The sequence below is a fragment of the Streptococcus sp. GS001 genome (assembly GCF_021595565.1).
Classification (GTDB): Bacteria; Bacillota; Bacilli; order Lactobacillales; family Streptococcaceae; genus Streptococcus; species Streptococcus xiaochunlingii.
This window is the reverse complement of the sequence record NZ_JACSYJ010000006.1, coordinates 1-82,360: the sequence shown is the minus strand read 5'-3', so window position 1 is coordinate 82,360 and position 82,360 is coordinate 1. Positions and strand designations below refer to the sequence as shown.

At 42.6% G+C, this 82,360-nt stretch carries 78 protein-coding genes and 1 other RNA gene; 65 read left to right on the top strand and 14 right to left on the bottom strand.

What is annotated here, in order from left to right:
* The 9 genes from H8S88_RS09750 to H8S88_RS09710 all read left to right on the top strand — a co-directional run.
* Positions 1-691, top strand: a 691-nt coding sequence (locus H8S88_RS09750) for a nitronate monooxygenase (RefSeq protein WP_236128281.1), incomplete at its 5' end; no start/stop codon positions are given.
* Positions 692-715: 24 nt separating this feature from the next.
* On the top strand, positions 716-1,636 hold the full coding sequence (gene fabD, locus H8S88_RS09745; RefSeq protein ID WP_236128280.1) for an ACP S-malonyltransferase: 921 nt from the start codon (positions 716-718) through the stop codon (positions 1,634-1,636).
* Between the two features lie 12 nt (positions 1,637-1,648).
* Complete coding sequence (gene fabG, locus H8S88_RS09740) at positions 1,649-2,383, top strand: 3-oxoacyl-[acyl-carrier-protein] reductase (RefSeq protein ID WP_048688768.1); 735 nt, start codon at positions 1,649-1,651, stop codon at positions 2,381-2,383.
* Between the two features lie 18 nt (positions 2,384-2,401).
* Positions 2,402-3,634 carry a beta-ketoacyl-ACP synthase II gene (fabF, locus tag H8S88_RS09735; protein WP_023022242.1) on the top strand — a complete coding sequence of 411 codons (1,233 nt, stop codon included), beginning with the start codon at positions 2,402-2,404 and terminating at the stop codon, positions 3,632-3,634.
* A gap of 1 nt (position 3,635) precedes the next feature.
* Positions 3,636-4,124 carry an acetyl-CoA carboxylase biotin carboxyl carrier protein gene (gene accB, locus H8S88_RS09730; RefSeq protein WP_125336173.1) on the top strand — a complete coding sequence of 163 codons (489 nt, stop codon included), beginning with the start codon at positions 3,636-3,638 and terminating at the stop codon, positions 4,122-4,124.
* Positions 4,121-4,543, top strand: a complete 423-nt coding sequence (gene fabZ, locus H8S88_RS09725) for a 3-hydroxyacyl-ACP dehydratase FabZ (RefSeq protein ID WP_006596902.1) — start codon at positions 4,121-4,123, stop codon at positions 4,541-4,543. The genes accB and fabZ overlap by 4 nt, the downstream gene beginning before the upstream one ends.
* Before the next feature lie 10 nt (positions 4,544-4,553).
* The gene (locus H8S88_RS09720; protein ID WP_125336174.1) at positions 4,554-5,921 is read left to right on the top strand and encodes an acetyl-CoA carboxylase biotin carboxylase subunit; all 1,368 of its coding nucleotides are present in this window, start codon (positions 4,554-4,556) and stop codon (positions 5,919-5,921) included.
* Between the two features lie 88 nt (positions 5,922-6,009).
* Positions 6,010-6,870 (top strand): acetyl-CoA carboxylase, carboxyltransferase subunit beta, encoded by an 861-nt coding sequence (gene accD, locus H8S88_RS09715; protein ID WP_048789384.1) that lies wholly within the window; start codon positions 6,010-6,012, stop codon positions 6,868-6,870.
* Complete coding sequence (locus H8S88_RS09710; protein WP_048789383.1) at positions 6,870-7,640, top strand: acetyl-CoA carboxylase carboxyl transferase subunit alpha; 771 nt, start codon at positions 6,870-6,872, stop codon at positions 7,638-7,640. Before accD ends, H8S88_RS09710 begins: the two co-directional genes overlap by 1 nt.
* 42 nt (positions 7,641-7,682) lie before the next feature.
* Here the strand turns inward: H8S88_RS09710 and serS are convergent, their stop codons facing one another.
* The 7 genes from serS to H8S88_RS09675 all read right to left on the bottom strand — a co-directional run bounded on the left by serS (position 7,683) and on the right by H8S88_RS09675 (position 14,868).
* The gene (gene serS, locus H8S88_RS09705; protein WP_125336175.1) at positions 7,683-8,960 is read right to left on the bottom strand and encodes a serine--tRNA ligase; all 1,278 of its coding nucleotides are present in this window, start codon (positions 8,958-8,960) and stop codon (positions 7,683-7,685) included.
* Between the two features lie 218 nt (positions 8,961-9,178).
* Complete coding sequence (locus H8S88_RS09700; RefSeq protein ID WP_125336176.1) at positions 9,179-9,547, bottom strand: DUF956 family protein; 369 nt, start codon at positions 9,545-9,547, stop codon at positions 9,179-9,181.
* Positions 9,548-9,627: 80 nt separating this feature from the next.
* Positions 9,628-10,539: a PTS system mannose/fructose/sorbose family transporter subunit IID gene (locus H8S88_RS09695; protein WP_125336177.1), complete on the bottom strand. Its 912-nt coding sequence runs from the start codon at positions 10,537-10,539 to the stop codon at positions 9,628-9,630.
* 18 nt (positions 10,540-10,557) lie between these two features.
* Entirely contained in the window at positions 10,558-11,361 is an 804-nt protein-coding gene (locus H8S88_RS09690) for a PTS mannose/fructose/sorbose transporter subunit IIC (protein ID WP_006596895.1), read from the bottom strand.
* 27 nt (positions 11,362-11,388) lie between these two features.
* Positions 11,389-12,378 carry a PTS sugar transporter subunit IIB gene (locus H8S88_RS09685; protein ID WP_125336179.1) on the bottom strand — a complete coding sequence of 330 codons (990 nt, stop codon included), beginning with the start codon at positions 12,376-12,378 and terminating at the stop codon, positions 11,389-11,391.
* A 367-nt stretch (positions 12,379-12,745) separates the two neighbouring features.
* A complete protein-coding gene (gene adhP / locus H8S88_RS09680; protein ID WP_048789378.1) occupies positions 12,746-13,768 on the bottom strand; it encodes an alcohol dehydrogenase AdhP in 1,023 nt (340 codons plus the stop codon).
* Between the two features lie 287 nt (positions 13,769-14,055).
* The gene (locus H8S88_RS09675) at positions 14,056-14,868 is read right to left on the bottom strand and encodes a Cof-type HAD-IIB family hydrolase (protein ID WP_048789377.1); all 813 of its coding nucleotides are present in this window, start codon (positions 14,866-14,868) and stop codon (positions 14,056-14,058) included.
* A gap of 253 nt (positions 14,869-15,121) precedes the next feature.
* Here H8S88_RS09675 and H8S88_RS09670 point away from each other — a divergent pair, with 253 nt between their 5' ends.
* From H8S88_RS09670 to lytR, 4 genes are all read left to right on the top strand, one after another.
* Entirely contained in the window at positions 15,122-16,543 is a 1,422-nt protein-coding gene (locus tag H8S88_RS09670; protein WP_048789376.1) for an NCS2 family permease, read from the top strand.
* Positions 16,544-16,666: 123 nt separating this feature from the next.
* Complete coding sequence (gene tsaE, locus H8S88_RS09665; RefSeq protein ID WP_048789375.1) at positions 16,667-17,116, top strand: tRNA (adenosine(37)-N6)-threonylcarbamoyltransferase complex ATPase subunit type 1 TsaE; 450 nt, start codon at positions 16,667-16,669, stop codon at positions 17,114-17,116.
* 2 nt (positions 17,117-17,118) lie between these two features.
* Positions 17,119-17,649, top strand: coding sequence for a GNAT family N-acetyltransferase (locus tag H8S88_RS09660; RefSeq protein ID WP_048789374.1), 531 nt, complete (start codon positions 17,119-17,121; stop codon positions 17,647-17,649).
* On the top strand, positions 17,649-18,818 hold the full coding sequence (gene lytR, locus H8S88_RS09655; RefSeq protein WP_048688809.1) for a glycopolymer--peptidoglycan transferase LytR: 1,170 nt from the start codon (positions 17,649-17,651) through the stop codon (positions 18,816-18,818). The genes H8S88_RS09660 and lytR overlap by 1 nt, the downstream gene beginning before the upstream one ends.
* Positions 18,819-18,866: 48 nt before the next feature.
* Here the strand turns inward: lytR and H8S88_RS09650 are convergent, their stop codons facing one another.
* Both H8S88_RS09650 and H8S88_RS09645 read right to left on the bottom strand, forming a co-directional pair.
* Complete coding sequence (locus H8S88_RS09650; protein ID WP_048688812.1) at positions 18,867-19,163, bottom strand: hypothetical protein; 297 nt, start codon at positions 19,161-19,163, stop codon at positions 18,867-18,869.
* A gap of 13 nt (positions 19,164-19,176) precedes the next feature.
* On the bottom strand, positions 19,177-19,590 hold the full coding sequence (locus H8S88_RS09645; protein WP_048688815.1) for an HIT family protein: 414 nt from the start codon (positions 19,588-19,590) through the stop codon (positions 19,177-19,179).
* A 67-nt stretch (positions 19,591-19,657) separates the two neighbouring features.
* Between H8S88_RS09645 and H8S88_RS09640 the strand changes: the two genes are divergently transcribed.
* The 31 genes from H8S88_RS09640 to pepC all read left to right on the top strand — a co-directional run bounded on the left by H8S88_RS09640 (position 19,658) and on the right by pepC (position 55,758).
* Positions 19,658-20,389 carry an ABC transporter ATP-binding protein gene (locus H8S88_RS09640; protein ID WP_125336180.1) on the top strand — a complete coding sequence of 244 codons (732 nt, stop codon included), beginning with the start codon at positions 19,658-19,660 and terminating at the stop codon, positions 20,387-20,389.
* On the top strand, positions 20,386-21,441 hold the full coding sequence (locus H8S88_RS09635) for an ABC transporter permease (RefSeq protein WP_125336181.1): 1,056 nt from the start codon (positions 20,386-20,388) through the stop codon (positions 21,439-21,441). Before H8S88_RS09640 ends, H8S88_RS09635 begins: the two co-directional genes overlap by 4 nt.
* A 40-nt stretch (positions 21,442-21,481) precedes the next feature.
* Complete coding sequence (gene ccrZ, locus H8S88_RS09630) at positions 21,482-22,276, top strand: cell cycle regulator CcrZ (protein ID WP_023022280.1); 795 nt, start codon at positions 21,482-21,484, stop codon at positions 22,274-22,276.
* Complete coding sequence (gene trmB, locus H8S88_RS09625) at positions 22,273-22,908, top strand: tRNA (guanosine(46)-N7)-methyltransferase TrmB (protein WP_048688825.1); 636 nt, start codon at positions 22,273-22,275, stop codon at positions 22,906-22,908. Before ccrZ ends, trmB begins: the two co-directional genes overlap by 4 nt.
* Before the next feature lie 164 nt (positions 22,909-23,072).
* Positions 23,073-23,561, top strand: coding sequence for a ribosome maturation factor RimP (rimP, locus tag H8S88_RS09620; protein WP_172605131.1), 489 nt, complete (start codon positions 23,073-23,075; stop codon positions 23,559-23,561).
* Between the two features lie 45 nt (positions 23,562-23,606).
* Positions 23,607-24,752: a transcription termination factor NusA gene (gene nusA / locus H8S88_RS09615; protein WP_125336182.1), complete on the top strand. Its 1,146-nt coding sequence runs from the start codon at positions 23,607-23,609 to the stop codon at positions 24,750-24,752.
* A gap of 10 nt (positions 24,753-24,762) precedes the next feature.
* Positions 24,763-25,059 carry an RNase P modulator RnpM gene (gene rnpM, locus H8S88_RS09610; protein ID WP_006596879.1) on the top strand — a complete coding sequence of 99 codons (297 nt, stop codon included), beginning with the start codon at positions 24,763-24,765 and terminating at the stop codon, positions 25,057-25,059.
* Positions 25,052-25,351 carry a YlxQ-related RNA-binding protein gene (locus H8S88_RS09605; RefSeq protein WP_048789372.1) on the top strand — a complete coding sequence of 100 codons (300 nt, stop codon included), beginning with the start codon at positions 25,052-25,054 and terminating at the stop codon, positions 25,349-25,351. The genes rnpM and H8S88_RS09605 overlap by 8 nt, the downstream gene beginning before the upstream one ends.
* A 16-nt stretch (positions 25,352-25,367) precedes the next feature.
* Positions 25,368-28,091, top strand: a complete 2,724-nt coding sequence (gene infB, locus H8S88_RS09600; protein WP_125336183.1) for a translation initiation factor IF-2 — start codon at positions 25,368-25,370, stop codon at positions 28,089-28,091.
* 73 nt (positions 28,092-28,164) lie between these two features.
* Complete coding sequence (gene rbfA / locus H8S88_RS09595) at positions 28,165-28,515, top strand: 30S ribosome-binding factor RbfA (RefSeq protein WP_006596876.1); 351 nt, start codon at positions 28,165-28,167, stop codon at positions 28,513-28,515.
* A 144-nt stretch (positions 28,516-28,659) separates the two neighbouring features.
* Entirely contained in the window at positions 28,660-30,291 is a 1,632-nt protein-coding gene (locus H8S88_RS09590; protein ID WP_048789370.1) for a Na/Pi cotransporter family protein, read from the top strand.
* A 431-nt stretch (positions 30,292-30,722) separates the two neighbouring features.
* On the top strand, positions 30,723-31,874 hold the full coding sequence (gene nagA, locus H8S88_RS09585) for an N-acetylglucosamine-6-phosphate deacetylase (RefSeq protein ID WP_048789459.1): 1,152 nt from the start codon (positions 30,723-30,725) through the stop codon (positions 31,872-31,874).
* Positions 31,875-32,051: 177 nt separating this feature from the next.
* Complete coding sequence (locus tag H8S88_RS09580) at positions 32,052-32,279, top strand: hypothetical protein (protein ID WP_006597076.1); 228 nt, start codon at positions 32,052-32,054, stop codon at positions 32,277-32,279.
* A gap of 1 nt (position 32,280) precedes the next feature.
* Positions 32,281-33,123 (top strand): aldo/keto reductase, encoded by an 843-nt coding sequence (locus H8S88_RS09575; RefSeq protein WP_236128278.1) that lies wholly within the window; start codon positions 32,281-32,283, stop codon positions 33,121-33,123.
* 251 nt (positions 33,124-33,374) lie between these two features.
* Entirely contained in the window at positions 33,375-37,865 is a 4,491-nt protein-coding gene (locus tag H8S88_RS09570; RefSeq protein ID WP_048789457.1) for a S8 family serine peptidase, read from the top strand.
* A gap of 334 nt (positions 37,866-38,199) precedes the next feature.
* Positions 38,200-39,117, top strand: a complete 918-nt coding sequence (glyQ, locus tag H8S88_RS09565) for a glycine--tRNA ligase subunit alpha (RefSeq protein WP_000038760.1) — start codon at positions 38,200-38,202, stop codon at positions 39,115-39,117.
* A gap of 208 nt (positions 39,118-39,325) precedes the next feature.
* Positions 39,326-41,362 carry a glycine--tRNA ligase subunit beta gene (glyS, locus tag H8S88_RS09560; protein WP_236128277.1) on the top strand — a complete coding sequence of 679 codons (2,037 nt, stop codon included), beginning with the start codon at positions 39,326-39,328 and terminating at the stop codon, positions 41,360-41,362.
* A 33-nt stretch (positions 41,363-41,395) separates the two neighbouring features.
* The gene (locus H8S88_RS09555) at positions 41,396-41,653 is read left to right on the top strand and encodes a DUF896 family protein (protein ID WP_023920274.1); all 258 of its coding nucleotides are present in this window, start codon (positions 41,396-41,398) and stop codon (positions 41,651-41,653) included.
* 395 nt (positions 41,654-42,048) lie between these two features.
* A complete protein-coding gene (gene rsmH / locus H8S88_RS09550; RefSeq protein ID WP_006596867.1) occupies positions 42,049-42,999 on the top strand; it encodes a 16S rRNA (cytosine(1402)-N(4))-methyltransferase RsmH in 951 nt (316 codons plus the stop codon).
* A gap of 12 nt (positions 43,000-43,011) precedes the next feature.
* Positions 43,012-43,347 carry a cell division protein FtsL gene (gene ftsL, locus H8S88_RS09545; RefSeq protein WP_006596866.1) on the top strand — a complete coding sequence of 112 codons (336 nt, stop codon included), beginning with the start codon at positions 43,012-43,014 and terminating at the stop codon, positions 43,345-43,347.
* Positions 43,340-45,625, top strand: coding sequence for a penicillin-binding protein PBP2X (pbp2x, locus tag H8S88_RS09540; protein WP_195324680.1), 2,286 nt, complete (start codon positions 43,340-43,342; stop codon positions 45,623-45,625). Before ftsL ends, pbp2x begins: the two co-directional genes overlap by 8 nt.
* Position 45,626: 1 nt before the next feature.
* Positions 45,627-46,628 (top strand): phospho-N-acetylmuramoyl-pentapeptide-transferase, encoded by a 1,002-nt coding sequence (gene mraY / locus H8S88_RS09535; RefSeq protein WP_195324682.1) that lies wholly within the window; start codon positions 45,627-45,629, stop codon positions 46,626-46,628.
* A gap of 126 nt (positions 46,629-46,754) precedes the next feature.
* The gene (locus tag H8S88_RS09530) at positions 46,755-48,098 is read left to right on the top strand and encodes a DEAD/DEAH box helicase (protein ID WP_195324684.1); all 1,344 of its coding nucleotides are present in this window, start codon (positions 46,755-46,757) and stop codon (positions 48,096-48,098) included.
* 224 nt (positions 48,099-48,322) lie between these two features.
* Positions 48,323-49,129 carry an amino acid ABC transporter permease gene (locus H8S88_RS09525; RefSeq protein ID WP_129822843.1) on the top strand — a complete coding sequence of 269 codons (807 nt, stop codon included), beginning with the start codon at positions 48,323-48,325 and terminating at the stop codon, positions 49,127-49,129.
* Positions 49,126-49,869 (top strand): amino acid ABC transporter ATP-binding protein, encoded by a 744-nt coding sequence (locus H8S88_RS09520; protein WP_195324686.1) that lies wholly within the window; start codon positions 49,126-49,128, stop codon positions 49,867-49,869. The genes H8S88_RS09525 and H8S88_RS09520 overlap by 4 nt, the downstream gene beginning before the upstream one ends.
* A gap of 195 nt (positions 49,870-50,064) precedes the next feature.
* Positions 50,065-50,292, top strand: a complete 228-nt coding sequence (locus H8S88_RS09515) for a DUF4059 family protein (protein ID WP_006596860.1) — start codon at positions 50,065-50,067, stop codon at positions 50,290-50,292.
* Between the two features lie 58 nt (positions 50,293-50,350).
* A complete protein-coding gene (gene trxB / locus H8S88_RS09510; protein ID WP_120701199.1) occupies positions 50,351-51,265 on the top strand; it encodes a thioredoxin-disulfide reductase in 915 nt (304 codons plus the stop codon).
* A 200-nt stretch (positions 51,266-51,465) separates the two neighbouring features.
* Entirely contained in the window at positions 51,466-52,923 is a 1,458-nt protein-coding gene (locus tag H8S88_RS09505; RefSeq protein WP_236128276.1) for a nicotinate phosphoribosyltransferase, read from the top strand.
* The gene (gene nadE, locus H8S88_RS09500; RefSeq protein ID WP_006596857.1) at positions 52,920-53,744 is read left to right on the top strand and encodes an ammonia-dependent NAD(+) synthetase; all 825 of its coding nucleotides are present in this window, start codon (positions 52,920-52,922) and stop codon (positions 53,742-53,744) included. The genes H8S88_RS09505 and nadE overlap by 4 nt, the downstream gene beginning before the upstream one ends.
* Positions 53,745-53,800: 56 nt before the next feature.
* A complete protein-coding gene (locus H8S88_RS09495) occupies positions 53,801-54,352 on the top strand; it encodes a GNAT family N-acetyltransferase (protein WP_125336193.1) in 552 nt (183 codons plus the stop codon).
* A 68-nt stretch (positions 54,353-54,420) separates the two neighbouring features.
* Positions 54,421-55,758, top strand: a complete 1,338-nt coding sequence (gene pepC / locus H8S88_RS09490) for a C1 family peptidase (RefSeq protein WP_236128275.1) — start codon at positions 54,421-54,423, stop codon at positions 55,756-55,758.
* Between the two features lie 61 nt (positions 55,759-55,819).
* Here the strand turns inward: pepC and pbp1a are convergent, their stop codons facing one another.
* Positions 55,820-57,937, bottom strand: coding sequence for a penicillin-binding protein PBP1A (pbp1a, locus tag H8S88_RS09485; RefSeq protein WP_236128274.1), 2,118 nt, complete (start codon positions 57,935-57,937; stop codon positions 55,820-55,822).
* Positions 57,938-58,531 (bottom strand): Holliday junction resolvase RecU, encoded by a 594-nt coding sequence (gene recU / locus H8S88_RS09480; RefSeq protein WP_125336196.1) that lies wholly within the window; start codon positions 58,529-58,531, stop codon positions 57,938-57,940. It lies immediately after the preceding gene.
* A 66-nt stretch (positions 58,532-58,597) separates the two neighbouring features.
* Here recU and H8S88_RS09475 point away from each other — a divergent pair, with 66 nt between their 5' ends.
* From H8S88_RS09475 to H8S88_RS09455, 5 genes are all read left to right on the top strand, one after another.
* Complete coding sequence (locus H8S88_RS09475) at positions 58,598-59,125, top strand: DUF1273 domain-containing protein (RefSeq protein WP_195348301.1); 528 nt, start codon at positions 58,598-58,600, stop codon at positions 59,123-59,125.
* A gap of 69 nt (positions 59,126-59,194) precedes the next feature.
* On the top strand, positions 59,195-59,539 hold the full coding sequence (gene gpsB / locus H8S88_RS09470) for a cell division regulator GpsB (RefSeq protein WP_006597079.1): 345 nt from the start codon (positions 59,195-59,197) through the stop codon (positions 59,537-59,539).
* Between the two features lie 22 nt (positions 59,540-59,561).
* Positions 59,562-59,927: RNase P RNA component class B (gene rnpB / locus H8S88_RS09465), an RNA gene on the top strand.
* 64 nt (positions 59,928-59,991) lie between these two features.
* A complete protein-coding gene (locus tag H8S88_RS09460) occupies positions 59,992-61,164 on the top strand; it encodes a THUMP domain-containing class I SAM-dependent RNA methyltransferase (protein ID WP_048789441.1) in 1,173 nt (390 codons plus the stop codon).
* Complete coding sequence (locus H8S88_RS09455; RefSeq protein WP_048789440.1) at positions 61,161-62,600, top strand: cell division site-positioning protein MapZ family protein; 1,440 nt, start codon at positions 61,161-61,163, stop codon at positions 62,598-62,600. Before H8S88_RS09460 ends, H8S88_RS09455 begins: the two co-directional genes overlap by 4 nt.
* 43 nt (positions 62,601-62,643) lie before the next feature.
* Here the strand turns inward: H8S88_RS09455 and H8S88_RS09450 are convergent, their stop codons facing one another.
* The gene (locus H8S88_RS09450) at positions 62,644-63,126 is read right to left on the bottom strand and encodes an S-ribosylhomocysteine lyase (RefSeq protein WP_006596848.1); all 483 of its coding nucleotides are present in this window, start codon (positions 63,124-63,126) and stop codon (positions 62,644-62,646) included.
* Positions 63,127-63,396: 270 nt separating this feature from the next.
* Between H8S88_RS09450 and H8S88_RS09445 the strand changes: the two genes are divergently transcribed.
* The 13 genes from H8S88_RS09445 to H8S88_RS09385 all read left to right on the top strand — a co-directional run bounded on the left by H8S88_RS09445 (position 63,397) and on the right by H8S88_RS09385 (position 77,787).
* Positions 63,397-65,004, top strand: a complete 1,608-nt coding sequence (locus H8S88_RS09445) for a ribonuclease Y (RefSeq protein WP_048715288.1) — start codon at positions 63,397-63,399, stop codon at positions 65,002-65,004.
* A gap of 210 nt (positions 65,005-65,214) precedes the next feature.
* On the top strand, positions 65,215-65,844 hold the full coding sequence (gene gmk / locus H8S88_RS09440) for a guanylate kinase (RefSeq protein ID WP_006596846.1): 630 nt from the start codon (positions 65,215-65,217) through the stop codon (positions 65,842-65,844).
* A 27-nt stretch (positions 65,845-65,871) separates the two neighbouring features.
* Positions 65,872-66,186 carry a DNA-directed RNA polymerase subunit omega gene (gene rpoZ, locus H8S88_RS09435; RefSeq protein WP_006596845.1) on the top strand — a complete coding sequence of 105 codons (315 nt, stop codon included), beginning with the start codon at positions 65,872-65,874 and terminating at the stop codon, positions 66,184-66,186.
* 62 nt (positions 66,187-66,248) lie between these two features.
* Complete coding sequence (locus H8S88_RS09430; RefSeq protein WP_125336198.1) at positions 66,249-68,639, top strand: primosomal protein N'; 2,391 nt, start codon at positions 66,249-66,251, stop codon at positions 68,637-68,639.
* A gap of 11 nt (positions 68,640-68,650) precedes the next feature.
* Positions 68,651-69,586, top strand: coding sequence for a methionyl-tRNA formyltransferase (gene fmt / locus H8S88_RS09425; RefSeq protein WP_048789437.1), 936 nt, complete (start codon positions 68,651-68,653; stop codon positions 69,584-69,586).
* Entirely contained in the window at positions 69,576-70,889 is a 1,314-nt protein-coding gene (gene rsmB / locus H8S88_RS09420) for a 16S rRNA (cytosine(967)-C(5))-methyltransferase RsmB (RefSeq protein ID WP_125336199.1), read from the top strand. The genes fmt and rsmB overlap by 11 nt, the downstream gene beginning before the upstream one ends.
* A gap of 21 nt (positions 70,890-70,910) precedes the next feature.
* A complete protein-coding gene (locus H8S88_RS09415) occupies positions 70,911-71,651 on the top strand; it encodes a Stp1/IreP family PP2C-type Ser/Thr phosphatase (protein WP_048691932.1) in 741 nt (246 codons plus the stop codon).
* Entirely contained in the window at positions 71,648-73,519 is a 1,872-nt protein-coding gene (gene pknB / locus H8S88_RS09410; protein WP_125336200.1) for a Stk1 family PASTA domain-containing Ser/Thr kinase, read from the top strand. Before H8S88_RS09415 ends, pknB begins: the two co-directional genes overlap by 4 nt.
* Before the next feature lie 130 nt (positions 73,520-73,649).
* Positions 73,650-74,345 (top strand): cell wall-active antibiotics response protein LiaF, encoded by a 696-nt coding sequence (gene liaF / locus H8S88_RS09405; RefSeq protein WP_048691924.1) that lies wholly within the window; start codon positions 73,650-73,652, stop codon positions 74,343-74,345.
* Positions 74,342-75,361, top strand: coding sequence for a sensor histidine kinase (locus H8S88_RS09400; RefSeq protein ID WP_125336201.1), 1,020 nt, complete (start codon positions 74,342-74,344; stop codon positions 75,359-75,361). The genes liaF and H8S88_RS09400 overlap by 4 nt, the downstream gene beginning before the upstream one ends.
* Complete coding sequence (locus H8S88_RS09395; RefSeq protein ID WP_048789433.1) at positions 75,339-75,971, top strand: response regulator transcription factor; 633 nt, start codon at positions 75,339-75,341, stop codon at positions 75,969-75,971. The genes H8S88_RS09400 and H8S88_RS09395 overlap by 23 nt, the downstream gene beginning before the upstream one ends.
* A 44-nt stretch (positions 75,972-76,015) precedes the next feature.
* Positions 76,016-77,422: a bifunctional Cof-type HAD-IIB family hydrolase/peptidylprolyl isomerase gene (locus tag H8S88_RS09390; protein WP_125336202.1), complete on the top strand. Its 1,407-nt coding sequence runs from the start codon at positions 76,016-76,018 to the stop codon at positions 77,420-77,422.
* A complete protein-coding gene (locus tag H8S88_RS09385; protein WP_048715304.1) occupies positions 77,419-77,787 on the top strand; it encodes a S1 RNA-binding domain-containing protein in 369 nt (122 codons plus the stop codon). The genes H8S88_RS09390 and H8S88_RS09385 overlap by 4 nt, the downstream gene beginning before the upstream one ends.
* A gap of 51 nt (positions 77,788-77,838) precedes the next feature.
* Here H8S88_RS09385 and cysK read toward each other — a convergent pair whose 3' ends face one another.
* Both cysK and H8S88_RS09375 read right to left on the bottom strand, forming a co-directional pair.
* Entirely contained in the window at positions 77,839-78,768 is a 930-nt protein-coding gene (cysK, locus tag H8S88_RS09380; RefSeq protein WP_048789431.1) for a cysteine synthase A, read from the bottom strand.
* A gap of 91 nt (positions 78,769-78,859) precedes the next feature.
* Positions 78,860-79,492, bottom strand: a complete 633-nt coding sequence (locus H8S88_RS09375; RefSeq protein ID WP_048789430.1) for a YigZ family protein — start codon at positions 79,490-79,492, stop codon at positions 78,860-78,862.
* 55 nt (positions 79,493-79,547) lie between these two features.
* On the opposite strand from H8S88_RS09375, the gene H8S88_RS09370 reads away from it, so the two are divergent.
* From H8S88_RS09370 to hpf, 3 genes are all read left to right on the top strand, one after another.
* Positions 79,548-80,846, top strand: a complete 1,299-nt coding sequence (locus tag H8S88_RS09370) for a DEAD/DEAH box helicase (RefSeq protein ID WP_236128273.1) — start codon at positions 79,548-79,550, stop codon at positions 80,844-80,846.
* Entirely contained in the window at positions 80,843-81,514 is a 672-nt protein-coding gene (locus tag H8S88_RS09365) for a ComF family protein (protein WP_048789428.1), read from the top strand. The genes H8S88_RS09370 and H8S88_RS09365 overlap by 4 nt, the downstream gene beginning before the upstream one ends.
* 87 nt (positions 81,515-81,601) lie before the next feature.
* Entirely contained in the window at positions 81,602-82,147 is a 546-nt protein-coding gene (gene hpf / locus H8S88_RS09360) for a ribosome hibernation-promoting factor, HPF/YfiA family (RefSeq protein ID WP_006596830.1), read from the top strand.
* The last annotated feature ends 213 nt before the right edge of the window (positions 82,148-82,360 follow it).

Below are 82,360 nucleotides of genomic sequence, written 5' to 3'. Positions count from 1 at the left end.
TATTACTGGTGCAGGGAATCCTGGAAAATACATGGATCGTTTCCACGAAGCTGGCATTACCGTTATTCCAGTTGTACCTTCAGTAGCTTTAGCAAAACGGATGGAAAAACTAGGTGCGGATGCTGTCATTGCTGAGGGAATGGAAGCAGGAGGTCATATTGGTAAATTGACGACCATGACCTTGGTTCGTCAAGTGGTCGAAGCGGTCTCTATTCCAGTTATCGGTGCTGGTGGTGTTGCAGATGGTGCAGGAGCGGCTGCGGTCTTCATGCTTGGAGCAGATGCTGTTCAAGTGGGAACACGATTTGTCGTTGCTAAAGAATCAAATGCTCACCAAAACTTTAAGAATAAAATCTTGAAAGCTAAGGACATTGATACAGTGGTGTCTGCGTCAGTTGTTGGCCACCCAGTTCGTGCGATTAAGAATAAATTGGCTTCTGCCTATAACCAAGCTGAAAAAGATTTCTTGGCAGGTAAGAAGACTCAAGAAGAAATTGAAGAATTAGGAGCAGGTGCTCTTCGCAATGCGGTTGTTGACGGAGACGTTGATAATGGATCTGTGATGGCAGGACAAATTGCAGGTCTCGTAAGTAAAGAAGAAACCTGTTCTGAAATCTTGGAAGATATCTATCTTGGAGCTGCTAAGGTCATTCAGAAAGAAGCAGCTCGCTGGGCAGATGTGAAATTCTAACAAGTAAAGGAAAGGAAGAGAACAGTGACAAAACGTGCCTTCTTATTTGCTGGTCAAGGTGCCCAAAAATTGGGGATGGCTAGTGATTTGTATGCAACTTATCCCGTTGTCAAAGAGACATTTGATACGGCTAGTCGTATTCTAGGTTATGATTTGCGTGAATTGATTGATTCTGACGAAGAAAAACTCAATCAAACACGCTATACTCAACCAGCTATTTTGACAACTTCTGTAGCTATTTATCGTCTATTGGCAGAAAATGGCATAACACCGGATATTGTGGCTGGTCTCTCCCTAGGAGAATATTCTGCTTTGGTTGCTGCAGGCGCTCTTTCCTTTGAAGAAGCGGTCGCCTTGGTAGCTAAGCGAGGGGAATTTATGGAAACAGCTGCGCCTGCTGGAAGCGGGAAGATGGTAGCTGTTATGAATACTTATCCTGCCTTGATTGAAGAAATCTGTCAACAGGCTTCTGAAAAGGGAGTTGTAACACCAGCTAACTACAATACTCCTGCCCAAATTGTGATCGGTGGAGAGGTTGAAGCTGTGGATTATGCAGTTGAACTCTTACAAGAAGCAGGGGCAAAACGGTTGATTCCTCTGAATGTCTCTGGTCCTTTCCATACGGCCTTACTTGCTTCTGCTAGTGAAAAACTAGCGACTGAACTTGAAAAAGTTCCTTTTAAGGACTTTAGCTTGCCTTTGGTTGGGAATACAGAAGCAAAAATCATGAAATCAGACGAAATCAAAGCTTTATTAGCTCGGCAAGTGATGGAGCCCGTTCGTTTCTATGATTCGATTGCGACGATTCAAGAGTTTGGAGTAGATGAAGTGATTGAAATTGGTCCAGGTAAGGTCTTGACTGGTTTCTTGAAAAAGATTGATAAAACTCTTCCAACGAAAAATGTGGAGGATCAAGCCAGCCTTGATGCCCTACTGAACGAATAAGATGAGGTGACTATGGAACTAAAGAATAAAAATGTATTTGTTACTGGCTCAAGTCGAGGCATTGGATTGGCTATTGCGCATAAATTTGCGTCAAAAGGTGCCAACATTGTCTTAAATAGTCGTGGAGAGCTCCCAGCAGGCCTAGTGGATGAATTTGCCTCATACGGTGTGAAGGTAGTTGGTGTTACTGGGGACGTATCCCAAGCTGCGGAAGCGAAACGAATGGTCGCGGAAGCGATTGAAGCACTTGGCTCAGTAGACATCCTTGTCAACAATGCTGGGATTACCAATGATAAGCTCATGTTGAAATTGACGGAAGAAGATTTCGAGCAAGTCTTGAAGGTGAATTTGACCGGTGCTTTTAATATGACACAATCAGTCTTAAAACCGATGACCAAAGCACGTGAAGGTGCTATCATTAACATGTCGAGTGTTGTCGGTCTGACAGGAAATGTTGGACAAGCCAACTATGCAGCCTCAAAAGCTGGTTTGATTGGTTTTTCTAAATCTGTAGCACGTGAAGTAGCTGGTAGAAATGTCCGTGTAAATGTCATTGCGCCAGGCTTCATTGAGTCTGATATGACAGAAGGACTTCCTGAAAAAATTAAAGAAATGTCTCTCGCTCAAATTCCAATGAAACGATTTGGAAATACAGAAGAAGTGGCAGATGTTGCAGTCTTTCTTGCGACTCAAGAATATCTAACAGGGCAAGTCATCGCAATTGATGGTGGCTTAACCATGCAATAAAAAGAGGTAGGTTTTGAAATGAAATTAAATCGTGTTGTTGTAACAGGCTATGGCTTGACATCTCCAATCGGAAACACTCCAGAAGAATTTTGGAATAGTTTAAAAGAAGGAAAGATTGGAATTGGTCCGATTACAAAATTTGACCACAGTGACTTTGCTGTTCATAATGCAGCTGAAATCCAAGATTTCCCATTTGATAAGTACTTTATCAAGAAAGATACAAACCGCTTTGACAACTACTCTTTGTATGCTTTGTATGCCGCTCAAGAAGCTGTGAATCATGCAGGTTTAGATGTAGAAGCTATTGATAAAGATCGTTTTGGTGTCATTGTTGCTTCTGGTATTGGTGGTATCAAAGAAATTGAAGATCAAGTGATTCGTTTGCATGAAAAAGGACCAAAACGTGTCAAACCAATGACACTTCCAAAAGCTTTGCCAAATATGGCATCTGGTAATGTTGCGATGCGTTTTGGAGCTAATGGAATTTGTAAATCGATCAATACTGCTTGTGCCTCTTCCAATGATGCGATTGGAGATGCTTTCCGCGCTATTAAGTTTGGTTTTCAAGATTTGATGTTGGTTGGTGGTTCTGAAGCTTCTATTACACCATTTGCAATCGCCGGTTTCCAAGCCCTAACAGCTCTTTCAACAACAGAAGATCCAACTCGTGCTTCTATTCCATTTGATAAAGATCGGAATGGATTTGTAATGGGTGAAGGATCAGGAATGTTGGTACTTGAAAGTTTGGAACACGCTGAAAAACGTGGTGCAACCATTCTTGCTGAAGTCGTGGGTTACGGAAATACTTGTGATGCTTACCATATGACTTCTCCACATCCAGAAGGTCAAGGTGCTATCAAAGCAATGAAGTTGGCTTTGGATGAGGCAGAAATTGAACCAGCTCAAGTTGATTATGTCAACGCTCATGGTACCTCTACTCCAGCAAATGAAAAAGGAGAAAGTGGTGCAATCGTTTCTGTATTTGGTACAGAAGTTCCAGTATCTTCTACAAAATCATTTACAGGTCACCTCTTGGGGGCAGCAGGGGCAGTTGAGGCTATTGCGACGATTGAAGCAATTCGCCATCAATATGTTCCAAAAACTGCTGGAACACAAGAGTTATCAGATTATATTGAAGCTAATGTCATCTTTGGTGAAGGGCAAGAACGTCCGATTTCTTATGCCATTTCCAATACATTTGGATTTGGAGGACACAATGCTGTCTTAGCCTTTAAACGTTGGGAGGGATAAAGTGAATATTCAAGAGATTAAAGACTTAATGAGTCAATTTGACCAATCTAGTCTTCGTGAATTTAGCTATCAAAATGCAACGGATGTGCTATCATTTAGTAAAAATGCTGGTAGTGTAGCTAGCCCACAACCTGCTACGCCAGCTCCTGTAGTTCAAGAAGTGGCACCTGCTGTTGAGAGCCCTGTTGTTCTTGCAGAAGAACCAGTTGCTTCTTCAGCACCAGCTCCTGAAGCAAGTCCAGCAGTAGCAGCAGAAGGGGAAGTGGTTGAAAGTCCTCTTGTTGGTGTAGCTTATTTAGCTTCAGGTCCAGATAAACCAGCTTTTGTTCAGGTTGGAGATAGCGTTTCAAAAGGCCAAACCCTATTGATTATTGAAGCGATGAAAGTTATGAACGAAGTTCCTGCACCAAGGGATGGAATTGTCACTGAAATCCTTGTTTCAAATGAAGAAATGGTTGAGTTTGGGAAAGGATTGGTACGGATTAAATGATCGATATTCAAGCTATTAAAGAGGCTCTTCCGCATCGCTATCCGATGTTGTTGGTGGATCGCGTCCTTGAAACAAGTGAGGATACGATTGTAGCCATTAAGAATGTGACGATCAATGAGCCCTTCTTTAATGGGCACTTTCCAAGCTACCCAGTAATGCCAGGTGTCCTCATTATGGAAGCCTTGGCACAAACTGCCGGTGTCTTAGAATTATCCAAACCAGAAAATAAAGGAAAATTAGTCTTTTATGCTGGAATGGATAAGGTTAAATTTAAAAAACAAGTCGTTCCGGGAGATCAGCTCGTAATGACAGCTACCTTTGTCAAGCGCCGTGGTTCGATTGCGGTCGTGGAAGCAAAAGCGGAAGTCGATGGGAAATTAGCTGCTAGCGGGACCCTAACATTTGCAATTGGTAACTAGGGAGGTTTCTATGTTCCGAAAAATTTTAATCGCGAATCGTGGTGAAATTGCGGTCCGGATTATTCGAGCTGCTCGTGAATTAGGAATTGAAACAGTCGCTGTCTATTCAACGGCTGATAAGGAAGCCTTGCATACCTTACTAGCGGATGAAGCAGTTTGTATTGGGCCTGCCAAGTCAACCGAGTCTTATTTGAACATGAATGCTGTTTTATCTGCAGCTGTTTTGACTGGATCAGAAGCGATTCACCCAGGATTTGGATTTTTGAGTGAAAATTCGAAGTTTGCCACCATGTGTGAAGAAGTCGGGATTAAGTTTATTGGACCATCAGGATCTGTCATGGATATGATGGGTGATAAAATTAATGCCCGAGCACAAATGATCAAAGCAGGTGTACCTGTAATTCCAGGATCAGATGGTGAAGTTCATACAGCTGAAGAAGCCTTGGAAGTTGCCGATCGGATTGGCTATCCTATCATGCTGAAGGCATCAGCTGGAGGTGGCGGTAAAGGGATCCGTAAAGTAGAACGGGCAGAAGACCTAGTTCCAGCTTTTGAATCTGCTTCGACAGAAGCTAAGGCGGCCTTTGGCAATGGAGCTATGTACCTTGAACGCGTCATCTACCCAGCTCGTCATATTGAGGTTCAAATCTTGGCTGACCAATTTGGGCATGTGGTTCATTTGGGTGAACGGGATTGTTCCCTTCAAAGAAACAACCAAAAAGTCCTCGAAGAATCTCCATCCGTAGCAATCGGTAAGACAATTCGAGACCAAATCGGATCTGCAGCTGTCCGAGCAGCAGAATCTGTTGGCTATGAAAATGCTGGGACAATCGAGTTTCTTTACGATGAAGGTAAAGGCGAATTTTACTTCATGGAGATGAATACTCGGGTTCAAGTTGAGCATCCCGTGACAGAATTTGTCACAGGAATTGATATCGTGAAAGAGCAAATTAAAATTGCTGCTGGGCAAGAATTGTCTGTAAGCCAAGAAGATATTCAAATTTCTGGCCATGCAATTGAATGCCGGATCAATGCAGAAAATCCTGCCTTTAACTTTGCACCAAGTCCAGGAAAAATCACCAATCTCTATCTTCCAAGTGGAGGAGTCGGCTTGCGCGTGGATTCAGCTGTCTACCCTGGCTATACGATTCCACCTTACTACGATAGTATGATTGCCAAAATCATTGTCCATGGAGAGAATCGTTTTGATGCCTTGATGAAGATGCAACGCGCCCTCTATGAGTTGGAAATTGACGGTGTAATGACCAACAGTGATTTCCAATTGGATTTGATTTCAGATTCGAATGTGATTGCTGGTGATTACGATACCGCCTTTCTGATGGAGACATTTTTACCAAATTATCAGAAAAATCAATAAGCAATGAACTTTGTAAATGTGAGATTCATTTTCACAAGGAATGAACACGCACAATTACAAAGTTCTTTTACCAAGTAAGGAGAAGTTGATGGCTTTATTTTCTAAAAAAGATAAGTACATTCGAATTAATCCCAATCGGTCGGCCATTGAAGCACCTCAGCCAAAACCAGAGGTTCCAGATGAGTTGTTTTCTCAGTGTCCGGGCTGTAAACATACGATTTACCAAAAGGATCTGGGAAGTGAACGTCTGTGTCCTAAGTGTGGTTATACCTTCCGCATCTCTGCAGTTGAGCGACTTCAATTGACGATTGATCCAGGAAGCTTTATTGAATTGTTTACGGGTATTGAGACCAAGGACCCGCTTAAGTTTCCAAACTACAAGAAGAAATTGGCGGCTGTTCGTGAATTGACAGGACTAGATGAAGCTGTGCTAACAGGAACTGCAAAGATCGGGGGCCATCAAGTGGCTCTTGGTATTATGGATTCTAATTTCATCATGGCTTCTATGGGCTCTGTGGTCGGTGAAAAGATTACCCGTCTATTTGAATTGGCGACAGAAGAAAGGCTCCCAGTTGTGCTCTTTACCGCTTCTGGTGGAGCTCGGATGCAAGAAGGAATCGTCAGTTTGATGCAGATGGCTAAAATCTCTGCAGCTGTTCAAAGACACTCAAAAGCAGGCCTGTTTTATTTGACGGTTTTAACAGACCCAACAACAGGAGGGGTAACGGCTTCATTTGCAATGGAAGGAGATATTATCATTGCAGAGAGCCAGGCCCTTGTGGGATTTGCAGGTCGAAGAGTGATCGAGTCTACCGTACGGGAACAGTTGCCGGATAATTTCCAAAAGGCTGAATTTTTGCAGGAGCATGGCTTTGTGGATGTGATTGTCCAGCGTAGTGAAATGCGTTCAACAATCGCAGACTTGTTAGCCTTTCATGGAGGGAAGTAATGACAAGAATAACACAAATTATTAAAGAAGCTCGTGACCAAGGACGTTTGACTGCTCTCGATTATGCTCATGGAATTTTTGATAATTTTATCGAATTGCATGGAGATCGGAATTTCCGAGATGACGGTGCAGTGATCGGTGGAATTGGTTGGCTAGGGGATCAAGCGGTAACGGTTGTTGGGATTCAAAAAGGAAAGAATCTTCAGGACAACCTCAGTCGAAACTTTGGCCAACCTCATCCAGAAGGCTATCGAAAAGCCTTGCGTCTGATGAAACAGGCGGAGAAATTTGGTCGTCCAGTAGTAACCTTCATCAATACTGCGGGTGCTTATCCGGGTGTTGGCGCTGAAGAGCGGGGACAGGGTGAGGCTATTGCCCGCAACCTCATGGAAATGAGTGATTTAAAAGTTCCGATTATCGCGATTATCATCGGAGAAGGTGGTTCTGGTGGGGCCTTGGCTCTTGCTGTAGCAGATAAGGTCTGGATGCTTGAGAACTCCATCTATGCGGTCTTGAGTCCAGAAGGTTTTGCCTCTATTCTCTGGAAAGACGGAAGCCGTGCCATGGAAGCAGCTGAATTGATGAAGATTACTTCGCATGAGTTGTTGAATATGGATATTGTGGACAAAGTGATTCCGGAGCATGGTTTTTCTAATGGCGAATTACTAGCTCAAGTGAAGGAAGAAATCCAAGCAGAATTGAAGAAGCTACAAGCCTTGCCTCTCGAAGAACTTCTAGAGCAACGTTACCAACGTTTTCGTAAATATTAAAAAACTGAGCTTGCAATTTGCAAGGCTCAGTTTTTTTAAACTTTATTTTGGTGTGATGACTTCAGCGCCACCCATGTATGGACGAAGAACTTCAGGAATGGTTACAGAACCATCTTCATTTTGATAGTTTTCAAGAATAGCAGCGACGGTACGTCCAACAGCCAATCCAGAACCGTTCAAAGTGTGAAGAAGTTTGACTTTACCATCTGCTTCATCACGGTAGCGGATTTGAGCACGACGTGCTTGGAAATCTTCTGTATTTGAACAGCTTGAGATTTCACGATAGGTATTTTGTGCTGGGATCCATACTTCCAAGTCATAAGTCTTAGCAGCTGAGAAGCCCATGTCTCCCGTTGAGAGAGCCACGACACGATATGGAAGGTTGAGTTTTTGAAGGATGTTTTCAGCGTTGGCTGTCATCTTTTCCAATTCTTCATATGATTCTTCCGGTTTGGCAAATTTGACCATTTCTACCTTATGGAATTGGTGCAAACGAATCAAACCACGAGTATCACGACCAGCAGAACCAGCTTCAGAACGGAATGATGGACTCATGGCAGTAAAGTAGATTGGTAGATCTTTACCATCAATGATTTCATCACGGTAGTAGTTGGTCAGTGGAACTTCAGCAGTTGGAATCAAGACATAGTTGGTGTCGCTGAGTTCAAAAGTATCTTCCTTGAATTTTGGATATTGACCAGTACCAAACATAGAATCGTGGTTGACCATGTAAGGGGTGATGACTTCTGTGTATCCTTCCTTGCCATGCTCATCCAACATAAAGTTATAGATAGCACGTTCTAAGCGAGCTCCAAGCCCCTTGTAGAAGAGGAAACGAGCGCCTGTGACTTTACCACCACGTTCCCAGTCAAGGATGTCTAAGTCTTCTCCAAGGTCCCAGTGAGCTTTTGGTTCGAAGTTAAACTCGCGAGGAGTTCCCCAACGGCGAACTTCTACGTTATCGTCTTCATCAGCCCCAACAGGCACACTATCAGCAGGGATATTTGGAAGAGTCGTAGTAAATTCTGTCAATTTCGCATCGATTTCTGCCAATTCTGCATCAAGAGCTTTGACCTCAGCAGAAAGAGTTTGCATGGCAGCAATCTTATCATCTGCATTTTCTTTGTTGCGTTTAGCTTGGGCGATTTCAGCAGATACTGTGTTACGCTCAGCCTTGAGGGCTTCTACTTTGACCAAGATGTCTCGACGTTTGGCATCGATTTCTTTCATTTCATTCAAAACAGCTGCATCTACGCCACGTGTCGCTAATTTTTCAGCAACTGCATCAAAGTCTGTACGAATTCGTTTAATATCTAACATAGCTTCTCCTTTAACAAAAAGCACACCTGTTACAGTGTTGGAGTGGCAGGGCCACGGTTCCATCCAACTTCACAGGTGTGCACTTGATTTGATCTTCAATTTTTTGATAAACGGTAGAATTTCAATTAAGTCCTCTATCTGCTCACAGCAACCGCAGACTTTCTGAAAGATTTCCTTAATTTACTTATCCGTTTTCGTTTATTATACAAGAAAAGTACCTATTTTGCAAATAGATTTTTAATTTTAGCTGCGATGGTTTGGATCAAGGTCGGTAGCTTGACAATTTTATCATTTCCTAGATGTTCCCGAGCAATCTTTAAAATTTTCCCCGAGTCTTTAGAAGCAAATAGGAACTTGCTTTCCTTGGTGTAAATTTCAAAATGGCGGCTAATTTTACGCCCGGATACGTTGGCTCCGATCTGTTCGATTTCTTTCCAGGGAATTTGGACGTAGTCTTCTACATTAGCATCCGCATAAAATTCAAAAGCGACATTCCCAACTAGGATTTTTCCAACCTTTCCACCAACACCTAGATAAGAGACACCAGTGGTATGGAATTCCACGGTTTTATTCTGTGATTGCGCCATGTGATCCTCCTGTAACAATGTTCATTTCATTATACCATAATAAAAAGAAGGTCGAAACCTTCTTTTTTGTTGATCTTTGCTTACATCAAGCCAGCAACGTGTGCCAAGACACCGATTACAAAGAGGGCGATGATGATAGTGATTGGAGATACTTTCTTCTTAAGCAACCACATACAAGCGAAAGTAAGAAGCAATCCCATCAAACCAGGAATCAATGAATCCAAGTTTTGTTGGAAAGTCGTAACTTTTTCAGGTGTTTGAGATAGACCTGAACCAACTTGAGCGAAGGCTTCTTGGATACCCTTGTATCCTTCAGGAAGTTTATCCCAGTGGATATAAGCTTTGTCGTCTAATTTGACAGAAGAAACATTAAAGATGAATTTAATAGATACCCAACGTTCTACCAAGACAGCAAGGATGAACATCCCGAGGATAGAAGCTCCTTTAGTGATGTCTTGCAAGATCCCACCAGACATATCTTTGGTAATTTCAGAACCTGCTTTGTATCCAAGTTCTTGGGTGTACCACAAGAAGGACATACGAATCGCATTCCATGCAATAAAGAAGATGAGTGGGCCAAGGATGTTACCTGTCAAGGCAAGAGATGCACCAAGAGCTCCAAGGATTGGACGAACTGTAAACCAGAAGACAGGATCTCCGATACCCGCCAAAGGTCCCATCATACCAATCTTAACCCCTTGGATAGCGGCATCATCAATCGCAGCGCCATTTGCTTTTTCTTCTTCAAGGGCAAGAGTTACCCCGATGATTGGAGCAGCTACGTATGGGTGAGTGTTGAAGAACTCCATGTGACGCTCAAGAGCAGCCGCTTGGTCTTCTTTCTTCGTGTAAAGTTTTTTGATAGCTGGGATCAATGAGTAAGCCCAACCCAAGTTTTGCATCCGTTCATAGTTCCAAGAACCTTGCAAGAAGGTTGAACGCCACCAAACTTTTTGACGATCTGATTTAGATAATTGTAATTTTTCAGTCATGATAGTGTCACACCTTTCTTAATAGTCTTCAAGGATATCGCCGATTGGGTCATTAGAAGTAGCAACTCCGCCACCTCCATTGCCACCTTTCTTAGAGAGAGAAAGGTAGATCAAGGCAAGGGCAACACCAATTGCACCAAGAGCAATCAAGGTCAATTGGCTAACGGCAGCAAGAGCAAAACCAATGGCAAAGAATGGCCAAACTTCACGGCTTGCCATCATGTTGATAACCATGGCATAACCAACGGCAACGACCATACCACCACCGATTTGCATACCGTCTGACAACCAAGCAGGCATCGCTTCAAGAGCACCTTTAACAGTGTCAGCAGGGATCATCAACAGAAGGGCTGCAGGAATGGCGATACGAAGACCTTGAAGGAGAAGTGCTACAAAGTGAGCGCGTTCTACGCCTTTGATATCACCTTTTTTAGCAGCAGCGTCGGCAGTGTGGACCAAACCAACGGAGAGAGTACGGACGATCATGGTCAAGAAAAGACCAGCAACTGCAAGTGGAATAGCTACACCTTGAGCCACAGCGATTCCTTTAGAGCTAAAGTCACCACCAAGAACCAAGATAATCGCAGCAGCGACAGATGCAAGGGCAGCATCGGGTGCAACTGCGGCACCAATGTTGGCCCAGCCAAGTGCAAGTAATTGAAGGGAACCACCAAGCATAACACCGGCAGTCAAGTTACCTGTTACCAAACCGATTAAGGTACAAGCAACAAGTGGTTGGTGGAATTGGAATTGGTCAAGGATACCTTCAAGACCTGCTAAGAAGGCAACAACGACCACTAATACCATAGAAATAATAGACATGTTTAAAATCCTTTCGTAAGTAATCGATTATTGAACGTTAGCTTTGTTAATTAAGTCAAACAAATCTTTCTTAGAGTCATTTGGCACTTTACGGACATCAAATTCCACTCCAAGATCACGCATTTTTTCAAATGTAGCCACATCCTCTTTGTCCATTGACAAGACATTGTTAACCATGGTTTTACCAGTTGAGTGGGCCATTGAACCAACGTTCAAGGTTTTAATCGGAACACCACCCTCGATGGCACGAAGGGCATCTTGAGGTGTTTCAAACAAGATCAAAGCATGTGTTTCACCAAAGCGTGGATCTTTTGCAACGTCGATCAATTTTTGAATTGGGACAACGTTTGCTTTCACACCATTTGGTGCCGCTTGTTTGATCAATTCCTTACGGAGTTCATCTTTAGCAACAGAATCTGAAGCAACAATGATCCGATCGGCTTTTGAATCAGGTGTCCAAGCAGTTGCCACTTGTCCATGAAGAAGACGTGTATCTAAGCGGGCAAGGTTAATCTTGAGTTTTCCATCTCCGATAACTGTTCCTTCTGGAATAGCAGCTTGGGCAACAGGAGCAGCTGAAGCAGTGCTTGCTTCTTCAACTGGATTCAATTCTTCTGGAAGAGCTTTGATTCCATCTTTAGATTCTTTGATGATGTTTGCAGCAACTTGATCAACACCAGCAGTTGCATCCATCAAACGTTCAGTATAAGCTTGAATCAACATCGGAAGGTTCAATCCTGTGAGGATCGCAAATTTGCGATCTGGATTTTCACCCATAACGCGACTCGCTTGGTTAAATGGAGAACCACTCCAAAGGTCAGCCAAAACCAAGATTTCGTCTTCTGCATCAAATGCGGCAACAGCAGCATTGAATTTAGCATAGAGATCATCTGGGCCTTCACTTGGCATGAACGTAACCACTTGAACTTTCTCTTGATCCCCAAAGATCATCGAGCCGGATTGGTGGATTCCAGCTGCAAATTCACCGTGGCTAGCAATAATGATACCAATACTCATTATTGACATTCCTCCTTATAAAATTTGTTTGACTTTCAGTTTAAGAAAACTTTAAGCTTATCTATTATAAAACGTTTTCATAATAAAGTCAATTTTTCAGTACTAAATTAAAGGAAAAAGAGAAGTCTTTAACATATTAAATTGTTAACATCTGAGGTCGCTTGCTAGCAGACTTATTTGGCTATAAAATTTGAAAATCCTTTGGAATTCCTTGACAAGAGGGGAACGAAGGGGATTCTATGTTTCTGAAAAGAGTAGTAGTAGGATCTAATAGGTAAAATAAAAATATAGCAACCCCTTGCAGGTCCTGTTTGTGAGAAACTAAAAAAGACCAGCCTATTTGGGCTGGTCTAATAGGTTGAGTTGATTAGTTGGTGAAGTCAAGTACCATACGTCCTTGAATGGTTCCGGCTTCCATTTCGTCAAAGACTTTGACAGCATCTTCTACTGGACGCTTTTGAACAACTGGAACGACCAAGCCTTCTGCACCAAATTGGAAGGCTTCTTCCAAATCTTTACGAGTTCCTACAAGAGAACCGATGACTTGGATACCATCTAATACTGTTTTCACAATGCTGAGGTCCATCATTTCAGAAGGAAGACCAACTGCGATCACGCGGCCACCTGCACGAACAGAATCTACTGCTTGGTTGAAAGCTACTTTAGAAACAGCTGTTACGACAGCAGAGTGAGCTCCACCATTTGTTTTTTCTTTGATCAATCCTGGGACATCTTCGACTTCGTAACCGTTGATGACAAAGTCTGCACCAACTTCTTTTGCCAATTCGAGTTTATCATTGTTGATATCAACAGCGATGACATGAGCGTTGAAGACTTTCTTAGCATATTGAACAGCCAAGTTTCCTAGTCCACCAGCTCCATAGATAACGATCCATTGTCCTGGTTCAGCTTTGGCTTCTTTGATAGCTTTGTAGGTTGTAACACCGGCACAGGTAATAGAAGAAGCTTGAGCTGGATCTAATCCCTCTGGTACTTTTACTGCGTAGTCTGCAGTTACGATACATTGTTCAGCCATTCCTCCATCAACAGAGTAACCAGCATTTTTTACAGTACGGCAAAGAGTTTCGCGACCAGTTGTACAGTATTCACAAGTACCACATCCTTCGAAGAACCAAGCAACACTGACACGGTCACCAACTTTTAAACTTGTCACATCTGGAGCAAGTTCTTTAACAATCCCGATTCCTTCATGTCCAAGAACACGGCCTGGAACTTTACCGAAGTCTCCGTGAGCAACGTGCAAGTCAGTGTGGCAGACACCACAGTATTCGATTTGAACAAGAGCTTCCCCTGTTTCTAATGGGCGCATCTCCTTGTTTGCAACGATTTCAACACCGGTACCTTCTGGATTTACAACAACAGCTTTCATAGTTTTCCTCCTCAAGAGCTTAGTTGAATTAGAGACGGTAATAAAACGAGAAGTAACATCACTTGAATCATTATCGTATGAAACGAGCTAGGCTCCTTTTTTATTTTTGTTATGTTAATTTTATCACAAACTTTATCAGTTAGCAAGCGTTTACATAGAAAAATTTCTGAAAATAAACTTAACCAGTTAAACTGTTTTCAGAAAAAGTCTCTATAAGGTTCCGTATGTTTGAGAAAACAAAAAGCTTGAATCCTTTCTTGTAAAAGGTGATTCAAGCGCTTCTCTATTTATAGGAAGAGTTTTTCTAGTTGACGAGCAACGCCGTCCTGATCATTTGTATACTCGGTTTGTTTATCGGCATAGGGGAGGAGAACAGGATTGGCGTTTTTCATTGCAAAACCAGTTCCTGCGAAAGCCAACATGTCTGTATCATTTTGTTCGTCTCCAAAGGCGATAAGGTTTTTCCGATCAAGTCCGTAAGTCTTGAGGAGATAGTTGAGGGCAAAGGCCTTATTGACGCCTTTTGGAGCACATTCCAGAATGTTGAGGGGACCACCCCAGCTATTGATTTCTAGCTCGTGATGGTAGTAATCACGCATTTCTTCGGCTAAAGCATACTTATCTTCAGCGCGTGTTTGAAAGAGGATGGCGTTTGGGTTTTCGGTAACTTTATGAGCTTCGAATTTTGTTTTGGAGGAGATTTTAGAAACCCCAAATAAGGCGGGATCAATAGTATGGTGGTAGGTGTGGGTGACATAGAACTTATTGCGATACTCTCCAGCGATAAAGTCCGCCTGGATGTCATTTTCTCTCTCGACCATATCTAGGAGGTATTTTTTATCAAGGGTCATGGATAGTTCTTTTGACCATTTTTTATTTGGAATATGAGTGAGAGCGCCGTTAAAGTTAATCATGGGACTTTCCAATCCCAATTCCTTATAGATGTGATCTGCCATTCGATAGGGACGGCCAGTTGTAATAATGACCAGGTGACCTTGTTCACTGACTTTCTGGATGGTTTCAATCGTATAAGGCGATAATTTGCTCTCAGAATTTAATAAGGTGCCATCTAAATCGACAGCGATTAGTTTTTTATTCATAGGAAGATTCCTTTCATTTGTATGGTTTTTCTTACTCTAAATGAGGAGTATAGAAGTGCCATATTTTAAGAAGAATGCTACCATTATACCAGATAAACAGGAAAATTTCAGTTTTTCGAATAGTAAATGATGTGGCACAAAAGATTATCCAGATGAATCTCTTGTAAAAGTGAATGATATTTGATAAAATATTTGTATTGTTCGTGATTGAGTCGCGAGCAGATTTATTTTTTTTAAGGAGTTTATTGGAAAAATGGATAAGTTTTTCAAACTATCTGAACACGGAACGACGGTTCGTACAGAGGTATTAGCTGGTTTAACGACCTTCTTTGCCATGTCTTATATCTTATTTGTAAACCCTCAAATGCTCTCCCAAACAGGAATGCCAGCTCAAGGAGTATTTCTGGCAACCATTATTGGGTCAGTCGTTGGGACTCTTATGATGGCTTTCTACGCGAACCTGCCTTATGCCCAAGCACCAGGAATGGGCTTGAATGCCTTCTTTACCTTTACAGTGGTATTTGGGATGGGCTATTCTTGGCAAGAAGCCTTGGGAATGGTCTTTATTTGTGGATTGATTTCCTTGGTTATCACATTAACTAATGTTCGGAAAATGATTATTGAGTCAATTCCAAATGCTTTGCGTTCAGCTATTTCAGCTGGTATCGGAATTTTCTTAGCCTATGTTGGAATTAAAAATGCTGGCTTGTTGAAGTTTTCGATTGATCCGCATACCTATACGGTGGCAGGAGAAGGGGCTGACAAAGCGAATGCAGCGATTACAGCAAATTCTGCAGCGGTCCCAGGACTTGTTAGTTTTAATAGTCCGACAGTCCTTCTTGCCTTGGCTGGCTTAGCCATTACTGTTTTCTTTGTCATCAAGGGCATTAAAGGAGGAATTATCCTTTCTATCCTTACGACAACAATCCTCGCTATTGTGTTTGGCATTGTTGATCTTTCAACGATTGACTTTGGTAGTACCCATCTTGGAGCAGCCGTTAATGATCTTGGCAAAATTTTTGGAGCTGCACTTGGTTCAGAAGGATTAGGTTCCTTGATTACCAATACTTCTCGTCTTCCTGAAACCTTGATGGCCATCCTCGCTTTCTCATTGACAGATATCTTTGATACGATTGGTACCTTGATTGGAACTGGTGAAAAAGTTGGTATTGTTGCCACAAATGGTGAAAATCATCAATCCGCTAAATTGGATAAAGCCCTTTATTCAGACCTCGTAGCGACATCTGTTGGTGCTATTGCAGGTACTTCGAATGTGACGACTTATGTTGAGTCAGCTGCAGGAATTGGAGCTGGTGGACGGACTGGTTTGACAGCCCTTGTAGTAGCCATCTGTTTCGCAGTGTCAAGTATTTTTAGTCCCCTTCTTGCCATCGTACCAACTGCAGCGACAGCACCGATTTTGATCATCGTTGGGATCATGATGTTGAGTAGCTTGAAAAACATCCATTGGGATGATTTGGCAGAAGCTGTACCAGCTTTCTTCACCTCTATCTTTATGGGATTCAGCTATTCCATCACAAATGGGATTGCAGCAGGTTTTATTACCTATACAGTAACCAAATTGGTCAAAGGTGAAGCCAAAGAAGTTCACAGTATGATTTGGATTTTAGATGCCTTGTTTATCTTGAACTTTATCAGTATGGCCTTGCATTAGAATGAACATAGAGGAAAGCTTGGACAAATAGCCCAAGCTTTTTTTGATTGTCTTAGGTGAGGCAGAAGGTTGATCGACTAAAAATAGTGGGCAATAATCAATTATTTTTGGTATAATGGAGGAATGAAAAGTCAAAATGAACAAGAGTTGATTGCCCTTGGAAAACAGTTGGGTCAACGTTTAGAAAAACAGGATGTCGTGATTCTGACGGGAGATCTGGGGGCAGGGAAAACAACCTTTACAAAAGGCCTTGCTCAAGGGTTGGGCATTCGCCAGATGATCAAAAGTCCTACTTATACTATCGTGAGAGAATATGAAGGCCGTTTGCCCTTGTATCACCTGGATGTCTATCGTATTGGAGACGATCCAGATTCGATTGATTTGGATGACTTTTTATTTGGTGAAGGAGTTACCGTCATTGAGTGGGGAGAATTGTTAGAGACCAGTCTTCCTGCTGGATATTTAAAGGTTGAACTGCTTAAGGACGGTGATGGACGTGAGATATGCTTGTCAGCTGTCGGTGAACGTGCAGAACAATTAAAGGACTCATTTCTAACTTCTGTAGGAGCTTGAAGATGGAACAGGTATTGGATCTCTTTTTGAAAGAGGCTGAGGCTTCGGATGCAGAGTGTTTACTCGACTTTTTTAAAGATGTAGCGACTGAATCGGATTTTATGACCTTGGCTCCAGAAGGGCTTGGGATGACCAAGCAAGAGTTGGAAATATTTGCTGAAACACAAGCACAAACAGACAATCAATTATGTCTCTTATTATACTTGGGTGAGGATCTGGTAGGTGTCTTAAATATTGCAGCGGATCAAAACAGAGCCTTGCGCCATATTGGAGATCTCTTTATCGTTGTTCGGAAGGCCTATTGGAATAAAGGATTGGGTCGTATTCTTCTAGAAGAAGGAATCGCATGGGCAGAAGGTACCAACCTCCTTCGGAAGTTAGACCTCAGTGTCCAAGTTCGAAATGAACGGGCCATCCATCTCTACCAAACGCTAGGATTTGAAATTGAAGGTCTCCGCAAGAGAGGCGTATACAAGGAAGGGGAATATCTGGATGTTTACCTAATGGGCAAACTGATAGATAGACAGAATTAATGATTAAAAAAATTCTATTAATGTTTTTTAGTTTGTTAGCTGTAACGACAATAGGGATTGCGGCCTATGGGCTGACCATCCTCAATCAGTCAACAAATACGTTGAGTAAGACTTATAAAGGGATTGGTGATGAAAACAATGTCATCGCAGAAAACAAACCAATGACCATTTTGCTCATGGGGGTTGATACTGGATCAGGCTCACGAGAGGATCAGTGGGTAGGAAACAGTGATACCATGATTCTGGTGACGGTAAATCCACAGACGCGTGAAACAACGATTATGAGTTTGGAACGGGATATCTTGACCAATATTACGCAGGATGGAGAAACTGTCCAAGCTAAGCTGAATGCGGCTTATGCTCAAGGTGGAGCAGAATTGGCCATTAAAACCATCCAAGATTTGATGAATATTCATATCGACCGTTATGCGATGATCAATATGAAAGGCCTGGTTCAACTGGTTGATAAGGTTGGCGGCATCACAGTAAACAATCCATTTGATTTTGATATTTCAATCGAAGAAAATGAACCGGAATATACAGCAAAAATTCCACCTGGTCGTCAAGAGATTGATGGAGAACAAGCATTGGTATATTCACGGATGCGTTATCAAGATCCAGAAGGAGACTATGGTCGTCAAAAACGCCAACGGGAAGTCATTGAAAAGATCATCAAGAAAGTATTGACTTTGGATGGTCTGAGCAACTATCAAGGAATTATTGAAGCGGTTAGTGATAATATGCAGACCAATATCTCCTTGGATACGAATAGCTTGATGCACTTGATGGGCTATCGAGATGCCTTGAAGAACATCCGTATGGAACAGTTGAAAGGGGAAGATGCCACCCTAGCGGATGGCGGAAGTTACCAAATTGTTACTTCAGAACACCTGTTGAAGATGCAGAATATCCTGCGCAAAAGTCTTGGATTATCGCCTGTAAGAAAGCTCAAAACAAGTGCTGTTCTATTGGATAGCGATGAAGCTAGGGGTACTGATTCGTCAGAAAGTGGCGAAAGCCCAGTAGAGTCGAGTCAGAATACTGGTGGGGGCTATTACGATCCTTCCTATGTTCCGGAAACTTCTGTAAGTTCAGAAACGGTGACACCATACCAACAGATAGTGCCTCCTTATACGGATACAACTGTAGCTGGTGTTGGAGGAAACTAAATTAAAAAAAAAAAGGTTTTGAGATAGCTATCTCAAAACCTTTTTTGGTTAGTCGTTCGTATTAGATTTCTCAGACCAAATAGTTTGGATTTGTTCTACAGAAGCGTTGGCTTGCTGAGAAAAGACCCTTGCCTTATAGGAAAAGTCTTCCAGTAATTGGTTTAAAAGGACTCGTTGCTCCTGAATGATTTCAATGTTTTTTTTGATTTTAGAAACATTTGATTGGATTCCATCCGTGAGTTGTTTGGTTTCGTTGAATTCATTTTTAAGGGGTTCCCGATTTTTAACAAGTTGATAGCTGATGGTTGCTCCAGTCGCAAACCAAAATAGATCTCTTAATTTCATAGTAAGCTCCTTTTTAATGGTTTGAGATATCCTTGGCTAATTGAGCAAGGCGGTCAAAATCAGGTTCGTGGGCAATGAAATCAATCTTTAGGTCGTCTTCTTGAGAGTAGCGTGGAAGAATATGGACGTGGGTGTGGAAGACAGACTGACCCGCAATTTCTTCCATGTTACTAATGATATTCATTCCTTGAGGCTGTGTAGCACTTTCCACTTTTTTGGTGACTCTTGAAACGATGTTAAAAAGATCAGCTGTTTCATCTGGTGTCATTTCCAACAGATTACGGGCATGTTTTTTTGGAATCACAAGGGTATGGCCTGGAGTGACCTGAGAGATATCTAAAAAAGCAAGAAAATGGTCATCTTCGTAGACCTTAGAAGCAGGAATTTCTCCGGCAACAATCTTACAAAAAATACAATCCGAAACCATAAATGTACCTCAATTTCGCTAGATTTTGTTATAATATAAGAACATTATACCAGAAAGCTAAGAAAATATGTTAGAAATAAAAAACCTGACAGGAGGCTATGTCAATATCCCTGTCTTGAAAGATGTTAGTTTTGAGGTTGGCGATGGTCAATTGATTGGATTGATTGGCTTGAATGGAGCAGGGAAATCAACGACCATAAATGAAATTATAGGTTTACTGCGTCCCTATGCTGGCGAAATCCGGATCGACGGTTTGACTTTAGCTACTTCTCCAAGTGCCTATCGCCAAAAAATTGGTTATATTCCTGAAACACCGAGCCTTTATGAGGAGTTAACCCTGCGTGAGCATATTGAGACAGTGGCGATGGCCTATGACTTGGATCAGGAAGCAGTTTTTGCGCGTGTGACTCCTCTCTTGAAGCAATTTCGACTAGAGGAAAAATTGGATTGGTTTCCTGTCCATTTTTCTAAGGGGATGAAACAAAAGGTCATGATTATTTGTGCCTTTGCTGTTGATCCAAGTTTGTTTATTGTCGATGAGCCTTTCTTAGGTTTGGATCCAGTTGCGATCTCAGATTTAATTCAATTATTGAAGGTGGAAAAAGAGAAGGGGAAATCTATTTTAATGAGTACCCATGTTCTGGATTCTGCTGAAAAAATGTGTGATGCCTTTGTCATCCTCCATAAGGGACAGGTCCGTGCTCAGGGGACTTTAGAGGATTTGCGGACAGAATTTGGAATGGCAGATGCAGATTTGAATGAGATTTACCTTGCACTAACAAAAGAGGCTGACCGATGATTGAAGTTTTACAAAAGAGGAAGACGACCTTTCGCAATCAGTGCTTAAAATATTCTCGCTATGTGTTTAATGATCACTTTGTCCTCTTTCTCCTGATTTTTCTAGGCTTTTTAGCGGTTCAGTACAGTCAATTTTTGCGCTCCCTACCAGAAGATAAGAGCCTTCTCCTCCTTCTACTTGCCCTAGCTCCTTTGCTCTTGCTTCCAATTGGTTCCATCGCAACCTATTTTGAGAAGCCAGACATGATTTTCCTTCTGGCAAAAGAAGAGGAATTGAAAGGCTATTTGAACCAACAAACCTTACGAGCGACTATTTTCTGGGGAATTGTACAAACCCTTGTGCTTGTCCTATTTGTCCCTTTGGCTTTGGCTTTAGGACTGTCTTTGACCATTGTAGTGGTTTATGTGGCTATTCTCTTCTTGTTGAAGGTTCTTGTTTTTCAAGGGAAGGGGAAAAGATTCTATAACCAGGCGGGTCTTGATTGGAAGAGAATCGTAGAGCTAGAAAACCAGAGAAAGCAAAGTATTCTAAGATTTTTCGCCCTTTTTACCACAGTAAAAGGAATGACGAATAGCGTGAAACGGCGGGCCTACTTAGACAGACTAACAAGCATGGTTCCGAAAGTCAGTTCCAAGACTTGGAACAATCTGTATCTCCGTTCTTATCTCAGAAATGGAGATCTGTTTTCCATGAGCCTGCGTCTATTAGGACTAGCAATCGCTGTCTTTGTCTTCATCCCGCAAACGCTAGTAGCAGTAGCCGTCGCGGGGCTCATGAATTATTTACTTGTTTTTCAATTGCTCGGACTCTACAAGGCCTTTGACTATCAGTATTTAACGCGACTCTTCCCCTTGGAAATCAGTGCTAAAACACGAGGGCTTCTTCAAACAGTTCAATCGGTGACTTTGTTTGTGGTTCTTGTCGAGGGAGGACTGGGATTACTGGTCTTTGAAGAGAAAATTCTCGTCCTGGCCTTGCTAGCTTTCACAGCCTTTTTAGCCTATGGTTATGCACCTTTCAAGGTGAGACGATTAGTTGACGAAACGCTTTAAAATTAGTAAAATAGATGGGAAACTTTTTACGGAGGAAGAGATGGACTCGAACGAAAAAGAGCTAACGTTAACCCCAATTGCTGGTAAAAGCGGAAAAGCCTTTATGGGGACTTATCCGGATGGGGGGAAAGTATTTGTCAAAATGAATACGACTCCAATATTAGCAGGGTTAGCTAAAGAACAAATTGCTCCACAACTCTTATGGAGCCGACGCTTACCTGACGGAAATGTGATGAGCGCACAAGAATGGTTAAATGGAGAAATTTTAACTCCAAATGGGATGGGGAAAAAGCAAGTGGTTCATATCCTGACTCGTTTGCACCGTTCACGCCCCTTGATGACGCAATTGAGAAAGTTGGGCTACACAGCTGAATCGCCATTGGATTTATTGAATTCTTTGAGCAGTCAGTTGCCAATTGCTTTGCGTCAAAACAATTATTTGCAATCTGTATTAAAGAGTTTACGACAGACTGTTCCAGCTTTTCGAGAAGATTATGCAACCATTGTTCACGGAGATGTCCGTCACAGTAACTGGATTGAAACGGATAGTGGATTTATCTACTTGGTAGATTGGGATTCTGTCCGCTTAACAGATCGGATGATGGATGTGGCTCATGTTTTAAGTCACTACATTCCAGATTCCCAGTGGCAGGATTGGTTGGTCTATTACGGCTATAAGTACAATGAAACTGTATTTGGTAAATTGTACTGGTTTGGTCAATACTCTTTCCTTTGTCAGATTGTAAAATACTATGAAAACAATGATTTAGAGAATGTGAACCGGGAAATTTATGCCTTGCGTAATTTCCGGTCAAAATATGGGAAGGAAGCATGAGAGTTAGAAACCGTAAAGGTGCAACCGAATTATTAGAAGCCAATCCGCAATATGTCATTTTGAAGCCAGAAGAAGCCAAAGGGAAGTGGCATGAGATTTTTGGAAATGACCATCCTATTCATATTGAAGTGGGAAGTGGTAAAGGAGCCTTTATCACTGGAATGGCCAAACAAAATCCAGACATTAACTATATCGGGATTGATATTCAAAAATCAGTATTAAGCTACGCTTTGGATAAGGTGTTGGAAGCTGACGTTCCCAATATCAAGTTGCTTTGGGTGGACGGAGATAGCTTGACTAATTACTTTGAAGACGGTGAGATTGATCAATTGTATCTCAATTTTTCAGATCCTTGGCCGAAGAAACGCCATGAAAAACGTCGTCTAACCTACAAGAGTTTCTTAGATACTTTCAAACAGATTTTGCCAGAGCATGGAGAGATTCATTTCAAGACGGACAATCGAGGACTCTTTGAATACAGTTTGGTGAGTTTTTCTCAGTATGGAATGACCTTGAAGGGTGTCTGGCTAGATCTTCATGCTAGTGATTTTGAGGGAAATGTCATGACCGAATATGAAAAGAAATTCTCAAGTAAGGGTCAGGTCATTTATCGGGTTGAAGCACAATTTTAAAGTCTAGTTAAGGATCGACGTCTCCTGAAAAGGAGGCGTTTTTCTTTTGGATGGTAGCTGTATGAATGAGGAAGTCGAAATTCTTGCATTTCGACGGAACTTGTGCTAGAATATTTAAAACGAATAGAAAAGGAGAGGCGAAGACATATCTTCGCCTCTTGTCTGTGAGGAGGTGTTGTCCTATCGCAACAATTGTTGAATTAGTAACAGAAATTCTTGAACCCGCCATCCAAGCTCCATTTGAATTAGTGGATGTGGAATATGAAAAGATTGTAGGAGACTATGTTCTAAGTATCTTTGTTGATAAGCCAGGTGGTATTACCCTGAATGATACAGCAGATTTAACAGAAGTGATTAGTCCTCTGTTGGATCAGATTCAACCTGATCCATTCCCAGAACAGTACTTCCTAGAAGTGACGAGTCCTGGTTTGGAGCGTCCCTTAAAAACCAAAGATGCAGTGGAAAAAGCTCTGGGTCAATATATCCATGTCAGCTTGTACAAGGCAGTTGACAAACAAAAGGTCATTGAAGGAACACTCGTTAAGTTCGAAGATGACCAATTGACCATGGAATACATGGACAAAACAAGAAAGAAAACCATTGAAATCCCCTATAGTCTTGTCTCAAAAGCAAGACTAGCTGTCAAATTATAGCAGAAAAGAAAGGAAGGCTCTTAGTAGCCTAAGAGCAAGAAAAGAATGAGTAAAGAAATGCTAGATGCTTTTCGCATCTTGGAAGAAGACAAAGGAATCAAAAAAGAAGATATCATTGAAGCTGTCACAGAATCATTGCGTTCGGCTTATCGGAGACGGTATGGTCAAGCAGAAAGTGCTGCTATCGAATTTAATGAAAAGACTGGTGACTTCCGCGTTTATACCGTTCGTGAAGTAGTGGATGAAGTATTTGATAGCCGGTTAGAAATTAGCTTGAAAGATGCTCTTGCGATTAGCTCTGCCTATGAATTGGGAGACAAAATCAAATTTGAAGAAGCACCTGCTGAGTTTGGCCGTGTCGCAGCTCAATCTGCCAAACAAACCATCATGGAAAAAATGCGCAAGCAAACTCGTGCGATTACTTACAACACTTATAAAGAACATGAAAATGAAATTATGAGTGGAACGGTTGAGCGTTTTGATAATCGCTTTATCTATGTAAATTTAGGGTCTATCGAAGCTCAATTGTCTAAACAAGACCAAATCCCGGGTGAAGTCTTCCAATCTCATGATCGCATTGAAGTCTTTGTCTACAAAGTAGAAGACAATCCTCGTGGGGTCAACGTTTTCGTAAGTCGTAGCCATCCAGAAATGATCAAACGTTTGATGGAACAAGAAATCCCTGAAGTCTATGATGGAACCGTTGAAATCATGAGCGTGGCGCGTGAAGCTGGAGACCGGACCAAGGTGGCTGTTCGTAGCCATAATCCAAACGTAGATGCGATTGGAACCATCGTTGGTCGTGGTGGATCGAATATCAAAAAGATTACTAGCAAGTTCCACCCAGCTCGTTATGATCAGAAATTGGATCGTATGGTCCCAACAGAAGAAAACATTGATGTCATTGAGTGGGTACCAGATCCAGCAGAATTTATCTACAATGCCATCGCGCCTGCTGAGGTCGATCAAGTCATCTTTGATGAAGAAGACAGCAAGCATGCCCTTGTGGTAGTACCAGATAGCAAGCTATCTCTTGCAATCGGTCGTCGTGGTCAAAACGTGCGCTTGGCGGCTCACTTAACTGGCTACCGGATTGATATCAAATCAGCTAGTGAGTACGAAGAAATGGAAGCAAGTCAAGAACTTGCTTTTGAAGAAGTAGAAAGTGATTTGAATTCTGTAGACGAATAGGGAGGAAATCATGGTAAAGACAAGAAAAATCCCTTTACGCAAGTCTGTCGTTTCAAATGAGGTCATCGATAAACGAGATCTCTTGCGAATCGTAAAAAATAAAGAAGGTCAAGTTTTTATCGATCCAACTGGGAAAGCAAATGGTCGTGGTGCTTATATCAAGCTTGATAATGAGGAAGCACTTCAAGCCAAGAAGAAGAAAGTCTTCAATCGCAGCTTTAGCATGGAAGTGGATGAAGCTTTCTACGATGAATTGATTGCTTATGTGGATCATAAGGTGAAAAGAAGAGAGTTAGGCCTTGAATAAGCAAAAAGTCAGTAATTTATTGGGATTGGCTCAGCGAGCAGGGAAAATCATCTCTGGAGAAGAGTTGGTCATCAAGTCTGTTCAAGAAGGAAAGGCTCGTTTGGTCTTTCTAGCAGATGATGCAGCTCCCAATCTTACCAAAAAAATCACAGATAAATGCCACTATTATGGCGTTCCGGTATTAACCGTGTTTTCAACACTAGAATTAAGTACTGCCATTGGTCGCTCACGAAAGGTAGCGGCCGTGACAGATGCTGGATTTTCAAAGAAAATGAGGTCTCTTATGGAATAGAAGAGGAGGACAGCAATTGTCTAAGAAAAGATTGTATGAGATTGCCAAAGAACTAGGCAAGGAAAGTAAAGAAGTCGTCACACGGGCGAAAGAATTAGGGTTAGAGGTAAAGAGTCACGCTTCTAGTATCGAAGGTGAAGCGGTTGAGCGTTTGGTCAATAGTTTTGCATCAAAGGCGCCCCAAACTCCTAAAGTGAAGGAAGAAAAACAAGTAAAAGTTGCACCGGTTGCAAAAGAACCTGTTGCAAACCAACCAGAAAAGACAAGGGAAACAGTGGCAGCACCTGTTGTGAAGCCAAAGAGTCGTAATTTCAAGGCGGAACGCGAAGCCCGTGCGAAAGAGCAGGCGGAACGTCGTCAACAACAAGGAAATCGACCTAAGAAACAACAAAACGACCGTCGGGATGGGGATCGTTTCCAAAATCGTAATGAGCGAAAAAATCAAGGAAATGACCGCCGGAACCAAGGGAATGATCGTCGCCGTGACCAAGCTGGCAACGGTCAAGGACGTCCAAATCCTGTAAATGGCGCTCCGAAAATTGATTTCAAAGCCCGTGCGGCAGCATTAAAGGCAGAGCAAAATGCGGAATATGCACGTGGTAGTGAAGAACGCTACAAGCAAAACCAGGCAGCCAAGGTAGAGCAAGACCGTCAACAACGTCGTAAGCGTGAAGAGGCAGTTGCGACTGAAGTTGTCGCTCCACAACCGAAGGTAGAAGCAGCGAAGGCAACTCCGGTAGCGGCTCCAAGTCCTGCAGCAGTTGATACACGTCGGAAAAAGCAAGCTAGACCAGACAAAAAACGTGAAGATTTTGATCGCGAAGAAGATGGTCCAAGAAAACAACAAAAGAATCGAAGTAGTCAAAACCAAGTGAGAAATCAAAGAAATAGTAACTGGAACAACAACAAAAAGAATAAAAAAGGAAAGAATAACCGCAATGAAGCTCCAAAACCAGTAACAGAGCGTAAATTCCATGAGTTGCCAAGTGAACTTGAGTACACAGATGGAATGACGGTTGCGGAAATCGCAAAACGGATTAAGCGTGAGCCTGCGGAAATCGTTAAGAAACTCTTCATGATGGGAGTGATGGCGACACAAAACCAATCCTTGGATGGCGATACCATTGAACTTCTGTTAGTGGATTATGGAATTGAAGCCAAGAAAAAGGTTGAAGTGGACAATGCGGATATCGAACGCTTCTTCGTCGAAGATGGCTATTTGAATCCAGATGAACTGGTAGAGCGTCCACCAGTTGTCACCATCATGGGACACGTTGACCACGGGAAGACAACCCTTTTGGATACCCTTCGTAATTCACGTGTAGCGACAGGAGAAGCAGGAGGAATCACCCAACATATCGGTGCCTACCAAATCGTGGAAAATGGCAAGAAAATTACCTTCTTGGATACACCTGGACACGCGGCCTTTACCTCTATGCGGGCGCGTGGTGCATCTGTTACGGATATTACCATCTTGGTCGTAGCAGCAGATGACGGGGTGATGCCACAAACAATCGAAGCCATCAACCACTCAAAAGCGGCTAATGTTCCAATCATTGTGGCTATTAACAAGATTGATAAACCAGGTGCCAACCCAGAACGTGTCATCGGTGAATTGGCAGAGCATGGAGTTATGTCAACTGCCTGGGGTGGAGATTCTGAGTTTGTAGAAATCTCTGCCAAGTTCAACCAAAATATCGATGAGCTCTTGGAAACGGTCCTTCTTGTGGCTGAAATCCAAGAACTCAAAGCAGATCCAACTGTTCGTGCCATCGGTACGGTTATCGAAGCGCGCTTGGATAAAGGAAAAGGTGCGGTTGCAACCCTTCTGGTTCAACAAGGTACTTTGAATGTCCAAGACCCAATCGTTGTTGGTAATACTTTCGGACGTGTCCGTGCCATGACCAATGACCTTGGCCGTCGTGTGAAAGTAGCTGGACCATCTACTCCAGTTTCTATCACTGGTTTGAACGAAGCACCAATGGCGGGTGACCACTTTGCGGTTTATGAAGATGAAAAATCTGCGCGTGCAGCCGGTGAAGAACGTGCGAAACGTGCGCTGATGAAACAACGTCAAGCAACCAACCGTGTCAGCCTTGAAAATCTCTTTGATACCTTGAAGGCTGGAGAAGTGAAATCCGTTAATGTCATCATTAAAGCCGATGTACAAGGATCGGTTGAAGCCCTTGCTGCTTCCCTTCAAAAGATTGAAGTGGAAGGTGTGAAAGTGACCATCGTTCACTCAGCAGTTGGTGCCATCAACGAATCAGACGTCACCCTTGCAGAAGCTTCAAATGCCTTCATCATTGGATTTAACGTCCGCCCTACGCCTCAAGCACGTCAGCAAGCAGAAGCTGATGAGGTAGAAATCCGTCTTCACTCAATCATCTATAAAGTGATTGAAGAAATGGAAGATGCCATGAAGGGAATGTTGGATCCTGAGTTCGAAGAGAAAGTCATCGGGGAAGCAGTCATTCGTGAAACCTTTAAGGTCTCTAAAGTGGGTACCATCGGTGGATTTATGGTCCTCAGTGGTAAGGTCACCCGTGACTCCAAAGTTCGTGTCATTCGTGACGGTGTCGTCATTTATGATGGAGCTCTTGCTAGCTTGAAACATTATAAAGATGATGTCAAAGAAGTGACCAACGGTCGCGAAGGTGGATTGATGATCGAAGGATACAATGATATCAAGACTGATGATACCATTGAAGCTTACATCATGGAAGAAATTAAAAAATAAACTGTTAACTAGGAAGGAAGAAAGGTAATCTCCTATTTCCTAGTTTTTAAAGACAGAGCAGAAAGGAGTTCCTATGGCAAGTCATTTTCGGACAGACCGAGTCGGTATGGAAATCAAGCGGGAAGTCAACGAAATTTTGCAAAAGAAAGTTCGTGATCCGCGTGTCCAAGGCGTCACCATTACGGATGTTCAAATGCTAGGCGATTTGTCGATGGCCAAGGTTTACTATTCGATTATGAGTGACCTGGCTTCAGATAATCAAAAGGCTCAGACAGGGCTGGAAAAAGCAACAGGAACCATCAAGCGCGAATTAGGTCGGAATTTAAAATTGTACAAAATTCCAGATTTAACCTTTGTCAAAGATGAATCCATTGAATATGGAAACAAGATTGACCAAATGTTACGCGATCTTGATAAAAAATAATGAACAAAACGATAGATTCTGTAGAGTCTATCGTTTTTTTATGGCAAAATTCAGAAGAAATTTCAAAAAAAACTTGTGCCGAAGGGGTGGATGTTTTAAAATAGAGTGAGTAAACTTTTATCGAATGATGATGGAGGAAAAGGAATGTCCATTGATTGGCAGAACATTTTATTTAACTTCTTAGGTGGTTTGGGACTATTTTTATATAGTATCAAAACTATGGGTGATGGCTTGCAACAGGCTGCAGGGGATCGCCTTCGTTACTATATCGACAAATATACCAGTAATCCATTTCTAGGGGTGCTCGTAGGGATTGTCGTGACTGCCCTTATCCAGTCTAGTACCGGGGTAACTGTTATTACGGTTGGATTAGTAAGTGCCGGTCTATTAACGCTACGCCAAGCAATTGGGATCATCATGGGGGCCAATATCGGGACGACGGTCACTTCCTTCATCATTGGTTTCAAGTTGGGAACATATGCCTTGCCCATTATGTTTGTCGGTACAGTCTGTCTCTTCTTTACCAAGAATCGGATAGCTAACAATATTGGTCGGATCTTGTTTGGGGTTGGGGGAATCTTTTACGCCTTGAACCTCATCAGCGCAGGGATGAGTCCTTTGAAAGACTTGCCAGAGTTTAGCCAATATATGGTAACCCTTGGGAAGAATCCAATCCTCGGAGTGCTAGCTGGAGCCATTATCACAGTCTTGATCCAGGCTTCTTCTGCAACGATTGGGATTCTGCAAGGTCTCTACTCAGGTGGATTTTTAGATCTTAAGGGAGCATTGCCAATTTTATTTGGGGATAACATTGGGACTACGCTCACCGTTATCATTGCTGCCATGGGGGCCAATGTTTCTGCCAAACGGGTTGCAGCGACCCACGTCTTATTTAATGTCATCGGGACCATTCTGTGTATCATCTTGTTGGGACCATTTACAAGTATGATTGAGTTCTTCCAAGCTCAGTTGCATCTCTCACCTGAGATGACGATTGCCTTTTCACATGGTGCTTTTAATGTGACCAACACCATCGTTCAATTCCCATTCATTGGGGCTTTGGCTTACTTTGTGACGAAATTGATTCCTGGTGAGGATGAAGTGGTCAAATACGAACCACTTTACTTGGACGAAAATTTGATTACCCAAGCTCCTTCGATTGCCTTGGGAAATGCTAAAAAAGAACTCTTGCACTTAGGAGCTTATGCTGAAAAGATTTTTGATTTATCTTATCGCTATATTTTGAATCAAGAAGAAAAGTTGGCTGAAAAAGGCCATAAAACAGAAGAAGCGATTAATACCATCGATGATCAGTTGACCAAATACTTGATCCGCTTGTCCAGTGAAGCTTTGAGTCCAAAAGAAAGCGAATCCTTGACCAATATTTTGGATTCTTCTCGAGATTTGGAGCGGATTGGAGACCACGCAGAAGCCTTGATCAACTTGACGGATTATCTCATTCGGAAGAAAGTTGTCTTTTCTGACAATGCCTTGGCTGAATTAGAAGATATCTACCAGCAAACGGCGACGTTTGTTAAAGATGCCCTTCGAAGTGTAGAAGAGGATAACCAAGAGTTGGCGGCAGAGTTGGAACAGCGCCATCAGGCAATTGAAAAACTCGAAAAGAAATTGCGGAAGACTCATATTTCTCGTCTGAACAAGGGCGAGTGTACACCTCAAGCAGGTGTCAACTTTATTGATATCATCTCTCACTATACACGTGTCGCAGACCATGCCATGAACTTAGCTGAGAAGGTACAATTGGAGCAGATCTAAAAAAACGAAAAATCCAGTTCTTTAGGACTGGATTTTAGAATGTAGACAAATTTTTTTCATAAAATAGCTAGAAAATTTTTTCAAAAAAATAATTTGTATTTTTAATTAATTAAACAAATTTATTACTTTCCGCTGTGAGAAAAGTGGCTGAAGCGCTAAAGTTTCAGCCACTCGGGAGTTTTGAAACTTTAGGTTCAAAACTAAGTCATGGAACTTCAAATAAGTTCGCTGACGTCCGTACTCACCTAAGGAAAGTTTTAAAGAAGACTTTATATTCAATCTGAAATCCAGCTCAAAAAAACTGGATTTTTTATCGTATTTATAGAGAATATTAATATATTTAAATAAAATAGGTCTAGACCATTTACAAATGCAGTACAAAGGATTATAATGTGTATGAATATATCGGTAGAAAAAGAAAGGAAATCACCATGACAACCTATATACAAGCAGATCAATTCTTTTATCCCCATGGCATTCGTAAGGGAGGATATCTAGAAATTGTCGATGGCAAATTTGGGAAACATGTAGATCAGCTACCAGAGGGAGCTACTGTTTTGGACTATACAGGCTATAGTATTGCTCCTGGTTTGGTCGATACGCACATCCATGGATTTGGTGGAGTTGATGTTATGGACAACAACATCGAGGGAACTCTTCATACTATGAGTGAGGGTCTCTTGAGCACAGGGGTCACTAGCTTTTTGCCAACAACCTTGACCTCTTCTTATGAGCAATTATTGGCAGTAACTGAAAACATTGGAGCACGCTACCAAGAAGCATCTGGTGCTAAGATTCGTGGCATTTACTTTGAAGGACCTTACTTTACAGAGAAGTACAAAGGGGCACAAAATCCAGCCTACATGAAAGATCCTCGAATGGATGAATTCCGTGCATGGCAAAAAGTAGCCAACGGCTTGCTCAATAAAATTGCCCTTGCTCCTGAGCGAGATGGTGTCGAAGACTTTGTCCGCACAGTGACAGGAGAAGGGGTAACGGTTGCGCTTGGTCACTCCAATGCAACCTTTGACGAAGCTAAAAAAGCAGTGGATGCTGGGGCTAGTGTCTGGGTGCATGCCTATAACGGAATGCGCGGTTTGACGCACCGTGAGTTGGGAATGGTTGGGGCTATGTACCAACTTCCTCATACTTATGCAGAGTTAATCTGTGATGGCCATCACGTTGATCCAAAAGCCTGCGACATCCTTCTCAAACAAAAAGGAGTGGAAAATATCGCCTTGATCACCGACTGTATGACAGCTGGTGGCTTGGAAGATGGCGACTACATGTTGGGTGAATTCCCTGTTGTCGTAGAAAATGGAACAGCCCGTTTGAAATCGACAGGGAATCTGGCTGGTTCGATCTTGAAGCTTAAAGATGGATTGAAGAATGTTGTTGAGTGGGGCATTGCCAATCCTCATGAAGCGGTCATGATGGCGAGTCTCAACCCTGCTAAATCTGTCCATATTGATGATGTCTGTGGCCAAATCCGTGAAGGGTATGACGCTGACTTTATTGTATTGGATAAAGATTTAGAGTTGGTAGCAACCTTCTTAGACGGTCAAAAACGATTTGAAGCTTAATGGTGAAAAAGAGGTTCAACTACGAATCGCTTGCTTTCGCCAAACTAAAAATTGAATGTATCCCATAAGCTGAGATGAAAGTCTCAGCTTATTTGAATAGGATTCCTTGATCTAGCCATTTGTCTCTTTGCTCTGATACATGGTATAATGAAAGTAATTGAATCGCGAGGTAGTTTTATGAATAAGATAAACGTACGTTTTTTATTGATGGGCTTGTTTTTCTTTATCTACGGTATGTTGCGCCGTAGTCCCGTCATTTTAGTGGCAGGTAGTGCCTTTTTACTCTATGCCTTTTTTAGTAAATCGATGGTGCAACCGAAGGAAAATATCTTTAAGCCAAAGTTGCGCTTGAATGCGAAGACTTCTAAGTCTGGTGAAAAAACAAAGGAAAGTGACGGGAAATAAGATGAAGAGTTACAAACTAAATGACGGACGCCACATTCCTGTACTTGGTTTTGGTACTTGGAAGGCGAAAGATGGCGAGGAAGCTTATCAAGCAGTAAAAGCAGCCTTAGAAGCGGGCTATCGCCATATTGATACGGCAGCCATCTATCAAAATGAAGAAAGCATCGGAAAGGCTATCAAAGATAGTGGTATTCCAAGAGATGAGCTTTTTGTAACGACCAAGTTGTGGAATAATCGTCACACCTATGAGGATGCTGACAATGGTCTAGAAGAATCTTTGCACAAATTGGGACTAGATTATATCGATTTGTACCTCATCCACTGGCCGAATCCTGTGACTCACCGAGAAAATGAGGCCTGGAAAGAACGGAATCGTGAGGTTTGGAGAGCCATGGAAGATATGCAGGCAAAAGGAAAGATTCGCTCTATTGGTGTGAGTAACTTCCTGCCCCATCACCTGGATGCTTTGTTGGAGAGTGCAAAAGTTCTTCCGGCAGTCAATCAGATTCGCTTGGCCCCTGGAGTCTATCAAGAGGAAGTAGTCCGTTATTGTCGTGATAAAGGAATTTTATTGGAAGCTTGGGGGCCATTTGGCCAAGGAGAGTTGTTTCAAAATGAGACAGTCCTTACATTGGCTAAACAGTATGACGTGACACCAGCCCAGCTTCTGTTGGCCTGGAGTCTAGCAGAAGGATTTTTACCTCTGCCCAAGTCAGTGACTCCTGAACGCATTGCAAGTAACCTACAATGCTCTGCGATTGCATTATCCCCAGAAGATTGTGACCTTCTTCGGAAGATCCCAGTAGAGGCAGGAGCACCGAATCCAGATACCAAAGACTTTTAGGATTGTTTGTTTTTAATAGACAGTGAGAATTTGCTCTTACTGTCTTTTTTTGTGTAACGAGATGAAAAACGAATGATTTGTTTTAAATATCTAAATATTTGGATATCAAAACCATTAAAAAGCAAACAAAAAACAACTAATTAAAGATATTGTACGGGAATATTACAATTTGATAACAAAGTTAATGTTGAGTGAATTTTCTGAAAAATTAGGAGTATAATAAGAATAATTTAGTATATAGGGGGAATTTTATGAGTAAACAGCGTTTCTCATTGAGAAAATATAAGTTTGGTGTTGCATCGGTGCTGTTAGGATCTGTTCTTGTCTTTGGAGCAGGGAATGTAAGTGCTGATGAAGCGAAACAGCCTGAGACTGCAGTCGTTGCATCTGCAGAAGCAAATCCAATATCGCCAAGTGAGTCTGCGTCTCCTGTAACGAATCAGGCAAGTGAGCAGACTACAGGCTCAGTAGTTGAAAATGGTAAAGTTGTTGACGAGCTAGCTTCCTCAGACAAAGGGGCAACAACTCCATCTGTCGAATCAGACAGCCAAGTCCTTGCGCAGGAAGCAAAAACAGAGGCTCAAGCTACTGAAAAGCAAGCGGAAGTCGTAACTAAAACCGAAGAAAAAACTGCAGAAAAAACATCCGAAGGACAGGAAAAAACAGAAGCAAAACCTTCTTCAACAGAGGAGAAGAGTGAGGCTAAACCTGTAACGGAAGCAAGAACCGAAAAGAAAGCTGAAGATAAACCATTAAGTATTAGCAGCAATACGATTATTAATGTGCCCCAAACTTGGGAAAAAGGGTACAAGGGTGAAGGGACTGTTGTTGCGGTCATTGACTCTGGTTTAGATGTCTACCACGAAGTATTGCGGATTTCAGACCCTACAAAAGGGAAATTCAAAAATCAAACAGAATTAGAAGCTGCCAAAAAAGCAGCGGGAATTGACTACGGAAAATGGTACAACGATAAGGTTGTCTTTGCCTATGATTATATGGATGGAGATGACAATATCAAAGAAAAAGACCATGATTCACACGGTATGCACGTAACAGGGATTGCGACTGGGAACCCTGACAAAAAAGCTGGGGATGGCAACTACGTATATGGAGTTGCTCCAGAAGCCCAAGTGATGTTTATGCGGGTTTTCTCTGATCGTAGTGGATCCACCAGCGATGTTGTCTATGTAAAAGCGATTGATGACGCAGTGGCATTGGGAGCCGATGTCATTAATATGAGTTTAGGATCTGGGACAGGATCTACAGTGAATGCTAGTCCTGCTGTCAGAGAAGCGATTCAACGAGCACGCGCCAAAGGGGTTAGTGTCGTCATCGCGGCAGGTAATAGCAATACTTATGGATATGGTTATAACAACCCAAGTGCTGAAAACCCTGATTATGGTGTCGTGGGTAGTCCTTCAACCGTAGAAGAGTCTATTTCAGTTGCCTCAGTAAACGATTCATTCGTAACAGAAGAAGTCTTTACAGTTCGTGGTTTGGAAGACAATGCTGACTTGGATAAAGGAAAGTTCACCTATACAGCAGCTGAAACAGATGCCAATTTTGAAAATGGGAAAGAATATGACTATGTGGATGCTGGCTTGGGGCGTGAGAGTGATTTAGAGAGTCTCGATTTGACTGGTAAAGTCGCCCTCATCAAACGTGGTGAAATCACCTTCTCAGATAAGGTCGCTAATGTCTATAAAAAAGGAGCGATTGGTGCCCTCATTTACAACAGTGTCGAAGGCGCAAATGTCAAAATGGGTCTAGAAGGTGATGCGAGAAAGATTCCTGCGGTATTTATTTCCAAGCGCTATGGAGAAGCCATCAAAGACAAAGACTACAAGATAGTCTTTGATGGTAGTCTGGATAACCGTCCAAACCCTGACGCTGGGAAGATGTCTGAATTCTCTAGTTGGGGAGTCTCAACGGATGGACAATTAAAACCGGATGTCACAGCACCTGGTGGATCGATCTTCTCTTCACTAAATGATAATAGCTATGGCAGTATCAGCGGAACCAGTATGGCCTCTCCTCATGTGGCTGGGGTATCAGCTTTGGTGAAGGAATACCTTCAAGCTCATCATCCAGAACTTTCACCAGAGGAGCTATCTGCAACGGTTAAGGCCTTGATCATGTCGACTGCAAAACCGCACTTCAACAAAGAAACGGGGGCCTACACTTCGGTACGTCAACAAGGGGCAGGGATTGTAGATACTGCTGCAGCTGTCTCGACAGATTTATATGTAACGAATGAAGATGCTTACCCAAGCGTAACCCTTGGTAATGTAGAAGATCGATTCAGTTTTGATGTGACCGTTCATAATATTTCTGATACTGACAGAGAGTTGAAGATGATTGTGAATACCACTACCGACGATGTAAAAGACGATCACTTTACCTTGAAGCCACGGAAATTAACAGAGACAGTATGGCCAAATGTCACCGTAAAAGCCCATAGTAGTCAGACAGTGACGGTGACTGTCGATGCATCTAAGTTTGCGGAAGAATTGACTAAATTGATGCCGAACGGTTACTTCCTAGAAGGATTTGTTCGCTTTGTGGATCCAGCAGATGATGGCGATGTGGTTAGCATTCCATTTATGGGATTCCGTGGTTCCTTCCAAGATATCCCTGCGGTTGAAAAACCAATCTACAACTTGGTAAGAGAAGGGAAATCAGGATTCTACTATGATGTCCCAGAAACCAAACACGTGCCATCCAATGCGAACGTCACCTCTTTAGTTTCAAACGCGAATGATGTGCTCTATACGACTGCTAAGAAGGAAACAGCAGAACGAAGTCCAATCGTTCTTGGAACAGTGGAAACATCAGAAGGGTTGAATGTCCTTCATTTGGATACTGACGGCAATGTCCGTCTGGCTATTTCTCCAGATGGAGATGGGAACAAAGATTATGTGCAGTATCGTGCAGTCGTCTTGCGAAACCTAAAAAATATGAAAGCAGCTGTCTACAAGGCAGATGATCAAGCATTTGCTAATCCAATTTGGTCAAGTACAGGATCTTTCTCTGCTCGTAAGAATTATTTTGACGGACGTGGGAAACGATCTTATCTAGTCGACAATACGGCTTGGGAAGGAACGGATGCCAAGGGTGAAAAGGTAGCGGATGGTCACTATGTCTATGAAGTTCGCTATACGCCAGCCGTTCCAGGAGCAGAAGAGCAAGTTGTTCGCTTTAATCTCCAAATCGACACCCAAAAACCAGTCTTGACTTCAGGTTATACGACCAAGAAGGATGGGGTAGAAACCTTCTATGCTCGTAAAACAAAAGATATTGGCAATGGTGGAATCTTACGAGAGCAAGTCTTCTATGTCAAAGCCTTTGATGAAGAAGGAACCCTGGTTAAGGAGGGGAAAGACGCCCTAGGGAAGACCAGTCGCTTTGAAAACCGTGTCTATTTAACGGCGAATGAAGATGGTGGCTATACTCTTCCAGAAGGAATCAGTAAAGACTTACTTTACTATGTGGTAGAAGACTACGCTGGAAACCGCGACTTTGCCTCTCTTGCTGATTTTGCTGGTAGTGAAGATAGTGGCCGGATTAAGGTGTCAGTCCTAGATGCCGATACACATAAAGAATTAGATACCGATTTTGTCTACCGTATCAAGGATGATCAAGGACAGTATGTCAACTTAGACAAAGGGAAAGAAATCAATTTCCTTAAGTTTGGTAGCTACGTGGCAGAACTCTTTGCCTATGACAAATCAGATCTGAAACTCGTCAGCGAACGAACTCAGAAATTTGAAATCACTGCAGAGGACAGCTTTAAGACCATCGAATTCTTGGCCAAAGAGATTGTCACTGCACCTTTGAGCCTGGTCTTTGATCAAGCAGTACCAAGAACAACACCAGTTGTCTTGAAAAATCAAGCTGGTGAAACCTTTGTTCTTCCAGTTCAACGCTATGGCAAGAATGCTTTTGGAAAAGATGTCCCAGTTGGAACATACACGATTTCTGTCAGTCTACCAACAGGTTATGAGTTGTTTGAGGATGCACCGACTGTGACCGTTCTAGCAGACCAAAACAATCTCACAAAACTATCTGTTGTCATTAAGACCCAATTGTTGCAATTGTTGGCCCAACAAGCTAACTTGACCAGCACTCCTCAGTACTTTAATGCAACAAGTGAAAAACGTTTAGCCTATGATGCAGCTTATCAAGAAGCTCAGAAAGCTCTTGCGACTAAGTTATCACAAGCAGAAGTTAACCAAATCTTCTCAAATCTTGGATTGGTTACAAGTCAATTAGACGGAAAAGAGTCTGATTTTACAGCGCTAAAATCAGCCATTGCTGCCTATGATGTAACCTCAAAAACAGGTCGCTATGCCAACACTAAGGATTCCGCTCGACGTGCCTTTGACCAAAGCTTTAAGGAATTGGCTCTCTTGCTCGTCCGTGAAGGTGTGACACAAGAGCAAATCAACCAAGCACTTGCGAATTACCAGGCAGCTGATCAACAGTTAAATGGAAAAACAACCGATTTTTCAAGTCTAAAGAAATTGATTGAGGCAGAACTCCAGTTCCAAGCTAAGAACGCTAAGTTTATCTATGCAGCAGATAAGGTGAAGGTAAACTACCTGCAAGCCTTTATCCGCGCTCAAGCTGTATTGGCTAATCCTGGTGCTAGTCAACAGGAAGTCAAGGCGGTATTAGCTGAGGTTAAAGCTGCTAAGAAAAAATTAAATGGGAAAAAACCAAAGATTGTAAAACGCCCATAACAGTCACCTTTCTTTGAAAGGATTTGCAACAAGTCTGAAACACCTGTTTCGGACTTGTTTTTGGTTTACACTAGAGTAGAAATCTGCTATAATACTAGTCAAGAAAGAAAGGCTTATGGCGTTTTTTAAGCGAGCTTGGGATAGTGAAAGCCAAGCAGAACAAGATAAGCAAGTGGCGCTTTCTCTCAGTAAAAAGCTGAGTACAGTAGAATAAAATGAAGTAATAAATTAGGGTGGAACCGCGTTTTTGACGCCCCTAGGTCACTTGACTTAGGAGCAAAGACACGGTTTTTTTGTATCCAAAGTCGCAAGAAATTATAAAAAGGAGAAGAAGATGTCTAAAAAACTAACCTTCCAAGAAATTATTTTGACTTTGCAACAATACTGGAATGACCAGGGTTGTATGCTCATGCAGGCGTATGATAACGAGAAGGGTGCGGGAACCATGAGTCCTTATACCTTCCTTCGTGCCATCGGTCCTGAGCCATGGAATGCGGCTTATGTAGAGCCATCACGTCGTCCAGCTGATGGACGTTACGGGGAAAACCCAAACCGTCTTTACCAACACCACCAATTCCAAGTGGTCATGAAACCATCGCCTTCAAATATCCAAGAACTCTACCTCGAGTCTTTGGAAAAATTGGGCATCAACCCATTGGAACACGATATTCGTTTCGTTGAAGATAACTGGGAAAACCCATCAACTGGTTCAGCTGGTCTTGGTTGGGAAGTTTGGCTTGACGGTATGGAAATCACTCAGTTCACCTACTTCCAACAAGTCGGTGGTTTGGCAACTGGTCCTGTTACCGCTGAGGTCACTTATGGGTTGGAGCGTTTAGCTTCTTATATCCAAGAAGTAGATTCTGTTTACGATATTGAGTGGGCTCCAGGGGTAAAATACGGAGAAATCTTCCTTCAACCAGAATACGAGCACTCAAAATACAGCTTTGAAGTTTCTGACCAAGATATGTTGCTTGAAAACTTTGAGAAATTTGAAAAAGAAGCAGGACGTGCTTTGGAATTGGGCCTTGTTCACCCAGCCTATGACTATGTTTTGAAATGCTCACACACCTTCAACTTGCTAGATGCACGTGGTGCTGTTTCTGTTACAGAACGCGCTGGCTACATTGCACGCATCCGTAACTTGGCCCGTGTTGTAGCCAAAACCTTCGTCGCAGAACGCAAGAAACTCGGTTACCCACTGCTCGACGAAGCCACACGCGCAAAACTCCTAGCAGAAGAGGAAGAATAAAGAGAGCGTATTAGATGGGATTGGATGATAGAGCAATCCTACAGAACCAGTTGCCACAGTGATAAAGGTATCGTTAGAGAAACTAACGATACCAGGCAAAATTGGAGACCTTAGGCTCCAATTTTAGCAATGAAACGACGAAGTCGGTTGCTTGCGTGCCAATCACATAAGCCAAACTGGAAAAAAAGATATTTTTCGGAGAAAAAACATGACAAAAAACTTATTAGTAGAACTTGGACTTGAAGAGTTGCCAGCCTACGTTGTCACACCAAGTGAAAAACAATTGGGTGAGAAAATGGCAGCCTTCTTGGATGATAACCGCCTTTCATATGAAAACATTCAAACCTTCTCAACTCCACGTCGTTTGGCCGTCCGTGTGATTGGTTTGGCGGATCAACAATCGGATTTGACTGAAGATTTTAAAGGACCTTCTAAGAAAATCGCCTTGGATGCTGATGGAAACTTCTCAAAAGCAGCGCAAGGCTTTGTCCGTGGAAAAGGCTTGACTGTAGATGACATCGAATTCCGTGAAGTTAAGGGAGAAGAATACGTTTACGTGACGAAACATGAAGCTGGAAAACCTGCCAAAGAAGTCTTGGCCGGCGTTCCAGAAGTACTTGCTTCATTGACTTTCCCTGTCAGCATGCACTGGGCTAACAACAGCTTTGAATACATTCGTCCAGTTCATACCTTGATTGTCCTTTTGGGTGATGAAGCGCTTGATCTCGACTTCTTGGATATCCATTCAGGTCGTGTGAGTCGCGGACACCGTTTCCTTGGACATGAAGTGGAAATTACCAATGCGGATTCGTACGAAGAAGACCTTCGTACCGTTTACGTGATTGCGGATAGCAAAGAACGTGAAAACATGATTCGTGAACAAATCAAGGCCATCGAAGCAGAACAAGGTGTGCAAGTCCAAATTGAAGAAGGCCTTTTGAATGAAGTCTTGAACTTGGTCGAATACCCAACTGCCTTTATGGGAAGTTTTGACACTAAATATTTGGACGTTCCAGAAGAGGTTTTGGTGACATCAATGGAAACACACCAACGTTACTTTGTTGTACGTGACCTTGATGGTCAGCTGAAACCAAACTTCATCTCCGTCCGTAATGGTAACGCTGAGCACTTGGAAAATGTCGTTCGAGGAAATGAAAAAGTCTTGGTGGCACGTCTCGAAGATGGTGAATTCTTCTGGCGTGAAGACCAAAAACTTAAGATTGAAGACCTGGTTGCTAAATTGGCACACGTGACCTTCCATGAAAAAATTGGTTCTCTTTCAGAACACATGGCGCGTGCTGGTGTCATTGCAGCGTCACTAGCTGAGCAAGCTGGTTTGACAGCTGAAGAAACGGCAGCCGTCGCTCGTGCAGCTGAAATCTACAAATTTGACCTCTTGACGGGTATGGTCGGAGAGTTCGATGAATTGCAAGGAATCATGGGTGAAAAATACGCCCTCCTTGCTGGTGAAGATGCTGCGGTAGCGACAGCTATCCGTGAGCACTACCTTCCTGATTCAGCAGACGGAGCCCTTCCAGAGACTAAGGTTGGTGCCATCCTTGCCCTTGCAGATAAATTGGATACCCTCCTTTCCTTCTTCTCAGTAGGCTTGATTCCATCAGGTTCCAATGACCCTTATGCGCTTCGTCGTGCAACACAAGGGATTGTCCGTATCTTGGATGCCTTTGGCTGGCATATCCCTATGGATGAGTTGATTGACAGCCTTTACGCTCTTTCATTTGATAGCCTTTCTTATGATAATCAAGCAGAAGTGCTCAACTTCATCAAGGCGCGTGTGGACAAGATGATGGGACGCACAGCAAAAGATATCAAAGACGCTGTTCTTGCTGGTTCAAACTTTGTCGTGGCAGATATGTTGGAAGTAGCTGACGCTCTCTCAGAAGCTACGAAGACCGATGGTTACAAGGCAGCTGTTGAATCCCTCTCACGTGCTTTCAACTTGGCAGAAAAAGCAGATGCTTCAGTAGCGGTCGATGCCAGTCTCTTTGAAAATGATCAAGAAAAAGCTCTTGCTAAAGCAATTGAAGAGCTTGAATTGACTGGTGCAGCTAGTGACAAATTGACTCAACTCTTTGCTCTTAGCCCAGTCATTGATGCCTTCTTTGACAATACTATGGTGATGGCAGAAGATGAGGCTGTTAAAAACAACCGTTTGGCCCTTCTTGCAGGTCTTGTAGCGAAAGCTAACGCTGTTGCAGCCTTCAACCAATTGAACACAAAATAAGTACCTGGTAAAAGGTAGAAAGTAGGTCTTATTATGACACCTGAAAAAATCGCTCGAATCAATGAGCTTGCTAAAAAGAAAAAAACAGAAGGGTTGACTCCAGAAGAAGAAGTGGAGCAAGCAAAACTTCGTGAAGAATACATTGAAGGTTATCGTCGTTCGGTTCGTCACCATATCGAAGGAATTAAAGTGGTGGACGAAGAAGGTAACGATGTGACACCTGAGAAACTACGCCAAGTACAACGAGAGAAAGGTTTGCACGGCCGCAGTTTGGATGATCCCAATTCATAAATAGATAATAGAAAACTCGATCAGAAGTTGAACTGATCGAGTTTTCTTGTTCTATATGGGCTACTCTGAATCCTTATCTCTATTTTTGTAGTTTTTCCATTGATTTTTAAATATCCAAATAGAGATGGCAAGAACGAAGGCTGCTGTCCAAAAAATCCAAGGGACAGGGGTGCGTAGGAAAAAGTAGACTGCAATTAGATCGGCCACTAGCAGGCCAAGGAGGAGGTATTTCTTATCTTTCATAGAGTTATTGTATCACAATTTGCTTCTCTCGGTCTATTGGTTGATAGGATGAGCTTTTGAAGAATGGGAACTTTTTATCCGAAAATGATGAGCAGATAGAGAAGAGAATCTCAAGTGCATCCTGGTCAGATTTGTGGTAAAATAGATAGGATATGAGTAAAGAATTTCATCATGTAACGGTCTTGCTCCATGAAACGATTGATATGCTGGATGTAAAGCCAGATGGAATCTATGTGGATGCCACTCTAGGTGGAGCTGGCCATAGCGAATATTTATTAAGTCAATTAAGTGAAAAAGGGCATTTATATGCTTTTGACCAGGATCAGCATGCGATTGATAATGCGGAGAAACGATTAGCTCCTTATGTTGAAAAGGGCATGGTAACCTTCATCAAAGACAATTTCCGGAATCTTCAAGCGCGTCTCCAAGAATTGGGAGTCAATGAGATTGATGGAATCTGTTATGATTTAGGAGTTTCTAGTCCCCAGTTAGATGAGCGGTCTCGCGGTTTTTCTTATAAAAAAGATGCTCCCTTGGACATGCGGATGAATCAAGAAGCCTCTTTGACGGCTTATGACGTGGTCAACAACTATGATTACCACGATCTAGTCCGAATCTTTTTCAAGTATGGGGAAGATAAGTTTTCCAAGCAAATTGCTAGAAAGATCGAACAAGCGCGTGCGGTAAAACCGATTGAAACGACGACAGAATTGGCTGAAATCATCAAATCGGCAAAACCGGCTAAGGAACTAAAGAAAAAGGGGCATCCAGCCAAACAAATTTTCCAGGCGATTCGAATTGAAGTCAACGATGAATTGGGAGCGGCGGATGAATCAATCCAGCAGGCCATGGATTTGTTGGCAGTTGGTGGTCGTATTTCAGTCATTACCTTTCATTCCTTGGAAGATCGTTTGACCAAACAATTGTTTAAAGAAGCTTCTACAGTAGAAGTACCGAAGGGCTTGCCTTTCATCCCAGAGGACTTAAAACCAAAAATGGAATTAGTCTCTCGAAAACCGATTCTTCCAAGCCAAGAAGAGTTAGAGAAGAACAACCGAGCTCATTCTGCAAAATTGCGGGTTGCTCGAAAAATTCATAAGTAAGAGGAAATAAACATGGCAGATCAACCATTACGATCTCGGGGCAGTCAGTTGCAAGATCGTATTCGTCGCTTTACCAGAGTAGAAAAAGCTTTTTATGGCTCGATTGTCCTAACAGGGATTATTCTCGCTGTCAGTATTATTTTTATGCAGACGCGGATTCTACAAGTGCAAAGCGATTTGACAAACCTCAATACGGAACTAAAAACAAAAGAGACTGAACTAGAAGATATCCGGCAAGAAGTCAATGAGTTGACTCGATATGAACGCTTGTCTAAGTTAGCTAGTTCTCAGGGGATGACCCTCCAAAAAGAAAATCGAAAAGTGGTGAGTTCAAGTAGCGATGAGTAAATTAAAAAAGAAAATCATTCGTTATTCCCTTAAAAAAAGGAAACTTCCAGACCAAAATCGTCGGCAAGTAGCTAAGAATTTAAGTTTGCTTTCCATTCTTGTTTTCTTCATATTTCTCATTAATTTTGCAGTTATCATAGGCACAGATAGCAAATTCGGAAAAAATTTATCTGAGTTATCCCATCAAGTCCATCAGAAAACAGAGATTGTTCCAGCCAAACGAGGAACAATTTATGACCGAAATGGAGCTGTTATTGCTGAGGATGCGACGACTTATAATGTTTATGCGATCATCGACAAAACCTATAAATCGGCAAAAGGTGAAGTTTTATACGTTGAAGAAAGTCAATACAACCAAGTAGCGGACGTTTTTAATCGTTATTTGGGCATGGAAAAAGACTATGTCGTCCAACAACTGTCTCAGAAGAAGCTCAACCAAGTTTCTTTTGGTGCAGCGGGGAATGATATCAGCTATAGCAATATGGATGCTATCCGGAGTGAACTAGAAGCTGCCAACATTAAAGGTGTTGATTTTACGACGAGTCCAAACCGGAGTTATAAAAATGGGACCTTTGCCTCTCAATTTATCGGTCAAGCTCAATTGATAGAAGATAAAGAAGGCAATAAAACCCTGCAGGGAACAACGGGAATAGAAAAATCCTTGGATCGGATCCTGGGTGGTCAGGATGGAGTGGTGACCTATGAAAAGGATCGCAACGGAAATATTGTGCCAGGATCAGATAAGGTTGCCGTGAAGACAGAAGATGGGAAGGATGTATACACAACCCTTTCTGCGGAACTTCAAACCTATCTCGAAACGCGAATGGATGTTTTCCAAGAAAAGGTAAAAGGTAAATATGTCAGTGCGACGTTGGTCAGTGCCAAAACAGGGGAAATCCTTGCAACGACACAACGTCCAACCTATAATGCAGATACCAAAGAAGGCTTGGATATTAAGAATCTGAGAACCTGGAACACGATTCTTTACCAGGATCAATATGAACCAGGTTCGACTATGAAGGTCATGACCTTGGCTGCGGCGATTGATCATGGGACTTTCCCAGCCTATAACGAGGTATATTACAATAACGAGTTGCAAGTAAAAGACGCGACCATCAAAGACTGGGATGTCAATATGGGGCTGTCTGAAGGTCGCTATATGAATATTGCCCAAGGTTTTGCCTATTCAAGTAACATTGGGATGACCAAGCTTGAACAGAAGATGGGCAATAATGTCTGGATGAATTACCTCAAACTCTTTAAGTTCGGACTTCCTACACGTTTTGGAATGGGGGACGAAGGTTTTGGAGGCCTACCAGGTGATAACTATGTCACTCAAGCCATGTCTTCCTTCGGTCAAGGGATTTCGGTGACCCAAACGCAGATGTTACGTGCATTTTCTGCCATTGCAAATGATGGGGAAATGTTGGAGCCTAAATTTATCAGTGCGATCTACGACGGCAAGCATGAAACTGCTCGTAAATCACAAAGAGAGATTGTCGGCAATCCAGTACCCGCTTCAGTTGCCCAACAGACCCGTAATTACATGATTACGGTAGGGACTGATCCTCAATTTGGTACCCTCTATTCATCGGATGGTCCCATTATCCAAGTAGCTGGACAAAATGTTGCTGTTAAATCAGGGACAGCCCAAATTGCGACAGCTAATGGCTACTTGGAAGGCGAAAATGATAATATCTACTCGATTGTTGTCATGACACCTGCTGAAGACCCAGATTTTATTATGTATGTGACAGTTCAACAGCCTGAAGTCAGCTTTAGTCCAAAGAGCTGGCAAGAACTGGTCAATCCAGTCTTGGAAGATGCGGTTGCTTTGAAGGATGAGTTGAATCTAGTAACTGAAACCAAAGCCTTGGATGGGGTCACGAAAGAGGACACCTATAAGATGCCGTCGGCAGAATCCTTGTCGAAAGAATTGAAGTTGAAGCAGACCATCAGCCCAGGTGGCTTCGCAGATGAACTGCGTCGCAATCTGATCCAGCCTGTCGTCCTAGGAACTGGAAAGAATATTAAAAAGATGTCTGTATCAGCAGGAACGAAATTAAAGGCAAATGAGCAAGTGTTATTATTAACAGATGACTTGGATTCAGTTCCGGATATGTATGGCTGGACCAAGGAAAATGTTGATAAATTTGCGGAATGGACGGGCATTGAGATCACCTATAAAGGGGACGGTTCTCGTGTGAGCAAACAAAACGTCAAAGTAGAAACTGCTTTAAAGAAGACGAAGAAAATAACAATTACATTAGGAGATTGATATGTTACTTGCTACCCTAGTAGTATCATTTATTCTAACGGTTATTGGCATTCCTGCCTTTATCCGTTTCTATCAACGGGCCCATATTTCGGGCCAACAAATGCACGAAGATGTGAAGCAACACAAAGCCAAAGCAGGTACTCCTACTATGGGGGGAGTGGTCTTCTTGATCACTTCAGTCTTTGTCACCCTTGTCTTTAGCTTCCTAACTGGGAACTTTACGCGTCCTGTTCAATTGATCCTCTTTATTTTGGTCTTGTATGGAATCGTCGGTTTCTTGGATGACTTCTTGAAGGTCTTTCGTAAGATCAATGAAGGCTTGAATCCCAAGCAAAAATTAGCCCTGCAATTGGTGGGTGGAATCATTTTCTATCTCTTCTCTGAACGCCATGGAGCTGGTAGTCTTCTCAATGTCTTTGGTTGGGATGTCTATTTGGGACATTTCTATATTGTCTTTGCCTTGTTCTGGTTGGTTGGTTTTTCAAATGCAGTCAACTTAACGGACGGGATTGATGGCTTGGCAAGTATTTCGGTAACCATCAGCTTGATCGCTTATTCCATCATCGCTGTTTGGCAAAGACGAATCGATATCCTTTTTGTAACGATTAGTATGATTGGAGCTCTATTAGGTTTCTTCGTATACAACCACAAGCCGGCCAAGATTTTCATGGGAGATGTTGGAAGCCTAGCCCTAGGTGGGATGCTTGCGACTCTATCCATGGCTCTCCACGTAGAGTGGACCTTGCTCTTGATTGGGATTGTCTACGTCTTTGAGACTAGCTCTGTCATGCTCCAGGTGTCCTATTTCAAATGGACCAAGAAACGGACAGGGGAAGGACGTCGGATTTTCCGCATGACGCCTTTCCATCACCATTTAGAATTGGGTGGTCTGTCTGGTAATGGACCTAAATGGTCTGAGTGGAAGGTCGATGCCTTTCTTTGGAGTCTCGGTGCTGGGATGAGTGCCTTGACCCTCTTGATCTACTTTTTGATCAATTCATAAATCATTGAAAATAATAGGTTGGGATGCTATCTCAGCCTTTTTTGCTAGCTGGGAATTGCTGTTCAAAAGAAGAGCGGTAAGAGAACTTTTCTGATATAATAATAGAGATGATGAAAGGATAAGAGAATGAAATTTACAGATTTTAAGTTTAAGGACTATATCCAAGAGGCCTTAAAAGAGATTAATTTTATCGAAGCGACAGAAGTTCAAGAAAAACTCATCCCGATTGTTTTAGCAGGTCGAGATTTGGTCGGTGAATCCAAAACAGGATCAGGGAAGACCCATACTTTCCTCTTACCAATTTTTCAAACCTTAAATGAGGATAGTAGTAATGTCGAAGTGGTCATCACAGCACCTAGTCGGGAATTGGCCACACAGATTTACCACGCGGCTCGTCAGATTGCTAGCCACTGTGAAAAGGAAATTCGGATTGCCAACTATGTTGGCGGAACTGATAAGGCTCGTCAGATTGATAAGCTCCAAGTGGCTCAACCGCATATCGTGATTGGGACACCAGGACGCATCTATGATTTGGTTGCCTCTGGAGATTTAGCCATTCATAAGGCCCATACCTTTGTGGTCGATGAGGCTGATATGACTCTCGATATGGGCTTTTTGACGACTGTAGACAAGATTGCATCCAGTCTTCCAAAGAAGCTTCAGTTTTTGGTCTTCTCTGCTACGATTCCGCAAAAGTTACAACCCTTCTTGAAGAAATATTTGTCTAACCCTGTCATGGAGCAGATCAAAACCAAAACGGTGATCTCGGACACCATTGATAACTGGTTGGTATCGACAAAAGGGCGAGATAAGAATGAGCAAGTCTATCAACTAACCCAGGCTCTTCAACCTTATTTGGCAATGATTTTTGTGAATACCAAGGACAGAGCGGACGATTTGCATGCTTTTCTAGTAGAGAAGGGGCTCAAGGTCGCTAAAATCCATGGGGGGGTTCCTCCACGGGAGCGCAAGCGAATCATGAACCAAGTCAAAAATCTGGATTTTGAATATATCGTGGCGACGGACTTGGCAGCGCGTGGGATTGATATTGAAGGGGTCAGTCATGTCATTAACGATGCCATTCCACAGGACTTATCCTTCTTTGTTCACCGCGTTGGCCGGACTGGTCGGAATGGTCTTCCTGGTACAGCCATCACCCTCTATCAACCGAGTGATGACTCAGACATTCGGGAGCTTGAAAAATTGGGCATCCAGTTTGTCCCTAAGGTCTTGAAGGCTGGAGCTATCGAAGATACCTATGACCGGGATCGCCGGGCTAATCGTGAAAAACGCCAAGAAAAACTTGACATTGAGATGATCGGCTTGGTCAAGAAGAAAAAGAAAAAAATCAAACCAGGCTACAAGAAAAAAATCAAATGGGCTGTGGACGAGAAACGTCGCAAAGCCAAGCGAGCTGAGAATCGTGCTCGAGGTCGAGCAGAAAGAAAGGCGAAACGCCAAACCTTTTAGTGATAAAGAAATTTAAAGATTTCCATAAAAATTAACTATTTGGTCGCTGATTTATTTTGTGACAGACTATCTATAGATAGTCTATTTTTTTGCTCTTAGGGGAGATGCTTGCTTGTTATCACATCAGACCTGAAGCATGATTTACGAACGATCAGTAGCAAAACTCAGCATTTTAACTGTAAATATGATAGAATGATTCATTATCGAGGGAGGAAGTAACGAAGATGTTTACAACTACTTATCTGGCATCTGGCTGGTACGAAGAGTTTTTAAAATGGATACCAGAAGGAGAAATCTTTAACCTACGCGTCGTTTTTGAAGCTATTCCCGGAATTTTAAAAGAGCTTCCAAATACGATTTTGTTAACCTTGGCAGGAGCCTTTTTTGGTTTATTGCTAGCTCTATTGTTTGCCATTGTCAAGATCAATCGGGTAAAAATCCTCTACCCGATCCAAGCCTTGTTTGTGAGTTTTTTAAGAGGGACACCAATTTTGGTCCAGTTGATGCTGACCTACTATGGAATCCCGCTCCTATTGAAGGCCATTAACCAACAATATGGGACAGCCTTTAATATCAACGATGTGCCAGCCCATTTATTTGTCATTGTAGCCTTTGCCTTCAATGAGGCAGCCTATGCCAGTGAGACCATTCGGGCAGCAATTTTATCTGTTGATGCGGGTGAAATCGAAGCAGCGAAGAGTCTCGGCATGACCAATGCTCAAGTTTATCGTCGGATTATTATTCCAAATGCAGCCGTGGTTGCGACTCCGACCTTGATCAACTCTTTGATTGGTTTGACCAAGGGGACTTCCCTGGCCTTTTATGCAGGTGTTTTGGAAATTTTTGCCCAAGCCAAGATTATGTCGGGGAATGACAGTCGCTACTTCGAGCGCTTTATCTCTGTTTCATTGATCTACTGGGCCATTAATATTTTGATTGAACAATTGGGACGTTGGATCGAACAGGTACTCTCTATCAAAGATCCAAAAGTTGTTACCCAAACCTTGCAAGAGGAGGAACGAGCAGCATGATTCGGATTTCACAATTATCAAAATCTTTTTCCGGTCAAATGGTCCTAGACCATCTCGATCTGGAAGTTCAAAAAGGGGAAGTCGTTGCCTTGATCGGTTCTTCTGGAGCTGGGAAATCAACCTTCTTGAGAAGCTTGAACTATCTGGAAGCTCCGGATAGTGGCAGTATTGAGATCAATGGGGAAAAGGTAGACTTTGAAACCATCAGTAAGGACGAGATCCTGACCCTTCGAAGAAAGCTAGCTATGGTCTTTCAACAGTTTAATCTTTTCAGTCGCAAGACTGCTTTGGACAATGTCAAGGAAGGACTGATCGTCGTCAAAGGCTTATCCGACCAGGAAGCGACCAAGATTGCCAAAGAAGAACTCGCAAAAGTCGGTCTGTCGGACCGCGAAACCCATTACCCTCGTCATTTGTCAGGAGGGCAGAAACAGCGGGTGGCCTTGGCACGTGCCCTAGCCATGAAGCCAGAAGTCCTCTTATTGGATGAGCCAACTTCAGCCCTCGATCCGGAATTGGTCGGAGAGGTAGAAAAAGCCATCGCAGCAGCAGCTCAGGCAGGTCAAACCATGATTCTGGTTAGCCATGATATGAGCTTTGTTTCCCAAGTGGCAGACAAGGTCTTGTTCCTAGACAAGGGGAAAATTATTGAATCTGGGACTCCAGAAGAGATCATGAAAGCTCCTAAAGAAGAGCGGACAAAAGAATTCTTTGCTAGTTACAAACGAACATTTGTTTGATATAATATATAAGAGCTCGAGTCTGGAACGCGATGTTTCAGACTCGGATTTTTCTTTGAGTAGGTGCCTCAGGAAAAGATGAATAGTAGTAGTTCATTTTTCCGCGAAGATAGAAGTTTCAACTTGATCCAATAGTGAACGAAACGAATCGGCACCTCGTCCCCTCATTCCAATCTTGGATACTAAGGAGATCTTATGTTAAACCAATTGCTATCTCTCTATATCGAGAGCCTAATCATCACTTCAATTGGGGTGTTGGTTGCTTCAGCTATTTGGATAGGCTTGCGAGCGGCTCGTAAGACGGATAAAACAGCTAAGGAACGCCAGTTACACCTCTATGATATTTTATTGATTGATATTATGACAATTCCAGTTCTTACCTTTGCAGTCATTGGAGTTCTGTTTATTCTTCGAGCAAGATAATTGCAAAATGATTGAATTGGAGTTAGAATCAAGATAGTTACAACAAAAGGAGAAGCTTATGTATGATACACTGATTATCGGCGCAGGACCTGCGGGAATGACCGCAGCCTTGTATGCAGCCCGCAGCAATCTCAAGGTTGCCTTGTTAGAAGCAGGAATTCCTGGCGGACAGATGAACAACACGTCTGACATTGAAAATTATCCAGGCTATGCCAACATCAGTGGTCCTGAATTGGCTGAAAAGATGTTCGAACCTCTAGAAGCTTTAGGAGTGGAACACTTGTTCGGCAGAGCTGAAAACATTGTGGATCAAGGAAACTACAAGGAGATTACGACAGATGATGGTCTCCTTCAAGCCAAGACCGTTATTATTGCGACTGGTTCTAACCATCGCTTGTTGGGAGTTCCAGGTGAAGAAGAATTAAATAGTCGTGGGGTTTCTTATTGCGCTGTCTGTGATGGCGCCTTCTTCCGAGATGAAGACCTCATGGTTGTTGGTGGAGGAGATTCTGCGGTTGAAGAGGCAATCTTCCTGACTCAGTTTGCTAAGTCTGTTACCATTGTTCATCGACGCGATGCCCTACGTGCCCAAAAAGTTCTTCAAGACCGAGCTTTTGCCAATGAAAAGATTCACTTTGCTTGGAATACAGTGGTCGAAGAGATCAAAGGGGACAACCGTGTGACCAGTCTGGTCTTAAAAGATGTTCAAACTGGTGAGGTTCGCGAGCAAGCAGCTGGTGGTGTCTTTATCTATGTGGGCTTGGATCCTGTCAGTGACTTTGCCAAAGACCTCGGTATTCTAGACGATCAAGGTTGGGTGATCACTGATGATCATATGAAGACCTCCGTGCCGGGTGTCTTTGCGGTTGGAGATGTCCGCCAAAAAGATCTTCGTCAGGTCACCACAGCTGTTGGAGATGGCGCTGTCGCCGGTCAAGAAGCTTATAAATATATTACTGAACACGAAGAATAAGAGAGAAGAAAGGGATGTTCGTCTGATGGAAAGAGGCGAAGATCCCTTTTTTTTACGATAAAAAATGAGGCTTAGCCCGGATTAAACTCATGTGGTCCTGCTTAAAATGTGCTATAATGTGTTTAAAATTATTTTGGACTGTGCCAGTTGACAGAGCGTGACTGGTGCCATGACGTAAGAAAAAAGAAGAGGGATCAAACATGTACCCAGATGATAGTTTAACTCTCCATACTGATTTGTATCAAATCAATATGATGCAGGTTTACTTTGAACAAGGCATCCACAATAAAAAGGCGGTCTTCGAAGCCTATTTCCGCCAGCAACCTTTTAAAAATGGCTATGCCGTCTTTGCAGGTCTTGAGCGCATTGTCAACTATTTGAAGAATCTACATTTTTCAGAGTCGGATATTGCCTACTTAGAATCCTTAGGCTACGAAGGAGCCTTCCTGGATTACTTGAAAAATTTCAAAATGGAATTGACCGTTCGTTCTGCTAAAGAAGGGGACCTGGTCTTTGCCAATGAGCCGATTGTTCAAGTAGAAGGACCGCTAGCCCAGTGTCAATTGGTCGAAACGGCCCTCCTCAATATTGTCAATTTCCAAACCTTGATTGCTACAAAAGCCGCTCGGATCAAGGCTGTGATCGAAGACGAACCTTTGATGGAGTTCGGAACTCGTAGAGCGCACGAAATGGATGCGGCTATTTGGGGAACCCGTGCAGCCGTTATTGGAGGCGCTAGCGGGACCAGTAACGTACGTGCAGGAAAACTCTTTGACATCCCTGTCCTTGGGACACATGCCCATGCCTTGGTGCAGGTCTATGGCGATGATTATAAAGCCTTCAAGGCCTATGCTGAGACCCATCGCAACTGTGTCTTCCTAGTGGATACCTATGATACATTGCGTATCGGAGTTCCGGCTGCGATTCAGGTGGCGCGTGAGATGGGAGATCGTATCAACTTCCTAGGAGTGCGGATTGACTCTGGAGATATTGCCTACATTTCGAAAAAGGTTCGCCAACAGTTGGATGAAGCTGGTTTCACAGAAGCGAAGATCTATGCTTCAAATGATTTGGATGAGAACACCATCCTCAACTTGAAGATGCAAAAGGCTAAGATTGATGTCTGGGGTGTCGGAACCAAGTTGATCACAGCCTATGACCAACCAGCCCTCGGAGCAGTCTATAAGATTGTTGCTATCGAAGACGAAAATGGTCAAATGCGAAATACCATCAAACTGTCTAACAATGCTGAAAAAGTTTCAACCCCAGGGAAGAAGCAAGTTTGGCGTATTACCAGTCGGGAAAAAGGCAAATCGGAAGGGGATTACATCACTTACGATGGAGTAGATGTCAATGAACTGACAGAAATCAAGATGTTCCATCCGACCTATACCTATATCAAGAAGACGGTTCGCGATTTCGATGCCATCCCTCTCTTGGTCGATATTTTCAAAGATGGGAAACTAGTCTACAAATTGCCAACCTTGATGGATATCCAAGCATATGCTCGGAAGGAATTCGACAAGCTCTGGGACGAATACAAACGTGTCCTCAATCCACAACATTATCCAGTGGACTTGGCCAAGGACGTATGGCAAGATAAGATGGACCTCATCGATCAGATGCGTCAGAAAGCCTTGGGAGGTGAAGAAGAATGAGCCTACAAGAAGATATTATTGCCCAATTAGGGGTCAAGCCAGTCATTGATCCTCAAGAAGAGATTCGCCGGTCCATTGATTTTTTGAAGGACTACCTGCAAAAACATCCTTTTCTAAAGACCTTTGTCTTAGGAATTTCGGGAGGACAGGACTCGACCCTAGCGGGTCGCCTGGCTCAATTAGCCATGGAGGAAATGCGGGCAGAGACTGGAGATGCCAGTTATCAGTTTGTTGCTGTCCGCTTGCCCTACGGTGTTCAAGCGGATGAAGCAGATGCCCAAAAGGCCTTGGCCTTCATCCAGCCAGACGTCAGCCTGGTCGTGAACATCAAGGAATCGGTCGATGCCATGGAGCGTGCTGTCGAAGCGACAGGAACAGATGTCTCAGATTTTAACAAGGGCAATATCAAGGCACGGAGTCGGATGGTTGCTCAGTACGCTCTAGCAGGTGCCTATAGCGGAGCCGTCATTGGGACGGACCATGCGGCCGAAAATATCACTGGTTTCTTTACCAAGTTTGGAGATGGCGGAGCCGATATCCTTCCTCTCTACCGCCTTAATAAGCGCCAAGGCAAGCAGTTGCTTCAGGCACTGGGAGCTGATCCTGCCTTGTATGAGAAGGTACCGATTGCAGATTTGGAAGAAGAAAAGCCAGGTATCGCTGACGAAGTAGCTCTTGGGGTGACCTATGCAGAAATTGATGACTACCTAGAAGGGAAATCAGTTAGCCCAGAAGCTCAAGCAACCATTGAAAACTGGTGGCACAAAGGCCAACACAAACGTCATCTACCGATTACGGTATTTGATACCTTCTGGCGTTGATAGAAAAGAAAAGTCGGTTGAGCCGACTTTTTTTAAACAGAATAGGAGGAAAGTAGATGAGAAAATTGGGTACTATTGAACTGGAAACCAAGCGTTTATTATTAAGACGCTTTGTTGTAGAGGATGCAAAGGCAATGTTTGAAAATTGGGCATCTGATGCAGATAATCTTAAATATGTGACTTGGGATCCCCATCCAAATCCTCAAGTGACTCGAGCTTCAATTGAGAGATGGCTCCTTCATTACCAAGAGGAAAACACCTACAAATGGGCGATTTGTAAGAAAGATGATCCCGCACAAGTGATAGGTGATATCAGTGTCGTTTCTCAGGATTCGCAAAAAGAACTGTGTGAAGTCGGCTATATTCTAGGGAAGAACTTCTGGGGTCAAGGTCTGATGACAGAAGCCCTCCAGGCTGTTTTACACTTTTTGTTGGTAGAGGTGGGATTCAAGGAAGTTCAGGCCAAGTATGTCAGTTTGAACCCTGCTTCGGGACGGGTAATGGCAAAAGCTGGAATGCAATATCTTGAAACTCTCCCAGATGCTGTTGCCAGAAAAGGCTATGTCGGAGATCAAATAATCTACACTATCCATTCTTCTGACCTTTAAAACAATTTTTACTTGAAGATTTTAGCCAATGGTCTATAATGGTAAGTAGCTTTACAAAGGAGAATTTTATGTCAGAATTAACACAAGAATTTACAGATCAACTCTATGCGAATTACCAAGCAAATGTGAAATTTGCGGCTCTTGAAAATGCCATCACCCACAATGGGATTCATGCAGCTTTAGAGACACGCAAAAGTGCAGTAGAAAACACCCCCGTCTTTTCTCTTGATTTGACCAAGGATAAGGTGACGGACCAGAAAGCTTCTGGTCGTTGCTGGATGTTTGCGGCTCTAAATACCTTCCGTCATAAAATGATTGCCAGCTTCCAATTAGAGGATTTTGAGTTGTCTCAAGCTCATACCTTCTTCTGGGACAAGTACGAAAAATCCAACTGGTTCTTGGAACAAATCATTGCGACAGCGGACCAGGATTTGACCAGCCGCAAGGTGGCCTTCCTCCTTCAAACCCCTCAACAAGATGGTGGTCAATGGGATATGGTCGTTTCCCTTTTTGAAAAATATGGGGTTGTACCCAAGTCTGTCTATCCAGAATCTATCTCATCTAGCAATAGCCGGGAGCTCAATACCTACTTAAACAAATTGTTGCGTCAAGATGCGCAGATCCTACGCGAATTGCTTGCGAGTGGAGCAGATCAAGTAACGGTTCAAAGCAAGAAAGAAGAGCTCCTCCAAGAAATCTTTAATTTCTTAGCTATGTCACTGGGCTTGCCCCCTCGTACATTTAGTTTCTCTTATCGCGATAAGGACAATAACTTCCACACAGAGTCTGGCTTGACACCTCAAAGTTTTTACAAAAAATATGTGGATCTTCAGTTGGAGGACTACGTTTCTGTTATCAATGCGCCAACGGCAGACAAGCCTTATGGCCAGTCCTATACGGTTGAGATGCTGGGGAATGTGGTCGGTAGCCGGGAAGTTCGCTACCTCAACGTTCCGATGGAGCGCTTGAAAGAATTGGCCATTGCCCAAATGAAAGCTGGGGAAACTGTTTGGTTTGGATCAGATGTCGGCCAAGTCAGCAACCGGAAAGCTGGAATCCTTGCGATAGATGTCTACGATTTTGAAGCGGGAATGGATATCCAGCTGACTCAAGATAAGGCAGGGCGTTTGGATTATGCGGAAAGTCTCATGACCCATGCCATGGTCTTGACTGGTGTAGATTTGGACGAAGCTGGACGTCCTCTTAAATGGAAGGTTGAAAATTCTTGGGGAGAGAAAGTCGGAACAGATGGCTACTTTGTAGCTTCTGACGCTTGGATGGACGAATACACCTACCAAATCGTCGTCCGCAAGGAACTGTTGACGGCGGAAGAATTGGCTGCTTATGAGGCAGAACCGATTGTCCTAGCTCCTTGGGATCCAATGGGGGCTTTGGCTTCTAAATAATATACATAAAAAACACGATTGTTTAAGAACAATCGTGTTTTATTAATATAGTGTGGTCTAATTAGTGATTTTGCTCATTCTCTTTAGAAGATGATTCTGTGTGTTGAGAATTCTCTTCTGAGCTAGATGAACTTGAGCTGTCTTCTGTTGATTCGCTCGTTTCTTCAGCTGTATAGCTTGGCTCATAATAGTAGTAATTGTAGTTGTTCTTACCATTATTAAGATAGAGGTAGGAACCGCTACGGTATACGCCACTTGGTTGGGTCCAGTCTTCGCTACCTGATCCGTATTGCTCATACAAATACAGCATCATTTGTTTGTAGACATCCGTCGCGACTTTGATTCCATCATCTAGGACTGGAGTCAAGCGATTGGTATATCCTGTCCATACAGCCATAGAATATTGCGTGGTGTAACCCACAAACGATTCATCAGGTGTCACAATACTTGAGTAATTGTAGTCTTTGGTCAGTTTTTTTAATTCGTTGTCGGCATAGTTAGAGGTACCTGTTTTACCAGCGTGATAAAGACCAGAGATATTTGCATTGTATCCTAAACCAGCTGTGATAACTGATTTCAACATATCTGTCATCATGTAAGCTGTGGCTTCTTTCATCACTCGTGTTCCAGAGGTTTCAAAGTTCTTCGTTGTACCATCGCTAAAGACAACCCGATTCACATATTGTGGCTTGTAATAGGTACCGCCATTTGCGAAGGTTGCATAAGCAGCGGCCATTTTCTCACTGCTAGCCCCGTATTTGTTGCTAGAGTCGCTGGTATTACTTGAGATGGCATTTGCATATACCATTTCTGGATAATCGATTCCGATGCTGCTCAAGAATTTCTTAGCCTTCTTCAAACCAACTTTTTCAAGGGCCCGGACCGCAGTAACGTTACGGGATTGTTGGAGAGCATAGACCATGCTGATATTACCATAGTATTGTCTATCCCAGTTATAAATTTGCGTATTTGTACCAGGGAAGTTGTACGGTGTATCAGGAATGGTTATTCCAGTGGAGCTATATTCTTCATGTTCAATCGCGGGAGCATAATCTGAGATAGGTTTCATTGTAGAACCCCAATCTCGGTTCGTTTCGACAGCTTGGTTGGTACCGAAGGATACATTAGATGATTGATGACGGGATCCCAACTGAGCAATGACTTTTCCGTTTGTCACGTCGATGATAGTAGAAGCAACTTGCAATTCATTATCTGGATAATTGACATATTCGTCAGAGTTGTAAATATCCCATAGACGTTTTTGAGCTGCGGTATCGACGTTGGTGTAGACATCCATACCAGTTGTCAAGACATTGTAGCCTGTCTCTTCTTCGACTTGTTGGATGACTTCTTTAAGGTAGTTATCCATATAAGCAGGATAGTTGCTTGAGCCTGTCAGACTTTGTAAACCATCTGTAACAGGTGTATTGACGGCACTTTCGTACTGTTCGTTTGTAATGGACTTCATGTCCAACATTTCTTTAAGAACCAGATTACGGCGTTGGAGTGCAGCTTCCGGATTGGTATAAGGGTCGTATTGGTTGGGTGCCTGAGGCATTCCGGCCAATAGGGCCACTTGTGGCAGAGAAAGGTCCTTCAAGTCTTTTGCATAGTAGCTACGAGCAGCTGTTTGCATTCCGTAGTTTCCGTTAGACATGTAGACTTTGTTGATGTAGTAGGTCAAAATCTCTTGTTTAGTGGCTTTTTGTTCTAATTGTGTCGCAAGCCAAGCTTCTTGGATTTTCCGAGATAGGGTTTGGTCGGACGAAGAAGTAGAGAAGTAAGTGAGCTTGATCAATTGCTGTGTAAGAGTGGATCCCCCTTGGCGACCTCCGCGGAGGTTACTGAAGAAGGCTCCTCCAATACGAATAAAGTCGACCCCTCTGTGATTGAAAAAGCGGTGGTCTTCAATCGCCACAATCGCATTGACCAAGTCGGTTGGGATTTCATTTGTTTTTACGTTGATTCGTTTCTCAGCACCCAAGTCGGCAATCAGATTGTTTTGATTGTCATAGATTTTACTGGAAGTCGTTGCGATGAGGTCTTTCTCAGAAAGAGTCGGTGCTTTTGAGGCATAGTATCCAAATACCAATCCACCCAGGATAAGTAAAAGGAAAAATAAGGAAATAGCCGCAATCGCTGCATATTTTAACCACTGGATAACTGTTTGTTTGTTCATTTAATTACCGCCTAGTAGATTCTGTTCGATAATATCGAGATAAGGAACGCTTGGAAGGTGATCTGTCTCGATACGATAACCATTTTCCTGTATAAAGGTCAATGGCATAGATTTACTGCCGTGATCGATGTTGTAAAAGTCGATTAAGGAAGGAGCTGGCAGTAGATAAGTCTCATTGAGCTTTGCAAAATGCAAGAGCACAAAACAAATTCCTCCCTGTTGGACGACCGCAGCCATGTGATCAATCTGGTGCTGATGAAAGTTCTTCATCGGCATGGATTGTTTCTGCTGGGTCTCTTTTGCTTCAAAATCAATGTAGTGTCCTTTATAAACACCAGAATAGTCTGTGGTAGACGCCTGGCGAAAATAAGCTTCCACAATCTTTGCCCGACTGCGATGAGGATAGTCCACCTTTACAATCTGGATGGGTGTCGGCTTTTTATGAATCACCGCTAGCCCTCTAGAAAGGTAGTACTGATTGCTCTCATTAATCATTTTTTCAAATGTCATCCCCCGATTGGCAAAGTTTACACTTTGCTTCCTCTGGATGGGCGAAGAAGATTTCTTGCTAAGTTTGTGAGGATAGTTGACCATAATTCTCCTTATTGGTACAATTACATCACTCTATTATATCACAAAATGAAGAAGGGAGGGGAAATAATGAATAGTTTACTGATTACAGGATACAAGGCATTTGAATTGGGAATTCTGACAGCAAAGGACCCTAGACTTCCCATTATTAAAGAGGCGATTCGCAGGGATTTAGTCCGTTTTTTGGAAGAGGGCGTCAAGTGGCTGATTTTTACGGGTAATCTAGGTTTTGAAGCCTGGGCCTTGGAGGTTGCCCAGGAATTAAAAAAAGAATACGAGATACAGTTGGCCACGATTTTTATGTTTGAAAACCAAGGAGAGAACTGGAATGAGGCCAATCAAGAACTCCTTAGTCGCTTTAAGCAGGTTGATTTTGTCAAGTATGCCTATCCCTCTTATAGCCAGCCAGGCCAATTTAAAGAATACAATACATTTTTGTTAGAAAATACAGATGGCGCTTATTTATTTTACGATCCAGAACACGAAACAAATCTCAAATATCTTTACAAAATGATGCTAGAAATGGATCAGTATCATGTCAAAAGATTAAACTTTGATGACTTAAATGAAGTAGCGGAAAAAATTTACGAAAAATAAGTGATTTACCTTGATTTTTGCTCCTCATTTTTTATATAATGATTATGATTAACTAGAACGGAGAGAATGATGGCAAGTATTATTTTTACTGCGAAGGATATTTTTGATCAAGATTTCAAAAAAGAAGTTCGTGGATTTAGTAAAGTTGAGGTAAATGAGTTTTTGGATGATGTCATCAAAGACTATGAAACCTATGCTGCCTTAGTGAAGGAATTGAAAGAAGAAAACGCTCGGCTCCGTGAAGAATTAGCGAAGAAAACGAGCCAAGCAACTCCGAGTCCATCAGTTCCTGAGTCTGCTCCAAAGCATGAGTTTCCTCAGGTCACTACTACGACAAACTTTGATATTTTGAAACGCTTAAATCGTCTTGAAAAAGAAGTCTTTGGAAAACAAGTCGTTGATCGTGATTTTTAAGACATAAAAGATGAATCGTGCAATTTTTGGATAATCGCGTGAGAGCTTTCTCTCATGAGGAAAGTCCATGCTAGCACAGGCTGGGATGCCTGTAGTGTTTGTGCTAGGTGAATCCATAAGCCTAGGGACTTGATCTTCAAGTTACGGCGAGCGAACGGGCTAAGTCTTAGGATAAGTTCTACTAGCTCTGAAAGTGCCACAGTGACGTAGTTTTTAGGGAAACCTAAAAAGTGGAACGCGGTAAACCCCTCAAGCTAGCAACCCAAACTTTGGTCGGGGCATGGGATGCATGGAAACGAACATAGCATTCTGACTGGAAACAGTAGACAGATGATTATCGAAGGAAATGGTACCTAGTCATTTCTGGAACAAAACATGGCTTATAGAAAATTGCATATAGGTGGTGAGGGGGAGAGAAATCTCAACCTCCTTTTTTAAACAATGAGGAACAAATGAAAAAACAATTTGAATTAATTGCGACAGCTGCTGCTGGATTAGAAGCAGTGGTTGGGCGTGAATTACGAGAGCTCGGCTACGATTGCCAAGTGGAAAATGGACGAGTCCGTTTCAAAGGCGATGTTCGTGCAATCATCGAAACCAATCTTTGGTTGCGGGCTGCAGACCGAATCAAGATCGTCGTAGGATCCTTTCCTGCCCGTACCTTTGAAGAACTCTTTCAAGGAGTTTTTGCCTTGGATTGGGACCAATACCTCCCTTTAGGAGCGCGTTTCCCTATCTCCAAAGCAAAATGTGTCAAATCCAAACTGCATAACGAACCGAGTGTACAAGCGATTTCGAAAAAGGCAGTTGTCAAAAAGTTGCAAAAACACTATGCCCGACCAGAAGGTGTTCCTCTAATAGAAAATGGAGCAGAGTTCAAGATCGAAGTATCGATCCTTAAAGACCAAGCTACTGTCCTGATTGACACGACTGGTAGTAGCCTCTTCAAACGTGGTTATCGGACGGAAAAAGGGGGAGCTCCTATTAAGGAAAATATGGCGGCAGCCATTCTTCAACTTTCCAATTGGTACCCAGACAAGCCCTTGGTTGATCCGACTTGTGGATCAGGAACCTTCTGTATCGAAGCAGCGATGATGGCTCGCCAGATAGCACCGGGCTTGAGACGGACTTTCTCGTTTGAAGAGTGGAATTGGATCGACAATCGTCTGATTCAAGAAGTTCGCACAGAGGCTAGTAAAAAAATCAATCGGGACCTTGTCCTAGACATCATGGGAACCGATATTGATGCGCGGATGGTTGAGATTGCCAAAGAAAATGCTCAAAAAGCGGGTGTTGCGAGCGACATCACCTTTAAGCAAATGCGGGTGCAAGATCTGCGTTCAGATAAGATTAATGGGGTCATTATCTCCAATCCACCGTATGGTGAACGCTTATCCGATGATGCAGGGGTGACAAAATTGTACGCTGAAATGGGAGAGGTCTTTGAGCCCTTGAAGACTTGGAGCAAATTTATCCTGACCAGCGATGAAAACTTTGAAAAGAAGTTTGGGCGACAAGCGGATAAAAAAAGAAAATTATATAACGGAACCTTAAAGGTTGACTTGTATCAGTTCTTTGGGGAGCGGGTACGTCGACAAGCGACTAGTGAGAAAGGAAACATATGACAAAAGAAGATAAACAGCAGTTGGGCCAAGAGGCAGAGTCAGTTCTTGATTTTAAGGACGCCAAAGAGATGACGATTGGCCAAGCAAACCGCAAAGCTGAAGAAATCGAAGCAGGGGTCAAGGAAACAGATAATGTCCTCGATAAATACATCAAACAGCACCGTGACGAAATCGAAGCTCATAAGTTTGATACCATCGTCATGAAGAAGGAAATGTTGGCTGAGGCAGAGGAAGCAGCCACTGTGGATGCGACGGACCCGATTCCAAGTGAAGAGCCAGTGAAGGAAGTAGCACCGGCTGAAGTAGGTCAAAAAGAAGGCGCGTCTACTCGCATTCCAGATCCAATTCCTGGGGAACGCCCTGCAAAAATTAAGTTTGGTCCAGAGCCAACAGAACCATATGTGGATGAAGAAATTGAGATTCCTGAAGAACCGAAAAAGAGCCGGGTAAAACCAATTCTGTTTTCAGTTTTAGCTCTGACAGCAGTTGCTACGGCTAGTTGGTTGTCTTATCAATGGATCCGTAACCAGTCTAAAGGGGAAACGACAGTCGTCTCTTCTACTAGCTCATCTAGCAAGAAGTCCTCTAGTTCTTCTTCCTCAACGAGCACGAATACAGAGGCTTTGCTGAAGGATTTTAACGATCAGTATGCAGCTTTCTTTACAGATGACACGCAGACGAAGTTGAAAAATGATTCTTTTGGTAATTTGGAAAAACTAAAAGCCAGTTTAGATAAATTGAAAGACACCAAGGAATACGATGCAGCCAAAAGTAAATACGATGAATTGGTGAAGCAGGTTTCTGCTATTCAAACAGTAAACTCTCAGTTTACCAGCCCAGTTATTAAGGATGGGGCCATCGATACCAAGGCGCAGGTAAAGAGTGATGCAGTCTTTTCAGATGTGTCAACATCTAATACACAATTGAACCAATTATTGAAGGATGCAGCTTCTCAAGGACGCTCGCAACAAGTTGCGACTCCAGCACCCGTGACAGATGGTGGTGGCAGTGCTACAGGTGGAAATGCAGTTTCTTCAGGAACGGTAACCAGTCCTGCTCCTACACAAGCCCCAGCTACTGAAGGCAACACGACAGGCGGAGTGAACCCAGGCTATTCTGGCTTTGGTCTTCAAAGTACTGGTGTGCCACTTCAACGAAACTTGAGCCGGGTGCCATACAACCAAGCAACGCTTGACGATGTAAACAATCCTGCATGGACCTTTAACCCTGGTATTTTGGAGAAGATTCTGAAGATTGCCCGGGAACGTGGTCATATCGTTGGGGATCAATACATCTTAGAACGCGTGAATATTATCAACGGCAATGGTTATTACAACCTCTTTAAGCCAGATGGAACATATTTGTTTAGTATCAATGCTAAAACCGGCTACTTTGTCGGAAACGGGAAAGGCCATTCCGATGCATTGGATTATTAAGAATTAAAAAAGACTTCTCTTTGAAAGAGAAGTCTTTTGTTATTTATACGATATGGCGTGTGAATGGATCGTCAGAAATACCTTGTTCGAGAATCAATTTGCACCACTCTTTGGCAGAAAAGAGGCTGTGATCTTTATAGTTTCCGCAAGATTCAATCGTCGTTCCTGGCACGTCTTCCCAGCTTGTTGCTTCAGCAATTTCCTCTAAAGAAGATTTAATCACTTGTGCAATGGTTTTTGGATCGTGCTGACCCCACATAATCATATGAAATCCAGTACGACACCCAAATGGGGAACAATCGATCATCCCATCAATGCGCTTACGGATCAACATAGCTAATAGGTGCTCAATCGTATGTAAACCAGCAGTCGGGATAGAGTCTTCATTTGGTTGAACCAAGCGGATATCATAGTTTGAGATAACATCTCCTTTTGGTCCAGTTTCCTCTCCGATTAGGCGGACGTAAGGGGCTTTTACAGCAGTGTGGTCTAGTTCAAAACTTTCCACAATAACTTCTTTCGTCATGTATCTTCCTCAATTTCTTTTTTCTTGATTATAGCACAATTGGCGCTGGAAGAAAACACAAGAGAAGATAGTGGCAAGTAGCCGTTGAAATAGGATTCAGAAGCTTGTTTTTAGGGTGTTTTCCCGTTAGAATCAAGGGAAAGAAGCATTAGAATGATAGCAGAAATAGATTAGTTTTCGCTAGAAAATTTGTTTGTTAATTTTGTAAAAATATGATAAAATAATAAAGAATTTTTTAATTCAACTATTCATTAGATTAGGGGTAAAAACATGGAATTTGGAATTGCAATTGTTTTTGCCGCAATCATTGGTTTAGTCATTGGATATGTAGGGATCTCAGTCAAGATGAAAGCATCGAAAGAGGCTGCAGAACTTACTCTTTTAAATGCTGAACAAGAAGCAACGAATTTACGTGGACAGGCAGAGCGCGAAGCTGATTTGATTTTGAAAGAAGCTAAGCACGAGTCTAGTTCACTTAAAAAAGAAGCACTTTTGGAGGCAAAGGAAGAAGCCAGAAAATATCGAGAAGAAGTCGATGCTGAGTTTAAATCAGAGCGTCAAGAATTAAAACAATTAGAAACCCGCTTAGCGGAACGTTCGAATAATCTTGATCGCAAAGATGACAATCTTACGAGCAAAGAGCAAGCTCTTGAACAAAAAGAGCAAAGTCTTTCAGATAGAACTAAACACATTGATGCGCGTGAAGAACAATTACATGAGCTAGAAAAGAAGAAAGAAGAAGAATTAGAAAAAATTGCTTCTCTGACTCAATCGGAAGCACGTGATATTATCTTAACGCAAACAGAAGAACGACTTTCCAAAGAGATTGCGACTCGAATTCGAGAAGCAGAAGTGGAAGTGAAAGAACGTTCAGATAAAGTTGCAAAAGATATCCTGGTTCAAGCCATGCAACGGATGGCCGGGGATTTTGTGGCAGAACAGACCAACTCAACGGTTCATTTACCAGATGATGGAATGAAGGGCCGGATTATTGGTCGCGAAGGTCGAAATATCCGAACCTTCGAAAGCTTGACAGGTGTGGATGTGATTATTGATGACACTCCAGAAGTAGTCACCCTGTCTGCATTTGATCCGATTCGTCGGGAAATCGCACGAATGACCATGGAAAGTCTCTTGAAAGATGGTCGCATCCATCCAGCTCGGATTGAAGAGTTGGTAGAGAAGAACCGTTTGGAAATTGACCAACGGATTCGTGAATATGGTGAAGCAGCAGCCTATGAAATTGGCGCACCAAATCTACATCCTGATTTGATGAAGATTATGGGACGCTTGCAATTCAGAACTTCTTATGGACAGAACGTCTTGCGTCACTCCATTGAGGTTGCTAAGTTATCTGGTATTATTGCTAGTGAGCTTGGTGAAAATGCTACCTTGGCTCGTCGAGCTGGTTTCCTTCATGATATTGGTAAAGCAATCGACCGCGAGGTAGAAGGTAGCCACGTAGAAATTGGTACTGAATTAGCTCGTAAATACAAAGAGCACCCAGTTGTTGTCAATACGATTGCCAGTCACCATGGTGATGTCGAACCAGAAAGTGTCATCGCAGTCATTGTCGCAGCAGCAGATGCCTTGAGTGCAGCGCGTCCAGGTGCCCGGAGCGAGTCTCTTGAAAGCTACATCAAACGCCTGCAAGATCTTGAAGAAATTGCAAATGGCTTTGAGGGAGTTAAGACCAGCTTTGCCTTGCAAGCAGGTCGCGAAATTCGAATTATGGTCAGCCCTGAAGAAGTCAAGGATGATAAGTTGACCATCTTGGCTCATGATATCCGTGAGAAGATTGAGTCCAACTTGGAGTACCCTGGTAACATCAAGGTAACCGTTATTCGTGAATTACGTGCCATTGATTATGCAAAATAGAGCTTGTTAAAAGCCATATATAAAAAGATAGTCAGCGAAGGTGGAACAACCTTAGTTGGCTATTTTTTGTGAGTCGTGTTAAAAATGGGATAGCACAGATGAGATGGTTCATTGGTAGAGAAGTGGTTAGGGCCTTGCCTCTAGGAAAAATCTATTGAAAAATCTTTCTATTTTTGTTACACTAGATAGAAAGACAGCGAAGGAGATAAAATGGCGGATCGAGGATTATTAATCGTTTTCTCAGGGCCCTCAGGTGTTGGGAAAGGAACGGTTAGACGTGAGATTTTTGAAAGCTCAGATAATCAATTTCAATACTCAGTATCGATGACAACGCGTGCACAACGTCCAGGCGAAGTGGACGGAGTAGATTATTTCTTCCGGACACGTGAAGAATTTGAGGAGTTGATTCGTCAAGGTCAAATGCTCGAATATGCTGAATATGTTGGCAATTACTATGGGACTCCCTTGACCTATGTGAACGAAACACTCGATAAAGGGATCGATGTCTTCCTTGAAATTGAGGTGCAAGGAGCTTTGCAGGTCAAGAAAAAGGTACCAGATGCCGTCTTCATTTTCCTGACTCCTCCGGATTTGGATGAGTTGCAAGATCGTTTGGTTGGACGTGGCACAGACAGTGCTGAAGTCATTGCCCAGCGGATCGAAAAAGCAAAAGAAGAAATTGCCCTCATGCGTGAGTACGATTATGCCATTGTCAACGATCAAGTACCTTTGGCTGCGGAACGTGTCAAACGTGTGATTGAGGCAGAACATTTCCGTGTTGATCGGGTCATTGGTCACTACCAAGAAATGCTTCCCAAAGCCACTCAAGTGGTACGATAATTAGAATAGGAATTAGGTAAAAAGATTATGATGTTAAAACCATCTATTGACACATTGTTGGATAAAGTACCGTCAAAATACTCTTTGGTTATTCTTGAAGCCAAACGAGCTCATGAGTTAGAGAGTGGTGCAACTCCTACTCAAGAATTTCAATCAGTAAAATCTACCTTGCGTGCCTTGGAAGAGATTGAATCAGGAAATGTGGTGATTCACCCAGATCCAGAAGCTAAGCGTGAAGCGGTTCGTCGTCGAATCGAAGCAGAACGCTTGCGTAAAGAAGAAGAAGAGCGTAAAATTAAAGAACAAATCGCGAAAGAAAAAGAAGATGGTGAAAAAATTTAAGGTTGGGTTCGCTCAATCTTATTTTTTGCTATTTAGCGCTAGGACAGGAAGGAGGTGGAAGCATGCTAGCACAAGTCATCGTTGATGTTCCCTTGATGCAAACAGACAAGCCCTATAGTTACCAGGTACCAGAAGAGTTTTCTCCTTTCTTGGAAAAAGGAATGCGGGTGCATGTTCCCTTTGGAAAGGGAAATAGGCTCATTCAAGGGATTGTGGTTGGCCTTGAAGAGACCACTCTAGCAGTTAAAGATCAAGAATTGAAAAGTATCGTGGAGGTCTTAGACTACCAACCGGTTCTAGGAGAGGAGCAATTTTGGCTAGCAGATCAGTTGCGAAAGACGGTTTTTGCCTACAAAATCACCCTCTTGAAAGCCATGCTACCGAGTGTTTTAAATTCTTCCTATGACAAAATTCTCCATCCGACAGAACTGTTATCGCCAGAGGATCGAGAAGACATTTTTGGAACAGCGACCAGCTTGGCCTTTTCTTCTTTGGATATTGATGCTCAAGCACGAATGATGCGACTGACTCGTAAGGGAGAGCTGGAAGTAGAATACCAAGCAGTGGATCGTAAACATATCAAAACAGAAAAATGGTATCGAGTAAATCAACCCCTACTTGAAAATTTGGAAATCGCCAAGAATGCTAAGAAGCGCTTGGCCTTGCGAGACTTTGTCCAAGGTCAGGAAGAGGAAGCTCCTTTGAGTGATTTATTGGCGGAATTCTCTCGCCCAGTGGTTAACTATTTCATTGATCAGGGAGCCTTGCTTATTTTTGAAAAAGAAGTCAATCGTGCGGCTGCCTACTTTAAAGACAAAGAGTCGACAGAGGCCTTGGTTTTAAATGCTGAACAAGAACGAGCCGTTCAAGCGGTAACTCGTCAAATCGGGCAGGAATCCAAACCCTTCTTGCTAGAAGGAGTGACAGGAAGTGGGAAGACGGAGGTTTATCTCCAAATCATCCAAGAGGTGCTAGAAAAGGGGAAAACAGCTATTATGTTGGTTCCTGAAATTTCCTTGACGCCTCAAGTGACGGATCGCTTTATTTCTCGCTTTGGGGATCGGGTGGCCATCCTTCATTCAGGTCTATCCAATGGTGAAAAATACGATGAGTGGAGACGTGTTGAACGCGGAGAAGCTCAAGTGGTCGTAGGAGCGCGGTCTGCCATCTTTGCTCCTCTGAAGAACCTAGGAGCTATCATTATCGATGAAGAACATGAGGCTACCTATAAACAAGATAGCAATCCTCGCTACCATGCGCGTGAAGTAGCTTTACTTCGGGCTCAGTATCACCAGGCTGTTTTGGTCTTGGGGTCGGCGACACCTAGTCTAGAAACACGAGCCCGTGCAGGAAAAGGTGTCTATGGCTTTCTTCAATTGACCCAACGAGCCAATCCTCTTGCCCGTATTCCAGAGGTGGAAGTGATTGATTTCAGAGATTATATTGGCCAGCAAGAATCCGGAACCTATACACCTAAGTTGCTAGAAGCGATAGCAGAACGTCTGCAGCGAAAAGAGCAAGTTGTTCTCATGCTCAATCGCCGGGGTTATTCCAGCTTTGTGATGTGTCGGGAGTGTGGTCAGGTAGATACCTGTCCGAATTGTGATATATCCTTGACCCTTCACATGGATACCAAGACGATGGATTGCCATTATTGTAATTACCATAAGGCCATTCCAACAGTCTGCCCTAATTGTCAAAGTCAATCGATTCGTTATTACGGGACGGGGACCCAGAAGGCCTACGATGAGCTACAAGCAATTTTCCCAGAGGCTCGTATTCTGCGGATGGACGTTGATACTACTCGGAAAAAAGGGAGTCACGAGGCTTTGTTGGATCAGTTTGGTCAAGGACAAGCGGATATTTTGCTCGGGACCCAAATGATTGCCAAGGGCTTGGATTTCCCCAATGTAACGCTAGTCGGTGTCCTCAATGCTGATACAGCTCTAAATTTGCCTGATTTTCGCTCGTCAGAGCGGACTTTCCAACTGTTAACCCAGGTGGCAGGGCGGGCTGGTCGTGCGGATAAAGAAGGACAGGTTCTGATCCAGACCTATAATCCTCATCATTATGCCATTGAATATGCGAAACGCCAAGATTATGAAGGGTTTTATGCCTATGAAATGAAGGTGCGCCACCAGTTAGGTTATCCACCTTATTATTACACGGTAGGTTTGACCCTCTCTCACAAACAAGAAGAGGTCGTGGTTAAAAAAGCTTATCAGGTGATGGATCTGTTGAAAGCAGGTCTATCGGACCAAGTCCAAATATTAGGACCAACGCCAAGACCGATTGCTCGCACGCATAATTTATTCCATTACCAGATTCTGTTGAAGTACCGGTTTGAAGACCACTTACCACAGGTTTTAAATCAGATTTTGGACTATACTCAAGAGCGGGAAAATCAAGATCTTCGAGTCAGCATTGACAATGAACCGCAAAGTTTTATGTAGAAGGAGAAAAAATGACAAAAATATTATTTATGGGAACGCCTGATTTCTCAGCTACAGTCTTAAAAGGCTTGATTTCTGATGAATGCTATGAGATTCTAGCCGTTGTGACCCAACCAGATCGGGCAGTTGGCCGGAAAAAAGAAATCCGAATGACGCCAGTAAAAGAAGCGGCTTTAGAAGCAGGCTTGCCAATCTATCAGCCGGAGAAACTATCTGGAAGCCCAGAACTAGAAGATTTATTGGCTTTGGGAGCAGACGGGATCGTCACAGCAGCCTTTGGACAGTTTTTGCCGAGTCGTTTGTTAGAGGCGATGAAGTTTTCTGTCAACGTGCACGCTTCTCTTCTTCCAAAATACCGTGGTGGAGCGCCTATTCATTATGCCATCATGAATGGGGATAAAGAAGCTGGTGTGACCATCATGGAAATGGTCAAAGAGATGGATGCTGGAGATATGATTTCTTCTCGCGCCATCCCTATTTTAGAGGAAGACAATGTGGGAACCCTATTTGAGAAATTGGCTCTTGTCGGTCGGGATCTTCTTTTAGAAACTCTGCCAGCTTACCTTGCGGGAGAGCTTAAGCCCCAACCGCAGGATCCCCAACAAGTCACCTTCTCTCCAAATATCAAGCCAGAAGAAGAACGCCTGGATTGGACACGAACCAACCGTGAACTCTTTAACCAAGTTCGAGGCATGTATCCTTGGCCAGTTGCCCATACCTTATGGAAGGGTGAACGCTTTAAGATTTACCAAGCAAAACCGTGTGAAGGTCAAGGAAAGCCAGGAGAAATTTTAGCTCTCCATAAAAATGAAATCGTTGTTGCGACGGGTGAGGGAGCCTTAGCTTTGACCCTTGTTCAGCCAGCCGGTAAACCCAAAATGCCTGTCGGAGATTTCTTAAATGGTTTAGGACGACAACTGCAAGTAGGTGATCAATTTGGTAAATAAGATGCAGACTGCACGAGGGGTGGCCCTATCTACTCTAGGAGAGATTTTCCAGGACGGTGCTTTTTCAAATATCGCTCTCAAAAAATCCTTGGGCAAGGCAACCTTGTCAGATGTGGATAAAAGTCTAGTAACCGAAATCGTCTATGGGACGGTTTCACGCAAACTAACCTTGGAATGGTATCTATCGCACTTTGTCGCTGATCGGGACCAGGTAGATCCCTGGATCTATCATCTTTTATTGATGAGCCTCTATCAGTTCGTCTATCTGGAGAAGATTCCTCCCCATGCTGTTGTCCATGAAACAGTAGAGCTTGCTAAGCAACGGAAAAAGGGGAGCGAAAAATATGTCAATGCTCTCTTACGGAAAATGCTACGAGAGGAGCTTCCATCAATTGACCAGATAAAACGAATCAACAAACGACTTTCAATCCGCTATTCTCTTCCGGTTTGGTTGGTGAAAAAGTTGATGGACGAGTATGGTGAAGAACGGGCCATTGCGATTTTTGAGAGTCTCTATGTTCGCAACAAGGCCAGTGTTCGTGTTGTCGATCTGGATCAAAAAGAAGACATCAAGGAGCAATTGCAGGCTTCGGATTCTTTATTGGCTTCAACTGCCCTCGTAAAGGAGAATGGCTATTTTGCGGGCTCTGATTACTTCAAACAAGGGAAATTAACCATTCAAGATGAGACCAGTCAATTGGTCGCTCCGGCTTTAGAGGTCCAACCATCAGACCAGGTCTTGGATGCCTGTGCAGCACCTGGGGGCAAGACCACCCATCTAGCTTCTTATCTAGTTGATGGGCAGGTTACAGCGTTGGACTTGTACGATCATAAGCTCCAATTAATTCAGGAAAATGCGGAACGTCTGGGAGTTGCAGATAAAATCCAGACAAAAAAACTGGATGCCAGCAAGGTGTTTGAAGCTTTTGGAGCGGATGCCTTCGATAAAATCTTGGTAGACGCCCCTTGTTCTGGGATTGGTTTGATCCGCCGTAAGCCAGATATCAAGTACAATAAAGACAATGCTGACTTTGCGTCTCTACAGGCGATTCAATTGGAAATATTGGATGGAGTTTGTCAAAGTGTGCGGAAAGATGGTATAATAGTCTATAGTACATGCACAATTATAGGAGAAGAGAATTTTGATGTGGTTGACCAGTTTTTAGAAACCCATCCAAATTTTGAACTCGTGCCATTAGATCATGAACGAAAAGATATTCTGAAAGATGGCTGTATTTTAATTACACCAGAATTGTATGGAAGCGACGGTTTTTTTATTAGTCGTTTTCGAAGAATATCGTAATCTCAGGAGGATACGGACAGTATGGAAATTTCTATCTTAACCGATGTAGGTCAAAGACGGACAAATAACCAAGACTATGCAAATCAATATAAAAATAAAGCGGGAAAATCCATGGTTTTTCTAGCTGACGGGATGGGGGGGCATCGTGCTGGTAATATTGCTAGCGAGATGGCTGTTACCGATCTCGGCGCTGCTTGGGTAGCGACTGAAATCAGCACCATTAACGAAGTCAGAGAGTGGTTTGCGGAGTATCTGGAAAAAGAAAACCAGCAGATCCATCGCATTGGTCAAGATGAAGAACATAAAGGAATGGGAACAACTCTCGAAGCTGTTGCCGTTATTGATGACCAAGTCTTATTTGCGCATGTAGGGGATTCCCGAATTGGACTCGTGCGTAATGGGGAATACCATCAATTGACCAGTGACCATTCTTTAGTAAACGCCTTGCTCAAGGCAGGACAGATTACGGAAGAAGAGGCAGCTCATCATCCCCAACGCAATATCATCACCCAATCCATTGGACAAAAAGATGAATTGCAGCCGGATTTTGGTATGGTTACGGTTGAAGCGGGAGATTTCATTGTTATCAATAGTGATGGATTAACCAATATGATCTCTGGCGATGAAATCCGTGATATCGTTGTCAGTGATTTATCGATTGAAGAAAAGGCAAAAACCTTGATTCGCTTTGCGAATAATGCTGGCGGTTTGGACAATATTACAGTTGTACTGATTCGCTTTGCTGAGGAGGATATGGCATGATTCAAATCGGCAAAATTTTTGCCGGACGATATAAGATAATCCGCCAAATCGGGCGTGGAGGAATGGCAGATGTCTACCTCGCTCGGGATTTAATCTTAGATGGTGAAGAAGTTGCAGTTAAAGTACTGAGGACCAATTACCAAACAGATCCAATTGCAGTTGCTCGCTTCCAACGAGAGGCCAAAGCGATGGCAGATTTGGATCATCCAAATATCGTTCGGATCACGGATATCGGTGAAGAAGATGGCCAACAATACTTGGCGATGGAATATGTCGCTGGTTTGGACTTGAAACGCTATATCAAAGAAAATGCTCCTCTCTCAAATGAAGAAGCTGTTCGCTTGATGGGGCAAATCCTTCTTGCTATGCGCTTGGCGCACACGCAAGGCATTATTCACCGTGATTTGAAACCTCAAAATGTCCTTTTAACATCGGACGGAAATGCCAAGGTTTCTGACTTTGGGATTGCAGTAGCCTTTGCAGAGACCAGTCTCACCCAGACCAACTCTATGTTGGGTTCGGTTCATTATTTATCACCAGAGCAAGCCAGAGGATCGAAGGCTTCTATTCAAAGTGATATCTATGCAATGGGGATCATTTTCTACGAAATGCTGACGGGTCATATCCCTTATGATGGGGATAGTGCAGTGACCATTGCGCTGCAACATTTCCAAAAACCACTTCCGTCCATCATTGAAGAGAACAAAAATGTTCCGCAGGCTTTGGAAAATGTGGTGATTAAGGCCACAGCAAAGAAACTATCCGATCGCTATAAGTCGGTAGCTGAAATGTATGTCGACTTGTCAAGTTGTCTATCTTATGAACGCCGTAATGAGAAAAAATTAGTCTTTGATGACGCTTCAAAAGCGGATACCAAGACCTTACCAAAGGTGAACGTGGTTCCAAAACCGGCTCCACTTCCAACATCGGAAGCTCGTCCTGCAGTTCATGAGGACCGACCAGTGGCTTCAGAGGATCGAACAGCTCCAGTTTCTCCAAAAAATAAACCACGTCGTCGTTTGCGGACGCGCTACAAGGTCTTGTTTGTCGCCCTAGCTTTGGTACTAGCTGCCTTTGCCTTTCTTCTTTACATGAGTCCAGCCAACAAAACAGTTCCGGATGTATCTGGAAAAACGGTAGCAGAAGCTCGGGCTATCATTGAAGATCAGGATCTTCAAGTGGGAGACGAAAAAGAAGAATACAGTGATTCGGTGCTGGAGGGCTATGTAATCCGTACCAATCCAAATGCAGGAGCTCAGAAAAAGGAAAACAGCAAGGTTGATTTGGTTGTCTCGAAAGGGCCAAGCACCTTTGACATGCCGGACTATACTGGTAGGTCTAGAGAAGATGCGGAAAACGATCTGAAAACCACCTATAAGCTTTCTAGCAAGCTCATTTCGATTGAAGAAGTCGAGACCAATGAAGTGGAGCCAGGAATCGTGCTTGAGCAATCTCCTGCTGGTGGTCAAAAATATGATTTGACTTCTAATACCAAGGTTGTTCTGAAAGTATCGAAGGAAAGTAATTCGATTGAGTTACCAAGTTATGTTGGTTCTAATTATGAATTTGCTGTCTCTAATCTCGTACAGATTTACGGGGTGAAGGAAGCAAATATTGAACGGAAGACCACATCGCATCTGCCGGACGGAGTAGAAGTCTTACCAGGTCATATTGTGAGTCAGACTCCAGAAGCTCAATCGAGCATCGATATTAAAAAGACTCGCATTGTCTTAACCGTATACGAACCGAAAACAGAATCATCAAGTAGCACGAAAGCTTCAAGTAGTTCATCAGAAAGTTCAACCTCTACAACTGTAGAATCCCATTCCAATACGGAACCTTCGGCTACTACTGAACCAGAATCTTAACATGATGACCTTATAAAACCAGACCCGATCGGTCTGGTTTTTTTAGTAAAGAGAGAGTTGGAATGAATCCTTCTAGAGGCGGAAGCGAATCCTTTAGAATTTTGATAAAATAGAATGGAGAGGTTCAATTATGTGGAAGATTCAATTGTTTGTGTTTGTTGAAGCTTTGTTACTCACCATGGCTGCAATCACTATTTTGGCGGGAAATATATCTCGTATTGTCCTAATCGTGGTTCTGTGCTTGCTCCTATTGTATTATTACATTGGAAAACAGCGGAGTAATTTTCTTTTAGTGGCATCCAGCATTCTGCTGTTTTTTATTGTCATGTTAAATCCTTATGTCATTGCTGCGCTTTTGTTTGCTGTTGTCTATGCCATGCTGGTGGCTTATCCCTATTTTTACCGTGAAAACGAAGAAGTGAAGATAGATTATGAGGAAGATGTAGAAATCCGACAAGAGAAAACGCCTTGGATTGGAGATCTGCATCATTTTTCAAAGGTAAACTGCCATTTTCGTGATTTAACGATTACTCGTTTAGTGGGGCGGGATACGATCCATTTAGACGAAGTGATTGTTGTGAATCATGACAATGTCATCATCATGAGAAAGATGTTTGGCAATACGAAAATTATTTTACCGGTGGATGTGGAGCTGAGCTTGCAGGTGAATACCTTATATGGAGAATTGCGTCTCTTCTCTCAAAAACCTAGAAAATTGAGAAATGAGACAGTAAGCATGGAGACACCGAATTATCGAAGTTCCCATCGAACAGTGAAGCTTGTTATTGCGGGGATTGTAGGAGATGTGGAGGTCGTCAGAGGATGAAACGAACAGACTATCTTTTAATCTTCCTTTATACGGTTTTAATTCTAGCTGTTATTATCCATTCAATCTTTGGGCTCTTTGACTTTCAGTGGACTTATCTATTGGAAGATTTATCCAAACTGCGTGCTTTTCTGTTTATTGGTTTTGGTTTGACGGTTGCTCTGACTATTTTGATGATTCTATTGATTAAATTGATTCAATTTACAATCATGAATACCGTCCAAAAAAACCTGAGAAACTTGCTCGAAGGCAAGAAGCTAAAACTCGGAGAAAACAAAGAGATTAATGAAGAGTTTCAACGCTTGGATCGTAAGCTCAAACGCCTGACAGAAAATTTGCAACGAACAGAAAATCGGGTCATGCAAAATGAAGAAGAGATTGTAGAAAGAGAACGACGGCGAATTGCCCGAGATCTCCATGATACAGTGAGTCAAGAATTATTTGCAGCTAATATGATTTTGTCTGGTGTAGCCAGTCAGGATCAAGTTCTTCAACTGCCTAAAGTAGGGCAACAGTTGAAGGGGGTCACAGAAATTCTAAACACCGCTCAAAATGATTTGCGGATTCTCTTATTACACTTGCGGCCGACAGAATTAGAAGGTCGAAACTTGGTAGAAGGTCTCCAGGTGATTTTTAGAGAACTACAAGAAAAGAGCAATTTAGAAGTATACTTTGAACACAATGTTCAAAGACTCCCTAAAACAATTGAAGAGCATATTTTTCGTATTGTGCAAGAAGTAGTGAGCAATACACTGAAACATGCCCATGCGAAGCGCTTGGATGTTTATCTGTTGCAAACAGAACAATCTCTCCATCTGAAATTAGCAGATGATGGAGTGGGATTTGATCCAGAATCTTTGGGTGAACTAAGTTACGGTATGAAGAATATTCAGGATCGAGTAGATGACATGGCAGGAAGGATTAAGATTTTGACCAGTCCCAAAAAGGGAGTGGCTATTGATATTAAAGTGCCGTTAGTAGAAGGAGAAGATGATGAAATTATTACTAGTAGATGATCATGAAATGGTCCGATTAGGATTGAAAAGTTATTTAAGTATGCAAGACGGGATTGATCAAGTCTTAGAGGCCAGTGATGGTCAAGAGGGTGTTGAGTTAGCCTTAAAGGAGCGACCAGATGTCATCATTATGGATATTGTCATGCCCCATATGACTGGGATTGAAGCGACACTCGCAATCCTAAAGGAGTGGCCAGATGCAAAAATATTGATCCTGACCTCCTATTTGGACAATGAAAAAATCTATCCTGTCTTGGATGCGGGTGCCAAGGGCTACATGCTCAAAACGTCCAGTGCAGAGGAAATTTTACGGGCTATTCGCAAGGTGGAACAGGGAGAGTTGGCAATTGAGACGGAGGTCAGCCAAAAAGTAGAGTATCGGAAAAACCACGTGGAACTCCATGATGACTTGACCGCGCGTGAACGAGATATCTTGGCTTTGCTAACCAAGGGATATGAAAATCAACGGATTGCCGATGAGTTATTCATTTCATTAAAAACGGTCAAGACCCATGTGTCGAATATTTTGTCAAAATTAGAAGTGAGCGACCGTACTCAGGCAGTGGTCTATGCCTTCCAGCATCACTTGGTTTCTCAGGAAGATTTTTAGTCAAAAACATGCTATAATAGACAGCATACTGAATGGAGACCCACATGGATGCAAAAACACGCTACAAAGCAAAAAAGATTAAAATAGTATTTTTTGATATTGACGATACCTTACGAAATGTTGAGACCGGCTATGTTCCGGCTTCGGTCACCAGAGTATTCTCTCAATTACGAGAAAAAGGAATTTACACAGCCATTGCTAGTGGAAGAGGGATTTTTGGAGTTCCAGAAGAAATCAAGGCTCTCCAACCCGATTTCTATGTCACTCTGAATGGTTCCTACGTGATTGATCGTAAGGAGCATGTCATTTATGAAGAAAGGGTACCAAATCCACTTGTTCAGGACTTTATTGCGTGGGCTAAGCAGGTAGGGATTCATTATGGTTTGGTTGGGAGTCATCAAGCAGCTCTTTCGACTCGGACAGAAGAGATAAGTCGGGCTATTGACCCCATTTATCCAAAGCTACCAGTAGATCTTGATTTTGCTGCCAAACATCCCATCTATCAGATGTGGACTTTCGAGACTGGTAAAACAGTTGATGCCCTACCTGAGAATTTGGAGCAAAAATTGCGTTTGGTTCGCTGGCACCCAATCTCATCAGATGTTGTCTTGGATCAGCAATCAAAAGCTCATGGTGTCTCAAAAGTAGTCGAAAAATTGGGATTCAAACCAGAAAATGTCTTAACATTTGGGGATGGATTGAACGACTTAGAACTATTTGACTATGCTGGTTTAGCGATTGCCATGGGGAATGCCCAGGATGCATTAAAAGCTAAAGCAGATTATGTCACAAAAAATTTAGAAGAAGATGGCATCTTACATGCCTTAGAGGAGTTAAAAATGGTTGAAAAAGAATTGCATTTACCACAAACAAAAATGGATCAAGAAACAGGACCAATTGCGACGATTCATACCAACTATGGAGATCTGAAGATTCGTCTCTTCCCTGAACAAGCTCCGAAAACAGTGGCAAATTTTATTGCACTTGCAAAAGATGGCTACTACAATGGAGTGATTTTCCACCGCATCATTAAAGATTTCATGATCCAAGGTGGGGACCCAACTGGAACAGGTATGGGTGGAGAATCCATCTATGGAGAGTCTTTTGAAGATGAATTCTCAGAAGAGTTGTACAATATCCGTGGTGCGTTATCCATGGCCAATGCCGGTCCAAATACCAACGGTAGTCAATTCTTCATCGTTCAAAACCAACACCTTCCTTATTCTAAAAAGGAAATTGCCCGTGGTGGTTGGCCTGAAGCTATTGCAGAAATTTACGCAGAAGAAGGAGGGACTCCTCATTTGGACCGTCGTCACACAGTTTTCGGTCAGTTGATGGATGAAGCTTCTTATCAAGTATTGGATACAATTGTGGCAGTTGAGACAGGTGCCATGGACAAACCTAAAGAAGACGTGGTCATGGAATCGATTGACATTGAGGGAGAGGCATGAGAATCGGGGATAAACTCAAGGGTGTTGTGACAGGCTTGCAACCTTATGGAGCCTTTGTTGAATTAGAGACAGGGGTAACCGGTTTGATCCATATTTCTGAAATCCGCAGTGGATATATCGACAACATTCATGATATCTTAAAAATTGGGGATCAAGTTTGTACTCAGGTTATTGATATAGATGAATACTCTGGGAAGGCTAGCTTGTCCCTTCGAGCCTTAGAAGCTGGGAACAGAAAGCATTTTCGCCATCATCGTTTTTCAAATGATCGCCATAAGATTGGTTTTACTCCTTTAGCCAAACAATTACCGATTTGGATTAAAGAAAGTAAAGAATTTTTGAGTGACACTAGTCAAGGAAAATAAAAATTTATTTCTGCAGATAGAAAGAAAAGAGGCTACATCGTAGCCTCTTTCTTATTCTTGATCAAAATCGTAAAGGGTAGTTGAAAGGTAACGTTCCCCATTATCCGGTGCCAAAGCCAAGACTTTTTTACCAGCTCCAAGCTCTTTAGCGACTTCAATTGCTGCATAGATAGCGGCGGCAGATGAAATTCCAACTAAGAATCCTTCTTTTCCACCAATGTAGCGACCTAATTCTAAAGCTTGTTCAGAAGTGACGCGGATTACGCCATCATAAGAATTGGTATCCAACGTTTCTGGAATGAAACCTGCTGACAATCCTTGGATTTTATGTGGTCCAGGTTTTTCACCAGAAAGAATCGCTGATTCATCTGCTTCGACTGCATAGACTTGGACAGCTGGGTTAACTTTTTTCAAGGCATGAGAAACACCTGAAATAGTTCCACCAGTTCCAACACCACTGACGTAAGCATCCAATCCATTTGGTCCGAAAGCTTCTAAAATTTCTTGTCCTGTTGTTGCTTCATGGACTTCTGGGTTGGCGCTATTGTTAAATTGGAGGGGAAGGAAACCGTTTCGTTCTGCAGCGATTTCTTCTGCTTTAGCAATAGCTCCTTTCATTCCTTCACTACCTGGAGTTAAGACAAGTTCTGCTCCATAAGCTTGAATGATTTTTCGACGTTCAACACTCATGGTTTCAGGCATGACGATAACGACTTTATACCCTTTGGCAGCCCCGACCCATGACAAACCAATTCCTGTATTTCCGCTGGTTGCTTCAACGATAGTAGAACCAGGCTGAAGAAGTCCATCTCGTTCTGCTTTTTCAATCATGCTAAGAGCAATCCGGTCTTTAACAGATGACCCAGGGTTGAAGGCTTCTAATTTAACATAGACATCAGCAACCCCTTCAGGTACTAGGTGATTCAATTTTACAATAGGTGTTTTTCCGATTAATTCTGTAATATTTTGATAGATTGGCATACGATATACACTCCTTTGTTAGTGTATCTAGTATACCGCCAGTAAGAAGGTTTGTAAAATATAAAAAAGCTATCGATGCGATAGCCTTTTTTTATAACGGGATAGGAACTTCCACTTCCTTTAATCCCTGATCACTAATCTCAACTTTTCCATGGTAAAAATCAATCAGGTCCGCAATCACATCCTCTTTTTGCTCTTTATCTACATAGATCAGACTAAAGACAGCATCGGTGAAGTCTGTCTGGTATTCTGTTAATTGGTGAGCGGATAAAAAGTTCGCAAACTCTTGGTATTGGGGATAAGTCAAGCTAATCCCTAGACCAACCTGCTCTTTGATCTCAACGAGACCGATTTCTTTCACCGCTTGTGCGACACTGCCAGCATAAGCGCGAATGAGTCCACCGGCTCCAAGCTTGATGCCTCCAAAATAACGAGTGACAACGCAACAGACATTGGTCAGTTCGTGGTTCTCTAAAACACCAAGCATGGGCACGCCAGCAGTCCCACTAGGTTCGCCATCGTCACTAGTCCGTTTAATTTCAAATTGCTCTCCAATGACAAAAGCAGAACAATTGTGAGTTGCCTTATAATGTTCCTTCTTGATAGCGGCTATAAAGTCGCGAGCTTCCTCTTCAGTATAAACTCGTTTAACATGGCAAAGAAAGCGGGATTTTTTAATTTCTTCTTGGACGAGACCGTCCTCTTTAAAAGTCTTGTATTCCATACATTTATTTTACAAAAAAACTCTTAAAACTGCGAGCTTTTACGAATATATAAGTATGAAACTTGAAGATTGTTATGGACGTTTGTTCACCCAAGACCAACTGGAGGATGACCTGCTTGAGCAGGCTCAGCAACTACCAGCTATAGTGCAGGAAAAGACGGCGTTGATTTGTAATCGGTGCGGAACCCAGATTGATAAGGCTAGATGGAAACTACAGATAGGAAGCTACTATTGTAGAACCTGTATTCAATTAGGAAGAGTTAGGAGTGACCAAGCACTCTACTACTTTCCCCAACAAGCCTTTCCGCAAGAAGAAGTCTTAAGATGGCAGGGCACCTTAACTCCCTTTCAAAGTCGGGTTTCCCAGGAGTTGGTTCAATCCTTGACAGAAAGCAAGCCAATGATGGTACACGCGGTAACAGGAGCAGGTAAAACGGAAATGATGTACCAAGTGGTGGCGGAAATGATTAAAAAAGGGACATGTGTATGCATTGCTACACCAAGGATTGACGTGTGTATTGAATTGTATAAACGGATGACGCTGGACTTTTCCTGTCCCATCTCCTTGTTGCACGGTGATTCAGATCCTTATTTTCGAACGCCTCTTGTCATATCCACTACTCATCAACTACTAAAATTTTATCAAGCTTTCGATCTCCTCATAATCGATGAAGTCGATGCCTTTCCTTTTGTTGACAACCCCGTTCTCTATCAAGCAGTTTCAAATGCCGTAACCAAGAATGGGAAGCTCATTTATTTGACGGCTACCTCCACAGAAGAATTGGATAAAAAGGTCAAAAAACAGGAGATAAAACGCGTTAGTCTACCTAGACGCTTTCATGGTAATCCCCTTGTGGTCCCTAAAAAAGTATGGTTAAAAGATCTACGTAAAAAAATAGAAAAGAAACAAGTGCCAACGAAGTTGCTCAAGCTAATAAAAGAACAACGGAAAACCTCCTTTCCCCTGATCCTATTTGTATCAGAAATCGAATTAGGAGAAAAAATCCTCAGTCTATTAAGAAGGGCCTTCAAGAATGAGATCATCGAACTGGTAACCTCAAAAACGGATAATAGGTTGGAACTGGTAGAAAAATTTCGCAATCAAGAAATCACTATACTTGTGTCAACGACCATTCTCGAACGGGGGGTCACCTTCCCTAAAGTAGACGTGTTTGTGATTGAGGCCAACCATCGATTGTTTACCAAGAGCGCTCTGGTTCAAATCGCAGGTCGTGTGGGAAGAAGTATGGAAAGACCCACAGGGGAATTACTATACTTGGCAGAAGGTAGTAGCAAAGAGATGACGCAAGCTATTAAAGAAATAAAAGAAATGAATCGGGAGGCAGGTTTTTGAGTAATTGTTTGCTATGTGATGAAGAGATTTCCAATCAAGAATCCTTAAAGAGCCTGATCCTAATGAAAAAGGATAATCCAACAATGTGTGACAACTGTAAAAACAAGTTTGACCCAATTAGTGAAGCTAGTTGCAAGACTTGTTGTAAAAAAAGCACAGAGACTTTTTGTGAAGATTGCCAAGAGTGGAAACGAAAAGGAAAGAAGGTAAACCATAGAGCGCTTTACTATTATAATGAAGAAATGAAGGAATATTTTCAAAGGTACAAATTTCAAGGTGACCAATTGTTAGCTTGTCTCTTTGCTGAAGAAATGAAGGCAGAGCTAAAAAAATATAAAGGCTATACCATAGTTCCCATACCTTTGAGCGATGAGAGAAAAGAGAAGAGAGGCTTTAATCAAGTAACAGCCATATTAGAATATGCAGGGATTCACTATCAAGACCTATTGAGAAAAAAGGATACAAAGGCCCAATCACAAAAAAATAAAAAGGAAAGATTGAAAGCAGAACAAGCCTTTGAACGAATAGAGCCAGAAAATCAAAGCTGGCCTGAGAATATAGTGATAGTGGATGATATCTATACAACAGGAGCAACCATCGAAAGAGCCAAAGAAATGTTAATTGTAAATGGGGTGAAAGAAATAAGATCTTTTTCATTAGCAAGATAGAATAATCAAAAATATATTTGCAAAAACAAAATGAAAGCGTTATAATATAGATATAAAAAGAAAAACGTTTAGAAAGAAGGTACTTATATGATTAAATATAGTATCCGTGGTGAAAACCTAGAAGTAACAGAAGCCATTCACGACTACGTCGTTTCTAAACTCGAAAAAATTGAAAAATATTTTCAAGCAGAGCAAGAATTGGATGCCCGCGTAAACCTAAAAGTTTATCGTGAAAAAACTGCAAAAGTTGAGGTCACGATTCCACTTGGTTCCATTACACTTCGTGCAGAAGATGTTTCTCAAGATATGTATGGATCAATCGACTTGGTAGTTGATAAGATTGAACGTCAAATTCGAAAGAATAAAACAAAAATTGAAAAGAAAAATCGTAGCAAATCTGCAACCAGCAAAATCTTTACAGACGCTCTGGTTGAGGAAAGCGTTGCTCTTGAAAAAGTTGTCCGCACAAAAACGATTGACATTGAACCAATGGAACTAGATGAAGCCATTCTACAAATGGAACTATTGGGACATGATTTCTTCATCTACAAAGATGTGGAAGATAATACAACAAATGTTATTTATCGTCGCGAAGATGGAGATGTAGGACTTCTTGAAGTCAAAGAAAAATAAGCTAATACACTAAGAAAGCTCCTGTAGAACATACAGGAGCTTTCCTATGTTAAAGGAAGATAAAGTTTCTAAATAAAAAAACAACAAAAAATTTAAAAAAATAGAAAAAAGATATTGACAAGGACATATGGACGTGATATACTAATATAGTTGTCGCGCGAGAGCGACAAAGACCTTTGAAAACTGAACAAGACGAACCAATGTGCAGGGCAC

Excerpts from the sequence above, each read along its gene's own strand:
- fabG (WP_048688768.1), top strand. The coding sequence starts at position 1,649 with ATGGAACTAAAGAATAAAAATGTATTTGTTACTGGCTCAAGTCGAGGC.
- fabF (WP_023022242.1), top strand. The coding sequence starts at position 2,402 with ATGAAATTAAATCGTGTTGTTGTAACAGGCTATGGCTTGACATCTCCA.
- fabZ (WP_006596902.1), top strand. The coding sequence starts at position 4,121 with ATGATCGATATTCAAGCTATTAAAGAGGCTCTTCCGCATCGCTATCCG.
- H8S88_RS09720 (WP_125336174.1), top strand. The coding sequence starts at position 4,554 with ATGTTCCGAAAAATTTTAATCGCGAATCGTGGTGAAATTGCGGTCCGG.
- accD (WP_048789384.1), top strand. The coding sequence starts at position 6,010 with ATGGCTTTATTTTCTAAAAAAGATAAGTACATTCGAATTAATCCCAAT.
- H8S88_RS09710 (WP_048789383.1), top strand. The coding sequence starts at position 6,870 with ATGACAAGAATAACACAAATTATTAAAGAAGCTCGTGACCAAGGACGT.
- serS (WP_125336175.1), bottom strand. The coding sequence starts at position 8,960 with ATGTTAGATATTAAACGAATTCGTACAGACTTTGATGCAGTTGCTGAA.
- H8S88_RS09700 (WP_125336176.1), bottom strand. The coding sequence starts at position 9,547 with ATGGCGCAATCACAGAATAAAACCGTGGAATTCCATACCACTGGTGTC.
- H8S88_RS09695 (WP_125336177.1), bottom strand. The coding sequence starts at position 10,539 with ATGACTGAAAAATTACAATTATCTAAATCAGATCGTCAAAAAGTTTGG.
- H8S88_RS09690 (WP_006596895.1), bottom strand. The coding sequence starts at position 11,361 with ATGTCTATTATTTCTATGGTATTAGTGGTCGTTGTTGCCTTCTTAGCA.
- H8S88_RS09685 (WP_125336179.1), bottom strand. The coding sequence starts at position 12,378 with ATGAGTATTGGTATCATTATTGCTAGCCACGGTGAATTTGCAGCTGGA.
- adhP (WP_048789378.1), bottom strand. The coding sequence starts at position 13,768 with ATGAAAGCTGTTGTTGTAAATCCAGAAGGTACCGGTGTTGAAATCGTT.
- H8S88_RS09675 (WP_048789377.1), bottom strand. The coding sequence starts at position 14,868 with ATGAATAAAAAACTAATCGCTGTCGATTTAGATGGCACCTTATTAAAT.
- H8S88_RS09670 (WP_048789376.1), top strand. The coding sequence starts at position 15,122 with ATGGATAAGTTTTTCAAACTATCTGAACACGGAACGACGGTTCGTACA.
- tsaE (WP_048789375.1), top strand. The coding sequence starts at position 16,667 with ATGAAAAGTCAAAATGAACAAGAGTTGATTGCCCTTGGAAAACAGTTG.
- H8S88_RS09660 (WP_048789374.1), top strand. The coding sequence starts at position 17,119 with ATGGAACAGGTATTGGATCTCTTTTTGAAAGAGGCTGAGGCTTCGGAT.
- lytR (WP_048688809.1), top strand. The coding sequence starts at position 17,649 with ATGATTAAAAAAATTCTATTAATGTTTTTTAGTTTGTTAGCTGTAACG.
- H8S88_RS09650 (WP_048688812.1), bottom strand. The coding sequence starts at position 19,163 with ATGAAATTAAGAGATCTATTTTGGTTTGCGACTGGAGCAACCATCAGC.
- H8S88_RS09645 (WP_048688815.1), bottom strand. The coding sequence starts at position 19,590 with ATGGTTTCGGATTGTATTTTTTGTAAGATTGTTGCCGGAGAAATTCCT.
- H8S88_RS09640 (WP_125336180.1), top strand. The coding sequence starts at position 19,658 with ATGTTAGAAATAAAAAACCTGACAGGAGGCTATGTCAATATCCCTGTC.
- H8S88_RS09635 (WP_125336181.1), top strand. The coding sequence starts at position 20,386 with ATGATTGAAGTTTTACAAAAGAGGAAGACGACCTTTCGCAATCAGTGC.
- ccrZ (WP_023022280.1), top strand. The coding sequence starts at position 21,482 with ATGGACTCGAACGAAAAAGAGCTAACGTTAACCCCAATTGCTGGTAAA.
- trmB (WP_048688825.1), top strand. The coding sequence starts at position 22,273 with ATGAGAGTTAGAAACCGTAAAGGTGCAACCGAATTATTAGAAGCCAAT.
- nusA (WP_125336182.1), top strand. The coding sequence starts at position 23,607 with ATGAGTAAAGAAATGCTAGATGCTTTTCGCATCTTGGAAGAAGACAAA.
- rnpM (WP_006596879.1), top strand. The coding sequence starts at position 24,763 with ATGGTAAAGACAAGAAAAATCCCTTTACGCAAGTCTGTCGTTTCAAAT.
- rbfA (WP_006596876.1), top strand. The coding sequence starts at position 28,165 with ATGGCAAGTCATTTTCGGACAGACCGAGTCGGTATGGAAATCAAGCGG.
- H8S88_RS09590 (WP_048789370.1), top strand. The coding sequence starts at position 28,660 with ATGTCCATTGATTGGCAGAACATTTTATTTAACTTCTTAGGTGGTTTG.
- nagA (WP_048789459.1), top strand. The coding sequence starts at position 30,723 with ATGACAACCTATATACAAGCAGATCAATTCTTTTATCCCCATGGCATT.
- H8S88_RS09580 (WP_006597076.1), top strand. The coding sequence starts at position 32,052 with ATGAATAAGATAAACGTACGTTTTTTATTGATGGGCTTGTTTTTCTTT.
- H8S88_RS09575 (WP_236128278.1), top strand. The coding sequence starts at position 32,281 with ATGAAGAGTTACAAACTAAATGACGGACGCCACATTCCTGTACTTGGT.
- H8S88_RS09570 (WP_048789457.1), top strand. The coding sequence starts at position 33,375 with ATGAGTAAACAGCGTTTCTCATTGAGAAAATATAAGTTTGGTGTTGCA.
- glyQ (WP_000038760.1), top strand. The coding sequence starts at position 38,200 with ATGTCTAAAAAACTAACCTTCCAAGAAATTATTTTGACTTTGCAACAA.
- glyS (WP_236128277.1), top strand. The coding sequence starts at position 39,326 with ATGACAAAAAACTTATTAGTAGAACTTGGACTTGAAGAGTTGCCAGCC.
- H8S88_RS09555 (WP_023920274.1), top strand. The coding sequence starts at position 41,396 with ATGACACCTGAAAAAATCGCTCGAATCAATGAGCTTGCTAAAAAGAAA.
- rsmH (WP_006596867.1), top strand. The coding sequence starts at position 42,049 with ATGAGTAAAGAATTTCATCATGTAACGGTCTTGCTCCATGAAACGATT.
- ftsL (WP_006596866.1), top strand. The coding sequence starts at position 43,012 with ATGGCAGATCAACCATTACGATCTCGGGGCAGTCAGTTGCAAGATCGT.
- pbp2x (WP_195324680.1), top strand. The coding sequence starts at position 43,340 with ATGAGTAAATTAAAAAAGAAAATCATTCGTTATTCCCTTAAAAAAAGG.
- mraY (WP_195324682.1), top strand. The coding sequence starts at position 45,627 with ATGTTACTTGCTACCCTAGTAGTATCATTTATTCTAACGGTTATTGGC.
- H8S88_RS09530 (WP_195324684.1), top strand. The coding sequence starts at position 46,755 with ATGAAATTTACAGATTTTAAGTTTAAGGACTATATCCAAGAGGCCTTA.
- H8S88_RS09525 (WP_129822843.1), top strand. The coding sequence starts at position 48,323 with ATGTTTACAACTACTTATCTGGCATCTGGCTGGTACGAAGAGTTTTTA.
- H8S88_RS09520 (WP_195324686.1), top strand. The coding sequence starts at position 49,126 with ATGATTCGGATTTCACAATTATCAAAATCTTTTTCCGGTCAAATGGTC.
- H8S88_RS09515 (WP_006596860.1), top strand. The coding sequence starts at position 50,065 with ATGTTAAACCAATTGCTATCTCTCTATATCGAGAGCCTAATCATCACT.
- trxB (WP_120701199.1), top strand. The coding sequence starts at position 50,351 with ATGTATGATACACTGATTATCGGCGCAGGACCTGCGGGAATGACCGCA.
- H8S88_RS09505 (WP_236128276.1), top strand. The coding sequence starts at position 51,466 with ATGTACCCAGATGATAGTTTAACTCTCCATACTGATTTGTATCAAATC.
- nadE (WP_006596857.1), top strand. The coding sequence starts at position 52,920 with ATGAGCCTACAAGAAGATATTATTGCCCAATTAGGGGTCAAGCCAGTC.
- H8S88_RS09495 (WP_125336193.1), top strand. The coding sequence starts at position 53,801 with ATGAGAAAATTGGGTACTATTGAACTGGAAACCAAGCGTTTATTATTA.
- pepC (WP_236128275.1), top strand. The coding sequence starts at position 54,421 with ATGTCAGAATTAACACAAGAATTTACAGATCAACTCTATGCGAATTAC.
- pbp1a (WP_236128274.1), bottom strand. The coding sequence starts at position 57,937 with ATGAACAAACAAACAGTTATCCAGTGGTTAAAATATGCAGCGATTGCG.
- recU (WP_125336196.1), bottom strand. The coding sequence starts at position 58,531 with ATGGTCAACTATCCTCACAAACTTAGCAAGAAATCTTCTTCGCCCATC.
- H8S88_RS09475 (WP_195348301.1), top strand. The coding sequence starts at position 58,598 with ATGAATAGTTTACTGATTACAGGATACAAGGCATTTGAATTGGGAATT.
- gpsB (WP_006597079.1), top strand. The coding sequence starts at position 59,195 with ATGGCAAGTATTATTTTTACTGCGAAGGATATTTTTGATCAAGATTTC.
- H8S88_RS09460 (WP_048789441.1), top strand. The coding sequence starts at position 59,992 with ATGAAAAAACAATTTGAATTAATTGCGACAGCTGCTGCTGGATTAGAA.
- H8S88_RS09455 (WP_048789440.1), top strand. The coding sequence starts at position 61,161 with ATGACAAAAGAAGATAAACAGCAGTTGGGCCAAGAGGCAGAGTCAGTT.
- H8S88_RS09450 (WP_006596848.1), bottom strand. The coding sequence starts at position 63,126 with ATGACGAAAGAAGTTATTGTGGAAAGTTTTGAACTAGACCACACTGCT.
- H8S88_RS09445 (WP_048715288.1), top strand. The coding sequence starts at position 63,397 with ATGGAATTTGGAATTGCAATTGTTTTTGCCGCAATCATTGGTTTAGTC.
- gmk (WP_006596846.1), top strand. The coding sequence starts at position 65,215 with ATGGCGGATCGAGGATTATTAATCGTTTTCTCAGGGCCCTCAGGTGTT.
- rpoZ (WP_006596845.1), top strand. The coding sequence starts at position 65,872 with ATGATGTTAAAACCATCTATTGACACATTGTTGGATAAAGTACCGTCA.
- H8S88_RS09430 (WP_125336198.1), top strand. The coding sequence starts at position 66,249 with ATGCTAGCACAAGTCATCGTTGATGTTCCCTTGATGCAAACAGACAAG.
- fmt (WP_048789437.1), top strand. The coding sequence starts at position 68,651 with ATGACAAAAATATTATTTATGGGAACGCCTGATTTCTCAGCTACAGTC.
- H8S88_RS09415 (WP_048691932.1), top strand. The coding sequence starts at position 70,911 with ATGGAAATTTCTATCTTAACCGATGTAGGTCAAAGACGGACAAATAAC.
- pknB (WP_125336200.1), top strand. The coding sequence starts at position 71,648 with ATGATTCAAATCGGCAAAATTTTTGCCGGACGATATAAGATAATCCGC.
- liaF (WP_048691924.1), top strand. The coding sequence starts at position 73,650 with ATGTGGAAGATTCAATTGTTTGTGTTTGTTGAAGCTTTGTTACTCACC.
- H8S88_RS09400 (WP_125336201.1), top strand. The coding sequence starts at position 74,342 with ATGAAACGAACAGACTATCTTTTAATCTTCCTTTATACGGTTTTAATT.
- H8S88_RS09395 (WP_048789433.1), top strand. The coding sequence starts at position 75,339 with ATGAAATTATTACTAGTAGATGATCATGAAATGGTCCGATTAGGATTG.
- H8S88_RS09390 (WP_125336202.1), top strand. The coding sequence starts at position 76,016 with ATGGATGCAAAAACACGCTACAAAGCAAAAAAGATTAAAATAGTATTT.
- H8S88_RS09385 (WP_048715304.1), top strand. The coding sequence starts at position 77,419 with ATGAGAATCGGGGATAAACTCAAGGGTGTTGTGACAGGCTTGCAACCT.
- cysK (WP_048789431.1), bottom strand. The coding sequence starts at position 78,768 with ATGCCAATCTATCAAAATATTACAGAATTAATCGGAAAAACACCTATT.
- H8S88_RS09375 (WP_048789430.1), bottom strand. The coding sequence starts at position 79,492 with ATGGAATACAAGACTTTTAAAGAGGACGGTCTCGTCCAAGAAGAAATT.
- H8S88_RS09370 (WP_236128273.1), top strand. The coding sequence starts at position 79,548 with ATGAAACTTGAAGATTGTTATGGACGTTTGTTCACCCAAGACCAACTG.
- hpf (WP_006596830.1), top strand. The coding sequence starts at position 81,602 with ATGATTAAATATAGTATCCGTGGTGAAAACCTAGAAGTAACAGAAGCC.